Origin of the sequence: Kitasatospora sp. NPDC048722 (assembly GCF_040650235.1) — a bacterium.
Taxonomy (GTDB): Bacteria; Actinomycetota; Actinomycetes; order Streptomycetales; family Streptomycetaceae; genus Kitasatospora.
Genome location: NZ_JBEZGX010000014.1, coordinates 1 through 112,286, shown reverse-complemented (window position 1 = coordinate 112,286; position 112,286 = coordinate 1). Strand labels below are relative to the sequence as shown.

Below are 112,286 nucleotides of genomic sequence, written 5' to 3'. Positions count from 1 at the left end.
TCCTACCTCAACCTCGAAGTAGCGGTTCTCGTCGGGCTTGAGTTCCTGGCCCGCTGTGGCGGTCCACACGATGTGAGCCGCCCCGCCCGCGGAGGCCAGGACTTCCTGACGCGTCCATCCGGGGGTGGGCGGCGCTCCGGTGAACGCGACGTCGGCCGGAAGGGCGAGGTCGACGCGGACGGTGGTGGCGTCCGCCTTCTCCGAGGGGATCCGGAACCGCAGGGTGGCCGGGCTCCCGGCCGTCGCACCCTCGGAGAACACCCGGACGTGTGCCGAGGCGCTCCCCGTGAGCAGGAGGAGTGCTGCCACGGCCGTTCCCAGTACCGCGGTCGCCCGGTGTGCGTGCCGGCCGGGGCGTGTGCGGGGTGTGCGTGTCATGGTGGCGGCGGCCTTTCAGCAGCAGTCGCAGTACAGGAGGTCGGCGGCCTCGACGGCGTCGGCCGAGCCGGTGTGCATGGAGGCGGCCGTGGCCGACATCCGAGCCAGGGTCTGAGCGGTGGCCTTGCCCTCGGAGGTGAGGGAGACGCCCACGCCGGTGAAGTCGGCGAAGGCCAGGACCTGGGCGGCGTTGCCCGACGAGTCCGTGGTGAAGGACAGCAGCGGTGTCCTGCTGCCGTCCTTCTGAACCGCGTGGGCCTGGTACGTGGTGGTCGGCTGCAGGTCGCGGGCCTGGAGCTGGATCATGCCGAGGCCGCTGACGGTCCGGACCGTGGCCTCCAGTCGGCGGCCTTTGTCGTCGGGGCGCGCGGGGTCGCCCGCCGTTCCGTCGGGCAGGGTGGTGGGCACGTTGCGGGGCGCGTCGCCGAGGCCCTGGCGGCCGAGGTTGGCCGCGGACCCGGCGGGCGCCGCATCGGGCACGTACACCAGGGCCTGAGGCTCCTTGCCGACGCTCGTCGTGCCGGTCACCCGGTTGGTCGCGGTGTCGATGACGTCGACCGCGTCGGACTTCTCCAGGCCCACGTACATGCGGGTGCCGTCTCCGCTGGGCCACATGCCGTGCGGCGCGTGCCCGCTGTGCTGGATCCGGGTCACCAACTCCGGTGTGCCGCCCGGGGAGCGGCGGTAGACGAAGGTCTGGTCGAGACCGCCGACGGTCAGATAGGCGAACGAGCCGTTCTCCGTGTCGGCGAAGTTGGGGTGGTTGGAGTCCGGTCCGGTCTTCAGCACGGCCGCGACCCGGCGGTGCCGGAGATCGATGACGCTGGCCAGGCCGGCGCGCTTGTGGGATGCCCAGAGCTCCGTGCCGTCGGGCGAGATCGCCGCGTCGGAGGAGAAGGCGTCCCCGAGACCCTTGATGGTGTAGCGGATCTCGTGGGTGCGCACGTCGACCGCGGTGATCTCGGGCGCGCTGATGTGGTTGACGTAGGCGGTTCTGCCGTCGGGGCTGAGGAGCACCTTGGACGGGCCGGGGCCGACCTTGATCTGGCTGACGACACCCCCGCGTACCGCATCGACGACCGTGACGGTGTCGCGTCCCCGGTCGGCCACCCAGAACTGCTTGCCGTCTGCGGTGAAGACGCCCTCGTGCGAGGCGCGGCCGACGTCGGTCTCGTGGATCACCTTGTTGGTGGCCGTGTCGATGATGGTGACGGTGTTGCTCGTGACGCTCACCACGCCGAGGCGTTTGCCGTCGCGGGAGGCCGCCAGACCGTGCACACCCACGTCGCCGGTGTACTGCGGGCTGAGCGTGGCGCCCAGGCGCTGGGCCCCGAGGGCGATCGTGCCGAGCGTCCTGTCGGTGGACGGGTCGATGACCGTGACCGTGTTGGAGGTCTGGTCGGCGGTGTACACGCGGTCACGGCCGGACACGGGCACCTTGACCGACGTTCCGCCGCCCGCAGTGGCCCGAACCTCGCCGTACGGGCCGGAGGCCGGACTCGACGGCTGGGCCTGGGCGAGGTCCACCGCGCCGACGGCCGTCGCGCCGATGCCGGCCAGCACTGCGGTGGCACCGAGCATCCTTCGGATGGAAAACACTGACAAACCTCCACATGAAGTGCACCCGTGGGCGCGTTGAAGGAGGGGCCGGCATGCAACCGGCCCTGACGAGGGGTCTGTTCGGGGACGAGGAGGGACGCCGCCCCCGGTCAGGTGCTGTGACCCGGTCCTGCGGGTGCCTGCGCCACGAGCCGCCCGTCAGCGTCCTGGACGTACAGCGTGGTGATGGCGTCCTTGCTCATGGCAGTGGTCAGGTGGACGCGGACCGAGGCGTCGCCCTGCCCGCCCGCGCTCACGCTGCCGGCCTGAACCCGGTCGCCGCGGACGTCGCCCGTCATCAGCCGGTAGGTACCGCCGGCCCGCAGCCCGGACAGCGACACCGGGATCTCGGTGCCCCAGGGGTGCGCGATCATCTCACCGTCCTGTGCGACGTGGACGGAGGCGACGGGTGCGGGTGCGTCGTCGCCGGTGACCGCCGTGACCGTCACGAGGGCCGCGCCGGCGGCCAGCACCGAGGACGCGATTGCGGCCGCCACCCGGCGGCGCACCGGCCGGCGTGCCCGCGCCGCACGGACGGCGGCCGGCCTGCCGGGCGCCGGAAGGGCCGACGCACGGGGGGAGTCGGCCCGCTCGAAGGTGCGCACCACCCGGCGCACCCCTTCGACTTCCTGGGCGCATCCCTCGCACGACGCCACGTGGCGGGCGAGTGGGACCGGCAACGGCCTGCCCAGGAGCAGGAGTTCGGTGGCTTCCTCGCGGATCGCGGTGCAGAAGTCGTTCACGGTGCCAGCCATCCGTTCTCGTCGAGGATGTCGCGCAGGGCGCGGATGCCGCGGTAGAGGCGACTGCGCGCGCTGGACGCCGGAATGCCGAGCTCGCCGGCCACGTCCGCGCAACTCCTGCCCAGGAAGTACACCTCGACGACCACGTCCCGGTACTCGGGGCGCAGACGGTCCAGGGCCTCCCGCAGCTCTATCCGCGCCAGCAGTTGGTCGTACGGGTCGGCGTCCGCATCCGCGGTCTCCCGTCCCTCCTCCTGCGCGCGGGCTGCGGGAGGCCGGACCGCCCGGCGCCGCCGGGCGTCCACGATCGCATTGCGCGCGATGGCGTAGAGCCAGGTCCGCAGGCTTCCGCGGCCGCTGTCGAAGGAACTCGACGCACGCCACGCACGCAGGAACACCTCCTGGACCACCTCCTCGGCCAGCTGGCGGTCACCGAGAGCACCGTGCGCGAACCCGAGAAGCTCGCCGCCGTACTCGTCGTACGCGTTCCGCACACCGTTCTCACTGCCGAGCGGTTCCGCCGCCCTCCACCGGGTGCGCCACTCGCGGACGCCCACTAGGGACACCTCCCGTACCAGGCACGCCACCCAGCCATCCGGATTCCCTCCCGATCCACGGTGATTGTGCGACGGGATACGCGGGGAAGAGCGGCGGCGTTGACGGAAGGGAAAGTGACCTGCGTCACGCGATCCTCGCTTGAAAGGGCAGCCGAAAGACCCCGACCGGGGGCCGGTCGGGGTCTTCTTCGTGTCGTGGTCGTGCTTCCGGTCCCGGTTGGTCCGGCCGGTTCTCAGCGGACGGCGCGGGGCACCGAGGGATTCAGGCGGCCGGTGCGACGGTGAGCAGGCCGGTGGCGCGGTCCGCGGTGAGCACGCCGAGGATGAAGCCGTCCTCGTCGACGACGGGCCAGACCTCCAGGTGCTTGATCCGCATCGCGATCGCGGCCAGGGCCAGTCCCATGGTCGGCCAGGCGAACGGGCCGCGCTGGTGCGCGGTGGCGCCGATCGTGGTTCGCTCGGTGTACCAGGAACGGGCCAGGAACGTGTGGAGTCCGGTCCGGGTGACCAGGCCCTCGCACCGGCCGTCGTGGTCGCGCACCAGCAGGTACTCGACGTCGGCGCCGCGGAGGATGTCATTGGCCTGGTCGACGGTGTCGTCGTCGGCTATCCGGTAGTCGCAGGGGTCCATGGCGTCGGCGACCGTGAGGCCGCGGCCGTGCCGTGCCGACTGCGGAGGGTGCGTGGTCACGGTGCTCACCGTTCCCGTCTCCGGCCGCCCGCCGGGGGCTGCCGGGCTGTCCTTCACCCAGAACGAAGCCGGAACGGGTACCGGAATGCGTGATGCCCTGGATGTCTACGACCCTACTCCGGTGGCGAGCGGCCCGGAGCGGACCGCCGCGGAGTAGCGTGGGACACAACCGAGGACATTCCGCACACCGGCATCAGCGCCGACGTCGCCCTGGGTCTGACGGGTCCCTCGCGGACCGGACGGGCGGCTTCGCATGATGCCGATTCCTTTCCCCAGCTCTTCCGCTTCCGGGCCGTGGACGGTGCCCGGCTCCCCGCTGCTGCCGCGGCTGGAACTCGAGCCGACGATGTCGCGGGAGGGTGTCTTCGACGGCGCCTGGTGGCCCCGCTCGAACCACGTCCTCGCCGAACTGCCGGACCTGATCACCGCGCTCGGCGCGCACTTCGGGCGCATCGTCCGGGTCGGCCTCGACACCTCGGCCTGGGACGGAGTGCCCAGGTCCGTCCCGGCGAACGGCCTGACGATCCGGATCAACTGGTTCACCGGCAGCGATGCGACGATCAGCGTCACCCGGGGCTTTCAGGACCACTTCCTGCTGCTGGTCGTACCGCCGGGCACCACCCCGGCCACGGCCGCCTCGGCCATGGCCGGCGCCTCGGTGACCGGGAACCACACCCCGGCGGCGGAACTCCTGCTCGGCTGAGCGGTCCGGGCAGGTCCGGGCAGGCGGCCGCGGCGGAGTCGGACGATGATGGAATCCAAGGAGAGCGCGACGTCCGAGAGCGGCTTATGGCTGTATGGCATGTCCGGGACTTCACGCCGGACGACCTCGAAGCGGTGGTCCGGCTCGACGCGGAGAGCACCACCACGGGCCGCGCCGCCGTCTTCCGGCTCTCCGACGTGGTCGCCGCCTTGCAGGCGCGGGATCCGAGCGTCGTCGCGGTGGCCGACGGTCGTCTCGTGGGCGCGGCGGTGGCCCGGGTCGACGGGGACCGGGCGTGGGTGCTGCGCATCGCCCTGCACCCCGCCTGGCGGAACCTGGGCATGGGTTCCGCCCTGCTGTCGGCGTTGGAGCACCGTCTGCGGGACGCCGGCGCCAGGATCGTCGCGGCTCTGCTGCCCGACGAGGAGACCGGCGCCGCCGCACTGGTCAACTCCGGGTTCCACCCCCACCGGGGGCTCACGTACTTCGAGAAGTCGGAGGCCGTGAGCGCTCAGGGCGCGACGGTCCTGGCGGCGCTCGGCGCGGTCATGCCCGAGGCCGGCCTCTGGAAGCAGCTCACGGGCATGGCCAACGAGAAACGGCTCATCGAGCGGCGTCTGGTCCTGCCCCTGGCGAACCCCGGGCTGGCGGACGCCCACGGTGTGGAACCACCCCGCGCGGTGGTGCTGTTCGGTCCGCCGGGCACGGGCAAGAGCACGTTCGCCAAGGCCGTGGCCGGCCGGCTCGGCTGGCCGTTCGTCGAGCTCTTCCCCTCCCGGCTCGCGTCCGAGGACGGGCTGGCCAGCGGGCTCGGCCGCCGCTTCGAGGAGGTGGCGCAGCTCGACCACGTGCTGCTCTTCATCGACGAGGTCGAGGAGGTCGCCGGCACGCGCAGCCTCGCCGCCCCCGCATCGGTCGGCGTGGTCAACGAACTCCTCAAGTCGATCGTGCGGTTCCGCGAACGCGATGGCCGGCTGCTCGTCTGCGCCACCAACTCGGTGACCACCCTGGACCCGGCGTTCCTCCGGCACGGCCGGTTCGACTACGTCCTGCCGGTCGGGCCGCCCGACTCCGTCGCCCGCGACGTGCTGTGGGCCGCCTACACCGCGAAGACGGGTACCACCGCCGACACCGCGGTCCTCGCCGAGGCCAGCGAGGGCTTCACCCCCGCCGACATCAGGCAGGTCGCCATGGCGGTCGCCCAGAGCGCGTTCGAGCGCACGCTCGACACCGGGGAGCGGACCCAGCCCAGCACCCAGGACTACCTGGACGCCATCCACCGCACCCGTCCCACCGTTTCCGAGGAGATGGCCCGGGAGTTCGCCGACCAGGCGGTCCGCTACGGGCGCGTCTGAGGACGCCCCACCGTTCCGGGGTGCCCGTCCGAAGGCGGCGGGCGGCGATGCCGACCGCAGCGACCATGCCGGGTTCGGGCCGGACCGGGAGTAACCTGGACATCACCGAAGGCACTTCGCATGCTGGCACCGGATACTGGCGTCGTCTCCGGCGAACGGCAATGCCGGGCCCGACCCCGTGGGCCGGACCCGGAGACAGGTCCTTGGTCATGACCACGACACTCGATCGTGCGACGCCCGCCACCCTGGATTCCACCGTACGGCTCTCCCTCGCGCCCCGTGGCGTGCGGCCGGGCCGACTGGACGGAGCCTGGTGGCCCCGCTCGCGTGATCTCCTTCTCGAACTCCCCGCCCTGGCCGCCGATATCGACGAGCGGTGGGGCCGGATCACCCGGATCACCGTGAACCCCGCGAAGTGGCCCGTCATCCCCCCGCGCATCCCGGTCACCGGGCACACCGTCCACGCGGGCTGGTTCACCACCGAGCAGGACGAGCACACGATCGCGGTGTTCTCCTACGCCCCCCGCAGGCTGAACCTGCTGGTCGTCCCGCCGGAGACGGACGCCGTCGACGCCGCCCGGATGATGGCCGAAGCCGCCCGTCCCGCGAACACCATGGCCGCGAGCGACCTGCTCGCCATGGTGACGGGCGGCGGAGCGCAGCGGCCGGAGCCGCGCTCCGACTTCCTGCCGTCGGCCGTCGCCCCCTCCGACGACGCCGGTGAGGCGGACAGGCGGGCGGACGTCGCCCGCGGCCGGGCCGCCTCCTGGCCGGCACCCGCGTAGTCGGCGGGACGGCCGTGGTCCGCCCGCCACGGCCGCAGGACCACCGCTCCGGACGGACCACCGCCGAGGGTCCGTGGTTCGTCCGGAGCGGACCGCTCGTCAATTCTCGGCGCAGCTTCGCAGGTGGCTGCCCACGCCCTGGAGCCGCGCCCCGGGGCCGAAGCAGACCTCGATCCGGTACGGCGTGTCCTCGAAGACCCTCAGGACGCGCAGCGCACCACTCGGGTGCAGGTCGTACTCGAAGGTGACGCCGTCCGCGCCGTCCTCGTGCCGGACGTCCACCGGCCCCTTCGACGGCTCCGCCGGCGCCAGGGCGTCGGTCGCCGTCCTTGCGGTCCCGGGCCGTCCCGGTCGGGGGTGGCGTGGCGGATGATGGGGGCCGGGACGTGAGGGGTGGCGCAGTGGTCGAGAGTGGATCCGTCGGATCGGAGCCAAGGGCTCGGGTGGGCAGCGAGGGGTCCGGGGGCGCCCGGGACGGGAGCCGGCGGCGGGGTGTCGGGCGGCGGGTGGCCGTGCTCGTCGGCGTTCTCCTGCTCCTGTGCCTCCCGCCCTGGTGGACGCTGTTCGGCTCCGGGGCCGACTGGCCGTTCCCGGTCTTCCTGGCCGGCACCGCCGTCTTCGCCGCCTGGCTGGTCTCCTTCCCCTTCCTGATGGTCGCGGGCCACGGGGCGCGACGGGTCGACCGGGCCGCCCGGGTCGCGGACACCAGCCTCGGCGTCGTCTGGGTGCTGTGGACCTGGTCGGTGCTGGGCGGTCTGGTGAACCTCGTGCTGGGCGGGCTCGACGTCGGCGGGGCCGGGCGGGCCAGGACCGTGGCCCTGGCCGTGGCCGTGGTGTCGGCCGGGCTGCTGGGCTGGGGGCACCACGAGGCGATGCGCGTGCCCCGGGTGAAGCGGCTGGACGTCCGCGTCCCGCGGCTCGGCGGGGGTCTGGACGGGACCCGGGTCGTGGTGCTGGCCGACACCCACTACGGGCCGATCGACCGGGCGGGCTGGTCGGCGCGGGTGGCCGGGGTGGTCAACGCGCTCGACGCGGACGTCGTGGTCCACGCCGGCGACATCGCCGACGGCACGCCGGCCCAGCGCCGGGAGCAGTCCGCGCCGCTCGGGACGATCCGGTCGAAGCTGGCCAGGGTCTACGTCACGGGCAACCACGAGTACGGCGGAGAGGCGCAGGGCTGGCTGGACCGCATGGCGGACCTGGGCTGGGAGCCTCTGCACAACCGGCACGTCGTGGTGGAGCGCGGCGGGGACGCCCTCGTGCTCGCCGGCGTGGACGACGTGACCGCGGAGTCCTCCGGCCTGGCCGGGCACCGCGCGAACCTGATCGGCGCGCTGGAGGGGGCGGACCCCGCCCTGCCGGTGCTGCTCGTCGCCCACCAGCCCAAGTACGTCCCGCAGGCCGCGGCCGCCGGCATCGACCTGCAGGTCTCCGGGCACACCCACGGCGGCCAGATCTGGCCGTTCAACTTCCTCGTCCGGATCGACCAGCCGGTGGTCCACGGCCTGAGCCGGCACGGGGAGCGCACCCAGCTCTACACCAGCCGGGGCACCGGCTTCTGGGGACCGCCCTTCCGGGTCTTCGCCCCCAGTGAGATCACCGTGCTCACCCTGCGCTCGGGCACCGCATAGCCGACCTCCGAGGCGGGCGGGGGCTCGGACCGCACTCCGCGGTCCGAGCCCTTCGTCATCGGTCAGGCGCGGTCGATCAGGACCTGACGCCGTCGGCGCGCCGGTCAGGGACTTCGCCCTGATCCGGAACGCCGGCCGCTCCGCGTCCTTCCGCGAGCGGAGCGGTTCCCGGAGCCCGGAAGGGCGGAAGGGCGGAAGGCTACGCCCGCAGGTGCCGCAGAACCGAAGCGGCGGCGCGGGCGACGGCGTCCCGGACCTCGTCGGTGTGGTCGGCGATCTCGAAGCCGTGGTGCCCGTTCGGGACGTCGATCACCTCCAGCTCCGTCTTGTGCTCCCCCGCTGCCGCGACGAACCCGGCGACCGTCGCCGCGATCGCGTCCGCCTCCAGCCCGGCCCGGGTGAGCACGATCGGCAGCCGGCCCGCCCCGGCCACCGCCTCCGCCGGACGGAAGCGCCGGTCGACGACCTCCCAGCCGGGCAGCGGCGCGAGGACGGGGTAGTTCGCGGCGAGGCAGCGCAGCCAGGACGGGGGCGCGGCGAGCCAGTCGGTGGTCAGCAGGCCGCCGCCGGAGAAGAACCAGAGCGCGATCCGGTCGCCGTCCACGCGCGGGTGGGCGCGCAGCGCCTCGACGGCCGCGGCGATCTCGTCGGCGGCCCGCGGGTACCCGTGGAGCTCGTGCAGGCCGTGCTCGACCGTCGCGCCGACGACGCCGAGGCTCGCCGCGTACCGGCCGTAGCCGACGTACACCGGCCAGTCGCGCGGGGTGGGCCGGGTGCCGGCGGGGACGGGGCCGCCGTGGACGAACAGCACGGCGGGCAGGGGCCCTTCGGCCTCCGGCAGGTAGACGTCGAGGTTCCCGGCCCGCTCGTGCGCGCAGTCCGGCAGCGGGTGGTCCGGGGTGTCCAGGACGTGCGGACGTGAGAACACCGGCGCCTCGGCGGCGGGCGGCGGGGCGATCCGGTGGCCCTCGCCGGCGGCGGCCCGGAGCAGGAGGTCGGCGAGCTCCTCCGGGCGGGAGAGCATCGGCCAGTGGCCGGTGTCGAGGTCGAAGAAGCCCACCCGGGGGTCGGCCAGGAACCGGAACTGCGGCATGCCCGTGCGCACCATGGCCTCGACGCTCGCGATGGTGACGCCGCCCGAGGTGCAGAGGATCCCGGTGGTCGGCACCGAGGCGACGGCGCCGGACAGCCGCAGCGGCTCGACGAGGCTGGTGACGGGCTGCGCGGTGGCCAGCGCGGTGAGCCGGTCGAGCGCCTCGGCGGTGAGGCCGTCGATGCTCCCCCAGCGGTGCCACTCGCCCCGGCCGGGCGCCGGGAGGAGGCCGTCCGCGGGCCGGCGGGCCGGGTCGGTCAGCAGCTCGCGGGCGAGCTGGTCGGGGACGAGCTGGACGGCCCGGTCGCCGTCCACCGGCAGGCCGGCGTCCAGGTAGACGATGCGGGTGAGGCGGTCCGCCCGCCGGTCGGCGGCGCCGAGCACCGGGTGGATGCCGTACTCGTGGCCGACCAGGACGAGCTCGGGGTCGACGGCCGCGTCGATCAGGCGCAGGACGTCCTCGACGTGCGTCTCCAGGCCGGCGCCGCCCCCGCCGGCGAGCGTCGCCTCGTGCACCTCGGCACCGGCCGCGCGGAGCCGGGCGCTCACCTCCCGCCAGATCCAGCCCCCGGTGAAGTGGCCCGGTACCAGCACGAATGCGGTCATGTCGCGTCTCCTCCTCGTTCGTGGTCACCCGACGTCGTGCGCAGTCGCCCGACGTCGTGCGCAGTCACCGGACAACGCCGGTGGTCGCCCGGCCGACCCCCGTCCGGCCGGGCGATGCGGGTACCGTAGGAACTCCCCCTGAGGGAGGTTCAAGCCTTGCCACCGGCCGTCCTGTGGAGCATCGGTGAGCTCGCGGAGCACGCGGGCGTCACCGTCAAGACCGTCCGCTTCTACTCCGACCGCGGCCTGCTGCCCGAAGCCGGGCGCAGTTCCGGCGGCCACCGGCGGTACGGGCCGGAGGCGCTGGAGCGGCTGCGGCTGATCCGCTCGCTGCGCACGCTCGACCTGCCCGTCCCGGAGGTCGGCCGGCTGCTGGAGCGGGACGAGGGGCTGGGCGACGCCCTGGAGGACGCGGTGGCCCGGCAGTTGCGCGAGCTCGGCTCCCAACTCACCGCCCTGCGCTGGCGGGAGGCCGCCCTGCGGCTTCTGCACGAGTGCCCGCCCGAGGAACGCGCGGACCGTCTGACGCTCATCGGCGGGCTGACCACCCCGCCGGACACCACCGCGCTGGCCCGCTTCTGGCGGCGCGCGCTGCCGCTCCGGATGCCCGCCCGGCTGACCGCCGCGATCGTCGACGCGGCCGTCCCGCAGCCCCCGGCGGACCCGGCGCCCGCCCAGGTGCTGGCGTTCGCCCGGCTGAACGCGCTGGCCTCCCAAGGGTGTTCGGGCCCGAGCCACTCCACCGCCGGCAAGGGCGGCTGCCCGAACGAACTCGCCCGCACGGACCACGAGTACCGGCCCGCCGTGCTCTACGAGGGGCTCGGCGAGGCCTACGACCTGGCCTCGGCGGAGCTGCGCGCCGGCCGGGACCCGTACGACGGCGGGGCGCTCGACAACTTCGTCGCCGCCCACGCCGCCTCCCGCTCCGTCCGGGACACCCCGGACTTCCGGCGCCGGCTGCGGATCATGCTCGACGTCACCGACGACCCGGTGATCGCGCGCTACTGGGAGCTCGCCGGCGAACTCACCACACCCGACGAGCCCACCCTCGGCCGGGCGCACGCGTGGTTGCGGGCGGCGCTGGCCGGGCAGCTGGCGGCGGCCTGAAGGCCGGCGGGTAGCGCGTTTCGGCCCCGGCCGAAACGACTCCGCGCGACCATGGGAGGCATGTCGCTCGCCCAGCTGGCCGCCCTGCTCGCCGACCCCACCCGCGCCGCGTTCTGCGGCGCGCTGCTCGACGGCCGCGCCTGGACGGCCGGCGAGCTGGCCCGGCACGCGGGCGTCGCGCCGTCCACGGCGAGCGAGCACCTGTCGCGCCTGATCGCGGGCGGCCTGCTCACCGAGGAGCGGCAGGGGCGGCACCGGTACGTCCGGCTGGCCGGACCCGCCGTCGCCACGCTGATCGAGGACCTCACGGTCTTCGCCGAGACGGCGGCGGGGGACGCCGCCGGCGGGAGCGGGCCCGCCCCGGGCAACCTCCGCGAGGCCACCCGCCGCAGCGCCGAGGCCCGCGCCCGCACCTGCTACGACCACCTGGCCGGGCGCCTCGGCGTGGCCGTCGCCGACGCCATGCTCGACCGCGGCCTGGTCAGCGACGACGCCGGGCTCGCCCTCACCGGGGACGGCCGCAGCTGGCTCGCCGCGCAGGCCATCGACCTGCCGCCCCGGGCGGGCGGCAAGGGCGCCCGCCCCGTGGTCCGCACCTGCCTGGACTGGACGGAACGCCGCACCCATCTCGGCGGGGCGCTGGGCGCGGCACTCTGCCGGACGGCGCTGGAGCGCGCGTGGGTGCGGCGGATCGGCTCCGGCCGGGCCCTGCGCGTCACGCCCGACGGGGACCGCGCACTGCGCGAACTCCTCGGTCTGCAGCTGGAGTCGGAAGCCGCCTAACCCATCGTCTTCGCACCGTCCAAGGACTCCCGCAGGATGTCCGCGTGCCCCGCGTGCTGCGCCGTCTCGGCGAGGACGTGCAGCAGGACGCGCCGAACCGACCACGTCGCCCCCGGCTCGAACCACGGCGCCTTCGGCAGCTCGTGCGCGAGGTCGAGGTCCGGCAGCGTCCGGACCAGCTCGTCCGTCTCCCGGGCCACCTCCTCGTAGCGGGCGAGCAGCCCGGCGAGCGTCTCGCCGTCGAGCATCCGGAACATCGCGGCCCAGTCGTCCTGCGAGCCGCCGCCGCGCTGCATCTCCTCGGCGCCGCCGACCGCGAACCGCATCCAGCGCGCCTCCACCGCGGCGACGTGCTTGATCAGGCCGCCCAGGCACAGTTCGCCGGCCGTGGTGCGGCGGGCGGCCTGCTCGTCGGTGAGGTCGCGGACGGTGTACCGCAGGAAGCCGCGGTGCTTGTCGAGCGTTGCGACGAGGTCCTCGCGCTCGCCCATCAGGCGTCCGTCAGGGTGGGCATGTCGCCGGCGGTCGTCCCCGTGTCGATGATCCCGAAGGCGGCGCCCTGCGGGTCGCCGACCACCGCGAACCGGCCGAACGGGCTGTCCATCGGCTCCATGTGCACGGTGCCGCCGCCCGCGCGCAGCCGGACGATCGCCGCGTCGACGTCGGCCACCGCGAAGTACACGCTCACGTACGAGGGCACCTCGGGCGGCAGGTCCGCCGGGCCCATCGCCATCCGGCCCAGCACCGGCTGCTCACCGAGCCGGAAGATCTTGTAGTCGACCTGCTCGCTGCCCATCTTCTGCACGCCGTACGGGAAGACCGCCGGGAAGAACCCGTCCGCCTCGGCCGGGTCGCGGGTCACCACCTCGGCCCAGCAGTACGCGCCGGGCTCGCCCTGCTTCTCGAAGCCCTCGTGCGTGCCGGCCTGCCAGACGCCGAACACGACACCGCCCGGGTCCCGCGCGATCACCATCGTGCCGAACCCGCCGACCTGCATCGGGCCCATCAGCACCTCGCCGCCGTTGCCGCGGATCTTCTCCGCGGTGGCGGCGGCGTCCGGCGAGGCGAGGTACAGGCACCAGGCGGACCGGGCCTGCGTGCCGTCCGGGCCGGGCATCGGCGGCACGACGGCGGCGACGGCCCTGCCGTCGGAGTAGGCCTGCGTGTAGTTGCCGAACTCCGACGAGCTCTCGCCGAAGGTCCAGCCCAGGACGTCGCCGTAGAAGGCCTTGGCGCCCTCCAGGTCGCTGAACATCGCGTCGGCCCAGCAGGGTGTGCCTTCAGGTAGCGCGGCCATCTGTCTGCCCTCTCGTGCGGCTCTGGTACGGATCTCGTACGGCTCTCACGTGGCGTTTACGCCCGTTTTGCCCCTGTTCCGTCACCCTAGCCAGTCCCCCCGCCGCCCGCGCGCCCGCACCCGGCGCGGCCGGTCGGAGCCCGCCCCGACCGGCCGCGCCACGCCCCTCGCCCTCGCCGGCTACCCGACCAGCGCCGAGGCCACGCGGGCCGCCGACGTGCCCAGCCCCGTCGGTCCAGCCGGCACCCCGCCCGGTCGCGGCACCTCCGCCCGCGGCACGACCCGCCCCTCGCGCCCGAAGTGCCGCTTCAGGTCCGTCTCGGCGTACCGGCGGCACTCCCGGTGCCAGTTCAAGATGCCGGCGATCCAGTTCTCCAGTTCCCCGACGTACCCGCCGAGCAGCCCGCGCGCCGCGCCGTCGAGCCCGAGGTCGTCGAACAGGACCGGGAGTTCCTTCTCCGCGACGTGCCGGAACTGGGCGAGCCGCGAGTGCATCAGGTCGTCGACGATCCGGACGGCCGACGGGTAGTCGCAGCCGAAGAAGTTCTGGACCACCAGGACCAGGTTGTGCAGCTCGCCCTCGTACTCGATCTCCTTCTGGTACGAGAACAGGTCGTTGATCATGCAGGCGTAGTCGGCCGCCGAGTTCTCCAGCGAGCGCATCACCCCGTGCTCGTACACCTCGGGCGGCACGGTCTGCCCGTGGCCGATCCGGCTGAGGCTCATCGTGAGGTCGGAGCCGAAGGTGGCCCGGCGCATCTCCAGGTAGTCGACCGGGTCCGGGATGCGGTGCTGCACCTGGTTGGAGAGCTCCCAGAGCCAGCTGAGCAGCATGTCCTCGATGCTCTTGCGGAGCGTCCGCCGGGCGTCGACGGCCATCGGCTCCGCCGTCCGCTCCCAGATGTCGGCCAGGCCCCGCTCCAGGGCGTTGGCCGGCTCGACCGCCGGGCCGGCGCCGTCGACCGGCATGAACAGCGGCAACCGCTCGACGGCGAGCCTGGCGCCGGCCAGGTCGCGGGTGCTCCCGTAGACCCGGGGGAAGTAGTCGTCCGCCCAGGTACCCCACAGCAACCAGGCCGAGCCGATGTCGAGTTGGCCGGCCGTGGCGTCCGGGTGCATGCCCGCCATGCAGAGCGGGAGGTCGTAGTCGCGGGTGGACTCGGCCGTCCAGAGCGCGGACCCGGGGACGCCCGGCAGGTCGTCCAGCAAGCCCATCCGCTGGGCCCATTCGACGGCCCGGTCGCGCGCGCCCGCCAGGTGGGGGCTCAGGGTCAGCGGGAACGGCACCTTGAACTCGGGCAGTTGGGACGGCCCGACCTGCTGGAACGGCACGTGGCCGTGCGAACGCGCACGCCGCACCGCAGGATCCACCGCGCCCGGCCCGACGGGCGCCGGCGGCACCTCCGGCGCGGGCCCGCCGCCGCGCACCAGGTCCAGCGCCGACGTGCCGATCCCGCTGATCGCGAACGGGTCCCAACCGGCTCGGCGGTCAAGGACATCGGCGGAATCGCCCGGTTCCGCCGCCGTGCCGCCACCGTTCATGTAGCGGCTCGACCGCAGGTGCCACTCGTGCCCGCCGGACTGCCAGTCCTGCAGTCCCTTGACGTACGTCAGCACCTTGGCGCGGCCGATCGGTTCGAGCCCGGTCTCGGCGAACAGCACCGGCAGTTCGGTGAACACGGTGTTCTCGAACTGCTGGAGCCGCGAGGTGAGCAGGTCGTTGACCGCCTCGGCGGCCTCCTGGGTGGAGCACTCCAGGAACCGCTCCAGCACCAGGATGCCGTTGCTCAGCTCGCCCTCGTCCTCCACCTCCCGCTGGTAGGAGAAGATGTCGTTGCGCAGGTGCACGGCGTCGGCGAAGGCGTCCATCAGCACCCGCAGCGCGCGCGAACCCGAGACCTCCTTCGGCACCTCGGCCCCGGCGGCCACCTCGACCAGCTGCGCGGACCACGGCGCACCGCCGACCTTGCGGCGCATCTCGATGTACTCGACCGGGTTGGCGACCCGGCCGGCGTTGATGTTGGAGAGCTCCCACAGCGACTCGTCGAGCAGGTTCCGGGTGCTCTCGGCGAAGCGGACCCGCCAGTCCTCGCCCATCGTCGGCACGGTGCGCCGCCAGAGGTCGGCCAGGCCCGCCTCGACCGGGTTCTCCGGCTCGGGGACCGGTGCGGCCGGGTCGGCCGGCATGAACAGCGGCAGCCGGTCGAGGTGCGCCTTGCCGCCCTCGCGGTCGTTGGTCCGCTTGTACATGTCGAGGAAGTGGTCGTCGAAGAAGAAGACCCACACGTACCAGTCGGTGACCAGCGACAGCGCCTCGGCGGAGGCGTCGGGGTGGGTGTAGGCGCAGAGCAGGCCGTAGTCGTGGGCGTCGAGGTCCGCCCGGTCCCAGATGCCGGACCCCTCCAGCATGCCCATCTCCCGCGCCCAGTCGCACGAGTGCGCGCGGGCCGCGTCGAGATGCGGGTTGAGGCGTGCCGGGTGCGGCACGTAGAAGGACGGCAGTTCGAACGGCTGGGTCACGGCGGGCGGGCCTTTCTGGACGCGTCGACTTGGACCAAGGATGACGCGCGCCCCCTTCCCGGCACCGGCACAACGAGAACAGTCATATGAGATGACCCACTTGCTCGAACCCCCGGTCGAACTTCCGCCCGAGCGACGGCCAACGGTGGCTCACCCGTGCGGAATCGGGTGTCCCACGGCTCCATCCGCCACAACCACCCGGCCAGCGGAGCGCACACCGGCACGGCACGCGCCACCCGTGCAACGTCCTCACCACGCACGCACCACCCACGAGCCCCCACCACCCCGAACGGCCGGAAGGACGGGCCGAGTTCGGCCGGTCCTTCCCGGGAGGCGCACTGCGGTACCGGCCGCTCAGGCCGCCAGACCGAGGACCAGCGAAGCCGCCGCCGGCGCGAGGTAGACCAGCGGGAACGGGACGTGCGCGTAGTGGCGGGCACGGACGACGGTGAGCGCGGCGCCGGCGAAGTAGAGGATCAGGCCGACGGCGGCGAGGCGGCCGATCCCCGGGACGACGAGGCCCACCAGGAGGCCGGCCGCGCCCGCGGCCTTGGCGATCCCGAGCCAGACCCACCAGCTGCGCGGGACGCCGTACTGGGCGAGCGGCTCGACGACGTACTTGGCTCCGGCGAAGACCGAGCCGGCCGAGAATCCGGCCATGACGGCGCCGAGGACGGTGACGATGACGTAGGCCACGGACATTGAAGTGCTCCCCACTCGGTGGCTGGTTGGTCCGACACTCCATCGACCCGCCGGGAGCGGAGAGTGTGACCGCCACGGGGAAAAAAATGTTCCGCGCAGCGGTGGAGTGTTGGCACCGGACACCCCCAACAACCGCTCCGCCAACGAACAAACCAGCTCCGCCAAGGCCTCGATCCCCAAGACTTCCGCTCCTACGGGCGTGTTGACCACCGCCCCTCCCGCCCCGTCGACCAGACTGGGCGCCTACCCGACCGATCCACTTCGAGGAGGGCCCATGGACGTCACCGTTCGGCTCGCACAGCAGCCCGAGGCCGATGAACTGCTCGGACGCAGCGCGCTCGCCGCGCTCGTCGGCATGCTGCTGGACCAACAGGTGCCCATGGAGTGGGCGTTCACCGGCCCGCTGACCATCGCCCATCGGCTCGGACGGAAGGACCTGGACGCCCACGAGATCGCCACGTACAACCCCGAGGAGTTCGTGGCCCTGCTCTCCGCGAAGCCGGCCGTGCACCGCTACCCGGCCGCGATGGCCAAGCGGGTGCAGCAGCTCTGCCAGTTCCTCGTGGCGCAGTACGACGGCGACGCCGCCGCACTGTGGAAGGACGCCAGGACGGGCAAGGAGTTGCTGAGCCGGCTCAACGCGCTCCCCGGCTTCGGCAAGCAGAAGTCCCAGATCTTCCTGGCACTGCTCGGCAAGCAGTACGGCGTGCGGCCGGACGGCTGGCGCGAGGCGGCCGGCGCGTACGGCGAGGAGGGCGCGCACCGCTCGGTCGCCGACATCACCGGGCCCGAATCACTCGTTCTGGTAAGGGAGTTCAAGCAGGAGGCGAAGCGCGCCGCGAAGGAGGCCAAGGCCACCGCCAAGGCGCACTGAGCCGCCCGACCGCCCGACCGCCCGACCGCCGGACCGGCTCAGGCCGCCGGACCGGCCGCGGCCCTGCGCTCGTCGGCGTCCGCCAGCCGGAAGTACACCGTCGGCAGCCCGAGTTCGAGCGCGGCCGGCACCGCCTGGAACGCGCCCGGCCAGCCCGCCGCCGCGAGCGACAGCAGCCGTCCGGCGCCGCCGAGCAGGAACAGGCCGGCGAGCCACCGGACGGTGCGCGCCGGGATCGTCGCCTGCCGGGCGAGCCGGATCCAGGCGGCGCCGAACCCGGCGAAGATCGCGCCCATGAAGCGGCCCCAGCTGTCGGTCCTCGCCCCGGCGTGCTCCTCACCGGGAGCAGGGCGTTCCCCACCAGCCTCCGCCCGTTGCTGCCCGTCGACCCGGCCCCCGACCGGCCGCGCCGCGCCGCAGAGGTCAGTTGAGGCGCCGGTGGGCGCACCGCGCCCGGATCCGCCGGACGAAGTACCGTCGCTCCCCGAGCGGACCAGCACAGCTGTTTTCCGCCATCAACTCGCGGTGCACCGGGCCGGTACGGCCGCGCACTCGTGCACGCGCCCGCCGGGGAACTCCGGCTCCAGCCGCCGCGCCGGGCGGTCGTACCCGACCGAGCGCAGCACCGGGGACTCCACCGCCGTACGGTCCACGACCCGTTCCGGTGTGCGCACGAGGGCCCCGGCCGCGCATCGCGACCGGGGCCCCTGCCCGCACGGAACCGTCAGACCAGCTCGGGCTCCCGCGCCTCGACACCCGCGTCCGACTCCGTACCCACGGCGACGGCCTTCCGGCGCGGCAGCGCGAACATCAGCAGGAACACCACCACCAGCACCCCCGCGACCCACCACATCGCGTGGACGAAGGCCCCGCTGAACGCGTCGCCCACCGCCGTCGGCGCGACGACGTCGTCCATCGCCCCGAAGAAGGCCACCGACACCAGGCCGAGCCCGAGCGCGTTGCCCACCTGCTGCACGGTGTTGATCAGGCCCGACGCCGACCCGGCGTGCTCGCGCGGCACCTCCGCCAGGATCGCGTCGGTGATCGGCGCGACGATCAGCCCCATCCCGAGGCCCATCACGACCAGCGGCAGCGCCATCTGCCAGGGCGCGATCGCCGTCCCGTAGCGGTGCGCCTCCCAGATGTAGGTGAGCACGCCCGCCGCCATCACCAGCGCGCCGGTCTGCAGCACCCGGCGCCCGAACCGCGGCACCAGCTTCTGCACGGACAGCCCGGCGGCCGTCGAGACCGCGAGCGAGAACGGGATCCCGGTCGAACCGGCCTTCAGCGGGCTCCAGCCGAGGCCCATCTGCATGTAGAGGGTCCACACCAGGAAGAAGATCCCGCAGACCACGCCGAAGGTGAGCTGCACGCCGATCCCGGCCGCGAAGGACTTCACCCGGAACAGCGAGAGCTCCACCAGGGGCGAGCCGTCCCGCCGTGCCTTGGCCTTCTCGTACACCACGAACAGCGTGAACACCACGAGGCTGCCGGCCATCGACAGGTACCCCCAGAGCGGCCAGCCGGCCTCCCGCCCGTGCGTCAGCGGGTAGATCAGCATCAGCAGGCCGACGCTCGCGAGGGCCACGCCCGCCAGGTCGAGCTTGAGGGCCTTCTCGGCCTTCGACTCGGTGATGAACCGGCGCCCGGCCAGCAGCCCGGCCAGGCCCACCGGCAGGTTGATCAGGAAGATCGGCCGCCAGGCCAGGCCGAGGAGGTCCCACTCGGTGAGCAGCGCGCCGATCAGCGGACCGGAGACGGCGCCCAGGCCGACCACCGCGCCGAACATGCCGAACACCTTGCCGCGCTCCTCCGCCGGGAAGGTCGCGTGGATGATCGAGAGCACCTGCGGCACCATGAGGGCGGCCGTGCCGCCCTGGAGCACCCGCATCGCGACCAGCATGTCCGGGCCGGTGGCCAGGCCGCACAGTGCGGACGCGAGCGTGAAGCCGCCGATGCCGATCAGGAACAGCCGCTTGCGGCCGTAGATGTCGCCGAGGCGCCCGCCGGTGATCAGGCCGATCGCGAAGGCCAGCGCGTAGCCGCCGGTCACCCACTGGATGGCGCTGAAGGAGGCGCCGGTGTCCTCCTGGATGCTGGGGACGGCGATGTTGACGATGGTCACGTCCACCAGGTCCATGAAGGAGGCGACCATCACGATCGCCAGCGCGATCCACCTCCGCCGGTCGGTGTCCACTGTGCTCATCACACGCTCCTCGTTCGTCTCGCTCGTCGGCACGTGGACGACGGTAGGGGACATGTAGGCCAGGTCCTGTCCCAGTTCTCCGGCATCCTGGACGGCATGACCGACACCCCGGCCCGCCTGCTGAACCTGCTCTCCCTGCTGCAGACCCCGCGCGAGTGGCCCGGCAGCGAGCTCGCCGAGCGGCTCGGCGTCAGCGCCCGGACGATCCGGCGGGACATCGACCGGCTGCGCGACCTCGGCTACCCGGTGCAGGCGACGATGGGCGCGATCGGGGGCTACCGGCTGGTCGCGGGGACGGCGATGCCGCCGCTGCTGCTGGACGACGAGGAGGCGGTCGCCATCGCGGTCGGGCTGCGGGCCGCGGCCGGGCACGCGGTGGTGGGCATCGAGGAGGCGTCCGTCCGGGCCCTGGGCAAGCTGCTCCAGGTGCTGCCCGCACGACTCCGGCACCGGGTGGGCGCACTCAACACGGCCACCGTGCCGCTGATGACCGGGGACGGCCCGACCGTCGACCCGGACGACCTCACCCTGCTCGCCGGCGCCGTCGCCAACCACGAGCGCCTGCGCTTCGCCTACCGGGCCCGCGACGGCGCCGAGACCCGCCGCAACGTCGAGCCCGAGCGACTGGTCTCCACCGGCCGCCGCTGGTACCTGGTCGGCTTCGACCTGGACCGGGACGACTGGCGGCTGTTCCGGGTCGACCGGCTCCGCGAGCCCTTCGCCACCGGCGCGCGGTTCACCCCGCGCCCGCTGCCCGCCGAGGACGCCGCCACGTTCGTGGCCGACAAGCTGCGCCGCCGGAACACGGCGTACACCATGGTCGCCACCGTGCACCGCCCCGCCGACGAGGTCGACCGCTGGATGCCGTGGACCGGGGAGTACCGGATCGAGCCGATCGACGACCGCACCTGCCGACTGCACTCGCGGGGCGACTCGCTCAAGTGGCTGGCGTCCGGACTGCTGCTGCTCGACTGCGAGTTCGAGGTGCACGAGCCCCCGGAGCTGATCGCCCACCTGCGCACCCTGGCCGGCCGCGCCACCCGCGCGGCCGACCTGGCCGGTCCTCCCTGAGGCGTCAGACCCCGAACTCGGCGGTGAGCAGCGCCCGGCCGAGGGTGTGGAAGGTGAGGTGGAAGCCGACCTGGGCCGGCGGGGTGTCGGCGGAGACGTCCAGCTTCTCGACGTCGAGCGCGTGCACCGCGAAGACGTAGCGGTGCGGGGCGCCGGGCGGCGGGGCGGCGCCGTCGTACCGGTTGCCCGGGAAGTCGTTGCGCCCGTGGAAGGAGGCCGCGCCCGGCAGGGCGTCGTCCGAGGAGCCCGCGCCGCGCGGCAGTTCGGTCGTGTCGGCGGGCAGGTTCAGCGCGAGCCAGTGCCACCAGCCGGAGCCGGTCGGCGCGTCCGGGTCGTAGCAGGTGACGGCGATGCCGCGGGTGCCCTCCGGCAGGCCCGACCAGGACAGCTGCGGCGAGAGGTTGCCGCCGGCGTGGATGAACTCCTGCGCCAGCGTGCCGCCTTCGGTGATGTCCGCGCTGGTCAGCGGGAAGGACGGCACCTGCGGCAGGAACTCGTACGGAAGCGGCGGACGGACACTCATGGCGTGCACCTCTCACGGTCGGAATGACACCGGTCACTGTAACGGGGTGCACGTCCGATCCGGTCGCCCCTAAAGTCGACACCATGGCCTCGAAATTCGCCCAGCTGCTCTCGGACTCCCGCCGCGCGCTGTTCACCATGCTCGGGATCCAGGCCGTCATCTGGTCCGTGCAGGTGCTGAACTGGCTGGACGACTACGGCCTGTCCCAGGAGTTCGGTCTGCGCCCGGAGCGGGTCGGCGACCTGCCCGAGATGTTCACCATGCCTTTCCTGCACTTCAGTTGGGACCACATCGTCTCCAACTCCTGGCCGCTGTTCGTGCTCGGCTTCCTGGCCGCCTACCGGGGCATGCGGAAGTTCCTGCTGGCCAGCCTGGTGATCGTGGTCTCCGGCGGGCTGACGGTCTGGCTGCTGGAGAGCCCGAACACCGTGACGGCCGGGGCGAGCGGCATGGTCTACGGCTACCTCGGCTACGTGGTGCTGCGCGGGGTCCTCGACCGCAACCTGCCGGACGCGGCGGTCGGCCTCGGCGTCGCCGCGGTCTACTGGACCAGCCTGGTCGGCGTGCTCCCCGTCGCCCACGGCGTCAGCTGGCTGGGCCACCTCGGCGGGCTGGTCGGCGGACTGGCCGCCGCCGTCCTGCTCCGCAACCAGGCGGCGCCGAAGCCGGCGCCCGCGCCCGCACCCGCCGACTCCCGCTCCGCCCTGCTCAAGGAGCTGGACGACCTGGGCCTCTAGCCCGTTCGGCGCAGCGCCTGGCCGGCCAGGTATAGACCAATCCGAACCCCTGGGGCTAGCGTGGGCGGCGCCCCCGCCCCCTGCTCCGGAGCCGCACGTGGAGTCGTCCGTCCTCGCCTTCGCCACCGACCTGCTGGACGAGGGCCCCGACACCTTCTTCGGCAACCTCGCCGACCGCGCCGGGGTCGGCGGCGTCACCCTCGCCTCGGTCTACCACGAGGCCCGGGACGTCTTCCCGCACAACCCCCGCCGGGTGGTCCGCTACCTGGAGCCGGGCGCCGCCTACTTCCGCCCCGACCCGGCCCGCTGGCGGGGCCGCCGCCTCGCGCCCGTCCCGTCCACCGCCATCGGGGACCGCGACCCGTTCGCCGAGGCCGCCGCCGAGACCCGCCGCCGGGGCCTCGGGCTGCACGCCTGGACGGTGTTCTGCCACAACGACCGGCTCGGCTTCACCCACCCCGACTGCGCCCCGGCCAACGCCTTCGGCGACCGCCACCTCACCGAGCTGTGCCCGGCGAACCCGGAGGTCCGCGAGTACGCGCACACCCTCGTCGCCGACCTGTCGCGCTACGGCGTGGACGCGGTCCGGGCCGAGTCGTTGCACTTCCACGGCCTGCGCCACGGCTACCACCACGAACGCTACTTCGAGGAGCTCGGCCCCGTCGCCGAGGCGCTGCTCGGCGTCTGCTTCTGCCCGCACTGCCGCACGGCCGCCACCGGCGCGGGCGTCCCGGCCGACGAGGTCGCCGAGGCCGTGCGCAGCGAACTGCGCCGCCGCCTCGCCGACGAGACGGCCGCCGGCGAGCCCGGGGCGCTGGACGAGCTCGCGGACGGCGCGTTCGCCGCCTACGTGGACGCCTCCGCCGCGACGGTCACCTCGCTGGCCGCCGAGCTGTCCGCGCAAGCCCGTCGCCACGGCATGCGGCTGAGCTTCATGGACGGCGGCGGCCCCGGCAAGGGGTGGCTGTCCGGCATCGACCTGCCCGCGCTCGCCGGGGCCGCGGACCAGATCGAGACGCTCGGCTACGCGAGGACCCCCGAGGCCGTCCGGGAGAAGATCGCCGCCTTCGCCCTGCACGGCGTCCGCCCACAGGACATGGCGGTGATCCTGCGCCCGATGTCCTCGGACTGCGACGGACCGGAGAACCTCGCCGCCAAGCTCGCCGTCCTGCGCGACCTCGGCGTACCCGAGGTCGAGTTCTACAACTACGGCCTGATGCGCCTGTCCTCGCTCGACCGGATCGGGGCCGCGCTCCGCGCGTAGGGCCCGGAAACCGGCCCTACCGCCGCCGCCTGGACGTCCCGAACAGGCTGCGCGAGATCTCCTGCCCGAGCTGCTTCCCGGCCGAGCGCGCGAGCGACTGCACCGTCGGGTTGTTCAGCAGTGAGCCGAGCAGACCGCCCGCCCCGGCCTGCGCACCGGCCCGCTCCGCCTCCCGCGCCGCGTCGCGCGACGGCTCGGGGACGGGCGCCGGCGCGGGCTCGGCGCGCGCCGCCCGGGCCGCGAGCTTCTCGTACGCCGACTCGCGGTCGATCGCGTCCCGGTAGCGCGCCGTCAGCGGCGAGGCGTCCACGAGCGCCCGGAGCGCGCCCTCGTCGACCGGCCCCATCAGCGACTGCGGCGCCCGCAGCCGGGTCGCGGCGACGGGCGTCGGCGCGCCCTTCTCCGAGAGGACGGTCACCACGGCCTCCCCGGTGCCGAGCGAGGTCAGCACCTCGCTCAGGTCGTACGACGACCGGGGGAAGGTGGAGACCGTCGCCTTGAGCGCCTTGGCGTCGTCCGGGGTGAACGCGCGCAGCGCGTGCTGCACCCGGTTGCCGAGCTGGGCGAGGACGTCGGCGGGCACGTCCTTCGGGGTCTGGGTGACGAAGAAGATCCCGACGCCCTTGGAACGGATCAGCCGCACGGTCTGGGTGATCGCCTCCAGGAAGGCCTTGGACGCTCCCTTGAACAGCAGGTGCGCCTCGTCGAAGAAGAACACCAGCTTGGGCTTGTCGAGGTCACCGACCTCGGGCAGCTCCTGGTAGAGGTCGGCGAGCAGCCACATGAGGAAGGTGGAGAACAGCCGCGGCCGGTCCTGCACCGCGGGCAGCTCCAGCACCGAGACGACGCCCCGGCCGTCCACTGCGGTGCGCAGCAGCTCGGCGGTGTCGAACTCGGGCTCGCCGAAGAACGCCCCGGCACCCTCGTTCTCCAGCACCGTCAGCGCGCGCAGGATCACCCCGGCGGTGGCCGACGAGAGCCCGCCGACGGTCCGCAGCTCCTCCTTGCCCTCGGGGGAGGTGAGGAAGCCGATGACGGCGGTGAGGTCCTTGAGGTCGTACAGCTCCAGACCGGCCCGGTCGGCGTAGTGGAACACCAGGCTGAGCGAGGACTCCTGGGTCTCGTTCAGGTCGAGCACCTTGGACAGCAGCAGCGGCCCGAAGCTGGTGACGGTGGCCCGGACCGGGATGCCGGTGCCCTCGCCGCCGAGCGAGAAGAACTCGGCCGGGCAGCCCGCGGCCGTCCACTCCTGGCCGACCTCGGCCGCCCGCGCGGCGGTGCGCTCGCTCGGCGCGCCGGGCGCGGACACGCCGGAGACGTCCCCCTTGACGTCGGCGAGGAACACCGGCACGCCCTGGGCCGAGAGCTGTTCGGCGATCAGCTGGAGGGTCTTGGTCTTGCCGGTGCCGGTCGCGCCCGCGACCAGCCCGTGGCGGTTGAGCACGGCGAGCGGGATGCGCACCTGGGCGTCGGGGTAGGCCGTGCCGTCCAGGAGCACCGCACCGAGGTCGAGGGCGGGCCCGGTGAAGGCGTACCCGTCGGCGATCTCCCGGACGGCCGGCGGGGTGAGGGCGGAGGACATCGGGGCACACTCCTGGGCAGAGCGGGACCGGGCCGCGCCAATGGGGCGGAACCCGGTCGGAAGCCGGGGGCGACGTTCGCGACATTTCGCATCGAACAGCCGCAAACGTCCACCCGCAGTTCACACCCGAGCGCGTGGCGGCGTCGCGGCTGCTGCGCCATCCGCCGTCCGAACGGTAGGCTTTCCGTGTGATCTTCAAGCGCATCGGCAATGGGCGGCCGTACCCGGATCACGGCCGGACCAGCACCCGCCAGTGGGCCGACGTCGCCCCGCGCCCGGTGCGACTCGACCAGTTGGTGACCACCAAGGGCCAGCTCGACCTCGAAACCCTGCTGGCCGAGGATTCGACCTTCTACGGGGACCTCTTCGCCCACGTGGTGAAGTGGCGTGGCGACCTCTACCTGGAGGACGGGCTGCACCGGGCCGTACGGGCCGCGCTGCAGCAGCGCCAGGTGCTGCACGCCCGTGTCCTCGACATGGAGTGACGGGCCCGCCCGCACGTTTCCGGACCGCCCCTCGCCTCCGAGGCGGAGGGCGGTCCCGTCGTACCCGGACGCCTCCGCGCGCCCCTCTCGTACCCCCTTTCGGGTAGCGGGGTACTCCAGATGATGATCGTTTAGTACCTTCGCAGGCATCGGGCACTAATCTGCTGATGACGGCCGCGACCTGGGGAACCGTCCCTGTCCGCCGACTCGTCGTCATCCCGAGATCCCGTGTCATCCCGACCCCGCCCCGGCACCGAGGGGGAGACAAACCGTGAGCATGTTGACTCCCCAAGGCCTCAAGGGGAAGCAGTACCGCGTCACCGGCAACGCCTATCCGCGTCTCGGCCGGCCGCCCAAGAAGAGCCGCAAGGTGATCGCCGGGCTCGCGGCGCTGCTCGCGCTGGCCCTCATCGGACTCGGCGGCGTGCAGCTCTACGACATCTTCACCGGCAAGAACAAGCACGCCAGCGCGCAGGCCTGCGCCACGCCCTCCGGCAAGGCGCTGGCCGCCCCCACGCCGGGGGCCACGCCGGGCGCTCCCGCCGCCTCCGGCGCCCCGGCCGCCGCGCAGGGCGACCCGCACGCGATCCCGCAGCCGGCCACGGTCACCGTGAACGTCTACAACGCGACCACGAAGGCCGGCCTCGCCGGGCGGACCGCCGACGAGCTGAAGAAACGCGGCTTCACCATCGGCAAGGTCGGCAACGCCCCGGCCGAGCTGGACAAGAAGGTGCCCGGCACCGCCCAGGTGATCGCCGGCCCGGCCGGCGCCGGCGCGTCCACCCTGCTCAGCTCGCAGATCGCGGGGGCCACCGCCACCGCCGACGCGCGGACCGACGCCAGCGTGGACTTCGTCATCGGCGACAGCTACAACGCCCTCCTGGACGAGACCCAGGCCGCCGCCGCGCTCGCCCTGGCCACCAAGCCCTCCCCCACCCCGACCACCACCGGCAGCTGCTGAGCGCGCGGCGCGCACGGCGCACTCGGACGCGGAGAGCCCCCCGGCAGTGCGCCGGGGGGCTCTCGGTCGTTCGGGGGAGCGTGCGTCAGCCGGCGGTGCCGTAGAGGCGGTCGCCCGCGTCGCCGAGGCCGGGGACGATGTAGCCGTTCTCGTTCAGGCGCTCGTCCAGGGCGGCGGTGACCACGGTGACCGGCAGGTCCGCCAGCTCCCGCTTCATCACCTCGACGCCCTCCGGCGCGGCCAGCAGGACCACGGCGGTGACGTCGGTGGCACCGCGCTCGATCAGCATCTTGATCGCCGCGACCAGGGTGCCGCCGGTGGCCAGCATCGGGTCGAGCACGTAGACCTGGCGGCCGGAGAGGTCGTCCGGCATCCGGGTGGCGTAGGTGGAGGCCTCCAGGGTCTCCTCGTTGCGGACCATGCCGAGGAAGCCGACCTCGGCGGTCGGCAGCAGGCGGGTCATCCCGTCCAGCATGCCGAGGCCGGCGCGCAGGATCGGGACCACCAGCGGACGGGGGTAGCTGAGACGGGTGCCGGTGGTGACCGCCACGGGCGTGGTGATCTCCACCTCGTCGGTGCGGACGTCCCGGGTGGCCTCGTACGCGAGGAGGGTCACCAGCTCGTCTGTCAGGCGACGGAAGGTCGGCGAGTCGGTGCGCTCGTCGCGCAGGGTGGAGAGCTTGTGGGCGACCAGGGGGTGGTCGACGACGTGGAGACGCATGTACCGAGGTTAGCCCGGCCCTGGACGCCTGTACGACACGCCGCGGGCCCGCGGCGCGCGGCGGGGCTCACTCTGCCGTGACACGCCGTGACGCACGGCGAATGTCCGGACGGAACCGGTCGCCGTGGTATCAACCGGGCCGTTCTGGGAATGTCACGTCTTATGACGAGCAACCCGAAGGCCGGGGACGGCTCGGCGGAGGAGCCCAGGGGCCCTTCGGGCGGCCGCGCGGGCCCGTCCGCGAGCCCCCAGGAGACCGAGGCGGAGCGCCGCAAGCGGCGGGCCGTCTTCCTCCGCGAGCTCACCGAGGCGCGCGAGCTGCGGGAGCGGGTCCAACCCAGGCGGACCAAGGAGCGCCGGATGCGCGAAGCGATGCGGATGCGAACCTTCCGCATCTGAGGCGGTTCCGGAGGAGCCGGGTCCGCCGTTCGGGCGTCCCCGGACGGCCGGGGCGGCGCGCGGCCGGCCGCCGACCGACGCTTCCGACACGACCTGCAAAGACGCGCTGCCGAACACCCCCCGCAAGGGCGGGCTTTCTGTCACGATTCCGATGGGACGGTCCGAACAGCGGACCGCCTCTGGCGCGGGGGCGGCCAGATGTTCGCGTCGCCCGTGCGCGCCGACAGCCGAGACCGATGATCTTGGGAGTGTCCCTGGTGGCGTATTTCGCTGCAGTGCTTGCTCGCTCCGAGGACGGGTGGGACGTGAGCGAGACGGAGCTCGACGACGTCGAAACCCTGGCCGATCTGGCCGACCTGGCCCGCGAAGCCGCGCAGGACGACGACAGCGTCCTGATCTTCATCGAACAGGAGGACGCCTGGTTCGCCATCGTCCGGGTGGACGGTGAGGAGGATCCGCGGATCTTCGTGTCGGACGGCGCCGCCGCCGCCCGCAGCTCGTACGGCTCGGTCCTCACCGACGAGCTGGTCGACCAGGCCGGCGAGAGCGAGTTCGGCGACCTCGACCACCTGGTCGTGGAGCTGGAGGACAGCGAGGAGGCGGAGGAGGCCGACGAGGCCGCCGACGACGCGGCCGCGCACGGCGGCGTCCCGGTCGGCCCGCTCGGCGACTCCCACCTGCTGACCGAGTTCGGCCTGCCCTCCGACGAGCTGCTCGCCCTCAGCGGCGAGGGCGCCGTGCCGGGCGACGCCCTGGAGGAGATCGCCGAGGCCCTCGGCTGCGGCGAGGTCCTGGAAGCGGTCCGGTAGCGGACAGCGGGCCGACCAGTGTCCGCCGCCGGATGCCCGACACTGGATGCCATGCAGTCCGCCACCCCCGCAGCCCTCCCGATCACCCCGCTGCCCGCCCCCGTCCGCCCCGACCCGGTCCGTGACCGCTGGGCGGCGCCGATGCGCCTCGCGATGGCCGAGGCCGCCCTGGCGCCGGCCACCGGCGACGTCCCGGTCGGGGCGCTCGTCCTGGGCCCGGACGGCGAGGTGATCGGGCGCGGCCACAACGAGCGCGAGGCGGTCGGCGACCCGACCGCGCACGCCGAGGTGGTCGCGATCCGCCAGGCGGCGGCCAGGGTCGGGGAGTGGCGGCTCGGCGGCTGCACGCTGGTCGTGACCCTGGAGCCCTGCACGATGTGCGCCGGCGCGATCGTGCTGTCCCGGATCGACCGGGTGGTCTACGGCGCCCTGGACGAGAAGGCCGGCGCGGCCGGCTCGCTCTTCGACGTGATGCGCGACCGGCGGCTCAACCACCGCCCCGAGGTGATCTGGGGCGTCCTCGCCGACGAGTGCGGCGAGCAGCTGCGCGCGTTCTTCGGCGGCCACCGCGAAACCCCCCGCTGAAGGTCCGCCGGATACGGATTTCGTGACCGCCGCACCCGTCCGGTAGAGTTCCTCTCGGTAGCGTGTCCGAGCGGCCAAAGGAGCACGCCTCGAAAGCGTGTGTGGGGGCAACTCCACCGTGGGTTCGAATCCCACCGCTACCGCCAGAAAGCCCGAGGGCCCGTCCGTTCCGGACGGGCCCTCGGCGTTTCCGCGCATCCTCATGACACGGAAAGGGCTCCGCACCCGGGGCCGCTGACCACCAACGCCCTTGTCGAGTACGGAGCCTGGAGGGGGGAGCGGTTCGGGGGGACTGACCGCTCCCCCGACGGAGTCCCACAACCGGTGCCGCGGTCGGGGGAGGAGCCGCGGTACCCGGTCCCACAGCGGGGAGCTCCGGATCCACGCACCGGGAATTCCTGCCAGACCCCCGGTACGCCGTCCATCCTGCCGCCCGGTCCGCGCGCGGGCACCCGGAGAAAGACCCCACTCGCGGGGACCTTCGTCCCGCCGGGCGAACGCGTCGCACACTTGATAGCCCGTCCGGTGGATAAGCTGCCCCTGCAGGGCCGCTCGGGGACCCGGATGACGGCGGCCCACGGTTGGGAGGAAGGTCACCCGATGGCGCAGGCGAAGAAGATCGGCATGGTCCTCCTGCTCGTCTTCGTCCTCTACTCGATCATCACCTCGCCGGCCCGCTCGGCCGAGCTCGTCCAGTCGGGCTTCGAGGGCATCTCCAACGCCGCCAAGGCCGTCGGCACCTTCATGACCGGACTGATCAAGTGACCGCCCCGGCCACGTGACGGGCCCGACCGGGCCCGACCGGGCCCGACCGGAGGCGGACGGCCGCGGAGCCGCCGCGACGCACCGGCTACGGTGGGCGGGACCCTCTGTACCCCCGTCCGCGAGGAGCGGCATCGTGATCCGGCACCTGGTCCTGTTCAAGCTCAACGAAGGCGTCAGCAAGGACGACGAGCGCGCGCTCGCGGGCGCCAAGGCGTTCGCCGAGCTCGGCTCGGTGATCCCCGAGCTGCGCGAGTGGGAGTGCGCCTGGAACACCACCGAGCGCGACATCGCGTACGACTATGCGATCAACAGCCTGGTCGAGGACCGCGACGCGCTCCAGGCCTACCTGACCCACCCGGCCCACCAGGCCGCGGCCGGACAGTGGCGCGAGTTCGCCACCTGGGTGATCGCGGACATCGAGGTCTGATACCGCCGTCCGCCGCGGGCGCTTCCCCCGGACGGATCGCGGCGCCCCGCCCGGGCCTCGGGCGGGGCGCCGCGGTCCGTCCGGGAACGATCCTTGCGGCGCCTCCCCGACCGGCCCTTCGAAGGCCCGGCACCGCATCAACACACCTCCATCGGGTGCTTGCCCGACCTGCGCCCGCCTTGTGATGCTATGACCGGTTTTGCCGGACATGGCGAGGTGAAGAACCAGCCACGACACCCGCTCCGCAGGGCCCGCCGTAGTCGACTTTGGGAGGGGTGACGTGTCCGTGGACGAGGCGCTCGCGGGGATCATCAGTCCGGCCGGCGAGCTCCGGCCGGACGGCCTGCGCGGCCCCGGCGGACGCCCGGTGGTCGACGTCCGGACGCTGACCCGGGTGCTGTTCGAACGCCTGGCCGAGCTCCCTCCCGACGCGCCCGAGCGCGAGCGGGTGCGCGCCGCGCTCATCGAGGTGAACATCCCGCTGGTGCGCTACGCGGCCACCCGCTTCCGCAGTCGCAGCGAGCCCATGGAGGACGTCGTCCAGGTCGGCACCATCGGCCTGATCAACGCGATCGACCGGTTCGACCCCAGCCGGGGCGTCCAGTTCCCCACCTACGCGCTGCCCACCATCCTCGGCGAGATCAAGCGCTACTTCCGGGACAACGTCCGCACCATGCACGTCCCGCGCCGGCTCCAGGAACTGTGGGTGCAGGTCAGCGGCGCCATGGAGGAGCTGACGGTGCTGCACGGACGGGCCCCCAAGGTGCCCGAGATCGCCGCGAGCCTGCGCATCCCCGAGGAGGACGTCCGGGCCTGCCTGGACGCCGGGCGGGCCTACAACGCGGCGTCCCTGGAGGCGGCCCAGGAGCACGAGGGCGGGCTCGCCCTGCTGGACCGCCTCGGCTACGAGGACTCCGCGCTCGCCGAGGTCGAGCACCGGGACATGGTCCGCCACCTGCTGGTCCAGCTGCCCGAGCGGGAGCGGCGGATCGTCATGCTGCGGTTCTTCGCCAACCTGACCCAGTCCCAGATCAGCACCGAGCTCGGGATGTCCCAGATGCACGTCTCCCGGCTGCTCTCGCGGATCCTGACGAGGCTTCGCACCGGCAACTCCTGGGAAGAGTGACATCGCTCCGCGTTACCGCCGCGTGACATCTTGCGACGATCGGGTTTGCCGGGGATCGTGTGCCGGTATGGAGGGGGAGGGCCTTCGGCGGGAACATCCGCGCGTCGGCGGCCGTTCAACCGTCAGTCACAAGGGGGTGGGCGCATGTCCGGAGAGCTGGGCACTGCGGAGATCCACGCTGGTCAGGCCAACGGCACCGTGGTCGCCGAGGACCGCATCCCGCTGCAGCGGGGGCCGTCCACCGCACCGCCCGTCCCCGACACGCCCGCCGAGGCGTCACCCGGCACCGGGCTGGACACCCGCACGCTCTCCCGCTCGCTCTTCCTGCGGCTGGCCGCCGTGGAGCCCGGCAGCGCGGAGCACGCCTACGTCCGCGACACCCTGATCGAGCTCAACCTGCCGCTGGTCCGCTACGCCTCGGCGCGCTTCCGCAGCCGCAACGAGCCGATGGAGGACATCGTCCAGGTCGGCACGATCGGGCTGATCAAGGCGATCGACCGGTTCGACCCGGAGCGCGGGGTGGAGTTCCCCACCTTCGCGATGCCGACGGTGGTCGGCGAGATCAAGCGCTTCTTCCGGGACACCAGCTGGTCCGTCCGGGTGCCGCGGCGGCTCCAGGAACTGCGGCTCGCCCTCACCAAGGCCGGCGACGAACTGGCCCAGCGCCTGGACCGCTCCCCCACCGTGCCCGAACTGGCCGTCTGCCTCGGCGTCAGCGAGGAGGACGTGGTCGAGGGCCTCGCGGTCGGCAACGCGTACACCGCGAGCTCGCTCGACTCCAGCCCGAGCGAGGAGGACGGCGACGGGCCGCTGGCCGAGCGGCTCGGCTACGAGGACCTCGCGCTGGAGGGCGTCGAGTACCGGGAGTCGCTCAAGCCGCTGCTGGCCAAGCTGCCGCCGCGCGAGCGCCGGATCATCATGCTGCGCTTCTTCGGGAACCTGACCCAGTCACAGATCGGCGAGGAGATCGGGATCTCCCAGATGCACGTCTCCCGGCTGCTCACCAAGACCCTCACCCAGCTCCGGGAGGGGCTCGTCAGCGAGGGCTGAGGGGCCCGGCGGGGCTCAGCCCGCCGCGCCGTCCAGCAGGTTGTCGCGGAGCCCGGCCAGGACGCCGTCGTCCAGGCCGAGGCCGTCGCGCCAGAACGCCCCGAAACCGGACCAGCCGGCCTCGATCTCCTCGAAGGCCGCCGCCAGGTAGGCGGCGTCGGCCCGGAACACCGGCAGCAGCAGCCGCGGCTCGTGCATCAGGCCCCGGGTGCCGAAGTCGTCCATCACCCGGGCGACGACCGGCGCCGCGCGCTCGTTGGTCAGCAGGTAGTCCGCGACGACGGCCTCGCGGTCGACGCCCAGGGCGGTCAGCAGCAGCGCCGAGACCCAGCCGGTGCGGTCCTTGCCTGCGGTGCAGTGGAACAGCAACGGCGGCCCGTCCGGGGCGGCCAGCAGGCGCAGCACGTCCGCGAACCGTTCGCGCGCGAACCCGTCGGTGACGAACCAGCGATAGAGCCCGGTCATCATCGCGGCGGCGCGGCCGTCGCCGAGCAGCGCGCGCTGCTTCTCCGGGCTGCGGTCGGCCAGGGCGTCGCGCAGCGTCACGTAGATGTCGAAGTCCGCTGCGAACACCGGGAGATGGTGCAGGGTCACGCCGCCCTCGGCGTCCGGCTCGACGGTCAGCGCGGTGCTCGCGGGGAGGTCGCGGGCGAGCTCCGGGACGGGGAGTCCGGGGACGCGGTCCGGGCCGGCCTCGCGGACCTCGTCGAGGCTGCGGAGGTCGACCACGCGGCGCAGCCCGAGGGCCCGGAGCGTGTTCAGGTCATCCCCGGTGACATGGTTCAGGCCATCGCTGCGCAGGACCGTCCCGGGGCGAAGGACCCTTCCGTCGGCCGTCCGGAAGCCCCCCAGATCGCGGGCGTTGACCGCGCCGCGCAGACCGAGACTGCGCCCGACCTGGGGCATTCCGTTCCGCTTGGACACCGCATTCCGGACGCCGCCGAATCCCCCGGCCTCGGTCTGACGATCAGCCATGCGGGCGCCTCCATTGCATATTCGGACTGTCACATGGCACAGCGGTGCCCGATATTGCATGAACCTGCCCAATGGGGCGGCGAGATGTGCGAGAGTGTCATGCGCAACGACCCCAGTGTAGGTGTCCGCCGGGTCCCCCCACGTCGCCCGGCCGGTAACAACGCTTGGTAACGACGCGTAGCACTCAGGTTCCGTTTTTTCATTTTCAATTCATCATTTGCATGGCCGATGCTGTTCCGGTCACAATCAGCGCCTTCATGGCTTCGCCATGAACGTTGGTAACAGGTTTGCTGCACTCTCGCCCAATTGGTCCCTCGCGGAGCCGACCCTCGACCAGGATGGGCGCCGGGCAGCCCTGCTGCCCGCGAACAGCTACAGGACAGGCGACCGCCGAGCAGCGATGCGCCTGCCCCAAGGGGAGGATCACCATGGGTCGAGCGACCCGAAGAGTTGCCGCCTGCGCGGCGGCAGTTCTGCTGGCCAGCGGCCTGCAGATCACCCTGGCCCACGGCGACACCACGACGCCGAGGATCGACCTCACCGTCCTCGTCATCGACGACGGCGGTCCCTCCGTCGCGGCCATCACGGCCGAACTGAAGAGCCAGGGCACCCCGTACAAGGTCGTCACCCTCAGCGACCCCAACCGCCCCGTCATCAACGCCGCTTTCCTGAGCGACACGATCAACGGGCTTCCGCGGGGCAAGTACCAGGGCATCGTGCTGCCCAACGAAAACCCCTTCGCCAACTCGCCGGCCGAGATGACGGCCATCGCGACGTACGAGGCGGCATTCAACGTCCGCCAGATCGACGCGTACACGTTCGCCAGCCCGGCGGTCGGCCTGAACTGGGCCCAAAATCCCGGTTACATTGGCACCTTGGACGGTTTCCAGGCCGCCACCACCACCGCCGGCACTTCGGGCCCGTTCGGCTACCTGAAGGGCGCCGTGCCCTTCGAGGACAACGACCCGAACGTCAGCGAGAGCTACGGGTACCTCGCCACCCCCCTGGCGGGGCTCCCGTCCGGCGCCTCGTTCACCCCGCTCGTCGACGCCCCGATCCCGGGCGGATCCTCGCGCGGCTCGCTGGTCGGTGAGTACACCCACGACGGCCGCAAGGAACTGGTCGTCACGTTCGTCTACAACCAGTACCAGCAGCAGTACCGCCTGCTGGCGCGCGGCATGGTCGACTGGATCACCCAGGGCGTCCACCTCGGCTACGACCGCAACTACTTCGCGGCCCACGTCGACGACGTCTTCCTGGCCGACGACCGCTGGTCCACCACCCTGAAGTGCACCCCCGGTGACGTGACCTGCCCGCCCGGCACCCCGGACACCGGCACCCCGATCCGGATGACCGCCGCGGACGCGCAGTACGCGAAGCAGTGGATGGCCGCGAACAACTTCACCCTGGACATGGTGTTCAACGGTGGCGGCAGCGAGGACTGGAAGGCCGACAACAACACGACGGTCGACCCCACGGCGAGCCAGATGATCGCCGACCAGAACAGCTACCGCTGGGTCAACCACACCTACACCCACCCGTACCTGGGCTGCGTCCAGGACGTCACCGTGGTGCCGTGGCGCTGCACCAAGGACGCCACCGGCAACACCGTCTGGGTCGACCAGAACACCATCCAGACCCAGATCAAGAACAACTTCGACTGGGCCACCAAGAACGGGCTCAAGGTCGACCCGCAGGTCCTCGTCACCGGCGAGCACTCCGGGCTGCTGACCGCCCCGCAGGAGACCAGCGACAACCCGTACCTGGCGCCGGCGCTGGCCGCCAACGGCATCAAGTTCACCGGCAGCGACGCCTCCCGCGAGCCCGCCCAGCGGGCCGTCGGCTCCTCCACGCTGACCGTGCCGCGCTACCCGATGAACGTCTTCTACAACGCCGGGAAGGCGTCGGAGGAGGCCGACGAGTACAACTGGATCTACACCAGCAAGGCCAACGGCGGCAGCGGGATCTGCGAGAACAACCCCAGCTCCACCTGCATGCCCAAGCCGCTGGACGTCAACACCGGCTTCCAGTCGTACATCGTGCCGCTCGAAGCGCGGATCGACCTCGGCCACGTCATGAACAACGACCCGCGGCCGCACTTCATCCACCAGTCGAACCTCTCCGAGGACCGGATCGTCTACCCGGTGCTGGAGAAGATCCTCGGCACCTACCGCTCGCTCTACGCCGACAACGCCCCCGTCGTGAACCTCGGCGAGCGCGAGATCGGCCAGGAGTTCCAGAAGCGTGGAGCCTGGAACGCGGCCGTCGCCGCCGGTCAGGTGACCGCCTACAAGATCGGCAACAACGTCACGGTCTCCGCGCCGGCCGGCGTTCAGATCCAGGCCACCATGCCGACGGGTACTTCTCAGAAGCTGGCCATCGGTTCGACCGCCTTCGGTTCCGCCTACGCCGGTACGCTTTCCGGCTGGGTGGCGCCGGGCGCGCTGCAGAGCTCCGTCACGCTGCAGCTGTCCTCGGGTGCCACTCCGGCGGCCCCGGCGGCCGTCGCGCCGAGCGTCGCGGCCAAGTCCGTCCCGGCCCCGGCCCCGGCGGACAAGAAGGTGGTTCCCCAGGGCGTCGCCACCCCGGTCCCCGCCGGTCCCGGCGACACCACCCGCACCAAGGCTCCGGTCCTGGTCCCGGGCAGCGGAACCCCGGTGCCCGGCAAGGGCGTCCAGCTGAACGGCGGCGCAGCCGGTGCCGCGAAGAGCTCCGTGGCCTCCGGGGGGACGGCCGGACTCAACAAGAAGCAGGCCGGTAAGCCCGGCGCCCGGTAACACGCAAGACCCGATGGTGGGGCCGGCGCCGGCGAACCCGGCCCGGCCCTGCCACGGCTCACGTTCCGGCCACCCAGGCCGGACACCCGACGCAAGAACAGGAGGGGGGACAGGAGATGCGCGTCACCCTGCTCACCGAGGGGACGTATCCGCACCAGCACGGCGGCGTGAGCGTCTGGTGCGACCAGCTCGTTCAGGGCATGCCCGACGTGGACTTCGACATCATCGCCGTCACCGGAACCGGTCACGAGCCGCTCGCCTGGGAGCTGCCCGCCAACGTCCGGTCCGTCACCACCGCACCGCTGTGGGGCCCGGCCGCCGAGGCCAGGGCGCCGCGCGGCAGCGAGATGCGGCGCTTCCTCAACGCGTACGAGCGCTTCCTGCACTCCATCCTCGACCCGGTCTACACCACCCACTTCGGCACCGAGCTGTACGGCTTCGCCGACCTCGCCCGACGCGGACTGCTCAGCCCCGCGCTGCGCAGCGAGCGGGCCCTGCGCACCCTCCAGCACGTCTGGACCCGCGACTACCTCCCCACCGCCGTCTCCCGGCCCACCCTCCACGACGCCCTGAACGCCACCGACCTCCTGGAGCACGCGCTGCGCCCGCTGTCGGTCGAGCCGCCGACGGACGGCGTCGCCCACGCGGCCAGCGGCGGCCTGGCCACCCTCCCGGGGCTGATCGCCGCCCAGCAGTACGGCGTACCGTTCCTGCTCACCGAGCACGGCATCTACCTGCGCGAGCGCTACCTCGGCTACCGCACCGGCCCGTACCGCTGGCCGGTCAAGGCGCTGCTGCTCGGCTTCTACCGGATGCTCGCCGAGGAGAGCTACCGGCAGGCCGCCCTCGTCACCCCCGGCAACCGGTACAACCGGCGCTGGGAGGAGCGCGGCGGCACCCCGTCGGAGAACATCCGGACCGTCTACAACGGCGTGGACCCGACGGCCTTCCCGCCGGCCGGCCCCGAGCCGCAGACCCCGACCCTCAGCTGGGCCGGCCGGGTCGACCCGATCAAGGACCTGGAGACGCTGATCCGCGCCTTCGCCATCGTCCAGCGGGAGATCCCCGAGGCGCGACTGCGGCTCTTCGGCGGCACCCCCAAGGGCGGCGAGGCGTACCGGGACGGCTGCATAGCCCTGGCCGCCGAGCTCGGCATCGCCGACTCGGTGGCCTTCGAGGGCCGCGTCGCCGACATCACCGACGCGTACGCGGCGGGCAACGTGGTCATGCTCTCCAGCATCAGCGAGGGCTTCCCGTTCACCCTCATCGAGGCGATGTCCTGCGGCCGCGCGACCGTCTCGACCGACGTCGGCGGCGTGCGCGAGGCCGTCGGCGACACCGGCCTGGTCGTCCCGCCGCGCGAGCCCGAGCCGATGGCCGCCGCCGCGATCGAGCTGCTGCGCGACGCCGAGCGGCGCGGACGGCTCGGCGAACAGGCCCGACTGCGGGTCATCGAGCAGTTCACGCTGCGCCAGAACATCGACGGCTTCCGGGGCATCTACACCGAGCTCCTCGGCACGGCCCGCTGGATGCCCGAGGGCGTGGTGGCCGTCGGCGCCGACGTCCCGACCGACTGGGACCAGCAGCTCGCCGTCGCCCAGCCCCAGCCGAGCGAGGTGGGGGCGTGAGCGGTCCCATTCGCCTGGTGCCCGACGAGGCCGGCGCCGACCGGACGATGCAGCTGCGCACGCTGCCGCGGGGGCGCCGCCGCCCGGTCCTGCCGGCCCAGCCGGCGCCCGAGGAGGAGCTCGGCCTCTCCGCGGACCCGCTGGACGAACTCGCCGAGCGGCTGCGCGACGTCTGCGCCGACGCCGTCCACCCCTTCGAGATCGCGGCCTTCCTGGAGTCCGACGGGCTCTCCGACGAGCAGGCCGCCCTCCTGTACGGCCGCCCCGACGCGTTCACCGTCGCCGAGGAGCTGTTCGAGAAGGTCGAGCGCCGCTACCCCGGCCCGAGCTCCGAGTTCGCCAACCCCTGGCGGGCCGACCCCTGGCGCTGCGTCGTGCGCGGCCTGGTGTTCGCCCTGCCCGGGCTCGGCTACCTGCTCGGCGCCAACCTGTTCGCGGCCACCCGGATGCGCTTCGGCCTGCCCTCGGGCATGCTCGCGCTGACCGTCGCCACCGTCGCCAGCTGGGCCTTCAACCAGGCGCTCGCGCACCGCGCGTACCGCTGGCTCAGCCGGCTGCGGCGCCGGGACTCCGCGATCTGCCTGAGCATCGGCGCACCGATCGGCGCACTGATCGCCTCGGCCGCGGCGTACGTCGTCGGCGGGCCGCTCGCCTCCCTGCTGTTCGCGGCCGGGCAGTCCGCCTACCTGGGCGCGGCGACCGTGCTGCTGGTGCTCGGGCGGGAGAAGTTCCTGCTGCTGGCGCTGGCACCGGCCTCGATCGGCGCGGGCGTGGTGCTCGCGGTGGACGTCCCGCAGGTCGTCCGGACGGTGGTCCTGCTGACCTCACTGGTGCTGGCCGTCGGCCTGGCGGCCCGCGAACTCGTCAACTGCATCCGCGGTGACAAGGAGGCCAAGGACGCCGCCGCGGTCAGGCTGCAGCTCCGTCAGGAGATCCCGCACCTGCTGTTCGGCCTGGCCTGCGGCACCCTCACGCTGATCGCCGGCCTCGGCGTGACCATCCACGAGGCGGTCGAGACCGGCGCCGCGCGGGGCGCCCACACCGCCCCCACCGGCCCGGCCATGATCGCCCTGACGCTCAGCCTCGGCCTCGCCGAGTGGCTGCTCTTCCGCTACCGGGCGATGGCCGTCGCCGCGCTGCGGGTCAGCCACACCTCCGGCGAGTTCGTCCGCCGCACCGGCGGAGTGCTGCTCGGCTGCCTCTTCATCTACCTCACCACCGTGGCCGCGCTGGACGCCGCCGCGACCGTGCTGTGGCCCGGCGCTCCCGCGCTCGGCGTCCCGCAGCTCAGCGCGCTGCTGCTCCTCGGCGGCTCGCTCTGGCTGGCGCTGCTGCTGAACGCCTTCGGGCTCAGCTGGAGCACCGCCCTCATCTGTCTGGCCGCCGCGGGTGCCGAGAGCGCCGGGCTGCTGACCGGTGCGGATCCGACCCTCCTGCAGCTGATCGGCTGCGGGGCGGCCGCCTTCGTCCTCACCGCCATCGCCGGGCCCGTGCTCGGCCGCACCACCCAGCACCGCTGAACACCACCGAAGAACACGCACGACCGAACCACGTGCACGGCCGGACGCACACCGCGGCACCGGCCGACATCACCACCGGCCGGGCCGCGACAGGGCCCGGCCGATCCCCCGAGAAGCAGAAAGCGAATCACGCATGAGCAGCGTCGCCGTCACCGGAGCCGAGGGTTTCATCGGCTCCCACCTCGTCGAGACCCTGGTCGCCGACGGGCACCAGGTCCGCGCGATGGTCCAGTACAACTCCTTCTCCTCGTTCGGCTGGCTGGAGACCCTGCCGAAGGACGTGCTGGACTCGGTCGAGATCATCCTCGGCGACGTCCGGGACCCGGGCTCGGTCATCGACCTGGTCAAGAACACCGAGACCGTCTACCACCTGGCCGCCCTGATCGCGATCCCGTACTCCTACCGGGCCCCGCACTCGTACGTCGACACCAACGTCACCGGCACCCTGAACGTGCTGGAGGCGGTGCGCCACCTGGGCATCCAGCGCATGGTGCACACCTCGACCAGCGAGACCTACGGCACCGCGCAGACCGTGCCGATCACCGAGGAGCACCCGATCAACACCCAGTCCCCGTACGCCGCCTCCAAGGCGGGCGGGGACCGGCTGGCCGACAGCTACTACGCCAGCTTCGAGACCCCGGTCGTCACCCTGCGCCCGTTCAACACCTTCGGCCCGCGCCAGTCGATGCGCGCCGTCATCCCGACCGTGATCGCCCAGGTCGCCGCCGGCCAGACCGAGATCACCCTCGGCGACCTGCGCCCGACCCGCGACTTCATGTTCGTCAAGGACACCGCGAACGCCTTCCGCACCGTGGGCACCGCGCCCGCCGAGGCCGTGGTCGGCCGGACCTTCAACGCCGGCACCGGCGGCGAGATCTCGGTGGGCGACCTGGTCACCCTGGTCGGCAAGCTGATGGGCGTCGACCTCGTGGTCAAGGAGGACGAGCAGCGCATCCGTCCGACCAACTCCGAGGTCATGCGCCTGGTCGCGGACGCCACCAAGCTGCGCGAGGCGACCGGCTGGGCACCCGGCTTCAGCCTGGAGCAGGGCCTGGAGCAGACCATCGAGTTCTTCCGGGACCCGGCCAACCTGGCCCGCTACAAGACCGACATCTACAACGTCTGACCGCCGCACCGATCCAGTCAGTCCTGGTTCTCAAGGCTCGTGTCCTGCACATACCTTCCGTGGGGGAAACACCATGCATGCAGTGATCCTTGCCGGCGGTAAGGGCGTCCGTCTCCGCCCGTACACCACCGCGCTCCCCAAGCCGCTCGTCCCGATCGGCGACCAGCACGCGATCCTGGAGATCGTGATGCGCCAGCTCGCCGCCGCGGGCTTCAAGACCGTCACCCTGGCCATCGGCCACCTCGGCCACATCATCCGCGCGTACGTCGGCAACGGCTCCCAGTGGGGCCTGCGCGTCGGCTACGCCGTCGAGGACAGCCCGCTCGGCACCATGGGCCCGTTGCTCACCATGCAGGACCGCCTGCCCGAGCACTTCCTGGTGATGAACGGCGACATCCTCACCGACCTGGACTTCGCCGGGGTGCTCAAGCACCACGAGGCGTCCGGCGCTCCGCTGACCATCGCCACCTACGCCCGCCAGGTGAAGATCGACTTCGGTGTCCTGACCACCGAGTCCGGCAGCATCACCGGCTTCCAGGAGAAGCCGAGCATCGACTACCGCGTTTCGATGGGCGTGTACGGCGTGTCCCGCTCCGCACTCGCCAAGTACACCCCCGGCCTGCCGCTCGGCTTCGACGAGCTGGTGCTCGACCTGCTGGCCGCCCAGACCCCGCCGTCCTCCTACGACTTCGGCGGCTACTGGCTCGACATCGGCCGCCCGGACGACTACGACCGCGCGAACGCCGAGTTCGCCAGCATCCGCCCGGTGCTGATGCCCTTCGAGGCGGGCGCCGTCGCGCCGTCGGTCACGGAGCTGCCGGTCCCCGCCGCCCGCGCTGCGGAGGACGCCGACCAGACGCCCGCCACCGTGGGCGCCGAGAGCGACGGACGGGCCGCGTGAGGATCCTGCTTCTCGGCGGGGACGGCTTCCTCGGCCGCCACGCCACCGCCGTCCTGCGGTCGCTGCCCGGTGCCACCGTGCTGACCGCGGGCCGGCGGCCCGCCCACGACCTGCGGCTGGACCTGGCCACCGCCCAGCCCGGCCCGCTCGGCGAGGAACTCGCCGAGCTGGCACCCGACGTGGTGGTCAACTTCGCCGGCGCGGTGGCCGGCAGCGCGGTCAAGCTGGCCGAGGTGAACGCCCGCGGTCCGGCGGTGCTCTGCGAGGCGCTGCAGCTCGGCGCCCCGAAGGCCCGGCTGGTGCACATCGGTTCGGCCGGCGAGTACGGCGTCTGCGAGACGGGCAGCTCGCTGTCCGAGGAGGCGGACGCCCGTCCCGTCGGCGTGTACGGCGCGACCAAGCTGGCCGGCTCCCTCGCGGTGGCCGGCTCGCCGCTGGACGCGGTGGTGCTGCGGGTGTTCAACCCGGTCGGCCCGGGGGCACCGGCGGGCTCGCTGCCCGGCCGGCTCGCCGCCGAGCTGCGCCGGGTGGCGCCCGAGGGCACCGACGGCGTCGTGCGGGTCGGGGACCTCTCCGCCCACCGCGACTTCGTCGATGCCCGCGACATCGCGCGCGCGGTCGGCCTGGCCGCCACCGCGGACCGTCCGCTCCCCCGGGTGCTCAACCTCGCCTCCGGGCGGGCCAGGCCGGTCCGGGCGATCGCCGACGGCCTGGTCGCGGCGGCCGGCTTCACCGGCCGGATCGACGAGAGCGGGGCGGGCTCCGAGCGCTCGGCCGCGGTCTCCTGGCAGCAGGCCGACGTGTCGGCCGCCGCCCGGGAGCTCGGCTGGCACCCGGAGACCGACCTCGCCGACACCCTGCGCGACCTGTGGCTCAGCACCGGGCCCGGCCCGACCCCGGTCGTCGGATGACCGGGACCACCCCCGACGGCCGCCTGCTGGTGCCGCTGTACGTCCACCCCGCGGTGGACCCGGCGGCCTGGCGGGCGGTCGCCGCCGCCGACCCCGCCAAGATCGCCGCCATCGTGCTCAACCTGGCCGACGGACCCGGCGAGGTCCCGGACAACGTCTTCGCCGAGGCCGCCGAGGAACTGCGGGCCGCCGGCCTGCCGCTGCTCGGCTACGCCGACACGGACTACGGCCGACGCTCCCACGCGGCCGTGGTGGCCGACATCCTGACGTACCGCCAGCGCCACGGCATCACCGGCGTCTACCTCGACCAGGTCGCCTGCCACCCGGGCGCGTTGGCGCACTACCGGCGGCTCGCCACGGCGGCCCGCGCGGCCGGCTGCGGCACCGTCGTGTTCGGCCACGGCGAGCACCCGGACCCCGGCTACGCCGAGGTCGGCCTCGCCGACCTGCTGGTCACCTTCGAGGGCACCTGGGACGCCTACCGGGAGATGACCCTGCCCCTGTGGACCGGCCGCCACGCGGCCTCCCGCTTCTGCCACCTGGTGTACGACGTCCCCGCCGACCAGGCCGGGGACGTCAACGCGCTGATCGCCGCCCGACGGGCAGGCGTCAGCGCCGTCGTTCCGGGCTCCGGGGACAACCCCTGGTGCACCCTCCCCCACGGTCTGACCGCCGCTGAACTGACCTGACCAGATCCGGAGTTCGACAACCGTGAACCGCCGCACCCGGCCCTTGCCGGCCGCCATCGCCCTCGCCGTCGCCCTGCTGGCCACCGCGTGCAGCAGCTCCGGCGACGACCACGGCCCGTCGGCCGGGGACTCCCCGAGCCAGCCGCCCGCGACGGCCGCTCCGGGCACTCCCGGCACCCCGAGCGACACCGCGACCCCCAGCGCCCCGGACACGCCCAGCGCTCCCGCCACACCCACGCCCACGCCGACCGGCACGCCCGGAACCCCGTCGGCGTCCGGCAGGCCGTCCGCCCCCGGCACCCCGGGCGGCGGCACCACCGCCCCGCCGCCGTCCGGCGCCCGCTGGCAGCCCACCCCGGGCCTCGCCTGGCAGTGGCAGCTCGGCGGCGGCGTGGACCAGTCGGTGGACGTGCCGGTCTACGACATCGACGGCTTCGAGAACGACGCCTCGGTGGTCGCCTCGCTGCACGCCAAGGGCCGCAAGGTGATCTGCTACATCAACGCGGGTTCCTGGGAGAGCTTCCGCCCGGACGCGGCCGCCTTCGCCAAGGCCCTGGAGGGCTCGGACACCGGCTGGAAGGGCGAGAAGTGGTTCGACATCCGGCAGGTCGACCAGCTCAGGCCGCTGATGGCCGCCCGCTTCGACATGTGCAGGAGCAAGGGCTTCGACGCCATCGAGCCGGACACCATCGAGGCCTACAACCAGAGCAGCGGCTTCCCGCTCACCGGTGACGACCAGATCCGGTACAACCGCATGCTGGCCCAGCTCGCGCACGAGCGCGGCCTGGCGATCGGCCTGAAGAACGACCTGGACCAGATCCCGGCGCTGTTGAACGACTTCGACTTCGCGGTCAACGAGGAGTGCTCGCAGTACGACGAGTGCGACCGGGTCGAACCGTTCGTCAAGCAGGGCAAGGCGGTCTTCCACGTCGAGTACAAGGTCGGCACGGACCAGTTCTGCACCAAGGCCAAGGCGCTCGGCTTCAGCTCGATGCAGAAGAAGCTCGACCTGGACGCCTGGCGCAAGCCCTGCTGAGCCGCGCCCGACGGCCTCCCGTCGCGCGGGTGACCCGGACGGGGGTCACCCGCGCGAAGGTCACTTGACCGCGAGCCAGACGACTCCGCCCAGCACGACCAGGCCGATGACGGCGATCAGCGCGATCAAGCCGGTGCGGTTGCCGCTGCTGCGGCCGTAAGTGGAGACGGAGCCGGGGCTCTGCGGCGCGGGGGTCTCGTCGACGAACGCCCGGAACATCTGGGTGCTGCCGGCGGGGTCGTAGTCGTTGTCAGCCATGGCACGGACTCTAACGAATCCGGCGCCCGGCCCGACACCCCGGACCCTCCGTCCGGCCCGGACCACCCGCACGTGCAACGGCGGTGCGACAACCACGTGAAGACCGCCCGAAGCCCGGAATGCCGTACGGCGTGATCCTGTTGACTGCGTCCATGACCGGAAACCACAGTGGTGCCGCACGCCGGATCCGGCTCGGCGGCTCCGACCTCAGCGTCCACCCGCTCTCCCTGGGCGGCAACGTCTTCGGCTGGACGGCCGACGAGGAGCAGTCCTTCGCCGTCCTGGACGCCTACGCGGCGGCCGGCGGCAACTTCGTCGACACCGCCGACCTCTACTCCGCCTGGGCCCCGGGCAACACCGGCGGCGAGTCGGAGACGATCATCGGCAACTGGGTGCGCAGCCGCGGCAACCGCGACGACGTCGTGATCGCCACCAAGGTCGGCATGCACCCCGAGGCCGGCGGCCTGGGCGCGGCCAACATCAAGGCCTCGGCGGAGGGTTCGCTGCGGCGCCTGGGCGTCGAGCGGATCGACCTCTACTACACCCACCGGGACGACGACACCCCGGTCGAGGAGTTCGTCACCGCGCTGGACGAGCTGGTCCGCGAGGGCAAGGTCCGCGCGGTCGCCGCCTCCAACATCGGCGCCGAGCGGCTCGCCGAGGCGCTGGCCTTCGCCGAGCGCGAGGGCCTGGCCAAGTACGTGGCCGTCCAGCCGCACTACAACCTGGTCTCGCGCGGCACCTTCGAGGGCCCGCTGGCCGACGTGGTCGCCGACCACGGCCTGGCCACCGTGCCGTACTACGCCCTGGCCTCCGGCTTCCTCACCGGCAAGTACCGCCCGGGCGGTCCCGGCGTGGCCAGCGCCCGGTCCGAGGGCGCCGCGCGCTACCTGGACGACCCGCGCGGCCCCAGGGTCCTGAAGGCGCTGGACGTGGTCGCCGCCGAGCACGGCGCCGAGCTCGGCACGGTCGCCCTCGCCTGGCTCGCCGGCCGCCCGACGGTCGCCGCCCCGATCGCCAGCGCCCGCACGGTCGAGCAGCTCCCGCCGCTGCTGGCCGCCGCCGCGCTGGAGCTCACCCCCGAACAGACGGCGCTGCTCGACGAGGCGTCCGCCTGACGGCACCACCGCGCGCCCCCGCGGGCCGCCTGCGCGCCGCCCGTCCGGGTGGTGGCACGCGGCCCGCGGCCTTTTCCGGGCCACCATGGTTCGAGCCCGACCGACCCACCGCAGCCCGGGGGCCCGATGTGCCCGACCAACCCGCCCGGAACGGCTTCGCCGTCTCCCCGTCCGACCTGTCCGCCCACGCCGGGACGGTCGACGAACTCCACGCCGGCCTCACCGCCGCCGACGACCCCGCCCGGGACCGCACCGCCGGTGCCCACGTCGCCCTGGCCGGCTGGCTCACCGGCGCCGAGCTCCGCGCCCGCGCCGACCGCTGGGACGACCAGGTGGCCGCCTTCGGCGGCATCCTCCGCGACCTCGCCCACCGCCTGCGCACCACCGGCGCCGCGTACGCCGCCACCGACCGCGGCCCGGACACCGAGGAGTAGCGCGGTGCCACGCCGCCCACGCCGGGCTTCGGCCCCCCGCCCGGCGAGGAGCGGCCGGTGCTGAGCTACGAGACCGTCCGCTCCACCCGCCTCGACGCCCTGACCAGCGCCGCCGAGGAGTGGACCGCCCTGTGCGGCCGCTACCTCGGCCTGCGCGACCGGCTCGACGGCGAGCTCGCCGGCCCACTGGCCGAGGGCTGGGACGGCGAGGCGGCCACCGCCGCCCGCGCGCTGATCGCCGAGGTGGCGGGCCAGTTCACCGCCGCGAGCCAGGAGTCCGCCGACCTCGGCACCCTGCTGGCCGAGGCCGCCGGCCAGTTCACCGATGCCCAGCGGCAGCTCGTCCGCCTGGCGGACGAGGACGCCCCCGCCGCCCACCTCCGGGTCTCCCCGACCGGCGCCGTGACGGACGTCCACCCGCTGCACGATGACGAGTCGGCCCGCCACCAGCCCGAGTACCGGTCGGTCTTCCTCCCCGAACGCCGCCGCGTCATCGCCGAGTTGACCGGCCGCATCGAGTCCGCCCGGCGCGCCGCCACCGAGGCCGACGAGGCCGCCGCCTGGGCCCTGCGCTCGGCACCGCCCGTCCCGGGGGACCGCCCGTTCGGCCCGGACGGCTGCCACTCCCTCGCCCAGGCCCGGCAGGCCCGCACGGACCTCGGCGCCGCCCTCACCCTGGCGGCGAAACGCGCCGCGCTCACCCCCGACGAACTGAGCCACCTCGACTCCCTGCTCGCCGCCCACGCCGACGACCCCGCCTTCGCCGCCGGGTTCGCCACCACGCTCGGCCCGCGCCCCACCCTCGAACTCTGGCGCGACCTCAACGACCCCGCGCTGTCAGCCGCTTCGACCGGTGGACGGGCAGCAGCCCTGCGCCGCCTCCAGTCCTCCCTCGGCACCGTCCTCGGCACCGCCACCCACAGCACCGACGCGGCCATGCGCACCTGGGAACAGGAGATCCTGCGTCTCGGCCCGAAGCAGCTGACCCGCCCCGGCGGCGGCCCGATGCCGACGGGCTACCACCTGATGAGCGCCCTGCTGCGCTCCGGCCGGTACGCCCCCGGCTTCCTCGGCGCCTACGGCGAAGGCCTGCTGGCCACCGAGCGCGCCGCCGGGGTGCCCCCGCAGCTCCTGTGGTGCCCCGACGGCACCGAGCCCGTCTGGGACCACCTCGGCGGGGGCCGCGGCGGCGACCCGGTGACCGGTTTCCTGGCCGCCCTCGCCCACCACCCGGCCGCCGCCACCACGTTCCTGGACCCGGGCGACCCGCGGCGCGGCGACCACCTCGCCTACCTCCTGCGCGAGCGCCGCTGGCCCGAGGAGCTGGTGGCCGGCGCCCACGTCCGGGGCCACCACGCGCTCGGCCTCGCCGTCCAGGCCGCCGCGACCGGCGGCCCCCCGGACGGGTTCCACGCCCACAGCGCCGCCCAGGCCCGGGTGATGCGGGACACCGTGACCCTGCTCGACACCGGCATCGGCCGCGAACACCTCCCGCCCGGCCTGCACGCACCCGTCGCCGCGGCCCTCGCCGACTACGCCGCCGACACCCACGCAGTCCTCTCCGGCACCAGCCGCTCCGCCAAGGACCACGCGACCGCCGCGGCCTCCGGCGTATGGACCGACGAGCGCACCGGCGAGGTCCGGATGGCCGTCGAGAAGGGCCCGCTGATCCGCGTCCTGCGCGGCCTCGCCGACCTCCCGGAGGCCCACCACCTCGTCCAGCAGGCCGAGTTGACGCACATCGCGGAACGGATCGGCGGTCTTCCGGCCAGCGCCCGCGAGCCGGAGTGGAAGGGGCTGCTCGCCAACTCGGCCGTCGCCCTCGGCGTGCTCGACGCCGTCCAGGCCGACGCGGTGCTCGACCAGCGCGACGACGCCGCCAAGGTCGCCGCCTGGAAGGCCAAGGGCCTGTACACCGGCCTCGACGCCCCGCTGAAGCTCGTCCCCGGCCCCGGGCTCGGCGAACTGACCCGGCGGGTCCTCGCGGCCGGCATCGCCGACTGGCAGAGCGGCGCCCTCGACGCCATCGACGCCGCGGCGGCCGGCCGGATCGAGCGCAACACCCTCACCGGCCCGGACGGCCGCACCGGCCACGAGGGCGTGACCGCGATGGTCGAGCAGTGGCGGCGCGAACACGGCCACCCGGACCCGGACGGCCTCGCCGCCGACTGGGACAAGCAGCAGCTGCGCACCGTCTACGGCACCGGCCGCACCGACGCCGCCGCGGCCCTCGGCCGCACCGGCGGCTGACCTCACCGGAAACGCGACGGGCCCCCGGCGGCGACGAACCGCCGGGGGCCCGAACCGGCCGTACTACGGCCGCCCGAAGTGGGTCGGGTAGTAGCCCGCGTTCAGCGTCGAGACCCGCACCGTCCTGCCCGGCCGCGGCGCCTCCACGAACGTGCCGCCGCCGAGGTAGATCCCCACGTGGTGGATCCCGGAGGCGCGCCCGCTGTCCGACCAGAACACCAGGTCACCGCGGCGCAGCTGCCCCGCGTCGATCGGCGTGGTGGCGGCGTACTGGTCGTCGGCCACCCGCGGCAGGCTTATCCCGCTGCGCCGGTACGCCTGCTGGACGAGTCCCGAGCAGTCGTAGCCGGACGGCCCGTCACCGCCCCAGACGTACGGCTTGCCCAGCTGGGCGAGCGCGTACTCGACGGCCGACTCCGTGCTCCCGGAGGACGTGCTCCCGCTGGAGTCGTCGTCGGAGGACGGCTGCGACGGAGCCGGGCCGGAGTCACCGGACCGGCCGGTGCGGTTCAGGTAGACGTCGTAGTGGCTGGTCCAGCGCCACTCGCCGCCGGAGTTCCTGAACCAGTACCGCGACCCGTCCCAGCCCTGCCGCAGCCCGGCGGACGAGGCCTGGCCGTCGGACCCGGCCGACTGTGCGCCGGTGCCGCCCGGGGCACCCGAGCCGCCGGACTTGCCGGACTTCGCGGACTTGCCGGTGCGGCTCGCGTAGACGTCGTAGTGGCTGGTCCAGCGCCACTCACCGCCGGAGTTCCTGAACCAGTACCGCGACCCGTCCCAGCCCTGCTTGCCGGCCGCGGCGTGCGCGGATCCGGCGCCGGCCGTCAGGCCGACGACGCCGGCGCCCGCCAGCACCGTGGTGGCCAGGCAGGTACTTCGCACGGCGCGGTGTACTCGGCTGCCCCCGGCCGCCGCCCCGGAGCGGGCGGTGCGCGGGCGGGCCGCGCAGTTCGGGCAGCCGCAGCCCGCGATCGCGGGGATGCTGCCGGAACTCTCCTCGAAGCCGATCGTCCCGAAGTCGGCGTCGACGTCGGCGACGGCGGTGCCGGGGCCGGCGTACGCGCCGGTGGCTATCCTCATGCGGGTCGTCCTTCCTTCCGCCCGGCCCGGACGGCCGGGGACGGTACCGAGGCGGCCACTCCGGCCGGCGCGACGAAGGCGACCAGCAGCTGCTCCATCAGGGCGCTGCGGGCGGCCTCGTCCAGTTCGTGCGCCGTCGCGCGCTCCAGCCGGCGGACGGCGAGCGCCGCCGCCTCGACCGCGTCGTCCACCAGGACCGTGCGCAGACCCGCGTCCAGGTCGGCCAGTCGGCGGCGACGCATCGACTCGGCGACCTCGGGCGCGTAGTCCAGCGCCAGCGGCTGCACCGAGTACACCTCCAGGCCCACCGGGGCCGCCTCGGCGGCCAGCGCCCGGGTCAGCTCGTCGGCGAACCACTGGCCGTCGCGCAGCGCGGGCCCGGGGGCCGCGTTGCTGTCGCACGGCAGGGTGGACGCGGTGCGGGTGAGCACCGCCTGGATCTGCTCGCGCAGGTAGCTCTCGTGGTCCTCGATCGCCAGCAGCGCCCGCGCGGTGTCCTTGACCCGCCAGACGACCAGCAGCCGGACGACGATCGGGGTGCCGGTGCGGTCGACCACCTTGGCCGGCTCGCTGCGCCAGTGCCGCAGCCGCACGTCCACCCGGCGGCGGCGCAGCAGCGGATTGACCCAGACGAGGCCGGTGCGGCGGACGGTGCCCCGGTAGCGGCCCCAGCGGGTGAGCACCCGGGTCTCGCCGCCGGCGTTGGCGAGCAGTCCGGCGAGGGCGTAGACGACGAGCAGCGCGGCGGCGACCACTGCGGCGACCGACAGGACGTCCACCTCGGTCCGGCCTCTCTCGCGCGCGGCGGTGCCGCGCAGGTCGGGCAGCGCGTCCCAGTGCGGGATGACTCCGTCGTGCAGGAGAACCGCGAGGACGCCGGCCACCCCGACGAGCACCGCGAACAGTGCCGACCAGCCCGGCAGGCCGGTGGCGACGTGCTCGCGCAGCGCCTGGTCGGCGCGCGGGGGTCGGCGGGAGGTCACGGCCACGATGCCGCCGGCGGGGGTGGCGTCCGGGAGCTCGACGGCGGTCACCTCCAGCGGGTCGCGGGGGTCGGCTCTGCCGAAGGCCGGCCCCGGGACGACGGCGAGGGGGGCGGTGACCTGCCCGCCGTCGGCCGGAGCGGCCGTCCTGGCGGGTTTGGCCAGGGCGCTCGCGCCACTGACGGAACGTTCCTGCGGTACCGGTGGGAACGTCGTGGGCGGGTGGTCGGGTCGCTGCGAAGAATCGCGGGTGGCGTCCATGCACGGATCCTCGGGGTCGGTGTGTCGCGCAACGGGCGGCCCGGATCTGACGGGCAGTGCCAGAGTCAGGCTAAGTTCATACGTCATCAAATGCGACATTTGATCCATCGGTGTGTCGACATTTCCTGATGAATCGTCCGAAGTCGACCTGACGCGCAGACACATGATCGATCGGTCGGGGTGATGTCAAGCGGCCGTTGGTGTGGTCCGGACGTTCCGGCGCGGGTCAGCGCCGTCGGGCACCCGGGCCCCGGGCGAACACCCGGCGGGTGATCAGCCCGATCGCGGCGAGCAGCAGGAGGCCACCGGCCAGCCCGGTGCGCCACCGGGCCGGCCCCGCCTCATGGGCCGCCACCCGGGAGCCGTCCGCCCCCTCGGACGAAGCGGCGGGCGGCGCCGGCAGCGGCCGGGCGCTCCCGGCGGGCGCCCGGGCCGCGTCCGCCGACAGCGGCGCGGCGGTGACGGCCCGGCCCGGCCCGGCCGGCGCCGACGCGGATGCGGATGCGGATGCGGATGGTGACGGAACACCAGAAGGCGAGGAGACGGCGGTCGGGGACGGTGGGACGGAGGCGCCGGAGTCCGGCACGAACGGCGGATCGACCACCGGCACGAGGACCGGGAGCAGACCCGCGGGCGCCGGTACGAACACCTCCCCGGCGGGCACGGACGCCCTCGACGAGGTCGACGGAGTCACCGACGCCGCAGGTCTGGACGCGGAAACCGAGACCGGAGCCGAGGCGGACGGCTTCGGTGAGCCCGCCGCACTCGGACTCGGCCCGACCGAAGGCGACGACACGACCGGACCCGGCACCGCGGCACCCGGCAGAACAGGGCTGGGCGCCACCGGACTGGCCACCACCGCGCCGGCCGCCGGAGCCGGCGCCACCGCGACACGGACCCGCACCGGATCCCCGGCCGCCGCGTTCCCCGCCAGGTCCGTCGCCGTGACGGTCAACGCCTGCTCGCCGTTCGTCAGGTCCCGGTTGGCGGTGCAGGTCCAGCTCCCGTCGACGGCCGCCGCCGCCCCGCACAGGACCACCCGCCCGTCCGAGGCGGCCCCGCCCGCCTGGGCGGTGACGAGCACCCGCGTGCCCGTCCCGGCCCGTCCGGCGAGCCTGGGCCGCGCCGTGCGGACGGTCTCGCCGGCGGCCGGCACGGTGAGCACCGGCTTGTCCGGCGGGACGGTGGTGACGACGAGCGACACGGCCTTGCCGGCCGTCCGGTTGCCGGCCGCGTCCACCGCGACGGGGGTCAGCTGGTGCCGCCCGTCCGCCAGGTTCTCCACCGGCAGGCACGACCATTCGCCGTCCCTGCGCACCGTGGTGCTGCACAGGTCCCCGGCGGACCCGCCGCGCACTCCGGCCGACTGGTCGCCGACCGAGACGGTGTCGCCCGCCTCGCCGGTGCCGGTGAGCTGGAGCCCGGGGTCGTTGGTGTACTCGGGGAGGGTGAGCACGGGCGCGGCGGGCGGGACGGTCTTGACGGTGAGCCGCACCGGCTCACCGCGCAGCACCACGCCGCCGCTGGTGGTCTCGACCGGGGTGAGGCTGTGCCGGCCCGCGGCGAGCGCGTCGCCGGGGCGGCAGTTCCAGTCGCCGCCGCGCTCGACACGCGCCCGGCAGAGCGCCGCGTCCCCCTCGCGGACCTCGACCGAGGCCCCGGCGACCGCGCCCTCGCCGCGGATCCGCGGCCGGACGTCGGCGGTCGCGGTGCCGTCCACCGGTTCGGCGATCTCGGGCCGGGCGGCCCCGACGGTCAGTTTGATCCGCTGGTCCGAGACCTCCCCGGAGTCGGCGAAGCCGCCGGAGGCGATCAGCTGGGCCGGGTCCCGGGCGATCCGCAGCCGGGCCCAGGTCTCGCCGCTCGCGGCGCCGGAGGGGACGGTCCACTCCAGGGTCGCGGTGTCCGTACCGGGCTGGACCTCGGCCTGCACCCGGTCGGCCGGGTCGAAGCGGCCGCTGTGGTCCCAGTCGATCCAGCCGGCCAGGGTCGCCGGCTGGTCGCCGACGGCCACCGGGACGGTGAGCCGGTAGTAGCGGCCGATCGCGGCCTCGGCCGGGAAGGCGAGGGACGGGTCGGCACCCTGGTACTCGCCGCGGCCGGGCTGGAGCTTGGGCGGCACGGGGTTGGCCCAGACGTTGTGCCGGTCGGTCGTGCCCCTCACCGCGACGACGGTCCGCGCGCCGCGGCGCGCGGACGGGTTGGCGTCCGCGCCGAGGAAGAGGTCGGAGACCACGTGCGAGGCGTTGCCGTAGGCCTGGGGGGCGGTGCCCAGGTCCTCGTCGACGGTGACGGTGTAGGCCTGACGCAGGACGGGCGGGGCCGTGGTGCTGCCGGCCCGGGCCGTGCTGCGCTGCTCGACCCGGAAGACGGCGGTGCGGAACGTTCCGGCGAGCTCCAGGCTGCCCTCGGCGGCCGCACCGCCCGAGCCGTCGGTACTGCCGTCGGCGCTGACCGGGGCGAGGGTGTTGGCGTCGACCGTCCAGCCGGGCCAGTCGGTGCGGTTGACCAGGGCCGGGGTGCTCGGGCTGCCGCCGGTGAGGGTGAGCCGGGCGGCGGTGCTGGTGGTCCCGGTCCTGCCGGTGGCGAGGGCGGCCAGCCCGCTCGCGTGCAGCCGGGGGTTGCGCACGGAGCGCGAGAAGGTCAGCCGGAGGGTCCCGACCGTGCGCCAGGCGCCGTCGGCCTGCGGCCGCGCGTCGTGGATCCGGAAGGTCTGGGCCGGGTCGCCCGGGTGCGTTCCGTCCGCGTACAGCCCGGCCGCGCGCCCCCCGCCCGCGCGGTCGGCCAGTTCGCCCGGTTCGGCGGTGGCGTCGAATCCCGGCGAGGGCGCGAGGTCGAACTGGACGGAGAGGCCGGAGGGCAGGACCGCGCGCTGCTCCGCGCTCCAGGTGTCGGGGGACTGCTGCGCCGCCGAGGGCTGGTTCCAGACGATGAGGAGCCCTGCCGTGAAGGCGGCCAGGGCGGCAGCCGTGCGGGGGAACTGTCGGCTCATCCGGCTCTCCTTCGCGGTCGGCTGCCGGGTGGCGGGCAGTCTGGGCACACGATGTGACAAAACGGAATCACGATGCTGAGCCGGTCATACTGCGACACCTGCGCTGCTGGCCGTGTCCCACCCGTTTGGAGGCCGTCCGGGCGGCAGGACGGGATCTACCCGAAACAGGCCGATTCATCCCCTACGCGAACGAAAGAAGCCCCCGGCCGACGGCCGGGGGCTTCTTGCTGGTGCGCTCAGCAGGATTCGAACCTGCAACCTCTTGATCCGTAGTCAAGTGCTCTATCCGTTGAGCTATGAGCGCAAGGAACGGGCGAACCCGATCTTGCGGAGGTTGGTGCGCTCAGCAGGATTCGAACCTGCAACCTCTTGATCCGTAGTCAAGTGCTCTATCCGTTGAGCTATGAGCGCTCGCCCCGGTGAACGTGTCTCCGTGGCGTTGCGGGGACAACATTACATGACCTGCGACGCAGGACGAAATCGATTGCTCCGGCCCCGCCCGACCCTGCCCGGACATGCGAAGAGCCCCGCCGACGAGATCGTCGGCGGGGCTCTTCGGCTGGCGGAGGCTGAGGGATTTGAACCCTCGATCAGGAATAACCCCGAAACCGCATTAGCAGTGCGGCGCCATAGACCGGACTAGGCGAAGCCTCCTCCACAAGGACCGCACCCGCTTGGCGGACGCGTTCCGTGTGCCTGTGATGATGCCACACCCGTGGGGCTCGGCACCAACCACCGCCAACGTTACTAGCCGGGTCGTCCCCACCGCAAAGAAGAATGAGATACTGCCGACTCCGGAGGAGCTGCCCCAAGCCGAGGAGACCTGTCGACGTGAGCAGCAGGCCGATCCGAGGCGCTGCTCGCCTCGCCGCCATACTCGACGCCCTGCCCGACGCGTTGTTGCTGGTGAACAGCAACGGCACCGTCGTCGATGCCAACAACGCGGCGGTCCACTCGCTGCAGGCCCCGGGCACCTCGCTCGTCGGCATGGGCGTGCTGGACCTCCTGCCCGAGTTCGACCCGAGCCGGATCCCCGGCTCGATGCGGCCGGCCCCGCGCGAGGACGACGCCCTGGAGCGCCCGGTGCGGATGACCGCCCGCCGCACCGACGGCACGACCTTCCCGGTCGAGGTCTCCGGCAACGACTTCGCCGACGACGGCGCCGGCGAGGGCCGCGGCTACGCGCTCTCCCCGCTCGTCCCGTACGACCCGTACCGCGAGGGCTCCCGCTCGCCGTCCGCGAGCGACCTCCTCCTGCTGCTGGTCCGGGACCTCTCCAGCCGGCTCGGCGTCGAGGCGGAACTGCGCCGGCAGCACAAGCAGACCGAGATGATCCTGCGGGCCGCGGCCGAGGGCGTGCTCGGCGTCGACCTCGAAGGGCGCTGCGTGCTGGTCAACCCGGCCGCCGCGCACATCCTGGAGTACCGCGCGAGCGAACTCGGCGGGCGCGAGCTGCACCCGCTGATCCAGCACTCCCGGGCCGACGGTAGCCCGCTGGCGCTGGAGGAGTCCGCGCTGATGGACACCCTGACCTCCGGGCGCAAGCACCGGGTGCGCGGCACCGTGCTGTGGCGCAAGGACGGCCGTCCGGTCACCGTCGACCTCACCACCGCCCCCGTGCGGGACGGCGACCAGCTCGTCGGCGCGGTGATGACCTTCACCGACCGCAGCCGCGAACTCGCCCTGGTCGCCCGCAACGAGCACCTCACCGCCGTCCTGGAGAGCGAGCTCGGCGGCGCGCTGACCGCGCTCAACCAGCGCCTTGACGCGCTCGCCGCCGACCCCGCCGGGCAGTTGTGGCCGGAGGCCAACTGGACGCTGCGCCGTCTCGCCGACGAGTGCCGCCGCTTCGGCCGGCTCATCGACGGCGTGCTCGCGCACCAGCGCTCCGAGGCCGGCGAGGCCGCCCAGCCCGACGGCAAGGACGCGAAGGACGGCAAGGGCGGGCGCAAGGGCGCCGAGCAGCGGGTGCCGGTCGCGCTGGACAAGATCGTCCGGCGGGCCGTCGAGGACGCCGGCGAGCTGGTCGGCGCGGGCCGGGTGCGCTTCTCGGTGCACGCCGCCGGCGTCGAGGTGATCGCCGACGAGCGGCGCCTCGCGCAGGCCGTCGCCCACCTGGTCGCCGACGTCAGCGGCGTCGGTCTCTCGCTGGACGCCCCGACCACTCCCTCCCCCGGCCTGGCCGCCCCCGGCAGCCCGGCGTCGCCCCCGTCCGCCGCCGAGCCGCCGCTGGTCGTCCTCGCGGCGGCCCAGCGCGGCGACGTCGCCCGGATCGAGATCCGCGGCCCCGGACGCGGCGGCAGCCCCGTCCACCTGCCGATAGCCCGCGCGGTGGTCGAGCGCCACGGTGGCGTCCTCCAGCCGCACGAGCTGCCCGGCAAGGCCGGCACCACGTACGTCGTCGAGCTGCCGCTGGACCCGGTCGCCGCGAAGGCCGCCGCCGAACGCACCGCCGCCGAGGGCCGCTCCGACCGGCCGAAGGAGGGCGACAGCGCCGTCCTGCCCGACCTGCCGGGCATCCCGCAGCTGCCCGCGGCCCGCCGCTCCGAGGACGACCGGCCCGCCGAACGCCCCGCGGACGCCGAGGCGGACCACGCGCCCGCCGAGGAACCCGCCCCCGAGCGGCGCGGACGCCGCGGCCGGCCCGCCGCAGAGACCCCGCCGCCCGCCGCCCCCCGGACCGAGGACGGCCCGACCCCGGCCGACCAGTGGCCGAACGCCCCCGCCCGGGTCGAGCGGGCCGTCCCCGAACAGTGGAACGGCACCGGCAACGACGCCGCCTACGGCCGCCGGACCCCGCCGGAGCCGGACGGCGCGCAGCGCGACCCGTGGGGCAAGGACGACGGCCGCTCCGGCCCGGCCTACGCCGTGCCGGTCGACGGCGAGGACCGGCCGCAGCGCCCCGCCGCACGCGGCCCGCTCGCGCTCGGCCCCGGCACCGGCGACGCGCCGGCCACCGGGACCCCGGCCGAGGGCACCCCGACCGGCGAGGCCAAGCCCCGCCGCCGCCGTGCCCGGGAGGCCGCCGAGGACTCCTCCGGCGGTCTCGCCCTGCCCGGCCTGCCCGAGAGCCCCGTCTACCCCGGCCTGGAACACGCCCTCCCGTCCGGTCCGGCGCCCGCCCTGCCCGAGCCGGCCGCCGCGCCGACCGGCCGCCGCCGACGCCTGGCCGTGCCGCCCGGCCCCGCGCCCGAGGCGCCCGCCACGCCTTCGGCCTCCACCGCGCTGGAGCCCGCCCGCCCGGCCCTGCCGGCCGCGGAGGGCCCTGCCGACTCCGCCCCGAGGCCGGTCGGCACCGGCCTCGGCGAGCTCGCCCCGCCGCGCCCGCTCGGCCCTCCGCCGGTGCCGACCGCCGCACCGCAGCTGCCGGCGCCGGCCGTCCCGGCCGAGGCCCGCACCGCCCCGCGCGCCGCGATCGCCGAACTGCCCGCGGGCGGCAGCGTGAACCTGGACAAGCCCGCCGGCGAGGACCGGGGCACGCGCCGGCTGCTGGTGTGGCCCGAGCCCGACCCGGCCACCAAGCAGGCCCTCCAGGAGCGCGGCTACCACCCGGTGATCGTCCGCTCCCGCGAGGAGGTCGACGCCCAGGTCGCCGGGTTCCCCGCCGCGCTCTTCGTCGACCCGCTGACCGGACCGATCACCCGCACCGCCCTGCAGTCGCTGCGCACCGCGGCGCTCAACAGCCGGGTGCCGGTACTCGTCACCGCCGGCCTCGGCCAGGCCACCCGGGACACGGCGTACGGCGCCGACCCGGCCGTGCTGCTGCGCGCCCTCGCGCCGCGCGACGGCGAGCACCACGCCCCGCGCGTCCTGCTGGTCGAGAGCGACCCGGACATCGCCTCGGCGATGATCAACAGCCTGGAGCGGCGCGGCATGCACGTCGAGCACGCGACGGACGAGAACGACGCCGTCTCCCGGGCCAGCAGCGTGCAGCCCAACCTGGTGGTGATGGACCTGCTCCAGATCCGCCGCCGCCGGGTCGGTCTGCTGGACTGGCTGCGCGCGAACGACCGGCTGCACCGGACCCCGCTGGTGGTCTACACCTCGGTCGACCTCGACCCGCGCGAGCTGCCCCGGCTGCGCACCGGCGAGACGGTGCTGTTCCTCGCCGAGCGCTCGACCAGCGCGGACGTCCAGTCCCGGATCGTCGACCTGCTCGGGCGGATCGGCGCGATGGGCGAGGCGGGCGTCGCCGCCGCGGGCTGAGCACGACGGAGGGCCGGCCGCCCCGCCCGGGGTGGCCGGCCCTCCGTCGTACCGCGGGTCACTCCTTGCCGAGCACCGTGACGTCCAGTTCGTCCGCCGCGTAGCTGGCCCGGATCACCTTCTTGTCGAACTTGCCGACCGAGGTCTTCGGCACCGACTCGACGATCGACCAGCGCTCCGGGAGCTGCCAGGAGGCGATCCGCTCGGCCAGGAAGGCCCGCAGTTCGGGCAGCCCCGCCGTGGCGCCCGGGCGCAGCACGACGGTGGCCAGCGGGCGCTCGCCCCACTTCTCGTCCGGGACGGCGACCACGGCGGCCTCGGCCACCTCCGGGTGGGCCATCAGCTGGTTCTCCAGTTCGACCGAGGAGATCCACTCGCCTCCCGACTTGATGACGTCCTTGGCGCGGTCGGTGAGGGTCAGGTAGCCGTCGGCGGTGATGGTGCCGACGTCGCCGGTGCGCAGCCAGCCGTCCTCGGAGAACTTGTCGTCCGGGCGGAGCGGGTCCTGTCCGGCACCTCCGTAGTACGCACCGGCGATCCAGGGGCCGCGCACCTCCAACTCGCCCGCCGCGACGCCGTCGTGGGGCATCCGCTCGCCGCCCGGGCCGATCAGCCGGGCCTCGACGGAGGCCGGGAAGATGCCCTGGGTGATCCGGTAGGGCCACTCCTCCTCGGGGGTGAGGCCGCCGGGCGGCTGGGCGAAGGAGCCGAGCGGCGAGGTCTCGGTCATGCCCCAGGCGTGGATGACGCTGATGCCGTGGCGCTCCTCGAAGCCCTTCATCAGCGACGGCGGGCAGGCACTGCCGCCGATGACCACCATGCGCAGGCTGGAGGTGTCGTAGTCGCCGGCGTCGAGCTCGTCCAGCAGGCCGCTCCAGATGGTGGGGACGGCGGCGCTGACGGTGGGTCGGACGGCGGCGATCATCTCGGCCATCGGCTTGGGCTGGAGGAAACGATCCGGCATGAGCAGGTTGGCGCCGGACATGAAGGCGGCGTGCGGGATGCCCCACGCGTTGACGTGGAACATCGGGACGACCGGCAGCGCGGTGTCGCGCGGGGTGAAGGCGAAGTTGTCGCCGGTGTTCACCTGGAGGCAGTGCAGGTAGACCGAGCGGTGGCTGTAGAGCACGCCCTTCGGGTCGCCGGTGGTGCCGGAGGTGTAGCAGAGCACGGCGGCCTGCCGCTCGTCGATCTCGGTGCTCCACGGGTACGCGGTGGGCCGGTCGGCGATCAGGTCCTCGTAGTCGTGGACGGTGCCCGCGAAGCCGGCCAGCACCGAGCGGTCGCCCGGGCCGCTCACCACGATGTGCTTGAGCGTCGGGGCGAGCTCGGGCAGGACGGCGGCGAGCAGCGGCAGGACGGTGCCGTTGACGATGACCACGCGGTCGGCGGCGTGGTTGACGATGAACGACAGTTGCCCGGCGGGCAGGCGCAGGTTCAGCGTGTGCAGCACCGCCCCCATGGCGGGGACGGCGAGGTAGGCCTCCAGGTGCTCCGCGTTGTTCCACATCAGCGTGCCGACGCGGTCGTCGCCGGTGACCCCGAGCTCGTCGCGCAGCGCGTGGGCGAGTTGGGCGGCCCGGGCCCCGACCTCGGCGTACGTCCGGACGACCGGCCCGGTGCCGTCCCAGGTGGTGACGGTCGACCGGCCGTGGATCGTGGACCCGTGCTCCAGGATCCTCGCGACGGTGAGCGGTACGTCCTGCATCGTGCTGAACACGGGTCCTCCTTGACCTGGCGGCACTGGCGGGTGCGCCTGCGGCACCTACCGGGCGGTAACGGCACGGACGTGCCCGATTGTGCCGTTCCGTCCGGCCGCTGTCAGCATCCCGACCCCGTTGCACGGATCACGGACGGGGCACGGGACCGCGGGGGCGCGCCGGCCGCGCGGGATACTGGGCGCCATGGACGAGAGCCAGGACGGCCCGCCGGTGGGGTGGGAGCCGGCGCGGTTCCGGGTGCCGTGCCCGAACTGCTCGGGCGGGGTGCGGACGCGGGCGCGGCTGGGCGTGCGGGCCGACCGGACGGGGACCGGGTACATCACCGAGACCTGCGGGGAGTGCCTCGGCCGGGGCTGGCTGCCGTTCGGCGGCTGACGGGCACCGGCGGCCCGGTCAGCCGGCCGCGGGACCGTCGACGTAGTCGCGGTCGACGGTGAGGGTGACGTCGCCGTGGGTGTCCTTGACGTTGCCCTGGTACTGGTGGGCCCGCTGGTGGTAGACCCACAGGTCCTTGCCGAGCGGGGCCGGAGCGTTGGCGTCGGCGTGGCCGTCCCACTTGGCGTACCAGACGGCGTCCGGCAGCGGGGAGCTGCCGGCCCAGGCCGCGGCGGCCAGGTCGGAGATGCCGGAGCTGAAGCTGGAGTAGAACCCGGAGGTGTAGCCGAGCTCGTGCAGCCTCTGGGTCCAGCCGAGGGCGAAGTCGACCACGGCCTGGGCGCAGGCGGAGTCGTTCCTCGGGTACGCCTCCATGTCCACGTAGACCGGGTTGCCGGGGCCGAAGCCGACCGCCTGCAGCCCGCGGACCGCCTCGTCGGCCTCGGAGCGGCCCTGGTCGGCCGCGTGCGCCGGGTCGATCCGCTCCGGCTTGCGCGCGGGGTCGAGGCACGGCGCCTGGGATCCGGCGTGCACCGGCAGGAACCGCCAGCCCATCGCCCGGGCCTGGCCGACCCAGTCGGCGGTCAGCCGGGACTGGGAGCAGGCGCGCTGGGAGCCGCTGGTGTAGATCCCGATCGCGCTGTACGAGGAGTTGTCCCACCACGCCTGCATGGTGGACAGCGGGGGCGCGGAGCAGACGTCGAAGGCGAGGCCGCTGAAGGCGCCCCGGGGTGCGGGCGGCCCCGCGCGGTCGGGCAGCACGAGCGGCCGGATGCTCGGGAGAGCGACGGCGGCCGGGACGGTGGCCTCGGCGCGCGCACCGGTCCCGTCGGTGGCCAGCAGGAGCACGAGGGCTGCGGCGAGGAGGGCCGCGGGGCGGAGATAGCGCATCAATCCTTGATACTGACGGACCATCGGATGAACGTGTCAACCGCGCCGCACGGCCCGCCCGCGCCCACCCTTTCGGGCGCACCCGTCCGTTTCCGTCCCGATTTTTGTAACGAGCTTGCCGGTTCTGCACTCCTTACGGCAAACTCGTCACCATGCCCACCTCCATGCCCGGCGAAACCGCCGCCCCGACGCCGGCCACCACGGCCGTCGCCGAGGCCCTTGCCATGCCGCCCGCCCCCAAGGGCGAGCCCGCCGGCGAGCGCGGCAGCTGGCGACGAGGCGAGGCGCCCGGCCCCGCGGCACCACCCGATCTCCGGCTCGACCGGCCCACCGGCCGGTTCCCCAAGTTCCTGCGGCGCCCGGAGAGCATCCCGGCGCCGCTTCTGTGTCTGACCGCGATGTTCCTCGTGCAGACCGGGATCGCGCTCTCCAAGCCGCTCTTCGGCCCGCTCGGGGTCAGCGGCACGACCTTCCTGCGGCTCGGCTTCGCGGCGGCCATCCTGCTCGCCGTCACCCGGCCCAAGCTGCGCGACAAGCGCCCGCGCGACCTCGCCGCGGCGGCCCTGCTCGGGATGGCGTCGGCCGGGATGACCTTCCTGTTCGCCGGGGCGGTCGACCGGCTGCCGATGGGCACCGCGGCGACCATCGAGTTCCTCGGCCCGCTGGCGGTCGCCCTGGTCTTCGCCCGGCGGGCGAGCCACCTGCTGTGGGCGTTGCTCGCGGCGGCCGGGGTCGCCCTGCTGACCCTGCTCGGCGAGGGCGACGGCGGCGGCTCGCTGGACCCGGTCGGCCTGCTCTTCGCGTTCGGCGCGGCCGCCTGCTACGCGCTGTACATCCTGTTCACCGACAAGGTCGGCGCCGCGTTCCAGGGCTTCCAGGGCCTCGCCGTGTCGATGACGGTCGGCGCGATCGCACTGGCGCCGTTCGGGCTCGGCGAGGCGTGGCACGGACTGACCGCGCCGGACGCCTCGCCGGTGGTGCTGCTCGCCTCGGTCGCCGGGGTGTCGCTGCTGCTGCCGGTGATCCCGTACGCGCTGGAGATGACCGCGCTGCGGCGGATGCCGCAGCGGGTGTTCAGCGTGCTGGTCAGCCTGGAGCCGGCGGTCAGCGCGCTGGTCGGCCTGGTGGTGCTGGGCCAGCTGCTGGGCGCGCCGCAGCTGGCCGGGATCGGCTGCGTGGTGGCGGCCAGCGTCGGCGCGACGCTGACCGGGCGCAGGTGAACTTCCGGGACGCGCCTCAGGGCCAGAGCAGGGTGCGGGACCACTCCGGGGTGCGCACCGGACCGGTGCGGGTGTAGCGGAGGCGGATGTGGCGGCGCTCGGCGTCGCCCTGCCAGTACTCGACCTCGTGCGCCCAGAGCGTGTAGACGGCGTGGCCGGCCGCGACGGCGTCCGGCGTGGCCTCCAGGCGGCGCCGGGCGACCGCGACGGCCTCGTCGTACTCCTCCAGCGAGGCCAGCGGCTCGCTCTGGCGCCCGACCAGTGCACCCACCCGGGCGGCCGGGGAGCGGGTGGCGAACTCGGCGGCCGCCACCAGGTCGGCGGCCCGCTCGACGGTGCCGCGGACCCGGACCTGTCGGCCCAGCTGCGGCCAGTAGACGGTCAGCGCGGCGGCCGGGTGGTCGGCGAGCTGACGGCCCTTCGGGCTGTCGGCGGCGGCCGAGAACACCCAGCCGGTGCCGCTCGCGTCGACGTCGCGCAGCACGAGCACCCGGGCGTCCGGCAGGCCGTCGGCGTCGACCGTGGAGAGGGTGACCACCTGAGGGTCCAGGACGCCGGCGTCGAGGGCGGTGGTGAGCCAGTCCGCGAACAGCGGGCCGGGCTCGGCGGGCGCGGCCTCGGCGTCGAAGGTCGGCAGCGGGCGGGCCATCGGCGGGCGGCCGAGCAGCAGCTCGGGCACGGACCTCGGCTCCGGCCGGTGCTCGTCCCGGTGCTCGTCCCGTGACTCGGGCCGCGACGCGGACCTCGGGTCCGGGCCGGGTGCGGACCCGGCCTCGCCCGGGCCGGTCAGGCCCTCCTCCTCCGCTGCCATCGCGCCCTTCCTTCCGGTCGCCGCGTCCGCCGCCGCGGCCGGCCGGGCCTTCCTGAACCCGGGCGCGCGCGGTGTGCTGTCGGGCGCAACCGTACCGCCGCCGTCGGACGACTCCGGGCGCGGGCCCTGGCTGTACGCATCCGGACGGGTTGACGGCGGCGGCCGCCGGAGCTGTTCGGGCCGCCCCGGCCCCGGACGCACGCGTGGGCGGTGCCGGTGACGGCACCGCCCACGAGGCCGGTTCGCGGCGACCCTTTCCGCTGGCCGGTCATGCGCTCGTCGCATCGATCGCGACCGTTGCGAGCCCCGCCGCGGGTGCTCAGCCCACCCGCGGCCACCCACCTCCGGCGCCCCCGCCGGAGGTGGAGTGCGCCCGGATCAGTGGAGGATCGGCGCGAAGACGATGTTGACGTTCTTGTTGGACTGGTCGGCCAGGATGGTGCCCGCGTTGTCCTTCGCGGCGAGGGTGTTGTTCTGGTTCGAGGCGCCGGAGCCGGTGGCGGTCTGCTGGGTGGAGACGTAGTTGCCGTCGACACCGCCGAAGACGTTCCCGGTGCCGACGTTGGAGACGACGCCGGCGTTGGAACCGGCGCCCGCCATCGCACCGTTGTCGGCCGCCGCGGCACCTGCACCGGCGAGCAGCAGGCCTGCCGCGAGTGGAGCGGCGACCAGGAAACCGGCCACCCGACGGGTGTGAATGCGAACCATGAGAGCCTCCAGGAAAACGGTACATCGTGAAATGTGTGCGGGAGTTCGCCGGCCAGACGAACACCTGCGGGCTGCGACGCCGAGGGACAGACTTCCGCAACAAATCGACAAAGCACCACCTGACGGAGCGGTTTTCGCCCGTTGGTGTGATATCCACCAAGGCTCCGCATAACGACACGACATCGGGACAGCGCTTCGACACACCTGCCCTGAGCTGGCATTTCATCCGAACTGGCGCCTGACGTAGCCCCGCGCGGAGCGGCGCGAAGGAGCGCACGGAAAAATCACCGCACCACCCTGGGCCCACGGCCAGGGAAGACGCGCCCCCGAAAAGTTCGACGACCCGCCCTTGTCGACAATCGGCGACTTGTGAAGACCATCATTCAGGAATGATGCTGCGACCGTCGGAAGATCAGACCATCTTGCCCGGATTGAGGATTCCCAGCGGATCGAAGACCGCCTTCAGCTGCCGCTGCAGGTCCAGCGCCACCGGCCCCAGCTCGCGCGCCAGCCAGTCCCGCTTGAGCAGCCCGACCCCGTGCTCGCCGGTGATCGTGCCGCCCAGCTCCAGCCCGAGCGCCATGATCTCGTCGAAGGAGCGCTGCGCCCGTGCCGTCTCCTCCTCGTCCGAGGCGTCGAAGATGACGATCGGATGGGTGTTGCCGTCCCCCGCGTGGCTCACCACACCGATGGTCAGCGCGTGCCGCTCGGCGATGGCCGCGACGCCGTTCAGCATCTCGGCCAGTCGCGAACGCGGTACCGCCACGTCGTCGATCATCGTGGTCCCCAGCCGGTCCAGGGCCGGCAGCGCCAGCCGCCGGGCCGCCAGCAGCAGCTCGGACTCCGCCTCGTCCTCGGCCGGCACGACCTCCGTCGCCCCCGCCGCCCGGCACAGCTCGGCCACCCGCGCCAGCTCGGCGGCCCGGTCCGGCCCGTCGAAGGCCACCAGCAGCAACGCCTGGGTGGACGCCGGCAGGCCCATCCGCCCCATCGCGTTGACCGCCCGCACACTGACCGCGTCCATCAGCTCCATCAGCGACGGGGTCAGACCGCCCGCCATCACCTCGCAGACCGCGGCCCCGGCGGCGTCCGCGCTCGGGAACTCCGCCGCCAACGCCAGCTGCGGCGGCGGGGCGGGCCGCAGCGACAGCACCGCCCGGACCACCACGCCCAGCGTGCCCTCGGAACCTACCAGCAGCCGGGTCAGGTCGTACCCGGCCACGCCCTTGGCCGTCCGGCGGCCGGTGGACAGCAGGCGCCCGTCCGCGAGCACGACGTCCAGCCCGAGCACGTACTCGCTGGTGACCCCGTACTTCACGCAGCACAGGCCGCCGGCGCCGGTGCCGATGTTGCCGCCGATCGTGCAGGACTCCCAGCTGGACGGATCCGGCGGATAGGCCAGGCCCAAGTCGGCCACGGCACGCGAGAGTTCGGCGTTGACCACGCCCGGCTCGACGACCGCGATCCGGTTCACCGGGTCGATCTCCAGGATGCGGTTCAGCTTCACCAGGGACAGCAGGACGCAGCCGTCGACGGCGTTCGCGGCACCGGAGAGCCCGGTCCGCGCGCCCTGCGGCACCACCGGGACGCGGAGGTCGGTGGCGGTCCGCAGGACGTGCTGCACCTGCTCGACGGTCTCCGGGAACACGACGGCGGCGGGCGTCCCGGCGGCGCAGAACCCCGCCATGTCGTGGCGGTGGGCATCCAGGACGTCCTCGTCCACGACGACCGCCCCGGGCGGGAGCCCCTGCGCCAGCCGATCCGTCAGATCACCCATCGCCGCCTCCGCTCACCGTCCGCAGTCGTCCCCCCGCACTCTGCCCGCCGGGCGAAGCCCGGGCAAGTGGGCCCTGCGGGGCGGGGGGTGGGGTGGACGGTTCCGCCCGGGGGCGGACGGAGGGAGAGCGGCGGAGGGCCGTGCAGGCCCCGGTGGGTGGGGCCGGCAGGGCCTGCGTCGCGGGCTACCGCGGCTCGACGGGTTCCTGGAGTTCGGTCACCCAGTGGGCCGGGTCGTCCGGGCACTCCAGGTAGAGCTCGCGGGCGTAGCCGGTGGAGCGGTAGCCGTTGGCCTCGATGAAGTGGGCCAGCTCCTGGAAGGCGCCCACCGCGTCGTCCATCGACCCGCGGTGGACGACCGTCGCCGCGTGGTCGAGCGCGGGCAGGTCGACGACGTCGAAGTCGTGCTCCCCCGCCCGCACGCCCGGCCCGACCGGGACCGCGGCGCGGACCAGCACCGTGCCGCCGCCCTCCGGGGCCTCCTCGTAGCGGGCGACGCCCGGGCCGGTCCCGGCCACCCCCGCCGCCGCCAGCCGGCGGCACAGCTCCGCGAACAGCGGGCCGATCACCGGTCCGATGTCCTCCGGCTGGTAGCTCGCCGCCACCGCGCTCAGTTCGGCCGCCCGGACGGACGGCACCGGCTTCACCACGACATCGTGCGTGGACATGGTCCCCTCGCTCTCGATCGTCCGGAGCCTCGCCCGCACCCGGGCCAGTCGCCGCGTGTCCGCCGCGATCGCCTCGGCCAGTTCGGCGCGCCGCAGCCGCAGCATCCCGCGCAGTTCGGCCGCGTCCACCTCCTCGTCCAGGACGGCCCGCACCTGCTGGAGCGTGAAGCCCAGCTCCTTGAGCGCGATCACCCGGTTGAGCCGGGCGAGTTGGGCCGCCTCGTAGAAGCGGTAGCCGCTGACCGGGTCCACCCGGGCGGGGTGCAGCAGTCCGATGGCGTCGTAGTGGCGCAGCATGCGCACCGACACCCGGCCGTGCCTGGCGAAGTCTCCGATGTTCAACATGGTGCTCCCAGTGCACGGCCTTCCACGGTGTCAGGGTCAACCCCCGCTGCCCGGAAAACGCGAGGGCGGGTGCCGACTCGATGTCGGCACCCGCCCTGAGCAGGTGTTTTCCCCTACCGGCGGAGAGCGTGGGATTCGAACCCACGGTGACGGGTCACGCCACGACAGTTTTCAAGAACAACTTCGTCGCGCGGTCCGCACCGTGTCCGAGCAGCGGCGCAACCCTACCGCCCATGGCTGTTCAGTGCCCGTGGCCCACAGCTGGCCCACAAGCCTCCAAGCTGACCTCCCGCTCGAAGAGGGCACCTGACTGCCGGTGAGGCAGATCCACGGTCCGCACCATCGTGAAGCCCTGCCTCAGGTAGTACCGGTGGAGCGCCGGGTTCGTCTTCCACGCGTCGAGCCGGAGCCTGGTCTTGCCCGCAGCCGCCGCCCGATCGGCAGCCCAGTCCAGCATCCGGGCACCCATGGCCTGGCCTGCCACTTCCCGGGCAATGGCCATCCGGTGCACGTACAGCGCCGTCTCCGGCTCGTCGTCGGCGTGCCAGAACTCGGGGTCGGCCTGCCCGTCTACGGTGAGCGTGCCAACCGGCCGACCGTCCCGGAAGGCCAGGAAGCACTCCCCACGCTCCATCGATTCGAGCAGTCGAGCCCGGCGCGGCGGGAACTGCCACTGATCGCTTCCGAGCGACGCGAGCCACTCCCCCGCGCCGACCAACAACGCTTCGACCTGGGGGAGTTCGTTCGGCGTGGCTACGCGCATCTCCAGCACGGTCACTCGGCCCCGTCCTGCGGTTGCTCCCATTGCCGCTCGTACGAGATGACGTGCCGGTCGCCCGGCAGCACGCTCACCGCGACGCGCACCGGCCTCGCGTCGGCCGTGTACCCGGTGCAGACGTGGTAAGCGACGGGAGTCCCGGGACCGAGCTCAAGGCGGTTCGCCTCGTCCGGGGTCGGCATCCGCACGTACAACTCATCGAGTGCCCGGACCTGCCGATAGCCCAGCTCTGCCAGCACCTCGTTGGCGCCCCGCGTGATGTCCTCGGGCCGCATGATCTCGGAGTCTCGGACTATGTCCAGCGGGAAGTAACTGTCGTTCACATTGAACGGCTCGCCGTCGAGCCAGCGGATGCGGCGGCGCACCGCAGCAAGTTCACCAGGCTCCAGATGCAGACGCTTCGCGATGTCTGCGGCTGGCTCCACAATGGCCACCTCGATGAGCTGACGTGGCTCTCGCCCATCCGCCGAGTGTTCCGTGACGAAGGCGTCCATCTCCGCCGAGTAGGGACGCTTGCGGAACTCGGCCTGCGGCCTAAAGACCATTGGCCTGCGCTCTTTCACGAAGTAGCCCCGCGGCCTCATCGGCACGACCAGGCCTTCGTTGACCAGCTCGCCCAACGCCTGGCGCACCGTGGCTCGGCCAACGTCGTACTGCGCTGTAAGGGCTGCCTCGGTCGGCAGCTGCGCGCCGGCCGAGAGCGTTCCGTCCGCGATCTGCTGCCTCAGTGCATCGCGGATCTGCTGGTACATGGGCGCTCGCCCAGATCGCATCGCTGACATGCAACCCATGAAACCGCAGCTCACGACGCATTGTCCAGTCAATGCGAACGATGCGCTTGACCGCACGTAGCCGAGCGTGCCAATCTCTTCACCGACGGCATTGTCCGGACAATCCGGATGATGACAGGACGGCCCTTCTTTGGGCTGCTCTGAGCTGGAGAGATGCGCCCGGAAGTCGGCTCGCAAGGGACGGCCAGGGAAGCGCAGTTCCTTGAGAACTGAAGACAGATCGTGCGGGACCGACGCGAGGGCGGCGGTCGCGGTAGGCACCTAGGTTGAGGAACCGGGGGAGAGTCGCCGCGATGGACGAAGCCCTCCCCCTACGCAGTGGCATGCCACCCCTTCGGGGGTGTGGGGCCGAACGGGACGCTGACCAGACCGATTCGTACGGCTGGATGGCGCCCCGGGAGTACAGCGGAGTCCCAATGCACGTGGCGGGATGAGACAGACCGCCCCCGCGGCGACCGGGTGATGTCGCCGGCGGCAGCGAGCCACGCAGCACCCCGTTCCGGGGTGCGCCGCCCTGCTGGTGCTGAGCAGAGAGGAAGCACCGGACCAGGCCCGAGAGACCTGACGCCCGTAGGACGGGCACCCATTCACTTCTGTTCGCCTACCAGCGATCACGGTTCCCGGCGCGCGCCAACCGCCCTCGTGGGTGGCGGTGTCGCGTCGGGTTCCGCGGCTGCTCGTAACGCGACGAGACAGCTGGGCCCGCATGAGTCGGGCCGCCGCGCGTGTCCTTGGCCGGACGCGCGGCGGCCCTGCGGGCTCACCCACCGATTGGACGAGGTGAACCCATGAAACTGATTGTCGCAGGCCAGGACGCCGCGACGCCGGACGAGTTCGCGGAACTCGCGCTCGGCTTCGGTGTCGACGCCGAGCTGTTCGCCGGCGTCGAGGGCGAGTCCGCCGAGCAGCAGCGGGCCCGTCTCGACGTCGCGCACGAGGTCCTTCGGGACCTGGACGGGCCGGCGGCGCGGTTCGCGTCCGGGCTGATGCGCAAGGCCGAGCGCCGCCGGGTGCTGACCTGGAAGGCGGCGGCGTGATGGCACAGCTCCACAGCCTCCTCAGCGGCGCGGCGACCCGCGCCCCGCACCGCACCGCCCGCCCGGCCGCCGCCGTGCTCATCGAGGCGCGGCCGGACGGCGCCGGCGACCTGCGCGGCGCCGCGTGCGCCGGGGCCGACACCGACCTGTTCTACCCGGACCCCGAGGAGATCGGGGTCGAGGCCGCCGAGTGGGCCGCGCGCCGCGCCAAGATGATCTGCGCCGGGTGCCCGGTGCGCACGATGTGCCTGGAACTGGCACTGGAGCGGTTCGAGAAGCACGGGATCTTCGGCGGGAAAACGGCCCGCGAGCGCGCCTCGCTGCACGAGCGCCGCTTGAAGGTCGCCCGCCGCGAGCGGCGCGCCGCCGGGGGTGCTCACTGATGAACGCCCCGATGCTCACCGCGCTCACGACGCGCTCACCGCGCACCGGTCGGTGGTCGCGGTGAAGACGCCGATGAGCCCTGACCAGATCCGGTCGGCCGAGAAGGCGTTGGCCGTGGGGACGTGGACGATCACGCTCGGCGCGGTCCTCTACAGCGTGCTCACGGTGACTCCGCTGATGTCCGGCCACACCCCGAAGGGCTGGCAGTGGACGGCCCCGATCCTGCCGCTCGTCGTGGACGCGGCGGTGGTGATCGTGATCCGCATGGACAGCACGCTCGCCCGCCTCGGCGGCGACGGCGGCCGGTGGCCGGTGGTCCTGCGCTGGATGACCGGGCTGATGACGGTGCTGCTCAACGTGGGTCTGTCCGCCCTGAACCGGGATCCGGTCGGCGTGTCGGTCCACGCGGTGGCGCCGCTGCTGCTGATCGTCACGGCGGAGACCTCGCTCGCCTACCGGCGGGCAATCGCCGCCGCGCTGGCCGCTCGTGAGGCCCGTGAGCGCGATGAGCGGGCCGAGCGCGAGCACCGCGCCGAGGAGCGCCGCCGGCAGGAACGCGAGGACCGGTTGGCCGAGCAGGACCGGGCCGACAGGGCCGAGCGTGAGCGCCGTGAGCACGAGGCACGGATGGCCCGCGAGGAGCGTGAGCACGCTGAGCGCATGGCCCGCGAGGAGCGCGAGGAGAGGGCCCTCCGCGAGGCCGCCGAGCGCGACGAACAGCGGCGCCGGGACGAGGCCGCGCGGGTCGAGCGTGAGCGGCGTGAGCGCGAGGTGAGCGAGCGTGAGCGCCGTGAGCGCGAGCGTGCGCGGCGCGCCGAGCAGGACGCCGAACGGCTTCGGCAGGAACTCCTCTCCGCGCCCGCGGTGACGAAGCGCCTGCCCGAGGACCAGGCCCGGCTGACCGTCCAGACCGCCGTGACGCTGGGCATTCCGCAGCGCCGGGCGGTCGAGCTGACGGGCTGGTCGGCCGGATGGGTCGCAGGCCGCTACCGCGATTTCAGCGCGGCCGGCCCGGAGCGTCCCGCCCTGCACGCCGTGCACACCACCGAAGAGACCACCGCCCCGGCCGCTGAGGAGCAGGCATCGTGACCACCACCACCGAAACCCCCGACACCGCCGGCGCCCAGATCAACGCCGCCGGCGTGCTGCTGTCGCTGCTGAGCGCCCACTCGGCGCTGCCCACCGCGACCGTCGAGCTTCAGTACCTGCGGGTGCCCGGCACGCACGACTTCCGGTGGGGCCTGGAAGTCGCCCTGCACAACGGCCTCGACCACTTCGAGCAGTGGCGCCAGGCCCTCGGCATCGACCCGGGCATCATCGACCACGACACCGCCGTGGCCGGCACGCTCGCCTGGCTCACCGCCACCATCACCCACAGCGGCGTCCCGGTGAAGCTGATCGGCTTCTACTACCAGCCCGAACCCGCCACCAGCGGGGAGTGACCATGAGCCGCCCCCGACACTGGGACCCGGACGGCTCGCGCCACGGCGGCATGCCCACCTACCCGTGGCGTATGGCGCCGCGTGGCCTCTTCACCCGCCGACAGCTCCGCGCCCGGGGCCTGCGCCCCGGCGGGCAGGACGTTGCCGCGCAGGTCATGTGGCGCTCCCGCTTCGGCGGGACCCGCCCCGCCTACCTCTACCGGCTCGACCGGGCCAAGCCCGTGCGGCCGATGACCCCCGCGAAGGCCGCTGCCCTGGCCAAGGCCAACCGCGCACGCCGCACCTGCCCCGTCTGCCGCTACGACGTCGGCTACGTGCTCCCCGCGCACCTGGGCACCTGCCTGCCCTGCGCCGACAGCACCGCCCTCGCGGCCTGAAACCCCTCCCTGACGTGCTCCGTCGCCATCTGAGCAAGGAGATCCCTGTCATGTCCGTGATCGAAATCCACGTGATCTCGTTCGGCTACCTGCACGACGCCCCGCCGCCCGCGCACCTGACGCTCGACCTGCGCCGCCACTTCAACGACCCCGACGTCAACCCGACCCTGCGCTACATGACCGCCGAGGACCTGCCGGTCCGCGCCGCCGTGCTCGCCACCCCCGGCATTCAGGAGCTCATCGCCGGCGCCGCCGCCGTCGTCGACGCGTACGACTCCGGGCCCCAGGACGCGCCGCTGACCATCGCCGTCGGCTGCGCCGGCGGCCGGCACCGCGCGGCCACGGTGGCCCGCGTCCTCGCCCGGCGCCTCGGCAAGACCGGCGTGCCGGTCCACCTCACCCACCGCGACCTGCCCAAGCCGGTCGTCGAGCGCACCGCCATCGGCGACGCCGTCACCCCCGCCCACGCCTGATGACTGGAGACATCGCCATGTCCGACACCGCCCCCGGCCCGGCCGCTGAGCCCACCCACACCTGGCTGATCACCCTTCAGAAGCCGATCGGCCACGGCTTGTCGGTGGTCACCATGGACGGCGCCTACACCGTCCAGCCCGGCGACAGCCGCGCGATCGCCTACCGGAAGATCCGGGCCTGGGTCGACGCGAAGAACCCCGACATGGCCGGCGCCAACGTCCTGTTCTTCTCCCTGGAGCCGAACCGGCTCTGACCAGCCATGACGGCCCGGAACCGCTGATAGCTCGCCAGCACGGGCGGTTCCGGGCCTTCCGCCCTCCGCAGAGAACCGGAGCGCTCATCATGACCGAACCCCCTGCCTCGACGCTGGTCGAGGTCGTTCCCGCCCCCGCGAACCAGCCACCCCCCGCCCCCGCGGCCGACCCCAAGCCCCCGGCGCCGCCCGGTGCGGTGCCCGGGGTGCCGCTTGCGGTGGCCGTCGCCAACGCCCTCGGCGGCCTCGGCGCCGGTGCCCTCTCGCTCGGCGGCCCCGCCCCGCTCGCCGTCGCCGGTGCGGCCGGTGGCGTCGCGGTCGTCGGCGGTCTCGTCCGCCGGGCCCGCAACCGCCGAACCACCACCCCGCGCCCGGCGCCCCGCCAGGCCGCCGCGTTCCGCTCGACGGCCGCGGGCGGCCTCGCCCCGGCCCCGCACCGCGGCCCGGCCTGGCACGGGGGCGCCGCCTACCCGCCCGCGCAGCACCGGCAGGCCGCCGGCCACCGCACCGCGGGCGCCAACTCGACCGCCACCGGCCCGGGTTACCGCCCCGGCGCCGCCGTCCACGCTCCGCGCACCGCAGACCCGAAGGGACCGAGCGCCATGGCGCGAACGGCCGGAACCATCCCCCGCACCACCCGCGGCGGCGGGTCCGCCGCACCCCGGACGGCCGACACGGTCCCGGGCCAGAGCCGGGCCGAGCGATCGGCCGGCCGCGGCGGGGGCGGGCTGCGACACCGCTCCTCCGGGGCCGCGCACACCCTGGCCAGGGCTGCTTCCCGCCTGCCGGGCGGCGAGACCTGGGCGGGTGGGGTGCGGGACGAGCGGCGGGCGGCGCGGGATCAGCAGCGGCTCGCCCGGGTCGCCGAGCGCACCGCCCGCCGGGTCGCCAAGGGCCAGGCCAAGGCCGAACGGGCCGCCGGAATCGACCCCGCCACCGGCGCCGGCGCCCGCCCCAACGGCCCCGCCGCCCGGGCGGGTTCGGGAATCTCCCCGGTGCAGGCGACGGCCCTGCGCCGCTCCGCCAGGCGCCACCGCGCGCGGATGGCCGGGGCCGTTGCCGCGACCGGCCTGGTCGGCCTCGCCTCCGCCCTCGTCGGCAACTGGCGCCACCGCGGCCGGGTCGCCGGCCACATGCGCCGCACCTGGCAGCGCCTCACGGCCCGTGCCCGCGCCACCCGCGACGCCCGGGACGCCGCGATCCTCGGCACCGCCAACCCCGCCGACGCGGACGGCACCGCCGCCGGAGCGGCGGCCGTGCCGGTCCCGGCCGAGACCGTCAACATCCCCGGCCGCCCCACCCCGGCCCCCGCCGCCGGCGGTCCCGACGCGTGGACCGTCATCACGGCGAGCCCCTTCGCGCGCATCGGCCACACGGCCCCCGGTCCGACCCCGCAGACCACGCCCGTCACCCTCGGCAAGCCCACCACCAAGGAGAACGCCACCGTGACCACGCCCCTGGACGGCACCGCCTCCACGTTCAACCTCACCTCCGCCGCGGACGTCCTGCTCCAGGCCGCGACCACCTTCGACCCCGAGACGATGATCGAGTTCGGGGCGTTCGCCGACGACCTGCCCGTCGCCTACGCCACCATCCAGGAAGTCCTCCGGGTCCTCGCCGAGAAGGCCGCCGAGCAGCTGCCGCTCGACCCGTCGGTCGTCGAGGAGATCAGCCAGGGCTACCAGGCCATGGGCCGCGTCGTCACCGCGCTGGAGGAGGTCGCCCCGACCTTCCGCCAGGCCCACGCCGAGGACCTGGAGCGCCACGAGAACCCGCGCAACGGCCTGGAGGCCGAGCGGAAGTGGAACGTCTGACCCACCCCGCACCCTCCCCCAGCACCCACACCCCGCCCGGGCCGTCCACACCCTGTGGACGGCCCGGCCCGCATCCGGCTGGAGACGCCACCGCCATGAGCAAGACCACCAAGAACACCACGCCGCGGGTGGACTGGAGCGCCGGCCACGGCCTGCTGTCCGGCACCCTGAACGGCACCGCCGGGGTCCTCACGGTCACCGCGCTGGGCCACGCCGCCGACATGCCCGCCACCTGGGCCCTCGCGGCCGGCGCCGCTGGAGCCCTCGGCACGATCGCCGCCGGCCTGCGACGGCGCCTGACCGTCGCCACGATCACCTTCCGCGGCGCGTGCTGGATGGCCGCCGGCGGCTGGTCGTCCTGGGCCCTCGCCCACGGCGGCCCCTGGCAGTGGCCCGAGATCGGCACCCTCGCCGTCGCCGGGATCGCCGCCGGCACCCTCGGCGCCGGCTTCGCCGCGCACGAGGAAGTCGAGCAGGCCAAGCGCGCGCACCTGCTGCTGATCGGTGCCCGCCGTCAGCTCGCCGCCGACTGGACCGACCGCATCCGCCGCGTCTGCTCGGTCGAGGTGACCGTGCTCGGCATCGAGCACTGGCCCTCCGGCGCGGGCTACACCCTGGAGATCGAACTCCCCGAGGGCGGCACCACCCGACGTGCCATCACCGACCGCGCCGAAGGCCTCGGCTCCGATCTCGACCTGCCCGACGGCTGCGGCCTGCAGGTCATGCCCGGCATCTCCCGCCGGCGCGTGCTCATCCAGGTCACCACCAAGGTCCTCACCGATGAACTCCTCTTCTCCGCCGAGGAGATCGATGAGACCACCACCGTCAACAACCCGATCCCGGTCGCCCTGCTCTCCGACGGAACGCGGGCCGAGATGGACCTGCGCCAGGCGTCCACGGTCGTCACCGGCCCCACCGGCAGCGGCAAAACCAACTGGCTCCACACCCTCATCGCCCGGCTCGACCAGACCAACGACACGCTGGTGTGGGTGATCGACCTCAACGGCGGCTCGATCGGCCTGCCCTGGCTCAACGCCTGGCGCGACGCCCAGCTTGGCCGCGACGGCTCGCGCTGGGCCGACGCGGACATCCCCGTGCCCGGCGTCGACTGGGTCGCCTCCACCGTGGAGGAGGCCAAGCGCATGCTCGCCGCCGCGGTCCGCATCGCCAAGGCCCGCAAGGTCGCCTACCAGGACGCGATGCGCGACGCCAACGACGACAAGCTCCCCGTCTCCCCGAAGATCCCCGAGATCGTCATCATCATGGACGAGGGCGCCGAGGTCGCCGCCACCCGCGAGGCCCGCCAGGTCCTCGCCGGAGTCTCCGAGGTCGTGCGCATCGCCCGCGCCATGGCCATTCGCGCCGTCATCTCGGTCCTGCGCGTCACCCAGGACGTCATGCCCGACCCGCTCGTGCGCAAGATGGCGAGCAACCGCCTGGCCACCGGCGCCCTGGAGGACTCGGAGCTGGGCCACCTCTTCGGGTGGCGGGCCCTGCGGGCGGAGGACTCGTTCTCCGGGAAGGGGTCGGTGCTGGTCGGCACGGAGGGCAAGCAGCCCGCCAAGGCCCGGCAGTCCCGCATCAAGCCCGACGTGATCGAGGAGATCACCGCACTCACCGCACGCCGCCGCCCCGCCCTCGACGCCCCCTCGCTGGAGGCGGCCGGCACCGACTACACCGACCGCTGGCTCCTGGAGCGCTGCGGCCACCTCTGGGCGAACAGCGAGCCCGTCACCACCCCCGCCGGACCCGCCGCACCCGCGGCCCCGGCGGTCGGCGGGCCGTCCGCCGCACCGGCCCGAGGCGCCGCACCGGCCGGCGGGTGGAAGGCCACCGCCGGATGGGACAAGCCCGCCGACCCGGACGACCTCGAATCCATCTGGCTCCTGCCCTCCGCGGTCGAGCCCGGCGTCACCCCGCCCGGCACCGACTGGGCCGACCCGTCGACCTGGGCCACCGGCCGCGAGGACAACACGCCCGAGACCCCGGGCGCGAAGGACGCCGCGCTCACGCTGCTGCGCGAGGCCGGGCCCGAGGGCACCGGCGCCAGCGCCATGGAGCGGGCCCTGAAGGACACCTACGGCACCCGCCGCCCGGTCCTCCAGGGCTGGCTCAAGGCCTGGGTCGAGAGCGGCGACGCGGTCCGCATCGGCGAGGGCAGCAAGACCCGCTACGTCCACCGCGACCACGCCCCCGGCGCCTGACCCCGGGCCGCCTGTCTGTCACCTGTCGCCCCACCCCGCAAGGGGGCCTCTCGGGGCCGCCGGAGGCTGTCACCCCCTCTGTGACCTGCGGATTACAGGTGACAGACAGGTGACAGGCGACAGGTGACAGACAGGCCCGATGACACCCCGGATGACAGGCGCCACGGCCCGCCCGGCACTCGGCCGGGCGGGCCTTCCCACACCCGATTCATGACCGCTTGAAGGGCCCCTGCCGTGATCGTCTCGCTCAGCATCACCGTCGTCTTCGCGATCCTCTCCACCGTCCTCATCCGTGGCCGGCGCGTCTCCCTGCCCACCGCCGTCGTGCTCTGGCTGAGCGGCTTCACCCTCGCCTCCACCGGCATGGCCGACCCCGTGAACAACTTCCTCTCCGCCGTCACCCGGATCGTCTCCGGCCACTGACCCCCGCCCCCTCGACCACCGCCCCGACGGGAGAAGCACCGTGGACCACACCCCGTACCCGCAGCCCGCCCCGGTGCTCTACACCGCCGAGGGCCAACCCCTCTACGCCACCGCCCCGCTCACCGCACCGCCCGCCCTCTACCAGCCCCACACCCCGCACCCGGCCCCGGTCCTCTACGCCCACCCGCCGATCCCGCAGCAGCCCACCGCCGTCATACCGGCCCCCGCCCCGGCCGCGCCGCCCGCTCCGGCGCGCGACCCGTGGCCCGCCCGGCTCGCCGCCGGCGGCATCGGCCTCGGCGCCGCCGGCCTCGGCATCGGCTACGCCGCCCAGGCCCTCTCCGCCGCCGCCGGAAGCCTCGGCGGACTCGTCGCCATCGGCGCCGGCACCTACTGCGTGGCCAAGCTCCGTGGCGCCACCGGCGGCGGATCGGGCGGGCAGGGCGCCGTGAACGTCAACGTCACCGTCTCCAACCACAACCGCTGAACGGAGCGCCTTGACCAACCCCCTCGACCCTGCCGGACTGCTCCAGGCCACGAACTACGACCTCGCCCAGGTCTACGCGAAGTACGGCGACCTGCCGCCCGCCGACCACGCCCACCTGCTCGCCCTGCTCGCCATCGCCGACGCCCTGCACGCCCTCACCGACCAGCCCGCTCCCACCCCGCCGAACACCTGAAAGGGCTGTCATGGACGACGACTTCCACCGTCCGGCCGCGGGATGGCTGCCCGCCCGGCCCTGGAACGGACTGACCGTCCTGGACGCGTTCTGCTGCCAGGGCGGCGCCGGCATGGGCTACTACATCGCCGGATACGACGTCCTCGGCGTCGACCTCGCCGACCAGCCGCGCTACCCTTTCCGCTTCATCCAGGCCGACGCGGTCGCCTTCATCGCCGAGCACGGGCACCGCTTCGACTTCGTCCACGCCTCCCCGCCCTGCCAGGCGCAGTCCCTCACCTGGAAGATCAACAAACGGCCGCACCCCCGGCTCATCGCCCCCACCCGCGCCGCCCTGGAGACCACCGGGCGGCCATGGGCGATCGAGAACGTCATGGAGGCCCGGGACGACCTGCGCGACCCGGTGATGCTGTGCGGCGCCGCCTTCGGCCTGCGCACCTACCGGCACCGCCTCTTCGAGCCCGGCGGCGGCCTCACCGTCGCCCCGCCGCCCCACCCGGAGCACACCGCCCCGAACGCGAAGATGGGCCGCCCCGTCGCCGACCACGAGTTCATGCACGTCGTCGGCAACTTCTCCAACGTCCCCCTCGCCCGCAGCGAAGCCGTAATGGGCATGCCCTGGGCCACCCGCGACGGCCTGCGCGAAGCCATCCCCCCGGCCTACACCCGCCACATCGGCCGACAGGCCGCCGCCCACCTCCGCCAGCACGCGGGCCCCGGCGCCCTCGCCGCCTAGGAACACCGCCGTGCCCGCCTTCCTCGACTGGCACGACGCCTCCCACTTCGACCGCACCGGCGACCGCCCTTGCCGCTGGTGCGGTCGCCCAACCCCGCTACGCGACGACCAGCGCAGGCCCTCCCACGAGGTCTGCGCCGAGCAGCAGCACGACACCGCCAGCGACCCGCCCGCACCGGCCGCCGCCGTGACGGGCGGGCTGTTGGCCCAACCGTCATCTCAGGAGGAGTCCTTGGCTGACTGGGACCGCGCCTACTCCGCCGCCCACTTCGCCGCCGAACGCGGCCTGCACGTCTTCCCCCTCGCCCGCTCCAAGAAGCCCGCGATCCCGAGCCCGCACCCGCCCGGCCCGGCGCGTGACCAGTGCCGCGCCGCGTGCGGCCGGTTCGGGCACGGCGTCCACGACGCCACCACCGACCACGACCAGATCGACGCGATGTTCCAGGCCGCCCGGTGGGCCACCGGCTACGGCATCGCTTGCGGCCGGGCCCCGCACCACCTGATCGGCCTCGACCTCGACCGGAAGAACGGCCTCGACGGCGTCGCCGACCTCAACCGCCTCGCCACCGAACACGGCTTCACCATCCCGGTCACCGCCACCGTCGCCACCCCCACCGGGGGCCTGCACCTGTGGCTCGCCGCCCCACCCGACGCCGTGTTCCCCAACTCCGCGGGCAAGGTGGCACCGGGGATCGACGTGCGCGGCCCGGCCGGCTACCTCGTCGGCCCCGGATCCCTCGGCCAAGCCGGCCGCTACGGCTTCGCGCCCGGCATCGACCCCGCCGTCATCGCTGCCTGCCCGCCCGAACTGCTGCCCCTGCTCACCCCTCCGCCCGCGCCGGCCACGCCGGTCGTGGACATGGCCGGACTGCGGGAGCGGATCCACAAGCAGGACGCCTACGTCCAAGCGGCCCTCGACCGCGAGGCCGCCACCGTGCGCGCCCAGCAGTACCCGGGGCGAGCCAAGCGGCTGTTCGCCTCCGCCGCCGCCCTCGGCCGCCACCTGCCCACCGGCGTCCTCGACGAGGCCCTCGCCTTCGACACGCTCCTGGACGCCGGAATGGCCACGGGCCTGAGCCGGACCGAGTGCGAGCACACCATCCGCCGCGGCCTCGCCCGAGGCGCCGGCACCCTCCGACCCGCCGCCTGACAGACCGGCAAGTGCCGTGCGGGGCCGGAGAAGCGCTTCTCCAGCCCCCGCCCTCCCGCAACGCCTGCCCAACCGCTACGCCCTGCCCGCCGGACCTAACCGAGAACAGCGAAGCGGGCCGCCCTCTCACCAAAGACCGCGGCCCGCTCCCATCCAGCCCAACAGACCGGAGACCCCAGCATGACCGATCCCACCCCGCCCGTCACCACCACGACCGAGGACGGCGCCGCCCTGCTCGACGAGGTCGAGCGGCACCACCGCCGCTTCAACGTCTTCCCCAGCGAGGCCGCCTACGTCGCCGTGACGCTGTGGGACGCCCACGCCCACCTCGTCGACTGCTTCGGAACCACGCCGCGCCTGGCGTTCCTCTCCCCGGAGCCCCAGAGCGGCAAGACCCGCGCCCTGGAGATCATCCAGACCCTCACGCCCAACCCGATGGTCACCAACGACATCAGCGCCAGCGCCCTGTTCCGCTCCATCTCCGCCGACGCCGCCAACCGCCCCACGATCCTCTTCGACGAGGTCGACACCGTCTTCGGCCCCAAGGCCGCCGGGAACGAAGACCTGCGCGGCCTCATCAACTCCGGCTACCGCCGCACCGGCGGCGTCTGGCGCAGTGTCCGCGAGGGCGACAACCACAAGGTGGTCAAGTTCCCCGTCTACGCCGCCCTCGCCCTCGGCGGACTCGGCGACCTGCCCGACACGATCATGGGCCGCTCCATCGTCATCCGGATGCGCCGCCGCGCCCCCAACGAGAAGGTCGAGCCGTTCCGCGAGCGCATCCACGAGCCCGAGGGTCACGTCCTGCGCGACCGGCTCGCCGCCTGGGCCGACGCCATCCGCGACCAGGTCGACGGCGCGTGGCCCGCACTCCCCGACGGCGTCACCGACCGGCCCGCCGACGTGTGGGAACCCCTGCTCGCCATCGCCGACGCCGCCGGCGGGCACTGGCCCGCCCGGGCCCGCGCCGCCTGCACCCATCTGGTCAAGGCCGCCCAGGACGACGACAGCGGGTCCCTCGGAATCCGGCTGCTGACCGACCTGCGGACCATCTTCGACGGCGCCGAACGCATGCTCAGCAGCACCCTCGTGGAGAAGCTCAACGAGCTGGACGACGCGCCGTGGGCCGACATCGACGGCCGGCCGTTCACCACCCGTGCCCTCTCCCAGATGCTCGGCGAGTACGTCACCGCCGCCGGCAAGCCGATCCGCCCCCGCAACATCAAGACCGCCCCCAAGAAGGTCCTCAAGGGCTACTACGCCGAAGACCTCACCGACGCGTGGCTGCGCTACTGCCCGCCCGTTCCCGAGGAATCCGCTACCGCCGCTACCTCCGCTACCGCGCAGGTCAGGACCCTCTTCCCGGTAGCGGGAGAGGTAGCGGTAGCGGCTACCGACCCGCACCCCGCCACCGAAACGCCCGCCGACCTCACCACCGTCGGCTGACCCGACCTATCCGCTACCGCTACCACATCCGCTACCACCACACCCCCTCTGACCAGCACGGTAGCGGGGTAGCGGCGGTAGCGGCACCTGCGGACACAAGGAACTCGAAGACCGCTCCGCCCGATTCGGATCATTCGGAGAAGCCGATGCCCAAGCCGGAACACCTGAAGCTCCCCGCCGTCCTCGCCGAGCTCGACATGTCCCGCTCTGCCTTCTACCGCATGGTCGCCCGCGGCAAGGGCCCGATGCTCCTGAAGCTCCCCAACGGCCAGATCCGCGTTCGCCGTTCCGACCTCGACGCCTGGTGGGCCGCCCTGGAGCAGTCCTCCGCCGCCTGACCGTCCAACCTCACGATCAGGGGCCTCGGCTTCTGCCGGGGCCCCCTCACCTGGAGAGCACGTGCTGACGTACGACGTGAAGCTGTACACCATCCGTCAACGCCCCAACCGCCGAAAGCCGTTTGAGCTGCGCTGGAAGGTCGGATCGCAGCCCCACTCCAAAAGCTACGTCACCAAGACCCTCGCCACTGGCAGGCTTGCCGAACTCCGCACCGCCATGAAGAACGGCGAGGAGTTCGACGTTGAAACAGGTCTCCCCGCGTCGGAGCTACGCGAACTGGCAAAGAAGCAGGCTCAGGTGTCGTGGTTCGACCACACGAAGAAATACGCCGAGGTCACATGGCCGGACTCGTCCGCGAAGGAACGCGCCGCGAGGGCGGACGGGTTGGCCACGATCGCCCCAGCACTTGTCACGGACCGCCGCGGGGCCCCACCAGCTCCCGTGCTGCGGCGGGCCCTCTCGTGCTGGGCGTTCAACTTCTCCGACCACCAGGGCGAGATCCCCGAGAAACTCGCGGAAGCGCTCAACTGGCTCTCCCGCAAGTCGGTGCCCGTCGCCCGCCTGGAGGACTCGGACACCATCCGGGAAGCCCTGGTGGCCATCACCCTGAAACTGGACGGGAAGCGCGCGGCGGACAACACCATCAAGCGGAAGTACTCCACCCTGAGCGGTGCGATCGGGTACGCGATCGAGCGGAAGCTCCTCACGGCGAACCCGCTGAAAACTGTGAAGTGGGATCCGCCGGAGACGGACGATGAGATCGACTTCCGGTACGTTCCGGCCCCGCGCCAGGCACGGGAGCTGATCGAGGCGGTACGGACGCTCGGCCCGCGCGGGCGCCATCTGGCTACGTACTACGGCTGCATCAACTGGGCCGCCACCCGACCGTCCGAGGCGGCCCACCTTCGCCTGGCAGACTGCACGCTCCCGGAGACAGGGTGGGGTCTCATCGTGGCGCCCGGCAGTTCGCCCCGGGTCGGGTCACGGTGGACCGACGACGGGCAGTCCCATGAGGAGCGCGGCCTGAAACACCGCGCCAGCTCGGCCACCCGGGATATCCCGATCCCCCCGGTGTTCGTTCGGATGCTGCGCGAGCACGTGGCTGAGTTCGGGCTGGGTCTCGACGGGCGCCTGTTCCAGGCCGCCGAGGGCGGGTTGCTCAGCACGAAGGAGACCTCGGAGGTCTGGAAGAAGGCCCGGGAGTTGGTCCTCACCCCCGAACAGGTGAAGACGCCGTTCGCCGACGTCCCGTACGACCTGCGGGCCACCTGCGTGTCCGGGTGGCTGGCGGCCGGTGTCGACCCGGCCGAGGTCGCCGACCGCGCCGGCCACAGCATCACAGTGCTCTTCAAGTTCTACGCCAAGGTGCTCGACGGCCGGAAAGATCGCTCCAACGCCATGATCGAGCGGTTCTTGGAGCAGGAGTACGGCGGCGAGTAGGTCGCGAATCTGGCCGACAACTAGCCCGCGCGCACTGACCAGACCCTGCATAGGTGAGGACAGCCCAGGACAGGATCGAAAGAGCGGGTATCGGCAGCTTGCCGATACCCGCCCTGAGCTGTGTGATCCTCACCAGCTGAGCGCGCGGGATTCGAACCCACGGTGACGAGTCACGCCACGACAATTTCGAGAGCATCGAACGAGACCCCACCTAGGCAGCCAGCGACCAGCGGCGCAGACGGCTCCCTTCACCTCAAAGCGCCTGGCGCGCCCCGCTCCATCACTACGCGAGCCCACTCGGTGTAAACACCCAGCACGGAACGCTCCCGACGCCAGAGTTAGCACACCACTCGCGCACCTCACCTAGCGCGAGGATAATGGTTGATGAAGAACTGTCCTTAAAGGATGCTGCAAGCAAGCGGAGGTGCATCCACAATGGGCAATGGGCCGAATATGAAGATTCAAAGATTAATTGGCGCAAGAGTTGCAGACCGCCAAGACAGCCCAATTGGAGAGATTGTCGATCTATGGATCGACACAGAATTCTCCATTGCAATGCTAGCCAGAATAAAGATGCCCGACAATTCGGGAAGCGCGATAATCCCCGTCGCAACCGCGACGACCGCAGAAGGCACTGTTACGGCCGACGTGAGTCGCGACAACCTCCCGGGGTCACCTGCACTCAAGCATGGCGACAGCACTTGGGTTCGACCCATTCGGCTAAGGGAGATCTACCGGTATCACGGACTTCGACTGCCAACGACGCTTGAGAGGGATATGCCAAAGGTCGTGAAGGCCGGCTCGCGGCGCAGGCAGCGTGCAACTCTCCCAGGGCGCCATCTTGAGGCAGTCGTCGCCGGCACCGTCACGCCAACGGTTCTCGACTGACTTCCGCCCCAATTCACCCCAAAGCTTCACCATGGGACCACTGGGGAGAGACCATGGCCAACCCCCTACTCGAGCTAGCGTACAAGTCACATGAAATGCAGCTGAAAGCACAGGCGGACAACCTGACCAGCTTCAGAACTCGCGCAACAACAATATTCTCGGTTGGCGCCCTGATCGCAACGCTGTCAACTAGTCTAGGATTTGCCAATCAGAAGGCTCCTGCCACCTTGCCAGGATGGACCCCATGGGCCCTTTTGGGAATTATCAGCGCGATCGGCTTAGCTTCAATCTTCGTCCTGTGGCCCGTTGATACATGGTACTCGTCACCCGACGCCGATCAAATTATGACGCTGAACCGGCTCGGACAAGGCGAGGATGCGGCATACAGCGAGTTGATACCAGCGCTAGACAATCAAACAAAGAGCAATGAGAATGCCCTAAAGTGGAGAGCAAAATGCCTGAAGGCGGGAGGAATTCTCCTGCTAGCCGAGGTGATCACGTTGATCATTGGCACAGGGTTGCGATGATAGTTTCAAGATAATCACTGGGCTGAAATGCCGGGCTCGCAGGACGACAAGGCCCGTACCGGTCCCGTGAGCACTCGCCCGGCTGCTGCATGGCCAAGGAGCACTCGCCGCCCGGAGGGAGGCGCGTAGGCTCGCGCTGACCGCCGACGAGGCAAGCGCGCCGCTCGCAGGTGCGCCGCACTCGGCCCGCGCTTACGGCCGTCTCGTGATGGCTGGTCCCCGGGGTCGACCCCACGGAGGGTCGCGCGCCGAGCTGGACGCAACGTGGCCGTGCCGCTCTGGTTCCACGCAAAGATCATCGCGGGTCGCCAGGATCACGCGAGCACGCTCATTGAGTGGTTCTTGGACGGCGGCAACATGGCGGCGTTGCCGGTCGTGGTCCATGGCTGGCCCACAACTGGCCCACGCACGCTGACCGGACCCGGCACATAGGTGGGACAGTGCGGGACAGAATCGAAAAGGGCGGGTATCGGCAGCTTGCCGATACCCGCCCTGAGCTGTGTGTTCTCTACCAGCGGAGAGCGTGGGATTCGAACCCACGGTGACGGGTCACGCCACGACAGTTTTCAAGACTGTTCCCTTAGGCCGCTCGGGCAGCTCTCCAGGCGGAGGTCAGCCTAACGGGTCCGGCGGGGTTCGGTGCACACGGTTTCCGGGCGCCGGGTCAGCTGGGGGTGTCGCCCTCCCGCGAGCCGAGGGTGACCTTGGTGGTCATGGTCTGGCCGTTGCGCTGGTACTCGACGTCGACGGTCTCGCCGGGCTTGTGCGTCCAGATCCGGCTGACCAGGGCCGGGCCGTTCTCGATCGGGGCACCGTTGAGCTTGGTGATGACGTCGCCGGGCTTGAGGCCGGCCTTGTCGGCGGCGCCGCCGGGGGTGACGGCGGGCTGGCCCTGGATGTCGCGGGTCTGGATCTGCGCGCCGTCACCCTTGTAGTCGTCGTTGCGCAGCACCTGGAGCTGGGCGTAGACCGGCTTGCCGGTCTTGATCAGGGTGTCGGCGACCCACTTGGCCTGGTTGATCGGGATGGCGAAGCCGAGGCCGATGCTGCCGGCCCGCCCGTTGGCGGAGGCGTTGGACTGGATCGCCGAGTTGATGCCGACCACGGCGCCGCTGGAGTCGAGCAGCGGGCCGCCGGAGTTGCCGGGGTTGATCGAGGCGTCGGTCTGCAGGGCGTTCATGTAGGAGGCCTGGGCACCGGTCTCGTCGCCGGAGGCGACCGGGCGGTCCTTGGCGCTGATGATGCCGCTGGTGACGGTCGACTCCAGGCCGTAGGGCGCGCCGATCGCGATGGTGGCGTCGCCGACGTTGACCTTGTCGGAGTCGGCCAGCGTGAGCGGGCTCAGCTTCTCCTTCGGCGGGTTGTCGATCTTGACGACGGCCACGTCGTAACCCTCGGCGCGGCCGAGCACCGAGGCGCTGTAGGAGGAGCCGTCGGCGAACTTGACGGTCAGTTTTCCGCCGCCTCCGGTGACGGCGGGCGCCACCACGTGGTTGTTGGTGAGGATGTGGCCCTCGGTGTCGAAGACGAAGCCGGTGCCGGTGCCCGACTCGCTGCTGTTCTGCGCCTTGATGGTGACGACGCTCGGCAGCGCCTTCTGCGCGATGGCGGCGATCGAGCCGGGGGCGGGCTCGTTCTTCTGGGTGTTGCTGGCCTGGATGGTGGTGCTGCGGTGGTCGTCCGCGGAGGCGACGGAGTTGCCGTTGCCCGAGACCGCCACGCCGACGGCACCGCCGGCGATGCCCGCGACGAGGGCGACGGCGGCGATCAGGGCGACCAGGCCGCCGCGCTTCTTGCGGGGACCGCCGGGGCCGGCCGGGCCGCCGGGGTAGTCCGCCGGGTAGCCGAGCGGTCCCGCGGGACCGCCGGGCGCACCGGGGGCGCCCGGGTAGCCGGGCACGCCGTGCGCGGCGGTGGTGTCGTGCCCCGCGCCCCAGCCGCCGAGCGGGCGGCCGGCGCCGAACGGGTGCTGGGCGCCCGTGGATGCGTACGGGTCGTGCGCGCCGGCGGCGGCGTACGGGTCGTGCGCGCCGGCGGCGGGGACGCCGTGGGTCGGCGTCGCGTACGGATTGGCAACCGGCGGCAGGGCCGGGGCGGCCTCGCCGGCGGGGGCGGCCGGCGCGGCCGGGGCAGCCGGGGCGGCGGGCGCGGCCGGGGCGGGCGGCAGGACCGGCGGCGGGGCGTCGATGTAGCCGCTCTCGGCGACCGGCGCGGCGGGCGCCACCTCGGGCGCGGCGGGGGCGACGGGCGCCGCCTCCGGCGCGGGGACCTTGGTGAAGGCCACGGTGGGCTTGTGCCCGCCCTCGGCCGGCGCGGCGTCCGCCGGGGCCTCGGGCTCGGGCACCCGGCCGAAGGCCATGGTCGGCTTGTGCCCGCCCTCGGCCGGCGCGGCGTCCGCCGGGGCCTCGGGCTCGGGGATCCTGCCGAAGGCCATGGTGGGCTTGTGCCCGTCCGGAGCCGGGGCCGCTGCCGCGGCCTCAGTGCTCGAGGGCTGCTCCCCCTGCGGCCCGGTGGGCCCAACCTCGCGCTCGGTGCTCACGGACGACCTCCATAGCTGACAGAACCAAGGACCATAGTTTTTCGCACTGCCGATTCGATTGCCGTAAGGACCCCTCTGAAGAACTCATAAGAATCCTTAGGCGGGACCGACGGCCCCGCTCGACGACACGTTCCCGGCGGCGGCTCCCCCACCCCCGCCGAACGTCCCGCGATGCGGACCGCACGCCCCCTGGCCTTGGGCGTTCGCCCCGGTGCCGGTTAGCCTGTCGCTCCAAACTGACACGCGGGAGCTTGGACCTTCCAGGCTGAGAGTGCGCTGGTCGACCGTACGCCACGGGATCCCGGGCGGACCGTCGAGGGGGCGCTGACCGCCGGAACCTGTCCGGGTAATGCCGGCGTAGGGAGTATCGGCCATGCCGCCTGCTTCGCCATCCTCTTCTTCGGGCGCGCCCGAGTCCAAGGGTTTCTCCGAATCGTCCACGACCGGTCACGACGGGCCCGCCGCCGCGGCCGCGCTGCTGGACCGGCCGGACAAGGCCGAGGCGCCGCTCGTCCTCGACGCCGAGCCGCCGCGCACGCTGCGCCTGCGCGACCACTTCGCGCTGTGGATGAACCTCGGCGTCAGCCTGATCGGCTTCTCCACCGCCGCCACCGTGCTCGGCGCGCCGGGCAGCGAGCTCTCGCTGGCCGCCGCGGGCACCGCGATCGTGGCCGGCACCGCGGTGGGCACCGCGATGCTCGGCGTGGCCGCGCTGATCGGCGCCCGCACCGGCGCGCCGGCGATGGCGAACCTGCGCGGGCTGTTCGGCACCCGGCTGTCCTACGTCCCGACGCTGCTGAACATCGTCCAGTGCATCGGCTGGGGCGTGTTCGAGCTGCTGACGATCGCGGCGGGCGCGCAGACGGTCGCCCACACCGACGGCTACCGGTGGCTGTTCGTCCTGCTCGCGGGCGGGCTGACCACCGTGCTGACGATCTGGCCGCTCGGCTCGATCCGGGTGCTGCGGCGCTTCGTGGCGGGCGCCGTCGCCGTCGCGATGGTCTACCTGACCGTCCAGCTGGGCCGGCACGGCGTGCCCGACCCGGGCAAGGGCAACTGGCACGGCTTCCTGGGCGCCACCGACGCCATGATCGCGGTGTCGATCTCCTTCGTCCCGCTCGCCGCCGACTACACCCGGCACTCGCGCACGCCGCGCTCGGCGTTCTGGGGCAGCTTCTCCGGCTACACCTTCGCCCAGGTGTGGTGCTACGCGCTGGGCCTGATGGCGCTGCTGCAGTCCGACGGCGACCCGAACAAGATCTTCGACTCCTTCCTCGGCGTCTGGGCGGGCTGGCTGTTCCTGCTGGTGCTGGTGCTGCGCGAGACGGACCAGTCCTTCGCCAACGTGTACTCGACCGCGATGTCGGTGCAGAACCTGCTGCCGCGGGCGGACCGGCGGGTGCTGTCCGGCGCGATCGGCCTGCTGACCACCGTGCTGGCGCTGCGGATCGACAAGTTCACCGACACCTACACCAACTTCCTCGGCCTGATCGGCTCGGTCTTCGTGCCGCTGCTGGCCGTGCTGGCGGTGGACTACTTCTTCGGCGCCGGCCGCAACGGCTGGAACCTCACCGCCGAGGCGCCCTCGCGCTGGCTGATGCTGCTGCCGTGGGTGCTCGGCTTCGCGGTCTACCAGTTCATCGCGCCGACCCCGGTGGCCGGCTGGTGGACCGACTTCTGGACCTCGGCCCAGGGGGCGCTGCACTTCACCCCGCAGGAGTGGACGTCGGCCTCGCTGTTCGCCTTCGCGGTGCCCGCGCTGGTCACCTGGGCGCTCACCCCGCTGAGCCGGCGCACCCCCCGGGACTGACGGACCGGAGGCGAGGACGGCCCCTCAGATTGGGACCGTCTTCGCCTCCGCGTCACCTGCTCCGCCTATCGTTGACGGCGTGACCAGCCCAGATCTGTCTTCGACGGCCCCGCGCACCGCGCCGTCCGTCCAGGTAGTCGCCCACCGCGGCTCCTCGGACGCCCTGCCCGAGCACACCCTCGCCGCCTACCGGCAGGCCCTCGAAGAGGGCGCGGACGCCGTCGAGTGCGACGTCCGGGTGACCGCCGACGGCGAGCTGGTCTGCGTGCACGACCGCCGCATCGGCCGGGTCTCCAACGGCCGCGGCACCGTCTCGGCGATGACGCTCGCCGAGCTGGAGGCGTACGACTTCGGCGCGTGGAAGACCGGCCGGCCCAGCACCGACCCCGAACTGCGCGGCGTGCTGACCCTGGAGCGGCTGCTGGAGCTGGTCGTGGACTGCGGACGGCCGGTGGACCTGGCGATCGAGACCAAGCACCCGGTGCGCTTCCGCGGTCGGGTCGAAGCGGAGCTGCTCCGGATGCTCGAACGGTTCAAGATTTCCGGCACCCGTGAGAGCGACCGCCCGTCCGCCCGGATCATGAGCTTCTCGTCGATCGCGCTGAACCGGGTGGCCGGCGCCGCGCCGGACTACCCGCGGGTGTTCCTGATCGAGCGGATGCTGCCGCTGCTCGGCCAGCTGCGGGAGGGCCGGCCGCTGCCCGGCGGGGCGCGGATCGCCGGGCCCGGCATCGACCTGGTGCGGGCCAAGCCCGACCTGGTGCCGCGGCTGCGCGAGCTGGGCCACGAGGTGCACGTGTGGACCGTCGACGAGCCGGCCGACGTGGACCTGTGCCTGGAGCTCGGGGTGTCGGCGATCATCACCAACAAGCCCGCGCAGGTGCTGGCGCAGCTCGGCCGCTGAGCGCCCCGGAGGGCTCAGGGGTCCCACGGATCCCGGTGGACACCGGCTGTTCCGTCGGAACCTGATCACCGAAACCGACCGATCCGGTCGGCACTCAAACCTTCCGCGCACGTTTCTTGCCGGAAATCGTGCGCCGGCGCGACGGAGGGTGAGCGGGGAATGACCTCCCGCCCACTCACGGTCGCGCTGCTCGAAATGGGCTCGCGGGATCGTCGCGCGGTCGTTTCCGGCGCATTACCAAGGGGCATCCATCCCTCGGCATACGCTGAAGGAGGTCCGGGGGTGGCGTTGATGGTGGCGCGTGAAGTGCCGACTTCATCGACCATGGCAGTGCCGCACGGCCCAGCGAGTGTCGGGGTCGCACGGCGCCGACTGCGTCGAGATCTGGGTGATCGGCAGATACCGGAACCGGTCATTGACGATGCCGTACTGATCCTTTCCGAGCTGTTGAGCAATGCGTGCCGGTACGCCCGGCCGCTCGGCCCGCTGCCCGCGCTCGGGCGCGGCGCCCGGGCCGAGGTCGTCGACCAGGTACTCGTCGGCGTCCCTTCCGGGCCGCACGCCGGTGCGCCGGCCGGCCGGGACGCGGAACGGTCCGACGACGGCGGCGTGCTCGTCCGCTGGCAGATGCACGCGGACGGCGTGCTGACGCTGGAGGTCACCGACGGCGGCGCACCGACGCGGCCCGAGCCCGGCAGCCCCTCGCTGACCTCGCGCGGCGGCCGCGGCCTGGGCATCGTCGACCAGCTCGCGAGCGACTGGGGCGTGCGCGACGCACCCGGCGAAGTGACGGTCTGGGCCGCGCTGCCCGCCCGCGCGCGGCACGCCAGACGCACCGGCGGTGACGCCCGCAGCGCCTAGCGCCCGGCCCGCAGTACCCGAGCGCCCCCGCCGCGGCGCTCCCGCCCCGGCGCGTGCCCGCGCGCCGGGGGAACGTCAGTAGGCTTCCCGGAGCAAAGGACCACCGTCCCCGGGAGAGCCGCACCATGGGCAAGAAGGCCGCCAAGAAGGCGCCGCAGCGCCAGTCCACCACCGCCGTCACGGGTGAGATCCCCGTGGTCGGGGCCCGCGACGACTGCCCGTGCGGCTCGGGCCGCCGGTACAAGGCCTGCCACGGCCGGGAGGCCTCGCACGCGGTGCAGGAGCTGGTGCACCGCCCCTTCGAGGGCCTGCCGGGCGAGGCCGACTGGGTCGCGCTGCGCGAGCTGGTGCCCGCCGCCACCGTGCCGCTGACGCTGGCCGCCGGAGTCGCCGGGACCGCCGTCGGCGAGGTGCCGTCGGTCACCCTGGCCACCGTCCTGCCGCTCGCCTGGCCGGCCCTGCGCCGCCAGGACGGCTCGATCCTGCTCGGCCTGCAGACCCAGTCCTCCTCGGGCGACCTGAGCCGCGACCTCGCGGACGCGCTGGAGCTGGCCCTGGCCGCCGAGCCGGGCAGCCCCGTGCCGGCCCGCCGGACCGTCCCGGGCGGGCGCCGCCTGCAGGACCTGCTGGACGTCACGGCGGACTTCACGCCCGCCGTGCACACCGGTTTCGAGTTCTGGCTGGAGGACGCCGAGACCGCCACCGGCGAGGTCGCCGCCTCGCTGGAGCGCGCCAACGCCTCCGCCATCCCGACCGAGAAGCTCACCGGCGTCGACGCCGCGTACTGGTGCGGCACCCCGGACAAGAACCACCTGCGCTGGGTGATGACCGTCCCCGAGGAGCAGCTCCTGGACGCGCTGGCCCGGCTGAACGCGGCCGGCGAGGCCTCGCTCGGCACCGACACCCGCCTGGTCGGCTCGTTCCGCGCGCACGGCCTGACCGTCCCCGTCTGGGACCTGCCGCTCGCCATGACGGCGGCCGACTGCGAGAAGCCCGCCGCCGAGTTCGCCGAGCGGCTCGCCGCCGTCCTCGCGGACCCGGCGCCGCTCACGGCCGACGAGCGGCGCGCCCGCGCGAACCTGGTGAACCGTCAGGTCACCCTGAACTAAAGCGCGCAGGAACGAGGTGATACGCGTCACATTGTCGCCCTGAACCGCAATTTCCGGGCGTGGAGGGCGTCTTGGAAATTGGCGCGGACGCAGATCCTTGTTACTGTCTAAAGAGTCCGGTCGCTGGTGCATCCCCCGTCGCCAGCGGCCGGATCTTTTGTTTTTCCGGGCGGACGGCGCCGGACCCGGCCGGTGACCGGCCGACGGGCCGCCACCGGACGGCCGGTCAGTAGGCCGAACGCCCGCTGTCCAGGTGGACCGTCGCCTCCACCAACTCGCCCAGCAGCGGCCCGACCTGCGGCAGCCACACCCCGCCGTCGGCCGCCCGCCTCGGCGCCAGCACCCAGCGCACCGGGCCCGCCCCCGCACCGGGCGGCAGCGGCAGGAAGCCACCCGGCCCGTGGTAGTGCAACGACCCGGGAACCCAAGGGAGTTGGGCGAGCATCTCGCCGAGCGCGTCCAGCGAGTACGGCGCCACCAGCAGCGCGTAGCGGCCCGGCATCGCCAGCACCGGCCCCAGCGGCAGCCGCAGCGCCCCCAGGTACGCGAGCGCGCGGGCCCCGGCCAGGGCCGGCAGGCTCACCGCCGACACCGCCCGACCGGTCGCCGCCAGCACCGGCGCGTCCGGGCTCCGCCGCTCCCACCACCAGCGCACCATCCGGGCGTCCGTGGTGGCCGCCAGCAGCGGCGGGTCGTGCGGGTGCGCGCCCGGCACCGGGCAGTCCGGGTCGCCGCACGAACAGAGCCCGCCGGACAGCACCGCGCCCGGCACCACCGGCCAGCGGTGGTCGACGGCCGACTCCAGGGCCGCGGTCAGCCGGGCGGACCGGGCCGCGGACCGGCCCCTCGGATCCTCACGCATGGCGCTCGTTCCTTTCCCTGACCGCTCGGTTCGCTCCGGGGCCGCCGTCCGCCCCGGAGCCGCGTCCGCCGGACTCGCCGCACGGGCCGCGGCGGCGCGGACCGGGGGCACGCGGCGGGCGGTACGGCGGACGGCGCGGCGCGGACGTGGAGCACGGCGTGGAGCACGACATGAGAGGGGCCGCGCACGGGAACAGCCCTCGGAACGAGAATCGCGTATGCGCCCGGAGGGACGCCGCCCGGGCGCGCTTGGTTCCACCGTACGAGTGAGTGACATCCGGCCAGCGCGGTATCCGGGCGGCGAAAGCATACGATCCGGACGGCCGCCGGGTCCGTCCCCACGGTTCTGCCCGCTCCCGGGCCGCTCCATTCCTCCCGGCCGGAACGGCGCGCGTACGAACCGGACGCGCCCTCCGTCCGGGTCGCAGTGGACGGGGAACCGGCCACCGGCTCGTCCTGGATCTGGACATGCCCCAAATGGCCTGTGTAGAAGTGGTGCCATTGCTGTCGATCAATGACGAGTAGTAGCGATTCGCGGCGAAACGCGCCCTTCGGCCGTGCTCGCCCCACATCGGCCGTCCCTGGGGGTTCCGCATGACACGTAGCACCGCGTCAGGAGTGCCGGCATGACCGAGACCCACCCGTCGTCGACGCCCTCCGAGCCGGCCGAGCCGGGTTTCGCCGGCGGGCTCTCCGTCCTCGACCCGCTCGTCGACCCGCCGGGCCTGCCCGGACCCGCCGAGGCCCAGGACGGTGCGGCGGAGGCCCGCACGGCACCGTCCACCGGAGTGCAGGACCGTTTGGCCGGACGCCTGTCCGATTTCGCCAGCCTGTACGAGCACACCGAACGGCTCGCCCGCGCCCGCGGCCTCGACGCCACGCTGGCCGCCGTCCTCGCCTCCGGTGCCGACCTGCTCGGAGCCGGCCGCGGCGTCCTGGTCACCCGGCAGCCCGGTGGAGGCGCCGGACAGCCGCTCGGCCTCGGCCTCGACCGCGCCAGCCTCGGCGCCCTGGAGACCGTCCCCTTCGAGCAGAGCCTGCTCGCCCGCCTGCTGCGCGACCGGGACCGGCCCGAGCGGCTGCACTCCGCCGACCTCGCCGAGGACCCGGCCACCGGCGCCCGGCTGCGCGAACTCGCCGCCCACCTCGGTCTCGGCGGCTGCTACGGACTGCCGCTCGCCACCGAGGAGGACGGCCCGCTCGCGGCGGCCGTCTGGTTCTACGACCGGCCCGCCGAACCCACCGAGCGCCAGCGCGAACTCGCCCACCGCTACTGCCGGTTCGCCGCTCCGCTGATCGCCGGGCAGCTGGCGGCCGACAAGGTCAGCCGCACCACCGAGGCGCTGCGCCGCGGCCTGCTGCCCGACCGGCTCCCCCAGCCCGCCGGGCTGCGGCTGGCCGCCCGGCTCGTCCCCGCCGGCCTCGACCGTTCCAACGGCAGCGACTGGTACGACGCCATCCCGCTGCCCGACGGCACCGTCGGCCTCACCGTCGGCTCCGTCTCCGGCGACGGCCCCGGCGCGGGCCCCGGCTCCGCGCCCGGAGCGGCCGCCGCGATGGGCCGCGTGCGGGCCGCACTGCGGGCCTACGCGGTCCTGGAGGGCGAGGACCCGGTCTCCGTCCTCGGCGACCTCGAACTGCTCCTGAAGACCACCGAGCCCACCCGCACCGCCACCGCCCTCTACGCCTGGATCGAGCCCGACGAGCGCCGGATCACCCTGGCCGGCGCCGGGCACTGCCCGCCGATCCTGGTCAACCGGCACGGCGCCGAGTTCGTCGAGACCTCGCTCTCCGCGCCGCTCGGCATGCTCGCCTGCTGGGAGGCCCCCGGCGTCGATCTCACCGCCGAACGCGGGGACACCCTGCTGCTGTACACCGAGGGCCTGGCCCGCCGCTGCGGCGCCACCCTGCACGCCGGGCAGGCCAACCTGCGCCGGGCCGCCGCCGACGCCCCGCGGGACGTGCGGATCGACCCCGACCGGCTCTGCGCCCACCTGCTCGCCGTCTGCCCCGGCCGCGAGGGGGCCGACGCCGCCACCGACGACCTGATGCTGCTGGGCGCCCGCTTCGAGTAGACCTTCCGACCCCGAACGAGTGGGCGACCGCGCGTCCGTACCATGGGACGCACGGCCGCCCACGTGTGTCGCGATCCGACATCCCCCACGGGCGGGCCGCACCACCCCCAAGGAGGCGTTGTACGTGACCGAGGACCGCACCCCGGCGGTGGCCGAGAACCCCGAGGCCACCGGCGGCGAGGAGCCGAAGCAGTTCACGGGCCGCAAGAACGGCCTGTACTCCGAGGTCTCGGACGAACTGGCCGCATCGATGAAGTCCGGCTGGGCCGACACCGAGCTGCACGGCCTGACCCCCGTCGCCCAGGCCCCGTACGCCGCCGAGCGGCGCGCCCGGCTCTCGGCCGCGTACCCCGGCGAGCGGCTGGTGATCCCGGCCGGCAACCTGAAGGTCCGCGCCAACGACACCGACTACAACTTCCGCGCCGCCAGCGAGTACGTCCACCTCACCGGCGACCAGACCGAGGACGCCGTCCTCGTCGCCGAGCCGACCGGCGACGCCGGCCACGAGTTCGGCCTCTACCTGCTGCCCCGTTCCGACCGCGGGAACGGCGAGTTCTGGCTCGACGGTTACGGCGAGCTGTGGGTCGGCCGCCGGCACAGCCTCACCGAGCAGGAGCAGCTGCTCGGCCTGCCCGCCCGCGACGTCCGCAAGGCCGCCGACGAGCTCGCCGAGCGCGCCAAGGACTCCGCCGTCCCCACCCGGCTCGTCCGCGGCTACGACGACGGCCTGGAGGCCGCCCTGGGCGAGTTCCTCGACGCGGGCAAGGACGCCGAGCTGAAGGAGTTCCTGAGCGGCCTGCGGCTGGTCAAGGACGCCTGGGAGATCGGCGAGCTGCGCGCCGCCTGCGACGCCACCGTCAAGGGCTTCACCGACGTCGTCCGCGAGCTCGGTCAGGCCGTCGCCACCTCCGAGCGCTGGATCGAGGGCACCTTCTGGCGCCGCGCCCGTGTCGAGGGCAACGACGTCGGCTACGGCACCATCGCCGCCGCCGGCCCGCACGCCACCACCCTGCACTGGGTCCGCAACGACGGCGACGTCCGCCCCGGCGAGCTGCTGCTGCTCGACGCCGGCGTGGAGACGCACACCCTCTACACCGCCGACGTCACCCGCACGCTGCCCATCGACGGCCGCTTCAACGACCTCCAGCGCAAGATCTACGAGGCCGTCTACGACGCCCAGGAGGCCGGCATCGCCGCGGTGAGGCCCGGCGCCCGCTTCCGCGACTTCCACGCCGCCTCGCAGCGCGTCCTCGCCGAGCGCCTGCTCGCATGGGGCCTGCTCGACGGCTCCGTGTACGACGTCGAGAAGGTCCTGGAGCTGGGCCTCCAGCGCCGCTGGACCCTGCACGGCACCGGCCACATGCTCGGCCTGGACGTCCACGACTGCGCCCACTCGCGTCGCGAGGAGCACGTCGACGCCCTGCTGGTGCCCGGCATGGTCCTCACCGTCGAGCCCGGCCTGTACTTCCAGCAGGACGACCTGACCGTCCCCGAGGAGTACCGCGGCATCGGCGTCCGCATCGAGGACGACATCCTCGTCACCGCCGACGGCAACGAGAACCTCTCCGCCGGCCTCCCCCGCCGCGCCGAGGACGTCGAGTCCTGGATGGCGTCGCTCGCCTGACCCGCGCGCGCGTGGGCCCGGCCTTCCCGATCGGCAGGGGGAGGCCGGGCCCGCGCGCTCGTTACTTGGCGGTCACCTGCACCTGGAGGGCGGTGTCGCCGGAGACGGTGAAGCTCTCACCCGTGGGCGTGGCGAGTCGCGCGGTCAGCGAGAAAGAGCCCGGGATGGCCTGGGCGGCCAGCTTCAGCCGGTAGTTGACCGTGATGCTCTGCCCGGGGTCCAGGTCCACGGGCAGCCCCGTCGTGAGCGAGGAGTAGGAGTCGAGCGTTCGCAGTTCCATCGACTTCCAGTCCGCCCCTTCCTGGCGTTCCAGCGTGCCCTCCAGCGGCTGCCCGGAAGGCGCGGTGTAGGAGCCGTAGAAGACCACGGCCTTCGCACCGGAGACCTTGGCGCTGCCGGTGTTCTTGAAGGTGACCGAGAACTCGACGGGGGTCCCGTCGTTCGGCACCTGTTGGCCGGACCTGAGACCGCTCACCGAAACGCCGACGCTGTCCGAGTACGGCGCGACGTGGCCGCTGACGTCCAGGCTGTTGACGATCGACATCAGCCCCTGCTGGTAGTCGTCCTTGAGCCCGACCGCGGAGACGAACACCTGGTCCTTGGGCAGGGCCCACATCTGGGCGGTGAAGGACGAGGTGCCGCATGAGTCCTGCCACTGCGACTTCCGGGCAGGACGGCCGGACACCGTGGGCGTCGTCCTGGTCGGGGCGTGGCTGCTGACCTGCTCGCCCGCGGCGGGCACGTGCGGGTTGCCCCAGACCGGGCAGAACGGCTGGTGGGCCCAGCCCCCGGCACGGTCGAGGTCGGAGGCCGACGGCCAGCTCATCGAGTCCGTGTCGAAGACCGTCACGTCCACTCCGTAGGGCTGGCAGTCCCGGTACGTGGCGTCCTGCGGAGCCCCCGGGCTCAGCAGGCAGAGGTGGTAGCCGGCCTGGTCCTGGGGAGCGATCCGCCAGCCTGCCGGGATCTTCAGCTTCACGCCGCGGAACGTGTACGGCGTCGCCGGGCCCGTGGCGGTGCCGGTGGCCTTGTTCGTCGGGGTGGGGGACGACGACGGGGTGTCGTCGGCGAGGGCCGCTGCGGTCTCCGGGTCGTCCGGGGTCTCGGTGCCGGTCGGGGTGGCCGTCTCGGACGGGGTGGCCGTGGGGGTGGGGGTCTCGGTGGGCGTCGCCGCGGGGGACGGGCTGGGGGAGGCCGGCACCGTGGCGGCCGGCGGCGGGTGCTCGTGGTCGGCCACGGGGTTCCCGTGGAGCGTGACCACGCCGACCGCCATCGCGGCGGCCAGGCCGAGCAGCGGGACGGTGACGGCGTACACCGGCCGCAGTCTGCGGACCCGGCGATTGGGCGGGGCCGCGGGGCGCAGGTCGTGCGCGGTGATCAGGGACGTGCGGGCGGTCATCGCCTCGCGCAGCAGCCGTTCCGTCGGGGTCTCGGCCGGCCCGTCGCCGTCGCCGCCGATCCGGCGGGGGAACTTGTCGGTCATCGAACCTTCTCCAGGTGCTTTTCGAGAGCGTCCAGGGCGCGGCTGGCGGTGGACTTCACGGCGCCCCGGGACAGCCCCAGGGTCTCGGCTATCTGCGCCTCCGACATGTCGGACCAGTAGCGCAGCACCAACACCTCGCGCTGGCGGGGGGTCAGTTCCTGCAGGGCCACCAGCACGCGCCGGTGCTCGTCGTTGAGCACCGCGTGCTCCTCGGCCGACGGGGCGTCGGCCTCGTGCGGCGGCACGTACTCACGGGCCGTCTTGCGGCGGCGCAGCATCGAGCGGGCGCCGTTGACGACCGCCGTGCGCAGGTAGCCGAGCGCGTTGTCGAGGTCGTCCAACTCCTCGCCGTGGCGCTGGTAGAGCTGGGTGAAGGCCTCCTGGACGACGTCCTCGGCGAGGTCCTGGTGGTCGACCAGCAGGACGGCCATCCGGACCAGGCCGAGCCGGTGGGCGTGGTAGAGGTCGGTCAGGGTCGGCCGGTCCTCGGTGCGGCCGCGCCCTCCGCGCAGCAGCCGGAAACCGGAGCGCCGCTGTACCGCCTGCTGCTCGGTGGTGGGGACGGCGACGGGCTCGCCGGCCTCCTGGGCACCGAACAGCAGGGCGGCCACTCCGCGGACGGAGAGACCACGCTTCCACGCCGGCGCGATGATCGGCCCGATGGCCATGGACATCTGCGTCTTCCGCTTTCCCCCGGGACGGTGTCCGAGCACGCCGGAACCGTCTGCACACCTGATCAAGTTCGAGATCGGCAAGATCCTCCCAGCCGCCGCCGGCCTGGTGTTCTCCGCCCCCGTACCAATGGACGTGCGGGGGCGGTGGAGGTTGCAGGCGGGTTCCGGAAAAATTCCGAGGTGGCCCGACGGACTAAACTCACCGACGTTCCACCACCCTTGAGCAGGGGGTTCGCATGACCCAGCACGACAACCCGCCGCAGGGCAGCACGACGCAGGCCACCGGGAGGACCGCCCCCGGGCCGGTCGCGGTCGCCATCGGGCGTCGGCCGGAGCCGGTGCACGACGTCGCGGTGTACGCGTTCGACGGCATGGCGCCGTTCGAACTCGGCGTGGCGGTGGAGGTGTTCGGGCTCGCCCGGCCGGAGCTGAGCGGCCTGCTGGCGGCGCCCTGGTACGGCCTGAAGGTGTGCGCGGACCGGCCGGGGACGGCGCTGGACGCGGTGGGCGGGTTCGCGATGGTCGCCCGGCACGGGCTCGACGAGCTGGCGGCCGCGGACACCGTGATCGTCCCCGGGGTGCCGAACGCCTTCGGCGGGGAGGTCTCACCCGGCCTGGTCGCGGCACTGCGCACGGCACACGAGCGCGGCGCCCGGATCGTCTCGATCTGCTCGGGCGCCTTCGCCCTGGCCGCCGCCGGCCTGCTCGACGGCCGCAAGGCGACCACGCACTGGCGCTACGCCGAGCTGCTCCAGCAGCGGTACCCGTCGGTGGAGGTCGACCCGGACGTGCTGTACGTCGACAACGGGGACGTCCTGACGAGCGCGGGCAGCGCCGCCGGGATCGACCTGTGCCTGCACCTGGTGCGTCGGGACCACGGCGCGAAGGTGGCCAACACCGTGGCCCGCCGGTTCGTCGTGCCCCCGCACCGGGACGGCGGGCAGGCCCAGTTCATCGAGGCGGCGATCCTGCCGGTCGACGAGGAGGACGACGGGATCGCGCGCAGCATGCAGTACGCGATGGACCACCTGGCGTCGCCGCTGACCGTCTCGGCGCTGGCCGGGGCCGCCCGGATGTCCGACCGCTCGTACCTGCGGCACTTCACGGCCCGCAACGGGACCAGCCCGATGCGCTGGGTCGTCACCCAGCGCATCGCGGCCAGCCTGCCGCTCCTGGAGTCCCCGGAGGGCACGGTCGAGGAGATCGCCGCCGCGGTCGGCTTCGAGAGCGCGGCGACGTTCCGCCACCACTTCGGCCGGGTGATGCGCACCTCACCGACGGCCTACCGGCGGGGGTTCGGCCGCGGGGCGGCGTGAGCCGCCCGGCTCAGCCCTCGTGCCGGGCCGCGTTGGCCAGGATCGCGTCGTGCAGCCACTGCGCGAGGCCGGGCGCGGTCTTCTCGTAGCCGGCGGTCCAGCGCGGGTCCTCGACGTACAGGCAGGCCAGGCCGCGGTGGATGGTGAAGGTGCAGTCGTAGAAGTTCTGGCAGATGTGCTGCCGGTGCTCCTCGGCGAGGTCCATGGCGAGGGTGCCGTCGGCGGGCTCGCCGGCCGCGACCGCCGCGGCCAGGCGGTCGTTGAGGGCGGTCATCTCGGCCTGGATGCGCTCCCAGTCGGCCTTGCCGTAGGAGCCGGTGCGGCGCTGCGACTCGGCCCAGGCCTCGGTGTCGCCCCAGCGCTGCTCGGCCTCCTGCTCCCACTCCTCCTGGTAGTCCTCGCCGAAGATCTCGAACTTCTCCTCGGGGGTCAGCTGAACGCCCATTCTCCGTGCCTCCATGGCGTGTTCGACGGCCGTGGCGAGTTCCTGGAGGTGCTTGATCCGGTCGGTCAGCAGGCTGTGCTGCCGCCGGAGGTGCTCGCTCGGGCTGACCGAGTCGTCGTCCAGGATCGCCGCGATCTCTTCCAGGGGGAACCCGAGTTCGCGGTAGAACAGGATCTGCTGCAGCCGGTCGAGGTCGGTGTCCACGTACCGGCGGTAGCCGGCCCGGGTGCGGCCCGCGGGGGACAGCAGTCCGATCTCGTCGTAGTGGTGCAGGGTGCGGACGGTCACCTTGGCGATCTTCGCCAGGGCGCCGACCGAGTAGCCGTCGCTGTTCATGCGGGGTGTTCCTCCCTTCGTGCTGACCTCAACACTCGTCTCTCACGTCGCGTGAGGGTCAAGCCCGAAGGGACCGGCGGTGCCCGTACGGGTGTCCGGCGGGGACGTCAGCGCCCGGCGCCGACCAGGACGCGCTCGCGCCGTCGGCCGAGCCGGCCGCGTCCGGAGCCGTGGCCATGACCCTGTCCCTGGCCCTGGTCGTCCGCCGATGGCCGCGGGCGGCGCGTCTGCTGGGTGGGCCAGAGCAGCACGTACGCCGTCGAGACCACGACGAAGGCGAGCCGGACGAACCCGCGCGCCGGATCGGACGGCAGGAGCAGCGTGCCGCCGTACAGGGAGGCCAGCGCGATCCAGCTCCACCACGGCACCAGGCGCTTCTGCCCGACCGCGTCCCACAGCAGGGTGCCGAGCAGGATCGAGGCCGTGTAGTACGTGTACACGCTGGGGTCGAGCAGGACGCGGGCGTTCGCGCCGAGCAGCACGACGGCCGGCCAGCGGCCGCGCCAGACCGCGATGCCGCCGAGCCCGAGGCCGAGCGCGAACTGGGTCGGGCGGTCCCACCAGGGGGTGGTCGGGTCGGTCACGCCGAACCAGCGCAGCGAGGAGGCGGGCTGGTTGGGGATGGTGAACTTGGCGGCCGCCATGGTGTCCAGGTTGCCGAGGTAGAACGGCAGCCAGGCGACCGCGACCAGCGCGCAGAACCACAGCGCGGTGCGCAGCCAGGCGGGCCTGGGCAGGGCGAGGATCAGCGGGGCGAAGGCGATCGCCCAGGGCTTGGAGTCCACCGCGAGCGCCAGGAAGATCGCGACCTGGACGGGCTTGCCGCGGGCGAGCGCGTGCGCGGCGAGGGCGGTGAAGAACAGCGCCAGCACGTCGTCGAGGTGCGCGAAGCGGACCGACACCTCGACCCACATCGGGATGAACGCCAGCCCGGCGATCAGCACGCGCTGCTGGAGCCGGCGGTGGTTGGTACCGGTGCCCAGGTAGTACAGGGCGGCGGTGCGGCCCACGAGGACCAGCATGACCAGGCCGAGCGCGGAACTCACCGCCTCGGCGATCACCTGGCCCGTGTACGGCGAGAACGGGGCGGTGAGCCGGGCCGCGGCCAGGCTGACCGGGCCGATCTGCAGCTCGGGGTGGTGGGCGTAGAGCGACAGCCCGCCGTCGGGCTGACCGCTGAACAGTAGTTGCTCGCCCTGGCGCAGGTAGTGCCAGGAGAAGCCGCCCTTGGGCTCGACCAGAAAGAACCAGAGCACCGTCCAGGCGACCAGCAGGACGTGGTGTCTGCGGACCAGCAGACCCGCGATGCGTCCCGTGCCGGCCTCGTAGTCGGTAGTGGTCCGTGCCGTGCGTGCTCCCCGCACCTGTCCCTCTCCCCGCCGGTTCCGCCCCCCTCCGGCCGGACATCCTATGTGACGGAGGAGTACCTTCCGCGCCGCCCGGGTGTCCGTCGGACGGACGGCCGGGTGGCGCGGCGGCACTCAGGCGGTGATCCCCCGAGGTCAGCCGCCGCCCGGCGCCGGGATCCGGCGCCGGGAGCGGCTGCGCGGTCAGCCCTGCTGGGCCGACTTGCGGCGGCGCAGCACCACGAGGGTGCCGATGCCGGCCACCAGGACGGCGCCGCCGGCGGCGCCGATGGCGGTGGTGTCGTCACCGCCACCGGTGGTGGCGAGGGCCTTGTCCGCGTTGTCGGCGGCGGCCTTGGCCTTGGTGACGGCGGCCGGGACGATCTTCGGCGGGGTGATCTTCGGGACGCTCACCGGGAAGTCGATCGGCTCCTGGGCTCCCGTGCTGCTGCCGGACGGGGCCGGGGCGGCGGTCGAGGCGGAGGCGGACGGCGACGCGGACGGCGAACCGGTGGTCGGGGCCGGGGTCGTGGGCTGCGTGGTGGGCGTGCCGGTCGGGGTCGCGGTGGCCGTGGTGCTCGGCGTGGCGGTGGCCGTCGGCGAGTGGCTGGTCGTGGGCGAGCCGGTCGGGGTGGGCGTGTGGGTCGGCGTGTGGGTGGCCGTCGGCGACGTGGTGGTCGTCGGGGTCGGCTTGCCGGTGGGGGTCGGGGCCGCCTTCTTGATGGTGAAGCCGGCGCCGCGGATGCCGTCGCAGCTGAACCCGGGGGTGCCGGTCGGCAGGTGGCTGTCGTCGTCGAGTGCGGCGGCGAACACCACCGGAACGACGCCGGCGCGCCCGAGCGGGGCGTCCCCGGTGAAGGAGACCCGGACCTTGACGGCCAGGCCCTTGCCGCGGTTCACGACCAGCAGGGAGTCGTCGGTGGGGTTCTGGTCGTCGCCGACCTGGCCGAGCAGCACGGTGACGGCGGAGTCGTCGCCGTCGCCGCCGCCGGGCGCGACCGCGCCGGTCTGCCAGCCCTCGCCGGGCAGCTGGTACTCGACCTTGAGGTCCTTCGCCTTGAGCGAGCCCGCCTTGTTCTTGAACTTCAGGAGCGGGAAGAAGACGTCGTCGTGCTTGGACGGGTTGTCGATCCGGTACGTGAACTCACGGGCGTCGCCGCCGGCGATGAAGGTGTCCGGCACGCCCTGGAGCGAGAGGCCGAGGAGCTGCGCCGCCGTCTTCTCGGCCGACGCGGCGGCGGACGGGGCGTCGGTGGCACCGACGGCCATGGCGCCCTGGGCGCCGGCCAGCACCATCGAGGACGCGAGCGCGGCGGCGCCGGCGAGGGCAAGAGTGCGACGTATCGACAAGGGAGACCTCACGGGAGAGTCCGGGCAGGCCCGGAGGCGCGGTGGGGCGCGGCCGAGCGCGCCGCGATCCCCCCGCGAAGCTTGAAAGTCCGACGGAGACTACCGAACGATCCAGCCACTTCGAAAGGCAGGTGTCACGCTCCGTCCCGTGCGACGCACGGAGCCTGCCCGAATCGTCCAACTCCGTCACCGGGCAAGGCTTTTGTCTTTTACCAAAAGCACACCCGATGTGACGGGTACACGCCCGGAGGACGGTACCGCACGGCCCTCCGTGGCGTGAATCCACCGGTCCGGCCCTCAGGCCCGGCCGGGTGCGGAGCTCACTCCGAGAAGAAGGACTTCGCGGCGACCAGCGCCCGTTCGTCGCGCAGCACGTCCCCCGGCCGGGTGCCGTTGCCGAGCAGCGCGCCGCCCCAGCGCATGCCCATGTAGTCGGCGGTCAGCCGCAGCGTGCCGATCAGCGGGTCGGCCTTGTCGTCCTCGGTGGCCAGGGCGGTGACCGCCCAGATGGTGCCGCCCGCCAGGCGCGTGCGGAATCCCGTGTCGGGCAGCCGCAGCCAGGCCGACCAGTGGTCGAGGTAGAGCTTCGCGCTGGTGGGCAGCGAGTACCAGTACAGCGGCGCGACGAAGACCAGGTCGGTGGCCTCCAACGTGGCGTCCAGCAGAGTCCGTTCGTGCCCCTGAGGCTCGGGGAAGGAACCGTCCCCGGCGTGCCGGAGGTCCTCGAACGGCGGGAGCGGGTGGTCGTCCAGGCGCAGCCAGCGCTGCTCGGCGCCGGGCGGCAGGCTCGCCCCGGCGGCCAGGCGGGCGAGCTGCTCGGAGTTCCCGTCGGCGCGCGAACTGGCGACGAGGAAGAGGAACGTGCGCGGCGTCCCGGCGCCCGCGTGCTGGTCGTCCATCGGTGGCCCCCGTTGCCTCGGTACCGCCCGGTCGGGCGCGGTCCGTCGAAGTGGTGCGGAAGTGGTGCGGTCGCAGGCGCCAGCGCGCGGGCCGGGCCGGTTATTCCGGGGGCGTCCGCTCCGGTTCCGCCCGCGGGACGGGCCGGTCGGCCCACAGCCGGACCGGTTCGCGCAGGACGGGGTGCCACCGCGGGCCGAGGTCGGCGAGGCCGATCCGCTCGACGACCGCGCGGGAGGAGGTGTTGTGGTCGTGCACCCAGGCCACAACCGGCCGGTCCGGCACGTGCCGGTGGGCGGCGTCGACGGCGGCGCGGGTCAGCTCGGTGGCGTAGCCGCGGCCCCAGTGCGCCGGGTCGAGGCGGTAGTAGAGGTTCCAGAATCCGGTGGAGGTCTGGAGCGAGGCGCCGCCGACGCCGACCACCGGGCCGTCGGCGCCCAGACGGGCCGTCCAGTAGCCCATGCCGTCGGACTCCCAGACGTCGACGGCTCGTCCGATCCAGGCACGGGTGGTGCCCTCGTCGAGGTGCCGGCCCTCGGGGGCGTGCCACCAGGTGCGGGGGTCGTGGTTGATGGCGTGCAGCGGCGCGAGGTCGGCGGGGCCGACGGCGCGCAGTTCCAGCCGTTCGGTACGGACCAGCCAGGGGGCGGCGGAGCGGTCGTGGGCGCTGTGGGTGGACGTCACGCGCGGATCGTAGGCGGGTGCGGTGCGGCCCGGCACGTGGTTGTCGGCCGGCGGCGCTGGTGGCGACGGGGCGCGGTGGCCCTCGGCAGGGCAGGCCTGCGCTCAGTCGGGCAGGCCGGCGCGGCGGCGGGCGACGGCCGCGACGGCGGCCCAGTCCTTGTCGCCGTCCCCGTGCGCGAGCGCGTCGAGGAAGGCGTCCCGCAGGACGCTGCCGAACGGGAGGGGCACGGTCGCGGCGGCCCCGGCGTCGAGCGCGAGGCCGACGTCCTTGAGGCCAAGCGGCAGCCGGAACCCGGCCGGCTCGTAGCGCCGCTCGGCCACCATCGCGCCGTACCCGCCGTAGACCGGCCCGGGGAAGAGGGTGCCGGTGATGAGCTCGACGAGGTCGGTCGGCCGGACGCCGTGGGCCTCGGCCAGGGCACACGCCTCGGCCATCGACTCGATCGCGCAGGCCAGCAGGAAGTTGACGCTGATCTTGGTGGTGTTGGCCTGGCCCGGACGGTCCCCGAAGTGCCAGGTCCGCTGCCCCATCGCGGCGAACAGCGGCTCGGCGCGCGCCAGCAGCGCGGGATCGCCCGCGGCGAGGATGTTCAGCTGCCCGGCGGCCGCGACCGGGGGCCGGCCGAGGACGGGCGCGGCGACGTAGCCGATGCCGTGCCCGGCGTGCACGGCCTCGGCCCGCTCGGCGAGCGCGAGCGAGACCGTCGCCATGTTGACGTGCAGGGTCGCCCGCGCGCCCGACAGCAGGGCCGGGTCGAGCAGCAGCCGTTCGAACGCCTCGTCGTTGGCGAGCATGGAGACCACCGTGTCGGCCGCGAACACCTCGGCGAGCGTCTCCGCCGCCTCCGCGCCCTCGGCGACCACGGCGGCCACCGGCTCGGGGGAACGGTTCCAGACCCGGACGGCGTGGCCGGCCCGCAGCAGGCTGCCCGCCATGCCCCGGCCCATCGCACCCAGCCCCACGAAGCCGACCGTCGTCCCGGTCATCGCGCACTCCCCTCGCCGTCGCCGTCGCAGTCGCCGTGGCCGCGCGCCCGCGCCACCGCTCCCCGGCCGACTGTACGTCAGCAGGGCTCCGGCGCAGCGGCGCCCGGGCCTCGGGCTCAGGCGCAGGCGCGCTCCGGCAGCCGCACCGCCCGGCCGCGCTCCAGCTGGGTGAGCACCCGGTGCCGCAGCAGTTCGTACTGGGCCTGGAGCCGGCCGTGCCGGGCCGGGCGGGAGACCGGGCGGCCGGGGCCGACCAGTTCGTCCGGCCCGAACTGCTCGCGGGTGAGGTCGATCTCGACGCCGGGGGCGAAGCGGTTCCACCAGTGGAGGTCGGTCCTGACCCCGCCGGCGTACACCTCGCCCATCATCAGCTCGCCGCCGATCAGGTCGTGCAGCACCATCGCGGTGACGCCGCACTGACCGCGGGCGGGATTGTCGGGACGCCAGTGGGCCAGGTCCTCGGGCGCACAGGTGTCGACACCCCAGGAGGAGCGGATCGCACGTTCGATGTCGTTGAGGGTCCACGCCGTCATACCGGGAAGCCTGCCACGCGCCACCGACAGCGGCACCGGCTTTTGACCGGTCCGCGCCCTGTACTGCAATGACCCTCCCGATCTTCACCCGAACGAGGGGAAACGGAAACCCGCCCGCCCGGGTGTGCCGGGCGGGCGGTGCGCCGGGGCCGCCGGACGTCCGCGGTGCCCGGGGCCGCGTCACTTCGCGAGCGCGGCGACCCCCGCCTGCGCGAACTGCTCGTCCAGGTCGCCGCTGGGCGCGCCCGCGACGCCGATCGCCGCGACCGGGGCGCCCTTGGCCTGCACCGGGGCGCCGCCGGCGAGGAACAGCGTGCCCGGGATGTCCTTCAGGTTCGGGGCCTGCGCCAGCCGCTTGGCCAGCTCCGAGGTCGGCGCGTTCCAGGAGACCGCGGTGTAGGCCTTGCGCACGGCCGACTCCGGCGACTGCGGGCCGGCCGCGTCGCCCTTCAGCAGGACCCGGGTGACGCCGTCCCGGTCGACGACCGCGACCGAGACGTGCTGGCCGGCCTTGGCCGCCGCGTCCAGGGCGGCCTGGGCGGCGCGGGTGGCGGCGTCGACGGTCAGACCGGTGCTCTGGGCCAGGTTCTTGTTCTGGGTGTCGACCTTGACCGCGGCCGGCGCGGCAGCCGGGGTCTCGCTCGTGTCGGCGCTGGCCGAGACGGCACCGACGGTGGCGGCGAGGGCGGCGGCGGCGAGGGTGCCGGTCAGGACTCGGGTGCGCACGGAGATCTTCTTCATCGGGGTCCAGCTCCTCGGGGACTGCGGGATCGGGAGGTCGGGGAACCGCGGGTTCGTGGGGAGCCGCGGGTGCGAGCAGGGCCACCGGGCGGCAGGGGGGACCCGTCCGGCGGCCGTGCTTCGATCCTCCGGGGGAAACGGGACCCGCCACATCGGCGGTCCGGCGCGGGCGTGCAAGCGGGTCGGCGGACACCGGGGTCAACCGATCGGCTGATGCGGGACCGGGCCGGACGGGCCACCATCGAGGGATCGGCGCAGGTCAGCGCGCCGCCCGTGACCACCGACCAGGAGCCTCCCGTGCCGCACCCCCGCGCCGCAGACGACGCCGTCGTCACCGAGGGCGCCGACGCGCTCGCGGGTGCGGACGAGCTCGGGGGCAGCGCCGGCGACCCGGACGCGGGCCGGCTCGCGCTGCTGCTCGACTCCGCCTTCCTCCTGCTGCTCGTCGCCTCGCTCAGCCGCTACCTCACCCACCACGCCGGCAGCCCGCGGATCCCGTGGGTCGTCGGCCTGAGCGCCGCCCTGGCCGCCGCCCAGCCGGCCGGCTCCTGGCTCGCGCACCGCCGCCCGCCCGCACCGGGCCGGCGCCGGCTCTGGCCGTTCGCGACGGTGGTCGCCCTCTGGGTGGTGCTGGTGCTGCTCGCGCCGAGCTTCGCGTGGTGCGCCGTCCCGCTGGTCTACACCGCCCTGCGCACGCTCCCCGCACGGGCGGCGATCCCGCTGGTGGCGGCGCTCACCCTGCTGGTCGTGATCGCCGAGATCCGGCTGCCCGGCGGCGCCGACGCGACGCTCGTCCTGCTGCCGCCCGCCGTGGCGGCGCTCGCCACCGGCGTCTTCCTCTTCATGGCGCGGCAGGCCGCCCGGCAGCGCGCGCTGATCGCCGACCTGGTCCGCACCCGGCGCGAACTCGCCGCCACCGAACGGCGGGAGGGCACGCTGGCGGAGCGCGAGCGACTGGCGATGGAGATCCACGACACCCTCGCCCAGGGACTGTCCAGCCAGCAGATGCTGCTCCAGGCCGCCGACCGCACCTGGGACGCCGACCCGGTGACCGCCCGCGTCCACGTGCGCACCGCCGCCGACGTCGCCGCCCGGAACCTCGCCGAGGCCCGCCGCTTCGTCCACGACCTCGCACCCGCCGAACTCGCCGACGGCCGCCCGCTGGACGAGGCGCTGCGCGCGCTGGCCGCGCGCGAGTCCGCCGAGAGCGGCCTGCCGGTCCGCTTCCACCTGGACGGCGCGCCCGTCCCGCTGCCGGCCGCCGTCCAGTCCGCGCTGCTGCGGATCGCCCAGGGCGCGCTGGCCAACGTCCGGGAGCACGCCGGGGCTTCGACGGCGGCGATCACGCTGTCCTTCCTCGGCGACCAGGCCGTCCTCGACGTCGCCGACGACGGCCGGGGCCTCGACGGCGCCGGCGAAGGGCCTGCGGGCGCCCCCGGCCGCGGGTACGGGCTGCCGGCGATGCGCGCGCGGCTGCGGCAGCTCGGTGGCACGCTGACCGTCGAGAGCGCCCCCGGCGAGGGCACCGTCGTCTCCGCCTCGATCCCCCTGGAGCAACAGCCATGACCACGACTCCCGTCCGGCTGCTGGTCTGCGACGACCACGCGGTGGTCCGGGCCGGTCTGCTGGCGCTGCTCGCGAGCGCGGGCGACTTCGAGGTGGTCGGCGAGGCCAGCACCGGGGAGGAGGCGGTCGCGCTGGCCGCCCGGCTGGCGCCGCAGGTCGTGCTGATGGACCTCCAGCTCGGGAACGGCATCGACGGCGTGGAGGCCACCCGGCGGATCACCGCCGCGCCCGGTGGTCCGCACGTGCTGGTGCTGACCACGTACGACACGGACGCCGACATCAGCCGCGCGATCGCCGCCGGGGCCACCGGCTACCTGCTGAAGGCCGAACGGCCGGAGGAACTGTTCGCCGCGGTCCATGCCGCCGCGCGGGGAAGGACGGTGCTGTCGCCGCCGGTGGCGACGCGGGTGATGGCGCAGATGCGGGCGCCGACGCCGCAGCTGACCGAGCGCGAGCAGGACATCCTGGAGCAGTTGGCGCAGGGGCTCGGCAACCGGGAGATCGCCCGCGCGCTGTTCATCAGCGAGGCCACCGTGAAGACCCACCTGGGCCGCATCTACGACAAGCTCGGCGTCGACACCCGGTCCGGCGCGGTGGCCGTCGCAAAGGAGCGCAGGCTGCTGCGCTGAGCGCTCGTCCGGTACCGCTCCGTACTGTCGAAGTGCTCGGAATGCCGGATTCCGGACCGGCGCGCGCCGCTCCCCCACACCTCGCACGCGCCCCCGGCAGCCCGTCGCGCGCCCTGATGCGCCCACAAATACCTGGTGGCGCAGCGTCCACGACCCTGTCACGATTGTGGATGTTTCGTGGATCCCGCTATTGACAAACCAACCACGCGGTTTGTTAGCTTGGGTCCAACGACGTCCCTGGGGGAAGGGGCTCGCCGGGGTCCGTGCGGACCGCCCTCGCCGGAGGGCGCCGTCAGGGGGGACCGGCGAGCGGCCGGGGGGGCGGGGGGAGCGGCAGCGCCGAAGCCGCGCGACGAGGGTGGCGCGGAGCGTGTCCGGGGGGGCTCGCTCCGCGCCTCCCCTACCCGCCGAGCACCCCGCCCGACGCGCGACCCGGCGTCACGCCATCGCACTCCAGTGGGAGCAGCAGACGTACGGCAGCGGCGCTCGGCCGCACCCATCCGCGGCCTGCGTGCGCGACGGGTGCTCCGGACGGTCCGCCCCCGGTGAGCTCGCGATCAGTCCGACCTCGCCCAAGTCACCGAATTCCAGCACCAGTTGATAGCCGTCCCGGGTCGTCGCGGCCACCCGCGGCAGCTCCCGGCCGACGCCCAGCGCGGTGATCGTCCAGCCGCGCCGCCGCCAGTGGCCCTCGACCGCGCCGGCCAGCACCGCGCGCCGCGCCTCCGACACGATGGTGAGGACGTCCCGTCCACGGGTGACGTACCAGTGCAGACCGTCACCGGCTCCCGGCGGCGGCAGTCGGACGCCGGACCGGGGCGGCGCGCTCTGCCAGACGGGCATCGGCCGGATCGCGTCGAGCGAGTCCTGGAGCAGCGTCTCGCATCTCGCGGCGGCGACGAGTTGATCGACCGTCGCCTCGCCCAGCGGCCAGGCGGCCGGCTCCTCCGGTCCGAAACAAGGGCGGCCCACCGGGCATCCGAGGTTCAGGTCGGCACCACCTGGCAGCACTGGGCTCTCCGTACTCCTCCCGGCGTTCAACCCGGGCAGGGATTCCCTTCACTCCTTCGACGGCGCGTGTACGCGATCGGTTCCGGGCCCGGCGGCGTCACGCCCGCCCCGAATTGCACTGCACCGTGCAGTTGAATCAATGATCTGCACCGTGTAGTTTCCTTCTCGTCGGCGAGAAGCGCCGACCAGGAACCACCTCCTCTCCAGCGGAAGGACCCCGCCATGCCCACCATCACCGTCGGCACCGCCCGCATCCCGTACCGCGTCGTCGGCGACGGCCCCGACACCCTCGTCCTCGTGCACGGCACCGGCCCCGGATCCGCCATGTGGGACGGCCTGTTGGACTCCTTCACCGACCGGTACACCGTCCTCCTGCCCGACCTCTCCGGCAGCGAGGCCGCCGAGGACGACGGCGGCGCGCTGGCCCTCGTGACCCTCGCCGCCCAGGTCAACGCCGTCATCGACGACGCCGGACGCGGCCCCGCCGACGTCGTCGGCTTCTCGCTCGGCGCCGTCGTCGCCACCGCGGCCGCCGCACTGCGCCCGGAGCAGGTCCGCCGGCTGGTCGCCACCGCCGGGTGGATCAGCAGCGAGCAGGACGAGTACCTGCGCCTCTCCTTCGCCACCTGGCTGTCGCTCGCCGGCGACCCGGTCGCCTTCGGCCGCTACGCCACCCTCACCGCCTTCAGCCGTGGCTTCCTCAACCGGATCGGCCGTGCGGCCGTCGAGGCCAACACCGCCTACATGCAGCCGACTTCGGGCACGCTGCGACACATCGCCCTCGACCTCGCGCTGGACCTCGGCCCGCTGCTCCCCCGGGTCCAGGCGCCGGCCCTGGTCATCGGCTGCACCCAGGACGCCACCGTGCCGGTGGAGAACACCCGCCGACTGCACGCCGCCCTCCCCGGCAGCGCGTACGCCGAGTTCGACACCGGACACATCGTCCTGGCCGAGGAGACCGAGGCGTACACCAAGACCGTCCGCGACTTCCTCGACGCCTGACCGGCGACCGAACGGCGGCCGACCCGCCCCGCGCCGGAGAGCACACCGCGGCCCGGCTGACAAGAGCCGCGGCAGAACGTCCGATTCCCGCACACGGCGTCGAAATCCGAATTGACTCGACATCAGCTCGCGAGAGGAGATGGCCTTGTCCGTCGCCGCTCCGCACGAGAGCGCGACACGTCATGCAAGGAGACGATGATGCGCATACTCCTCACCGGCCCGGCCGCGGCCGGCCACCTCTTCCCGATGGTGCCCACCGCCCAGGCCCTGCGCGCCGCGGGGCACGACATCCTGTTCGCCGTCTCCCGGCCGCTGGACCAGATCCGCACCGCCGGCTTCCCGCTCGCCGAGATCGGCGACGGCCGCGACATGCGCGACCTGTTCTCCGAGGCCAACGACGGCCAGCTCAGCTACAGCGGCCACGGCCTCGACCAGGACGGGATCCTGGACATGGCCGCCCGCGCCTTCGCCCACGCCGCCCGTCCCACCGTCGACGGCCTCCTCGACGTCGCCTCCGACTGGGGCGCCGACCTGCTCGTGCACGCCGCGTTCCAGCCCGCGGCCCCGCTGGTGGCGGCCAAGCTCGGGATCCCGTCGGTCCTGCACAACTACGGCATCCCGACCGGCCGCGACATGGTCGAGCGCCTCGCCGGCCACTTCACCGACCTCTACGAGAAGCACGGCGTGGCCGGTCCCGCCACGCCCACCTCTCTCAGCATCGGCCCGCTCGGCGGCGACCCGGACGGCCTGCGGATGCGCTACGTGCCGTACAACGGCGGCGGTCTCGTCCCGGGCGAGTTCCTGGCCCCGGCCGGACGTCCGCGGGTGCTGATCACCCTGGGCACCGTGGTCACGCAGATGGACGGCGTCAGCGCCGTCTCCCGCCTGATCGAGGCGGCCTCCTCGGTCGACGCCGACTTCCTGCTCGCCGTCGACGGCGCCGACATCGCTCCGCTCGGCACCCTGCCCGACAACGTCCGCGCCCTGCCCTGGGTGCCGCTCGCCGACCTGGTCCGCCACTGCGACGGCGTGATCCAGCACGGCGGCGCGGGCACCACGGGCACCACCCTCTCCGCCGGTGTCCCGCAACTGCTGCTCCCCCAGGGCGCCGACAACTTCCTGGTCGCCGACGCCCTCGTCGCCGCCGGCATCGCCCTGCGCTCCACCTCGGAGACCGTCGACACCGACGTCCTGAACCGCCTCCTGACCGACACCGACCTCCGCGCGGCCGCCGCCCGTGTCCGCGCCGAGAACGACGCCCTCCCCGCCCCCGCCGCCATGGTCCCCACCCTGGAGGCCCTGGCCGCCGCCCGCTGAACCGCCCCGGCACCCGGAAGCCGCAGGCCCCCGGCCTGCGGCTTCCGCGTTGCGGCGCGGGCGCGCGCCACCGCCCCGCCCGCCGGACGCCGCTCCTGCCGGTGCGCCGCGCACTCCGGACAACTGCTCCGGCAGTGTTACCGGTTCTGCCGGTCGCGACGGGCCCGTGGGCGGCGCCCGGCCAAAGCGCTGGTGGGCAGCGGTGCGGTGGGCAGCGGCCGGACGCCCGGGGGCTCCCGCTCCTCTGGCCGGGCTGTAGGAGTGCGACCAGGCGAGGTCCGTACGGTGGTCGAACCGCAAGGCCGTTCCCCGTGCCGACCCACCAGAGGAGCGTCGCATGAGCCGGTTCGACCAGCTCGCGTACACCGAGGCGGTGCGCCAGGTCCAGCAGGAGATGGGCAGCGCCACCGCCGCCGACCGCCGGCTGCGGCGCCCGGCCGAGGAGGCCGAGCCGCTCACCGGCTCCGAGGCCTCGTTCATCCGCAGCCTCGACGGCTTCCTGTTCGCCAGCGTGGGCCAGACCGGCTGGCCGTACATCCAGTTCCGGGGCGGCCCCACCGGGTTCGTGCACGTGCTGGACGAGCACACGCTCGGCTACCTCAGTGTCCGGGGCAACCGGCAGTACATCACCACCGGCAACCTGCGGGGCGACGACCGGGTCGCGCTCTTCTTCATCGACCACGCGCGCCGGGCGCGCCTCAAGCTGTTCGGCCGCGCCGCCGCCGTGCCGATCGGCGACGACCCCGGGCTCGTCGAGCGCCTGAGCGAGCCGCGCACCGAGGGCGCGGTCGAACACGTCGTCACCATCCGGGTCGAGGCGTTCGCCTGGAACTGCCCCAACCACATCACGCCCAGGTTCAGTCAGCGCGAGGTGTCCGACGCCCTGGCGCCGATCCACGAGCGCCTCGCGCTGCTGGAGCAGGAGAACGCCGCCCTGCGCGCCGAGCTCGCCGCGGTGAAGCCGCAGTAGGACGGGAGCGATCCCCGGGGGGCTTCCCCCGGTGCCCGGTGTTCCGGTGACCCACCCGGCTGTCCGCTGACCTAATTCGGCAGCCGGTTCCGGGCGTTGAGGAAGGTCTGCACCAATCCCTAGCCTCGAATCGTCCAAGAACGCCGAGGCGAACGGAGACATCGCCCATGGTCAGCGATGTGATCGACCGGAACGGCCGGTTCCAGGAAATCATGGACCGCCTCACCGTCAAGTCGAT

At 73.4% G+C, this 112,286-nt stretch carries 104 protein-coding genes, 5 tRNA genes, 2 pseudogenes and 1 riboswitch (1 of these 112 running past the window's edge); of the genes and pseudogenes, 64 read left to right on the top strand and 47 right to left on the bottom strand.

Annotation, left to right across the window (positions count from 1 at the left end):
* From AB0C76_RS13495 to AB0C76_RS13475, 5 genes are all read right to left on the bottom strand, one after another.
* A protein-coding gene (locus tag AB0C76_RS13495) for a DUF1775 domain-containing protein (RefSeq protein WP_359964008.1) crosses the window boundary here: on the bottom strand, positions 1-309 show its 5' portion. The gene continues 333 nt to the left of window position 1, outside the view; the window shows 309 of its 642 coding nt (coding positions 1-309); its start codon is at positions 307-309; the stop codon falls past the left edge of the window.
* Between the two features lie 84 nt (positions 310-393).
* Entirely contained in the window at positions 394-1,959 is a 1,566-nt protein-coding gene (locus AB0C76_RS13490; RefSeq protein WP_359964006.1) for a beta-propeller fold lactonase family protein, read from the bottom strand.
* Between the two features lie 128 nt (positions 1,960-2,087).
* The gene (locus tag AB0C76_RS13485; RefSeq protein ID WP_359964004.1) at positions 2,088-2,732 is read right to left on the bottom strand and encodes a hypothetical protein; all 645 of its coding nucleotides are present in this window, start codon (positions 2,730-2,732) and stop codon (positions 2,088-2,090) included.
* Positions 2,717-3,214, bottom strand: coding sequence for a sigma-70 family RNA polymerase sigma factor (locus tag AB0C76_RS13480; RefSeq protein ID WP_359964002.1), 498 nt, complete (start codon positions 3,212-3,214; stop codon positions 2,717-2,719). The genes AB0C76_RS13485 and AB0C76_RS13480 overlap by 16 nt, the downstream gene beginning before the upstream one ends.
* 325 nt (positions 3,215-3,539) lie before the next feature.
* A complete protein-coding gene (locus tag AB0C76_RS13475; protein WP_359964000.1) occupies positions 3,540-3,968 on the bottom strand; it encodes a CBS domain-containing protein in 429 nt (142 codons plus the stop codon).
* A gap of 253 nt (positions 3,969-4,221) precedes the next feature.
* Here AB0C76_RS13475 and AB0C76_RS13470 point away from each other — a divergent pair, with 253 nt between their 5' ends.
* From AB0C76_RS13470 to AB0C76_RS13460, 3 genes are all read left to right on the top strand, one after another.
* Entirely contained in the window at positions 4,222-4,671 is a 450-nt protein-coding gene (locus AB0C76_RS13470) for a DUF5994 family protein (protein WP_359963998.1), read from the top strand.
* Positions 4,672-4,757: 86 nt separating this feature from the next.
* Positions 4,758-6,026: a GNAT family N-acetyltransferase gene (locus tag AB0C76_RS13465; RefSeq protein WP_359963996.1), complete on the top strand. Its 1,269-nt coding sequence runs from the start codon at positions 4,758-4,760 to the stop codon at positions 6,024-6,026.
* 209 nt (positions 6,027-6,235) lie between these two features.
* Positions 6,236-6,811, top strand: coding sequence for a DUF5994 family protein (locus tag AB0C76_RS13460; RefSeq protein WP_359963995.1), 576 nt, complete (start codon positions 6,236-6,238; stop codon positions 6,809-6,811).
* Between the two features lie 99 nt (positions 6,812-6,910).
* On the opposite strand, the gene AB0C76_RS13455 is transcribed toward AB0C76_RS13460, so the two are convergent.
* Positions 6,911-7,093 (bottom strand): hypothetical protein, encoded by a 183-nt coding sequence (locus AB0C76_RS13455; RefSeq protein WP_359963993.1) that lies wholly within the window; start codon positions 7,091-7,093, stop codon positions 6,911-6,913.
* A gap of 230 nt (positions 7,094-7,323) precedes the next feature.
* Here AB0C76_RS13455 and AB0C76_RS13450 point away from each other — a divergent pair, with 230 nt between their 5' ends.
* Complete coding sequence (locus AB0C76_RS13450) at positions 7,324-8,442, top strand: metallophosphoesterase (protein ID WP_359964069.1); 1,119 nt, start codon at positions 7,324-7,326, stop codon at positions 8,440-8,442.
* Between the two features lie 199 nt (positions 8,443-8,641).
* Here the strand turns inward: AB0C76_RS13450 and AB0C76_RS13445 are convergent, their stop codons facing one another.
* Entirely contained in the window at positions 8,642-10,141 is a 1,500-nt protein-coding gene (locus AB0C76_RS13445; RefSeq protein WP_359963991.1) for an alpha/beta hydrolase, read from the bottom strand.
* Positions 10,142-10,297: 156 nt separating this feature from the next.
* Between AB0C76_RS13445 and AB0C76_RS13440 the strand changes: the two genes are divergently transcribed.
* Both AB0C76_RS13440 and AB0C76_RS13435 read left to right on the top strand, forming a co-directional pair.
* On the top strand, positions 10,298-11,248 hold the full coding sequence (locus AB0C76_RS13440) for a MerR family transcriptional regulator (protein ID WP_359963989.1): 951 nt from the start codon (positions 10,298-10,300) through the stop codon (positions 11,246-11,248).
* A gap of 60 nt (positions 11,249-11,308) precedes the next feature.
* Complete coding sequence (locus AB0C76_RS13435) at positions 11,309-12,031, top strand: winged helix-turn-helix domain-containing protein (RefSeq protein ID WP_359963987.1); 723 nt, start codon at positions 11,309-11,311, stop codon at positions 12,029-12,031.
* Here AB0C76_RS13435 and AB0C76_RS13430 read toward each other — a convergent pair.
* The 4 genes from AB0C76_RS13430 to AB0C76_RS13415 form a co-directional block, all read right to left on the bottom strand.
* On the bottom strand, positions 12,028-12,522 hold the full coding sequence (locus AB0C76_RS13430; protein ID WP_359963985.1) for a DinB family protein: 495 nt from the start codon (positions 12,520-12,522) through the stop codon (positions 12,028-12,030). The two genes, AB0C76_RS13435 and AB0C76_RS13430, sit on opposite strands and share 4 nt — an antisense overlap.
* A complete protein-coding gene (locus tag AB0C76_RS13425; RefSeq protein ID WP_359963983.1) occupies positions 12,522-13,328 on the bottom strand; it encodes a VOC family protein in 807 nt (268 codons plus the stop codon). Before AB0C76_RS13425 ends, AB0C76_RS13430 begins: the two co-directional genes overlap by 1 nt.
* Before the next feature lie 180 nt (positions 13,329-13,508).
* Positions 13,509-15,848 carry a terpene synthase family protein gene (locus AB0C76_RS13420; protein WP_359963981.1) on the bottom strand — a complete coding sequence of 780 codons (2,340 nt, stop codon included), beginning with the start codon at positions 15,846-15,848 and terminating at the stop codon, positions 13,509-13,511.
* 354 nt (positions 15,849-16,202) lie between these two features.
* Positions 16,203-16,550, bottom strand: coding sequence for a DoxX family protein (locus tag AB0C76_RS13415; protein WP_359963979.1), 348 nt, complete (start codon positions 16,548-16,550; stop codon positions 16,203-16,205).
* Between the two features lie 274 nt (positions 16,551-16,824).
* Here AB0C76_RS13415 and AB0C76_RS13410 point away from each other — a divergent pair, with 274 nt between their 5' ends.
* Positions 16,825-17,424, top strand: coding sequence for an HhH-GPD-type base excision DNA repair protein (locus tag AB0C76_RS13410; protein WP_359963978.1), 600 nt, complete (start codon positions 16,825-16,827; stop codon positions 17,422-17,424).
* Between the two features lie 38 nt (positions 17,425-17,462).
* On the opposite strand, the pseudogene AB0C76_RS13405 reads toward AB0C76_RS13410, so the two are convergent.
* From AB0C76_RS13405 to AB0C76_RS13395, 3 genes and pseudogenes are all read right to left on the bottom strand, one after another.
* Positions 17,463-17,753: pseudogene (locus AB0C76_RS13405) on the bottom strand (DUF4345 domain-containing protein); the annotation flags it as partial.
* A 186-nt stretch (positions 17,754-17,939) separates the two neighbouring features.
* On the bottom strand, positions 17,940-18,077 hold the full coding sequence (locus AB0C76_RS13400; protein ID WP_359963976.1) for a hypothetical protein: 138 nt from the start codon (positions 18,075-18,077) through the stop codon (positions 17,940-17,942).
* A gap of 71 nt (positions 18,078-18,148) precedes the next feature.
* Positions 18,149-19,630 (bottom strand): MFS transporter, encoded by a 1,482-nt coding sequence (locus AB0C76_RS13395; protein WP_359963974.1) that lies wholly within the window; start codon positions 19,628-19,630, stop codon positions 18,149-18,151.
* Positions 19,631-19,726: 96 nt separating this feature from the next.
* Here AB0C76_RS13395 and AB0C76_RS13390 point away from each other — a divergent pair, with 96 nt between their 5' ends.
* Complete coding sequence (locus tag AB0C76_RS13390) at positions 19,727-20,701, top strand: YafY family protein (protein WP_359963972.1); 975 nt, start codon at positions 19,727-19,729, stop codon at positions 20,699-20,701.
* Positions 20,702-20,705: 4 nt separating this feature from the next.
* Here the strand turns inward: AB0C76_RS13390 and AB0C76_RS13385 are convergent, their stop codons facing one another.
* Positions 20,706-21,224: a YbhB/YbcL family Raf kinase inhibitor-like protein gene (locus tag AB0C76_RS13385; protein ID WP_359963970.1), complete on the bottom strand. Its 519-nt coding sequence runs from the start codon at positions 21,222-21,224 to the stop codon at positions 20,706-20,708.
* Between the two features lie 83 nt (positions 21,225-21,307).
* Here AB0C76_RS13385 and AB0C76_RS13380 point away from each other — a divergent pair, with 83 nt between their 5' ends.
* Entirely contained in the window at positions 21,308-21,961 is a 654-nt protein-coding gene (locus AB0C76_RS13380) for a rhomboid family intramembrane serine protease (protein WP_359963968.1), read from the top strand.
* Positions 21,962-22,058: 97 nt separating this feature from the next.
* On the top strand, positions 22,059-23,225 hold the full coding sequence (locus tag AB0C76_RS13375) for a hypothetical protein (protein ID WP_359963966.1): 1,167 nt from the start codon (positions 22,059-22,061) through the stop codon (positions 23,223-23,225).
* Positions 23,226-23,241: 16 nt separating this feature from the next.
* Here the strand turns inward: AB0C76_RS13375 and AB0C76_RS13370 are convergent, their stop codons facing one another.
* Positions 23,242-24,807, bottom strand: a complete 1,566-nt coding sequence (locus AB0C76_RS13370) for a helicase HerA-like domain-containing protein (protein ID WP_359963964.1) — start codon at positions 24,805-24,807, stop codon at positions 23,242-23,244.
* A 188-nt stretch (positions 24,808-24,995) separates the two neighbouring features.
* Between AB0C76_RS13370 and AB0C76_RS13365 the strand changes: the two genes are divergently transcribed.
* Together AB0C76_RS13365 and AB0C76_RS13360 are read left to right on the top strand one after the other, a co-directional pair.
* Positions 24,996-25,292: a type II toxin-antitoxin system VapB family antitoxin gene (locus tag AB0C76_RS13365; RefSeq protein WP_329927244.1), complete on the top strand. Its 297-nt coding sequence runs from the start codon at positions 24,996-24,998 to the stop codon at positions 25,290-25,292.
* Positions 25,293-25,569: 277 nt separating this feature from the next.
* Positions 25,570-26,253, top strand: coding sequence for a LytR C-terminal domain-containing protein (locus tag AB0C76_RS13360; protein WP_359964067.1), 684 nt, complete (start codon positions 25,570-25,572; stop codon positions 26,251-26,253).
* An 85-nt stretch (positions 26,254-26,338) separates the two neighbouring features.
* Here the strand turns inward: AB0C76_RS13360 and upp are convergent, their stop codons facing one another.
* Complete coding sequence (gene upp / locus AB0C76_RS13355) at positions 26,339-26,974, bottom strand: uracil phosphoribosyltransferase (RefSeq protein WP_329927243.1); 636 nt, start codon at positions 26,972-26,974, stop codon at positions 26,339-26,341.
* A 162-nt stretch (positions 26,975-27,136) separates the two neighbouring features.
* On the opposite strand from upp, the gene AB0C76_RS13350 reads away from it, so the two are divergent.
* The 8 genes from AB0C76_RS13350 (at position 27,137) to AB0C76_RS13315 (ending at position 32,135) form a co-directional block, all read left to right on the top strand.
* Complete coding sequence (locus AB0C76_RS13350; protein WP_359963962.1) at positions 27,137-27,373, top strand: hypothetical protein; 237 nt, start codon at positions 27,137-27,139, stop codon at positions 27,371-27,373.
* Positions 27,374-27,609: 236 nt separating this feature from the next.
* A complete protein-coding gene (locus AB0C76_RS13345) occupies positions 27,610-28,182 on the top strand; it encodes a tRNA adenosine deaminase-associated protein (RefSeq protein ID WP_359963961.1) in 573 nt (190 codons plus the stop codon).
* A gap of 51 nt (positions 28,183-28,233) precedes the next feature.
* A complete protein-coding gene (tadA, locus tag AB0C76_RS13340; protein WP_359963959.1) occupies positions 28,234-28,767 on the top strand; it encodes a tRNA adenosine(34) deaminase TadA in 534 nt (177 codons plus the stop codon).
* Positions 28,768-28,823: 56 nt separating this feature from the next.
* Positions 28,824-28,913, top strand: a tRNA-Ser gene (locus tag AB0C76_RS13335).
* A gap of 454 nt (positions 28,914-29,367) precedes the next feature.
* Positions 29,368-29,532: a hypothetical protein gene (locus AB0C76_RS13330; RefSeq protein WP_359963957.1), complete on the top strand. Its 165-nt coding sequence runs from the start codon at positions 29,368-29,370 to the stop codon at positions 29,530-29,532.
* Positions 29,533-29,665: 133 nt separating this feature from the next.
* The gene (locus AB0C76_RS13325) at positions 29,666-29,959 is read left to right on the top strand and encodes a Dabb family protein (protein WP_359963955.1); all 294 of its coding nucleotides are present in this window, start codon (positions 29,666-29,668) and stop codon (positions 29,957-29,959) included.
* Positions 29,960-30,245: 286 nt separating this feature from the next.
* Complete coding sequence (locus AB0C76_RS13320; protein ID WP_359964066.1) at positions 30,246-31,085, top strand: RNA polymerase sigma factor SigF; 840 nt, start codon at positions 30,246-30,248, stop codon at positions 31,083-31,085.
* 144 nt (positions 31,086-31,229) lie between these two features.
* On the top strand, positions 31,230-32,135 hold the full coding sequence (locus AB0C76_RS13315) for an RNA polymerase sigma factor SigF (RefSeq protein ID WP_359963953.1): 906 nt from the start codon (positions 31,230-31,232) through the stop codon (positions 32,133-32,135).
* A 15-nt stretch (positions 32,136-32,150) separates the two neighbouring features.
* Here the strand turns inward: AB0C76_RS13315 and AB0C76_RS13310 are convergent, their stop codons facing one another.
* Positions 32,151-33,110 (bottom strand): tyrosine-protein phosphatase, encoded by a 960-nt coding sequence (locus AB0C76_RS13310; RefSeq protein ID WP_359963951.1) that lies wholly within the window; start codon positions 33,108-33,110, stop codon positions 32,151-32,153.
* A gap of 428 nt (positions 33,111-33,538) precedes the next feature.
* Between AB0C76_RS13310 and AB0C76_RS13305 the strand changes: the two genes are divergently transcribed.
* From AB0C76_RS13305 to AB0C76_RS13270, 8 genes and pseudogenes are all read left to right on the top strand, one after another.
* Positions 33,539-35,887, top strand: coding sequence for a hypothetical protein (locus tag AB0C76_RS13305; protein ID WP_359963949.1), 2,349 nt, complete (start codon positions 33,539-33,541; stop codon positions 35,885-35,887).
* A gap of 116 nt (positions 35,888-36,003) precedes the next feature.
* On the top strand, positions 36,004-37,515 hold the full coding sequence (pelF, locus tag AB0C76_RS13300; protein WP_359963947.1) for a GT4 family glycosyltransferase PelF: 1,512 nt from the start codon (positions 36,004-36,006) through the stop codon (positions 37,513-37,515).
* Positions 37,512-39,035 (top strand): hypothetical protein, encoded by a 1,524-nt coding sequence (locus AB0C76_RS13295; protein ID WP_359963945.1) that lies wholly within the window; start codon positions 37,512-37,514, stop codon positions 39,033-39,035. The genes pelF and AB0C76_RS13295 overlap by 4 nt, the downstream gene beginning before the upstream one ends.
* A 133-nt stretch (positions 39,036-39,168) precedes the next feature.
* Positions 39,169-40,161 (top strand): SDR family NAD(P)-dependent oxidoreductase, encoded by a 993-nt coding sequence (locus AB0C76_RS13290; RefSeq protein WP_359963943.1) that lies wholly within the window; start codon positions 39,169-39,171, stop codon positions 40,159-40,161.
* A 73-nt stretch (positions 40,162-40,234) separates the two neighbouring features.
* Positions 40,235-40,936 (top strand): annotated as a pseudogene (locus AB0C76_RS13285) (sugar phosphate nucleotidyltransferase); the annotation flags it as partial.
* Between the two features lie 122 nt (positions 40,937-41,058).
* Positions 41,059-41,973 carry an NAD-dependent epimerase/dehydratase family protein gene (locus tag AB0C76_RS13280; RefSeq protein WP_359963941.1) on the top strand — a complete coding sequence of 305 codons (915 nt, stop codon included), beginning with the start codon at positions 41,059-41,061 and terminating at the stop codon, positions 41,971-41,973.
* Positions 41,970-42,662, top strand: coding sequence for a spherulation-specific family 4 protein (locus tag AB0C76_RS13275; protein WP_359963939.1), 693 nt, complete (start codon positions 41,970-41,972; stop codon positions 42,660-42,662). The genes AB0C76_RS13280 and AB0C76_RS13275 overlap by 4 nt, the downstream gene beginning before the upstream one ends.
* Before the next feature lie 22 nt (positions 42,663-42,684).
* Positions 42,685-43,698: an endo alpha-1,4 polygalactosaminidase gene (locus AB0C76_RS13270; RefSeq protein ID WP_359963937.1), complete on the top strand. Its 1,014-nt coding sequence runs from the start codon at positions 42,685-42,687 to the stop codon at positions 43,696-43,698.
* Between the two features lie 60 nt (positions 43,699-43,758).
* Here AB0C76_RS13270 and AB0C76_RS13265 read toward each other — a convergent pair whose 3' ends face one another.
* The gene (locus tag AB0C76_RS13265; protein ID WP_359963935.1) at positions 43,759-43,956 is read right to left on the bottom strand and encodes a hypothetical protein; all 198 of its coding nucleotides are present in this window, start codon (positions 43,954-43,956) and stop codon (positions 43,759-43,761) included.
* Between the two features lie 152 nt (positions 43,957-44,108).
* On the opposite strand from AB0C76_RS13265, the gene AB0C76_RS13260 reads away from it, so the two are divergent.
* The 3 genes from AB0C76_RS13260 (at position 44,109) to AB0C76_RS13250 (ending at position 47,758) form a co-directional block, all read left to right on the top strand.
* On the top strand, positions 44,109-45,074 hold the full coding sequence (locus tag AB0C76_RS13260) for an aldo/keto reductase (RefSeq protein ID WP_359963933.1): 966 nt from the start codon (positions 44,109-44,111) through the stop codon (positions 45,072-45,074).
* Positions 45,075-45,202: 128 nt separating this feature from the next.
* On the top strand, positions 45,203-45,508 hold the full coding sequence (locus AB0C76_RS13255) for a hypothetical protein (RefSeq protein ID WP_359963931.1): 306 nt from the start codon (positions 45,203-45,205) through the stop codon (positions 45,506-45,508).
* A 57-nt stretch (positions 45,509-45,565) separates the two neighbouring features.
* A complete protein-coding gene (locus AB0C76_RS13250) occupies positions 45,566-47,758 on the top strand; it encodes a hypothetical protein (RefSeq protein WP_359963929.1) in 2,193 nt (730 codons plus the stop codon).
* 63 nt (positions 47,759-47,821) lie between these two features.
* Here the strand turns inward: AB0C76_RS13250 and AB0C76_RS13245 are convergent, their stop codons facing one another.
* The 6 genes from AB0C76_RS13245 to AB0C76_RS13220 form a co-directional block, all read right to left on the bottom strand.
* On the bottom strand, positions 47,822-48,838 hold the full coding sequence (locus AB0C76_RS13245) for a C40 family peptidase (protein WP_359963927.1): 1,017 nt from the start codon (positions 48,836-48,838) through the stop codon (positions 47,822-47,824).
* On the bottom strand, positions 48,835-50,082 hold the full coding sequence (locus AB0C76_RS13240; RefSeq protein WP_359963925.1) for an SPFH domain-containing protein: 1,248 nt from the start codon (positions 50,080-50,082) through the stop codon (positions 48,835-48,837). The genes AB0C76_RS13245 and AB0C76_RS13240 overlap by 4 nt, the downstream gene beginning before the upstream one ends.
* A gap of 226 nt (positions 50,083-50,308) precedes the next feature.
* Positions 50,309-53,074: an Ig-like domain-containing protein gene (locus tag AB0C76_RS13235; RefSeq protein ID WP_359963923.1), complete on the bottom strand. Its 2,766-nt coding sequence runs from the start codon at positions 53,072-53,074 to the stop codon at positions 50,309-50,311.
* 228 nt (positions 53,075-53,302) lie between these two features.
* Positions 53,303-53,378 (bottom strand) — tRNA-Arg (locus AB0C76_RS13230).
* A 31-nt stretch (positions 53,379-53,409) separates the two neighbouring features.
* Positions 53,410-53,485, bottom strand: a tRNA-Arg gene (locus AB0C76_RS13225).
* Positions 53,486-53,634: 149 nt separating this feature from the next.
* Positions 53,635-53,728 (bottom strand) — tRNA-Ser (locus AB0C76_RS13220).
* A 177-nt stretch (positions 53,729-53,905) separates the two neighbouring features.
* Here AB0C76_RS13220 and AB0C76_RS13215 point away from each other — a divergent pair.
* A complete protein-coding gene (locus AB0C76_RS13215) occupies positions 53,906-57,280 on the top strand; it encodes a PAS domain-containing protein (protein WP_359963921.1) in 3,375 nt (1,124 codons plus the stop codon).
* Positions 57,281-57,338: 58 nt separating this feature from the next.
* On the opposite strand, the gene AB0C76_RS13210 is transcribed toward AB0C76_RS13215, so the two are convergent.
* Positions 57,339-59,000 carry a long-chain fatty acid--CoA ligase gene (locus tag AB0C76_RS13210; protein WP_359963919.1) on the bottom strand — a complete coding sequence of 554 codons (1,662 nt, stop codon included), beginning with the start codon at positions 58,998-59,000 and terminating at the stop codon, positions 57,339-57,341.
* A gap of 184 nt (positions 59,001-59,184) precedes the next feature.
* Here AB0C76_RS13210 and AB0C76_RS13205 point away from each other — a divergent pair, with 184 nt between their 5' ends.
* Complete coding sequence (locus AB0C76_RS13205; RefSeq protein WP_359963917.1) at positions 59,185-59,376, top strand: hypothetical protein; 192 nt, start codon at positions 59,185-59,187, stop codon at positions 59,374-59,376.
* An 18-nt stretch (positions 59,377-59,394) separates the two neighbouring features.
* Here the strand turns inward: AB0C76_RS13205 and AB0C76_RS13200 are convergent, their stop codons facing one another.
* Entirely contained in the window at positions 59,395-60,267 is an 873-nt protein-coding gene (locus AB0C76_RS13200; protein ID WP_359963915.1) for a DUF1906 domain-containing protein, read from the bottom strand.
* Positions 60,268-60,419: 152 nt separating this feature from the next.
* On the opposite strand from AB0C76_RS13200, the gene AB0C76_RS13195 reads away from it, so the two are divergent.
* Positions 60,420-61,487: an EamA family transporter gene (locus tag AB0C76_RS13195; RefSeq protein WP_359963913.1), complete on the top strand. Its 1,068-nt coding sequence runs from the start codon at positions 60,420-60,422 to the stop codon at positions 61,485-61,487.
* 16 nt (positions 61,488-61,503) lie between these two features.
* On the opposite strand, the gene AB0C76_RS13190 is transcribed toward AB0C76_RS13195, so the two are convergent.
* From AB0C76_RS13190 to AB0C76_RS13165, 6 genes are all read right to left on the bottom strand, one after another.
* Positions 61,504-62,298, bottom strand: coding sequence for a pyridoxal 5'-phosphate synthase (locus AB0C76_RS13190; RefSeq protein ID WP_359963911.1), 795 nt, complete (start codon positions 62,296-62,298; stop codon positions 61,504-61,506).
* A 378-nt stretch (positions 62,299-62,676) separates the two neighbouring features.
* Positions 62,677-63,006, bottom strand: a complete 330-nt coding sequence (locus tag AB0C76_RS13185) for a hypothetical protein (protein WP_359963909.1) — start codon at positions 63,004-63,006, stop codon at positions 62,677-62,679.
* Positions 63,007-63,418: 412 nt separating this feature from the next.
* Entirely contained in the window at positions 63,419-64,783 is a 1,365-nt protein-coding gene (locus tag AB0C76_RS13180) for an FAD-linked oxidase C-terminal domain-containing protein (protein ID WP_359963907.1), read from the bottom strand.
* A gap of 184 nt (positions 64,784-64,967) precedes the next feature.
* Positions 64,968-65,795, bottom strand: a complete 828-nt coding sequence (locus AB0C76_RS13175; protein WP_359963905.1) for a MerR family transcriptional regulator — start codon at positions 65,793-65,795, stop codon at positions 64,968-64,970.
* Between the two features lie 241 nt (positions 65,796-66,036).
* Positions 66,037-66,573, bottom strand: coding sequence for a GNAT family N-acetyltransferase (locus AB0C76_RS13170; RefSeq protein WP_359963903.1), 537 nt, complete (start codon positions 66,571-66,573; stop codon positions 66,037-66,039).
* Positions 66,570-67,325, bottom strand: coding sequence for a GntR family transcriptional regulator (locus AB0C76_RS13165; protein WP_359963901.1), 756 nt, complete (start codon positions 67,323-67,325; stop codon positions 66,570-66,572). The genes AB0C76_RS13170 and AB0C76_RS13165 overlap by 4 nt, the downstream gene beginning before the upstream one ends.
* A gap of 827 nt (positions 67,326-68,152) precedes the next feature.
* Between AB0C76_RS13165 and AB0C76_RS13160 the strand changes: the two genes are divergently transcribed.
* The 18 genes from AB0C76_RS13160 to AB0C76_RS13075 all read left to right on the top strand — a co-directional run bounded on the left by AB0C76_RS13160 (position 68,153) and on the right by AB0C76_RS13075 (position 82,978).
* Complete coding sequence (locus AB0C76_RS13160; protein WP_359963899.1) at positions 68,153-68,401, top strand: hypothetical protein; 249 nt, start codon at positions 68,153-68,155, stop codon at positions 68,399-68,401.
* On the top strand, positions 68,401-68,784 hold the full coding sequence (locus tag AB0C76_RS13155; RefSeq protein WP_359963897.1) for a WhiB family transcriptional regulator: 384 nt from the start codon (positions 68,401-68,403) through the stop codon (positions 68,782-68,784). Before AB0C76_RS13160 ends, AB0C76_RS13155 begins: the two co-directional genes overlap by 1 nt.
* A 73-nt stretch (positions 68,785-68,857) precedes the next feature.
* On the top strand, positions 68,858-69,874 hold the full coding sequence (locus AB0C76_RS13150) for a DUF2637 domain-containing protein (protein ID WP_359963895.1): 1,017 nt from the start codon (positions 68,858-68,860) through the stop codon (positions 69,872-69,874).
* Positions 69,871-70,227: a hypothetical protein gene (locus tag AB0C76_RS13145; protein WP_359963893.1), complete on the top strand. Its 357-nt coding sequence runs from the start codon at positions 69,871-69,873 to the stop codon at positions 70,225-70,227. Before AB0C76_RS13150 ends, AB0C76_RS13145 begins: the two co-directional genes overlap by 4 nt.
* A gap of 2 nt (positions 70,228-70,229) precedes the next feature.
* Positions 70,230-70,604, top strand: coding sequence for an RRQRL motif-containing zinc-binding protein (locus AB0C76_RS13140; RefSeq protein ID WP_359963891.1), 375 nt, complete (start codon positions 70,230-70,232; stop codon positions 70,602-70,604).
* A gap of 14 nt (positions 70,605-70,618) precedes the next feature.
* Positions 70,619-71,077: an RNase adapter RapZ gene (locus AB0C76_RS13135; RefSeq protein ID WP_359963889.1), complete on the top strand. Its 459-nt coding sequence runs from the start codon at positions 70,619-70,621 to the stop codon at positions 71,075-71,077.
* 17 nt (positions 71,078-71,094) lie between these two features.
* Positions 71,095-71,331, top strand: a complete 237-nt coding sequence (locus AB0C76_RS13130; protein ID WP_359963887.1) for a hypothetical protein — start codon at positions 71,095-71,097, stop codon at positions 71,329-71,331.
* A gap of 89 nt (positions 71,332-71,420) precedes the next feature.
* On the top strand, positions 71,421-73,145 hold the full coding sequence (locus AB0C76_RS13125) for a hypothetical protein (protein ID WP_359963885.1): 1,725 nt from the start codon (positions 71,421-71,423) through the stop codon (positions 73,143-73,145).
* A 95-nt stretch (positions 73,146-73,240) separates the two neighbouring features.
* A complete protein-coding gene (locus AB0C76_RS13120; RefSeq protein WP_359963883.1) occupies positions 73,241-75,349 on the top strand; it encodes a hypothetical protein in 2,109 nt (702 codons plus the stop codon).
* A gap of 234 nt (positions 75,350-75,583) precedes the next feature.
* Entirely contained in the window at positions 75,584-75,772 is a 189-nt protein-coding gene (locus AB0C76_RS13115) for a hypothetical protein (RefSeq protein ID WP_359963881.1), read from the top strand.
* Positions 75,773-75,812: 40 nt separating this feature from the next.
* Positions 75,813-76,259: a hypothetical protein gene (locus AB0C76_RS13110; protein ID WP_359963879.1), complete on the top strand. Its 447-nt coding sequence runs from the start codon at positions 75,813-75,815 to the stop codon at positions 76,257-76,259.
* A gap of 10 nt (positions 76,260-76,269) precedes the next feature.
* Positions 76,270-76,452 (top strand): hypothetical protein, encoded by a 183-nt coding sequence (locus tag AB0C76_RS13105; protein ID WP_359963877.1) that lies wholly within the window; start codon positions 76,270-76,272, stop codon positions 76,450-76,452.
* A 112-nt stretch (positions 76,453-76,564) separates the two neighbouring features.
* On the top strand, positions 76,565-77,188 hold the full coding sequence (locus AB0C76_RS13100) for an SAM-dependent methyltransferase (RefSeq protein ID WP_359964064.1): 624 nt from the start codon (positions 76,565-76,567) through the stop codon (positions 77,186-77,188).
* Between the two features lie 232 nt (positions 77,189-77,420).
* Positions 77,421-78,338 (top strand): bifunctional DNA primase/polymerase, encoded by a 918-nt coding sequence (locus AB0C76_RS13095; RefSeq protein ID WP_359964062.1) that lies wholly within the window; start codon positions 77,421-77,423, stop codon positions 78,336-78,338.
* A gap of 180 nt (positions 78,339-78,518) precedes the next feature.
* The gene (locus AB0C76_RS13090; RefSeq protein ID WP_359963875.1) at positions 78,519-79,784 is read left to right on the top strand and encodes a DUF3631 domain-containing protein; all 1,266 of its coding nucleotides are present in this window, start codon (positions 78,519-78,521) and stop codon (positions 79,782-79,784) included.
* Positions 79,785-79,930: 146 nt separating this feature from the next.
* Positions 79,931-80,122 (top strand): helix-turn-helix domain-containing protein, encoded by a 192-nt coding sequence (locus tag AB0C76_RS13085; RefSeq protein WP_359963873.1) that lies wholly within the window; start codon positions 79,931-79,933, stop codon positions 80,120-80,122.
* 61 nt (positions 80,123-80,183) lie between these two features.
* Complete coding sequence (locus AB0C76_RS13080) at positions 80,184-81,563, top strand: site-specific integrase (RefSeq protein ID WP_359963872.1); 1,380 nt, start codon at positions 80,184-80,186, stop codon at positions 81,561-81,563.
* A gap of 941 nt (positions 81,564-82,504) precedes the next feature.
* Complete coding sequence (locus AB0C76_RS13075; protein ID WP_359963870.1) at positions 82,505-82,978, top strand: hypothetical protein; 474 nt, start codon at positions 82,505-82,507, stop codon at positions 82,976-82,978.
* A 515-nt stretch (positions 82,979-83,493) separates the two neighbouring features.
* On the opposite strand, the gene AB0C76_RS13070 is transcribed toward AB0C76_RS13075, so the two are convergent.
* Positions 83,494-83,581, bottom strand: a tRNA-Ser gene (locus AB0C76_RS13070).
* Between the two features lie 61 nt (positions 83,582-83,642).
* The gene (locus tag AB0C76_RS13065) at positions 83,643-85,517 is read right to left on the bottom strand and encodes a trypsin-like peptidase domain-containing protein (protein WP_359963868.1); all 1,875 of its coding nucleotides are present in this window, start codon (positions 85,515-85,517) and stop codon (positions 83,643-83,645) included.
* A 233-nt stretch (positions 85,518-85,750) separates the two neighbouring features.
* Positions 85,751-85,898: riboswitch (TPP riboswitch) on the top strand.
* Between AB0C76_RS13065 and AB0C76_RS13060 the strand changes: the two genes are divergently transcribed.
* The 4 genes from AB0C76_RS13060 (at position 85,891) to AB0C76_RS13045 (ending at position 90,201) form a co-directional block, all read left to right on the top strand.
* Positions 85,891-87,327, top strand: coding sequence for a cytosine permease (locus tag AB0C76_RS13060; RefSeq protein ID WP_359963866.1), 1,437 nt, complete (start codon positions 85,891-85,893; stop codon positions 87,325-87,327). It overlaps the preceding riboswitch by 8 nt.
* Before the next feature lie 79 nt (positions 87,328-87,406).
* Complete coding sequence (locus tag AB0C76_RS13055) at positions 87,407-88,231, top strand: glycerophosphodiester phosphodiesterase family protein (RefSeq protein ID WP_359963865.1); 825 nt, start codon at positions 87,407-87,409, stop codon at positions 88,229-88,231.
* A gap of 159 nt (positions 88,232-88,390) precedes the next feature.
* Complete coding sequence (locus AB0C76_RS13050; RefSeq protein WP_359963863.1) at positions 88,391-89,092, top strand: ATP-binding protein; 702 nt, start codon at positions 88,391-88,393, stop codon at positions 89,090-89,092.
* Between the two features lie 125 nt (positions 89,093-89,217).
* Entirely contained in the window at positions 89,218-90,201 is a 984-nt protein-coding gene (locus AB0C76_RS13045) for a DUF5926 family protein (protein WP_359963861.1), read from the top strand.
* Positions 90,202-90,427: 226 nt separating this feature from the next.
* Here AB0C76_RS13045 and AB0C76_RS13040 read toward each other — a convergent pair whose 3' ends face one another.
* Entirely contained in the window at positions 90,428-91,063 is a 636-nt protein-coding gene (locus tag AB0C76_RS13040) for a bifunctional DNA primase/polymerase (RefSeq protein WP_359963860.1), read from the bottom strand.
* Between the two features lie 625 nt (positions 91,064-91,688).
* Here AB0C76_RS13040 and AB0C76_RS13035 point away from each other — a divergent pair.
* Positions 91,689-93,137 carry a PP2C family protein-serine/threonine phosphatase gene (locus AB0C76_RS13035; RefSeq protein WP_359963858.1) on the top strand — a complete coding sequence of 483 codons (1,449 nt, stop codon included), beginning with the start codon at positions 91,689-91,691 and terminating at the stop codon, positions 93,135-93,137.
* Between the two features lie 124 nt (positions 93,138-93,261).
* A complete protein-coding gene (locus tag AB0C76_RS13030) occupies positions 93,262-94,761 on the top strand; it encodes an aminopeptidase P family protein (protein WP_359963856.1) in 1,500 nt (499 codons plus the stop codon).
* Between the two features lie 61 nt (positions 94,762-94,822).
* Here the strand turns inward: AB0C76_RS13030 and AB0C76_RS13025 are convergent, their stop codons facing one another.
* Both AB0C76_RS13025 and AB0C76_RS13020 read right to left on the bottom strand, forming a co-directional pair.
* Positions 94,823-96,244 carry a hypothetical protein gene (locus AB0C76_RS13025; RefSeq protein WP_359963854.1) on the bottom strand — a complete coding sequence of 474 codons (1,422 nt, stop codon included), beginning with the start codon at positions 96,242-96,244 and terminating at the stop codon, positions 94,823-94,825.
* Positions 96,241-96,918: a SigE family RNA polymerase sigma factor gene (locus AB0C76_RS13020; RefSeq protein ID WP_359963852.1), complete on the bottom strand. Its 678-nt coding sequence runs from the start codon at positions 96,916-96,918 to the stop codon at positions 96,241-96,243. Before AB0C76_RS13020 ends, AB0C76_RS13025 begins: the two co-directional genes overlap by 4 nt.
* A 236-nt stretch (positions 96,919-97,154) precedes the next feature.
* On the opposite strand from AB0C76_RS13020, the gene AB0C76_RS13015 reads away from it, so the two are divergent.
* Positions 97,155-98,234, top strand: coding sequence for a helix-turn-helix domain-containing protein (locus AB0C76_RS13015; protein ID WP_359963850.1), 1,080 nt, complete (start codon positions 97,155-97,157; stop codon positions 98,232-98,234).
* 10 nt (positions 98,235-98,244) lie between these two features.
* Here the strand turns inward: AB0C76_RS13015 and AB0C76_RS13010 are convergent, their stop codons facing one another.
* The 8 genes from AB0C76_RS13010 to AB0C76_RS12975 all read right to left on the bottom strand — a co-directional run bounded on the left by AB0C76_RS13010 (position 98,245) and on the right by AB0C76_RS12975 (position 105,553).
* Positions 98,245-99,015, bottom strand: coding sequence for a MerR family transcriptional regulator (locus AB0C76_RS13010; protein WP_359963849.1), 771 nt, complete (start codon positions 99,013-99,015; stop codon positions 98,245-98,247).
* Between the two features lie 107 nt (positions 99,016-99,122).
* Positions 99,123-100,322: a hypothetical protein gene (locus AB0C76_RS13005; RefSeq protein ID WP_359964060.1), complete on the bottom strand. Its 1,200-nt coding sequence runs from the start codon at positions 100,320-100,322 to the stop codon at positions 99,123-99,125.
* Between the two features lie 243 nt (positions 100,323-100,565).
* Positions 100,566-101,711, bottom strand: a complete 1,146-nt coding sequence (locus tag AB0C76_RS13000) for an LPXTG cell wall anchor domain-containing protein (RefSeq protein WP_359963847.1) — start codon at positions 101,709-101,711, stop codon at positions 100,566-100,568.
* 320 nt (positions 101,712-102,031) lie between these two features.
* The gene (locus AB0C76_RS12995; protein WP_359963845.1) at positions 102,032-102,610 is read right to left on the bottom strand and encodes an NAD(P)H-dependent oxidoreductase; all 579 of its coding nucleotides are present in this window, start codon (positions 102,608-102,610) and stop codon (positions 102,032-102,034) included.
* A gap of 100 nt (positions 102,611-102,710) precedes the next feature.
* On the bottom strand, positions 102,711-103,292 hold the full coding sequence (locus AB0C76_RS12990) for a GNAT family N-acetyltransferase (protein ID WP_359963844.1): 582 nt from the start codon (positions 103,290-103,292) through the stop codon (positions 102,711-102,713).
* Between the two features lie 102 nt (positions 103,293-103,394).
* Positions 103,395-104,279, bottom strand: a complete 885-nt coding sequence (locus AB0C76_RS12985; RefSeq protein ID WP_359963842.1) for an NAD(P)-dependent oxidoreductase — start codon at positions 104,277-104,279, stop codon at positions 103,395-103,397.
* A gap of 116 nt (positions 104,280-104,395) precedes the next feature.
* On the bottom strand, positions 104,396-104,812 hold the full coding sequence (locus tag AB0C76_RS12980) for a hypothetical protein (RefSeq protein ID WP_329927198.1): 417 nt from the start codon (positions 104,810-104,812) through the stop codon (positions 104,396-104,398).
* Positions 104,813-104,992: 180 nt separating this feature from the next.
* Entirely contained in the window at positions 104,993-105,553 is a 561-nt protein-coding gene (locus AB0C76_RS12975; protein WP_359963840.1) for a heme-binding protein, read from the bottom strand.
* A gap of 213 nt (positions 105,554-105,766) precedes the next feature.
* On the opposite strand from AB0C76_RS12975, the gene AB0C76_RS12970 reads away from it, so the two are divergent.
* Together AB0C76_RS12970 and AB0C76_RS12965 are read left to right on the top strand one after the other, a co-directional pair.
* Positions 105,767-107,119 (top strand): sensor histidine kinase, encoded by a 1,353-nt coding sequence (locus AB0C76_RS12970; RefSeq protein ID WP_359963838.1) that lies wholly within the window; start codon positions 105,767-105,769, stop codon positions 107,117-107,119.
* Positions 107,116-107,748 carry a response regulator transcription factor gene (locus AB0C76_RS12965; protein ID WP_359963836.1) on the top strand — a complete coding sequence of 211 codons (633 nt, stop codon included), beginning with the start codon at positions 107,116-107,118 and terminating at the stop codon, positions 107,746-107,748. The genes AB0C76_RS12970 and AB0C76_RS12965 overlap by 4 nt, the downstream gene beginning before the upstream one ends.
* 438 nt (positions 107,749-108,186) lie before the next feature.
* On the opposite strand, the gene AB0C76_RS12960 is transcribed toward AB0C76_RS12965, so the two are convergent.
* Positions 108,187-108,759, bottom strand: a complete 573-nt coding sequence (locus tag AB0C76_RS12960) for a hypothetical protein (RefSeq protein WP_359963834.1) — start codon at positions 108,757-108,759, stop codon at positions 108,187-108,189.
* A gap of 222 nt (positions 108,760-108,981) precedes the next feature.
* Here AB0C76_RS12960 and AB0C76_RS12955 point away from each other — a divergent pair, with 222 nt between their 5' ends.
* The 3 genes from AB0C76_RS12955 (at position 108,982) to AB0C76_RS12945 (ending at position 112,048) form a co-directional block, all read left to right on the top strand.
* Positions 108,982-109,761, top strand: coding sequence for an alpha/beta hydrolase (locus AB0C76_RS12955; protein WP_359963832.1), 780 nt, complete (start codon positions 108,982-108,984; stop codon positions 109,759-109,761).
* A 195-nt stretch (positions 109,762-109,956) separates the two neighbouring features.
* Entirely contained in the window at positions 109,957-111,078 is a 1,122-nt protein-coding gene (locus AB0C76_RS12950) for a nucleotide disphospho-sugar-binding domain-containing protein (RefSeq protein ID WP_359963830.1), read from the top strand.
* Between the two features lie 337 nt (positions 111,079-111,415).
* Positions 111,416-112,048, top strand: a complete 633-nt coding sequence (locus AB0C76_RS12945) for a pyridoxamine 5'-phosphate oxidase family protein (protein ID WP_359963826.1) — start codon at positions 111,416-111,418, stop codon at positions 112,046-112,048.
* The last annotated feature ends 238 nt before the right edge of the window (positions 112,049-112,286 follow it).

What these genes read in the sequence shown, in the direction of transcription:
- AB0C76_RS12985 (WP_359963842.1), bottom strand. Translation starts at nt 104,279, where the DNA reads ATGACCGGGACGACGGTCGGCTTCGTGGGGCTGGGTGCGATGGGCCGG.
- AB0C76_RS13345 (WP_359963961.1), top strand. Translation starts at nt 27,610, where the DNA reads ATGATCTTGGGAGTGTCCCTGGTGGCGTATTTCGCTGCAGTGCTTGCT.
- upp (WP_329927243.1), bottom strand. Translation starts at nt 26,974, where the DNA reads ATGCGTCTCCACGTCGTCGACCACCCCCTGGTCGCCCACAAGCTCTCC.
- AB0C76_RS13205 (WP_359963917.1), top strand. Translation starts at nt 59,185, where the DNA reads ATGGACGAGAGCCAGGACGGCCCGCCGGTGGGGTGGGAGCCGGCGCGG.
- AB0C76_RS13180 (WP_359963907.1), bottom strand. Translation starts at nt 64,783, where the DNA reads ATGGGTGATCTGACGGATCGGCTGGCGCAGGGGCTCCCGCCCGGGGCG.
- AB0C76_RS13190 (WP_359963911.1), bottom strand. Translation starts at nt 62,298, where the DNA reads ATGGCAGCGGAGGAGGAGGGCCTGACCGGCCCGGGCGAGGCCGGGTCC.
- AB0C76_RS13100 (WP_359964064.1), top strand. Translation starts at nt 76,565, where the DNA reads ATGGGCTACTACATCGCCGGATACGACGTCCTCGGCGTCGACCTCGCC.
- AB0C76_RS13235 (WP_359963923.1), bottom strand. Translation starts at nt 53,074, where the DNA reads ATGAGCCGACAGTTCCCCCGCACGGCTGCCGCCCTGGCCGCCTTCACG.
- AB0C76_RS13165 (WP_359963901.1), bottom strand. Translation starts at nt 67,325, where the DNA reads ATGTACCAGCAGATCCGCGATGCACTGAGGCAGCAGATCGCGGACGGA.
- AB0C76_RS13140 (WP_359963891.1), top strand. Translation starts at nt 70,230, where the DNA reads ATGAGCCGCCCCCGACACTGGGACCCGGACGGCTCGCGCCACGGCGGC.
- AB0C76_RS13390 (WP_359963972.1), top strand. Translation starts at nt 19,727, where the DNA reads ATGACCGACACCCCGGCCCGCCTGCTGAACCTGCTCTCCCTGCTGCAG.
- AB0C76_RS13185 (WP_359963909.1), bottom strand. Translation starts at nt 63,006, where the DNA reads ATGGTTCGCATTCACACCCGTCGGGTGGCCGGTTTCCTGGTCGCCGCT.
- AB0C76_RS13460 (WP_359963995.1), top strand. Translation starts at nt 6,236, where the DNA reads ATGACCACGACACTCGATCGTGCGACGCCCGCCACCCTGGATTCCACC.
- AB0C76_RS13200 (WP_359963915.1), bottom strand. Translation starts at nt 60,267, where the DNA reads ATGCGCTATCTCCGCCCCGCGGCCCTCCTCGCCGCAGCCCTCGTGCTC.
- AB0C76_RS13380 (WP_359963968.1), top strand. Translation starts at nt 21,308, where the DNA reads ATGGCCTCGAAATTCGCCCAGCTGCTCTCGGACTCCCGCCGCGCGCTG.
- AB0C76_RS13040 (WP_359963860.1), bottom strand. Translation starts at nt 91,063, where the DNA reads ATGCGTGAGGATCCGAGGGGCCGGTCCGCGGCCCGGTCCGCCCGGCTG.
- AB0C76_RS13175 (WP_359963905.1), bottom strand. Translation starts at nt 65,795, where the DNA reads ATGTTGAACATCGGAGACTTCGCCAGGCACGGCCGGGTGTCGGTGCGC.
- AB0C76_RS13260 (WP_359963933.1), top strand. Translation starts at nt 44,109, where the DNA reads ATGACCGGAAACCACAGTGGTGCCGCACGCCGGATCCGGCTCGGCGGC.
- AB0C76_RS13310 (WP_359963951.1), bottom strand. Translation starts at nt 33,110, where the DNA reads ATGGCTGATCGTCAGACCGAGGCCGGGGGATTCGGCGGCGTCCGGAAT.
- AB0C76_RS13490 (WP_359964006.1), bottom strand. Translation starts at nt 1,959, where the DNA reads ATGCTCGGTGCCACCGCAGTGCTGGCCGGCATCGGCGCGACGGCCGTC.
- AB0C76_RS13315 (WP_359963953.1), top strand. Translation starts at nt 31,230, where the DNA reads ATGTCCGGAGAGCTGGGCACTGCGGAGATCCACGCTGGTCAGGCCAAC.
- AB0C76_RS13395 (WP_359963974.1), bottom strand. Translation starts at nt 19,630, where the DNA reads ATGAGCACAGTGGACACCGACCGGCGGAGGTGGATCGCGCTGGCGATC.
- AB0C76_RS12970 (WP_359963838.1), top strand. Translation starts at nt 105,767, where the DNA reads ATGCGGGACCGGGCCGGACGGGCCACCATCGAGGGATCGGCGCAGGTC.
- AB0C76_RS13130 (WP_359963887.1), top strand. Translation starts at nt 71,095, where the DNA reads ATGTCCGACACCGCCCCCGGCCCGGCCGCTGAGCCCACCCACACCTGG.
- AB0C76_RS13360 (WP_359964067.1), top strand. Translation starts at nt 25,570, where the DNA reads ATGTTGACTCCCCAAGGCCTCAAGGGGAAGCAGTACCGCGTCACCGGC.
- AB0C76_RS13330 (WP_359963957.1), top strand. Translation starts at nt 29,368, where the DNA reads ATGGCGCAGGCGAAGAAGATCGGCATGGTCCTCCTGCTCGTCTTCGTC.
- AB0C76_RS13425 (WP_359963983.1), bottom strand. Translation starts at nt 13,328, where the DNA reads ATGGCCGCGCTACCTGAAGGCACACCCTGCTGGGCCGACGCGATGTTC.
- AB0C76_RS13245 (WP_359963927.1), bottom strand. Translation starts at nt 48,838, where the DNA reads ATGAGGATAGCCACCGGCGCGTACGCCGGCCCCGGCACCGCCGTCGCC.
- AB0C76_RS13350 (WP_359963962.1), top strand. Translation starts at nt 27,137, where the DNA reads ATGACGAGCAACCCGAAGGCCGGGGACGGCTCGGCGGAGGAGCCCAGG.
- AB0C76_RS12945 (WP_359963826.1), top strand. Translation starts at nt 111,416, where the DNA reads ATGAGCCGGTTCGACCAGCTCGCGTACACCGAGGCGGTGCGCCAGGTC.
- AB0C76_RS13060 (WP_359963866.1), top strand. Translation starts at nt 85,891, where the DNA reads ATGCCGCCTGCTTCGCCATCCTCTTCTTCGGGCGCGCCCGAGTCCAAG.
- AB0C76_RS13240 (WP_359963925.1), bottom strand. Translation starts at nt 50,082, where the DNA reads ATGGACGCCACCCGCGATTCTTCGCAGCGACCCGACCACCCGCCCACG.
- AB0C76_RS13150 (WP_359963895.1), top strand. Translation starts at nt 68,858, where the DNA reads ATGAGCCCTGACCAGATCCGGTCGGCCGAGAAGGCGTTGGCCGTGGGG.
- AB0C76_RS13020 (WP_359963852.1), bottom strand. Translation starts at nt 96,918, where the DNA reads ATGTCCATGGCCATCGGGCCGATCATCGCGCCGGCGTGGAAGCGTGGT.
- AB0C76_RS12980 (WP_329927198.1), bottom strand. Translation starts at nt 104,812, where the DNA reads ATGACGGCGTGGACCCTCAACGACATCGAACGTGCGATCCGCTCCTCC.
- AB0C76_RS12965 (WP_359963836.1), top strand. Translation starts at nt 107,116, where the DNA reads ATGACCACGACTCCCGTCCGGCTGCTGGTCTGCGACGACCACGCGGTG.
- AB0C76_RS13035 (WP_359963858.1), top strand. Translation starts at nt 91,689, where the DNA reads ATGACCGAGACCCACCCGTCGTCGACGCCCTCCGAGCCGGCCGAGCCG.
- AB0C76_RS13090 (WP_359963875.1), top strand. Translation starts at nt 78,519, where the DNA reads ATGACCGATCCCACCCCGCCCGTCACCACCACGACCGAGGACGGCGCC.
- AB0C76_RS13410 (WP_359963978.1), top strand. Translation starts at nt 16,825, where the DNA reads ATGGACGTCACCGTTCGGCTCGCACAGCAGCCCGAGGCCGATGAACTG.
- AB0C76_RS12955 (WP_359963832.1), top strand. Translation starts at nt 108,982, where the DNA reads ATGCCCACCATCACCGTCGGCACCGCCCGCATCCCGTACCGCGTCGTC.
- AB0C76_RS13160 (WP_359963899.1), top strand. Translation starts at nt 68,153, where the DNA reads ATGAAACTGATTGTCGCAGGCCAGGACGCCGCGACGCCGGACGAGTTC.
- AB0C76_RS13025 (WP_359963854.1), bottom strand. Translation starts at nt 96,244, where the DNA reads ATGACCGACAAGTTCCCCCGCCGGATCGGCGGCGACGGCGACGGGCCG.
- AB0C76_RS12995 (WP_359963845.1), bottom strand. Translation starts at nt 102,610, where the DNA reads ATGGACGACCAGCACGCGGGCGCCGGGACGCCGCGCACGTTCCTCTTC.
- AB0C76_RS13370 (WP_359963964.1), bottom strand. Translation starts at nt 24,807, where the DNA reads ATGTCCTCCGCCCTCACCCCGCCGGCCGTCCGGGAGATCGCCGACGGG.
- AB0C76_RS12975 (WP_359963840.1), bottom strand. Translation starts at nt 105,553, where the DNA reads ATGAAGAAGATCTCCGTGCGCACCCGAGTCCTGACCGGCACCCTCGCC.
- AB0C76_RS13120 (WP_359963883.1), top strand. Translation starts at nt 73,241, where the DNA reads ATGAGCAAGACCACCAAGAACACCACGCCGCGGGTGGACTGGAGCGCC.
- AB0C76_RS13415 (WP_359963979.1), bottom strand. Translation starts at nt 16,550, where the DNA reads ATGTCCGTGGCCTACGTCATCGTCACCGTCCTCGGCGCCGTCATGGCC.
- AB0C76_RS13470 (WP_359963998.1), top strand. Translation starts at nt 4,222, where the DNA reads ATGATGCCGATTCCTTTCCCCAGCTCTTCCGCTTCCGGGCCGTGGACG.
- tadA (WP_359963959.1), top strand. Translation starts at nt 28,234, where the DNA reads ATGCAGTCCGCCACCCCCGCAGCCCTCCCGATCACCCCGCTGCCCGCC.
- AB0C76_RS13075 (WP_359963870.1), top strand. Translation starts at nt 82,505, where the DNA reads ATGGCCAACCCCCTACTCGAGCTAGCGTACAAGTCACATGAAATGCAG.
- pelF (WP_359963947.1), top strand. Translation starts at nt 36,004, where the DNA reads ATGCGCGTCACCCTGCTCACCGAGGGGACGTATCCGCACCAGCACGGC.
- AB0C76_RS13010 (WP_359963849.1), bottom strand. Translation starts at nt 99,015, where the DNA reads ATGAACAGCGACGGCTACTCGGTCGGCGCCCTGGCGAAGATCGCCAAG.
- AB0C76_RS13485 (WP_359964004.1), bottom strand. Translation starts at nt 2,732, where the DNA reads ATGGCTGGCACCGTGAACGACTTCTGCACCGCGATCCGCGAGGAAGCC.
- AB0C76_RS12950 (WP_359963830.1), top strand. Translation starts at nt 109,957, where the DNA reads ATGATGCGCATACTCCTCACCGGCCCGGCCGCGGCCGGCCACCTCTTC.
- AB0C76_RS13465 (WP_359963996.1), top strand. Translation starts at nt 4,758, where the DNA reads ATGGCTGTATGGCATGTCCGGGACTTCACGCCGGACGACCTCGAAGCG.
- AB0C76_RS13445 (WP_359963991.1), bottom strand. Translation starts at nt 10,141, where the DNA reads ATGACCGCATTCGTGCTGGTACCGGGCCACTTCACCGGGGGCTGGATC.
- AB0C76_RS13265 (WP_359963935.1), bottom strand. Translation starts at nt 43,956, where the DNA reads ATGGCTGACAACGACTACGACCCCGCCGGCAGCACCCAGATGTTCCGG.
- AB0C76_RS13125 (WP_359963885.1), top strand. Translation starts at nt 71,421, where the DNA reads ATGACCGAACCCCCTGCCTCGACGCTGGTCGAGGTCGTTCCCGCCCCC.
- AB0C76_RS13015 (WP_359963850.1), top strand. Translation starts at nt 97,155, where the DNA reads ATGACCCAGCACGACAACCCGCCGCAGGGCAGCACGACGCAGGCCACC.
- AB0C76_RS13305 (WP_359963949.1), top strand. Translation starts at nt 33,539, where the DNA reads ATGGGTCGAGCGACCCGAAGAGTTGCCGCCTGCGCGGCGGCAGTTCTG.
- AB0C76_RS13435 (WP_359963987.1), top strand. Translation starts at nt 11,309, where the DNA reads ATGTCGCTCGCCCAGCTGGCCGCCCTGCTCGCCGACCCCACCCGCGCC.
- AB0C76_RS13290 (WP_359963943.1), top strand. Translation starts at nt 39,169, where the DNA reads ATGAGCAGCGTCGCCGTCACCGGAGCCGAGGGTTTCATCGGCTCCCAC.
- AB0C76_RS13430 (WP_359963985.1), bottom strand. Translation starts at nt 12,522, where the DNA reads ATGGGCGAGCGCGAGGACCTCGTCGCAACGCTCGACAAGCACCGCGGC.
- AB0C76_RS13085 (WP_359963873.1), top strand. Translation starts at nt 79,931, where the DNA reads ATGCCCAAGCCGGAACACCTGAAGCTCCCCGCCGTCCTCGCCGAGCTC.
- AB0C76_RS13155 (WP_359963897.1), top strand. Translation starts at nt 68,401, where the DNA reads ATGGCACAGCTCCACAGCCTCCTCAGCGGCGCGGCGACCCGCGCCCCG.
- AB0C76_RS13275 (WP_359963939.1), top strand. Translation starts at nt 41,970, where the DNA reads ATGACCGGGACCACCCCCGACGGCCGCCTGCTGGTGCCGCTGTACGTC.
- AB0C76_RS13385 (WP_359963970.1), bottom strand. Translation starts at nt 21,224, where the DNA reads ATGAGTGTCCGTCCGCCGCTTCCGTACGAGTTCCTGCCGCAGGTGCCG.
- AB0C76_RS13050 (WP_359963863.1), top strand. Translation starts at nt 88,391, where the DNA reads ATGACCTCCCGCCCACTCACGGTCGCGCTGCTCGAAATGGGCTCGCGG.
- AB0C76_RS13045 (WP_359963861.1), top strand. Translation starts at nt 89,218, where the DNA reads ATGGGCAAGAAGGCCGCCAAGAAGGCGCCGCAGCGCCAGTCCACCACC.
- AB0C76_RS13195 (WP_359963913.1), top strand. Translation starts at nt 60,420, where the DNA reads ATGCCCACCTCCATGCCCGGCGAAACCGCCGCCCCGACGCCGGCCACC.